The organism is Aestuariispira insulae (genome assembly GCF_003385955.1).
Classification (GTDB): domain Bacteria; phylum Pseudomonadota; class Alphaproteobacteria; order UBA8366; family Aestuariispiraceae; genus Aestuariispira; species Aestuariispira insulae.
In genome coordinates this window covers 115,343-230,685 of the sequence record NZ_QRDW01000004.1, presented here as the reverse complement: position 1 = coordinate 230,685, position 115,343 = coordinate 115,343, and the positions used below count along the sequence as shown (strand labels likewise).

Here is a 115,343-nt window from a genome sequence, read left to right as displayed (position 1 = left end):
AACTTTCTCCGCTCATCCGCCAAAGCCAAATCCTGATCGAACAGTTCCGCCCGGGGGTCATGGATCGGCTTGGCCTGGGATATGATGACGTGGCAAAGATCAACCCAGCAATCGTCTATTGTTCTCTTTCGGGGCACAGTCCAGACGGGCCGAACCGTTTAAAAGCGGGCCATGATCTCAATTATTTAGCTGATTCCGGCATTCTGTCGCTTACTGGTGATGCTGTGGGAAAACCTGTCATTCCACCGGGGTTGATTGCCGATATCGGCGGTGGCGCCTATCCGGCAGTTATGAATATTCTGCTGGCACTCCGTCAGTCTGATCGGATCGGTTCGGGTTGCTATTTGCCGATTTCCATGACGGAAAATTTATCACCCTGGATGTGGTGGGCCCTGGCGGAAATCGGTGCAGATCCTTCCGGACCGGACACAAATGGATCGCTGCTTTCGGGCGGCTCTGCCCGCTATCAGATCTATCAAACTGCAGATAACCGCTATCTGGCCGTTGCGGCTCTGGAAGACAAATTCTGGAATCGGTTTTGCGATCTGATCCAGTTGCCCGCCGATATGAGGCCAAAATCGGTTGATGGCCCCTATGTCATCGAAAGAACTGCGAATATTCTGTCTAATAAGAACCATGATCATTGGATGACACTATTTGATGGTGAAGATGTCTGTGTCTCTTTGATCCGCACGATGGCGGAAGCATCCCAATTCCATGATGATGGTATCAATTTGCCTGTCTGTGAAGCCGTAGCCGGGACCAGGGTATTACCCCCTGCCCCGGCACTTGGAGAAAATAATAGTCTTCTGGATTAGCGGCCTCGGATCTGCTGTAGGAAGCTTTGGATTTCCTGTTTCAGATGGCTGGCCTGCTCGGAAAGGGCCTGAGCAGATTCCAGGGCCATATCGGTTGCAGAACCTGAATCCTGGGCTGCCCGGTTCACATCCTGGATAATGTCAGAGACTTCCTGCGTATTACCGGAGACAACCTGGACATTGCGGGCAATTTCCTGGGTGGCTGCCCCCTGTTGTTCCACCGCAGCCGCGATGGTCGCCGCAATGGTATCCATGCGGCCAATGGCTTCCGATATTCCCTCAATAGAGCGTACCACCTGTGAGGTGGCGCCCTGTATCTCATTGATTTGAGATGTGATCTGCTCTGTAGCTTTGCCGGTTTGCGATGCCAGGGATTTGACTTCGTTGGCCACAACCGCAAATCCTTTACCTGCTTCTCCAGCGCGAGCGGCCTCAATGGTGGCATTCAAAGCCAGAAGGTTTGTTTGATCTGCAATCTCGGTAATCATCTGAACAACACTACCGACATTATTTGCCGTCTGTTCAAGGCTTTTCACCAGATCCTGGGTCGTGTGGGCATCCTTTACCGCATCGCCGGAAACAACACTGGATTGGGAGACCTGATCACTGATCTCACGAATTGATGCCGCAAGCTCTTCTGCCGCGGAAGCAACAGCCTGGGTATTTGTGGAAGCAGATTCGGCTGTTTTAGCTACGGACTGGCTTTGGTCCGACGTTCGGTTCGCCAATTGTGATAGCGAGGCAGAACTGTTTTTCATCTCTTCTGAACGGTGCGAGACCTGTTCAACAATTTGGCCGACCGACGTTTCAAAATCATCGGCCAATTTGGTCATCAGGCGTCTCTTTTCGGCCTCAGACTCTTCACGCTGACGTTCACGCTGCGTTTCCATTTCCTGCATCTGCAGGGCATTTTCCTTGAAGATTTGTACTGCCTGGGCCATGCGCCCCACTTCATCCCCGCGGTTCTTAGCCGGGATCTCCAGATCCAAGTCACCACGCGCCAGACCTGTCATCGCACGGGTCATAGCTGCGATCGGTGTCGCAATCCCGCGACTGAGGACATAGGCAAGACCAATGGCAAAAACCACGCTGATCACCGCGACAATCACAACATTGCGGGTGGCAAAACTAACGACCTCTTCCGCCTCTTGGCCAAGTCCATCCTGTTCAACCAAAACATCAGCCTTCAGGGCATGCACCACAGCGGCCAGTTCCCGGCTGCTTTGTGCCAGATCGTTTTCAATCAGACTATTTCTCGCGCCAATAATCTCTTTGGCCTCTTGCAACAGCGGCAGGTATTTCTCGGTATCCCGAACCGCTTTGTTCCAGGTCGCTTTATGTTTTTTCTGTAGCTCTGCCTCAAGCTCATTCAGCTTTTTGGTATAGCCCGCAAATTTCTTGGTCGCTTGTTCGTATGAGTCTTCATCATTCAGGAACAGGAATGACTGAACCAGAGCACGAGCCTCCATGAATTCCTTAAGAACCTCGCCGGCCAAAAAGGTGACAAAGGCATCTTCATCCAAGCTGATGGTATCCATCAGGGCAAACAGGTTTGTTCCGATATTCTTACCGATCGAGCTAAGGTCGACATTAATCAGTTGGTCGCGCTCTGCCTGTTTTGCTGTAACATTTTCAAAAACGGTGGAAAAAGCGGCCAATGAGGCCTCAGCCCGGTCGAGATGGGCATTCATTAACTCTGTTTTGGCATGTTCCCTGGTCGTGGCGATCGCCGTTGAAGTATCGCCAATTCTGGCCAGAACATTATTCTTGGTTTCGTCGTTGGGGCGTAGGACATAATCCCGCACTGACTTCTCGGCATTTTGTAATGCTTCCAGAACATCAGCAGCCTCATTGGCCTGGGTCGTTAGTTCGCGATAGGAACCGAAGGTCGTCAGGGACTGTCGCAGACTCAAGACGGAGGTTGTTCCCACAATCAGCAAAAGCGACAGCAACAGAATATTGGCAAGCGTAATTTTAGCTGAAATACGCAAGCCACCCAAGAATGACATGACCGGAACCCCTCTTTACCAGATTTTTTTTGATCGACCGTCCAATAAAAATAAATCATGGAAGAGTCTCATGCTAGTCATTTTTGCTAAAATGCGAGCAGACTCTGCATGATGCGCCTAACCAAGAATGATCAGTTTACGCACCGAGATTAGGCTGCGAAAGTTAACGGCTGATGAAAGCCATTGAAAAGGAAACAAAAACACCCCGGACATTGCCGGGGTGTTTCTTTTGCTCAATTCAATAGATCAGTCGAGCTCGATCATAAGGTCTTTGGCCTGGACCTGTGTTCCGACCGGCGTAACGATACGCTTCACCCGTCCGTCTACATTTGCACTGATGGATGTTTCCATCTTCATAGCCTCGATCGAGAGGAGAACGTCTCCAGCAGCAACTTTTTGCCCCTCCTGGACACTTAAGCTTGCGACCATGCCCGGCATCGGGGCCGCAACATGTTTGTCATTGCCCTCTTCCGCTTTGATATGAACGGCACTGCTGGCGGCCATGGACTTATCCCGGACCTTGACCGTGCGCGGCTGGCCGTTCAGTTCGAAAAAGACGGTCCGGTTGCCTTCCTCATCCGCCTCACCGGTAGAGAGATAGCGAATGACGAGCGCCTTCCCTTTATCGATCTCTACAGTGATCTCCTGGCCCGGCTCCATGCCGTAAAAAAAGACCGGTGTTGGCAAAACAGAAAGATCGCCAAAGGATTTCCGCGCATCCGAATAATCCATAAAGACCTTGGGATAAAGAACGTAAGATGAAACGTCACGTTCGTTGATTTTCCGGCCCAGTTTCTCACCAAGCTCCTTACGTTTTGCCTCAAGGTCAATTGGCTCCATATCCGCGCCGGGGCGTGTGGTATACACCCCTTCCCCCTTGGTAATCTTCTTCTGCAATTCCTGTGGCCAGCCGCCGACGGGCTGCCCCAGATCCCCTTTGAAGAGCGAAACAACAGAATCCGGGAAGGCAACCGGAGTATTCGGATCTTTGACATCGGCCGATGAAAGGTTGCTGGACACCATAGCCAGCGCCATGTCGCCGACAACCTTCGAGCTCGGCGTCACTTTCACAATATCGCCGAACATTTCATTGACTTCCGAATAAGCCTTAGCCACTTCCGGCCAGCGCGGTTCCAGACCGAGGGAGCGCGCCTGTTCGCGAAGATTGGTATATTGCCCGCCCGGCATGGCATGCAGATAAACCTCGGATGCGCCTGAACGGATATCGCTTTCAAAGGCAGAATAATTCTCACGAACCGCTTCCCAGTAACGGGAAATGATTCGGATATTTTCTGGGTCGAGGCCAGGATCCCGGTCGGTATCACGCAAAGCCTCTACGATTGACCCCAGATTGGGCTGGGAGGTCAGGCCAGAAAAACTGTCCATGGCGGAATCGACGGCATCGGCCCCGGCTTGCGCGGCGGCAATCACACTGGCAGCAGATATCCCGCTGGTATCATGAGTATGGAAATGAACCGGCAGACCGATCTCTTCCCGCAATGTCCGGACAAGTTTTGAAATGGCGGCAGGTTTTGCGACACCCGCCATATCCTTAATCCCGATGATATGGGCGCCAGCCTTTTCCAGTTCCTTGGCCATCTTCACGTAGTAGGCCAGGTCATACTTGTTTTCGCCGCCGCGTAGCATGTCCCCGGTATAACAAATGGTCGCTTCACACAGGCTGTCGGTATCCAGCACCGCATCCATAGCGACCCGCATATTCTCAACCCAGTTCAGGGAATCAAACACCCGGAAGATATCCATACCGGCTCCCGCGGCTTCACGCACAAAATGCTGAACCACATTGTCGGGATAATTGGTATATCCAACAGCATTGCTGGCCCGCAGCAGCATCTGGGTGAGCATGTTTGGCATGGACTCACGCAATTGCGCCAGACGTTGCCAAGGGTCTTCTTTCAAGAACCGCATGGCCACATCAAAGGTGGCCCCCCCCCAGCATTCCATGGAAAAAAGTTCCGGCAGCAGGCGGGAATAGGCCGGCGCGACAGCCAACATGTCAAACGTGCGCATGCGCGTGGCCAGCAAGGACTGATGCGCGTCACGCATGGTCGTGTCGGTCACCAGGACCGGCCCATGATTGCGCATCCACTTAGAGAAGGCTTTCGGCCCCAATTCGCTCAGCTTCTGTTTGTAACCGTCCGGCACAGGGCCGGTCGCCTTGACGGGTGCTTGCGGATAAAGCAAACGCTTGGGAATATCACGCCCCTCTACCTCCGGATTGCCGTTCACCGTCACTTCGCCAACAAAGCGCAGCAATCGGGTGGCCCGATCCCGCCGGCGCGGGAAATGGAACAGCTCCGGCGTCTGATCGATAAAGCGGGTGGTATAATCCGCATTGATGAATTTCGGATGGTTGATCAGGTTTTCTAGGAAAACCAGATTAGTGGCGACACCGCGGATCCGGAATTCACGCAATGCCCGGTCCATGCGGGTCAGCGCCTCTTCCGGGGTATTGCCCCAGGCTGTAACCTTTTCCAGCATGGAATCAAAATAGGGTGTGATGACCGCGCCGGAATAGGCGGTGCTGCCATCCAGACGAATGCCAAATCCATTCGCGCCGCGATAAACCTTGATCCGGCCATAATCAGGAATGAAGTTATTTTCCGGATCTTCCGTGGTAACGCGGCATTGCATCGCATAACCATGAAGGCGGATTTCCTCCTGTTCGGGCACGCCGCTTTGGTCATCACCGATCAAGGCGCCTTCGCTGATCCTGATCTGGGCCTTTACGATATCGATGCCGGTCACAACCTCCGTGACGGTATGTTCGACCTGAACCCGGGGATTAACCTCGATGAAATAGAATTTATCCGTTTCAGCATCCATCAGGAATTCAACGGTGCCGGCACATTTATAGTTGGTCGCCTTGGCTAGCCTCAGCGCGGACTCGCAAAGAGCCGTACGCGATTCATCGGTCATATAGAGGGCTGGTGCGCGCTCGACCACTTTCTGATTTCTGCGTTGCACGGTGCAATCGCGTTCAAAAAGATGGACACAATTTCCAGCCGAATCCCCCAGGATCTGCACTTCCACATGGCGGGCATTACGGACCAGTTTTTCCAGATACACCTCGTCATTGCCAAAAGCTGCCTGGGCCTCGCGACGAGCCGTATTCACCTGCTCTTCCAGTTCGGAGGCCTGCTCAATTACCCGCATGCCTCGGCCGCCACCGCCCCAACTGGCCTTAAGCATCAGCGGGTAGCCGACATTTTCAGCCAGTTTATGGACTTCCGCCATATCCCGCGGCAGCGGTCCGGTCGCCGGCATGACCGGCACATCGGCCTCTTCTGCCAAGTTACGGGCGGCGACTTTAGAACCCAGTTGACGCATGGAATCAGAATCGGGGCCGATGAATTCTATCCCATTGGCACGGCAGGCATCAGCAAATTCCGGGTTTTCAGAGAGGAAACCATAGCCGGGATGGATCGCGTCCACCTCAATCGATTTTGCAAGGTCGAGGATGCCTTCAATATCCAGATATGCTTGGACAGGTCCCTTGCCCTCACCAATCAGGTAGCTTTCATCGGACTTGAAACGATGCAGTGAAAACCGGTCTTCATGCGAATAAATCGATACCGTCCGGATACCCAATTCGTTGGCGGCCCGGAAAACACGGATTGCGATCTCGCCCCGGTTCGCCACCAAAATCTTTTTGAATCCCATACGCTTAATACTCCATACCCTGCGGGAGTTTTCCCTTATCTTTTCTGAACCCAACATGCTTATAGCACCCAAAAGGCGCTGCGCAAATTTTTTAAAACGTCAATTTCGCACACCATGGCGACATTATTTTTCCGACCCATGAAAAAATTAATGGATAGATCGCCATGACATTCATCATTTATTTTTCTGATCATGTTGAAAAATACTCTGCCGCCAACTCCGGTTCAAAACATCTAATTTGCAGCAATCGCTTCAACCATATTGATTTAGCGAAAGAATATGGCACATATACCCCAGAAAAAGCTTCATTGAGAGGCTTCCCCGCTCTCTTTGCTGGTTGGAAATAGGCAAAACTTCGGCGAAATTAGAAAAGTGGCGGATCTATACGCCATCCAAAATGGAAACCATCTCTATTTGTTTGTTTGAAAAAAGTCGTCTAAACCGTAAATTTGGACAAATTAATTAAACAAGCATTTAGCGATATGAACAGGGTTTGCGCTGGAGTGACCGATCGCCAATCCGGTACATAGAGTTCAGTGTTAATTGGCCCGGCCTGCTAGGTCGGAGTAACTTTGAGTGTCGAAGAAAAGGAAGCGATATGAGCCTCTCGATTGCCATCATTGGAACCGGCCCTTCCGCCCTTTATGCCGCGGACGGAATATTAAAGAAGGCCCCAGAAGCAAGAATTGATCTGATCGATCGCTTACCGACTCCCTATGGTCTTGTCCGCTTCGGTGTTGCACCAGACCATCTTGGCACTAAAAATGTTACCCGCCAGTTCGATAAAACATTTGAAAAAGAGAATGTTCGCCTGTTCGGCAATCTAACGGTTGGCCACGATATTACCATCGAAGAACTAAAATCCCGATATGATGCCGTTCTCCTGGCAACCGGCGCCCAGCAGGATAAAACCCTTGGGATCGAGGGCGAAGACCTGGAGGGCATATATGGTTCCGCCGCCTTTGTTGGCTGGTATAACGGCCATCCGGACCGATTTGCGAAAAATCCGATCGCTGAACATACTCGTCAAGCTGTGGTGATCGGCAATGGTAATGTTTCTATCGATATCTCGCGGCTTCTGATTAAGGAAGAATCTGAACTGGCGGAGTCGGATATTTGCGCCCATGCCCGCAAGGCTATTCTTGAAGCAGGCATTCAGAATGTCTATCTGGCGGGTCGGCGCGGCCCTCTGGAGGCGAGCTTCACACCACCGGAACTTCGCGAACTCGGTAAGCTGGAAAAGGCTGTGCCGGTCATTGAGAATGCCGATATTCCGGATGCATTACCGGATTCAATCGACACCTCTATCCCCAGCGGCCGCGTCACCGCGAAAAATATGGAAATCATGCGCAGTTTTGCCGACCTTGAAGCTGACAAAGCAGAGCGGAAAATCCACCTTCTGTTTCACGCCTCGCCCGTGGCTTTTCTTGGCGACCGCCATGTGACTGCGGTGCGATTTGAAAAAACTGCCATCGACGACGAAGGCCGAGCTGTAGGAACAGGCGAATTTTTTGAAATTCCGGCCGATCTTGTCGTGACGGCCATTGGCTATCGATCCAGACCTATCGAAGGGATTCCCTTTGATGAGAAACGTGGCAATTTCCCGAATAACGACGGCCATATTGAAGATAATCTCTATGTCGTTGGCTGGGGCAAGCGCGGGCCAAGTGGTACCATCCCGACCAACCGCGCCGATTCCTTCCAGGTTGCCAATAAGCTGCTGGATGATCTGGCTGGCCAGGACAGTGAAAAGGGTGGCCCCGACGCATTTGATTCCCTGATCCGAGACAAAGGGCTCTCGCCCACGAGTTTTTCCGACTGGAAAACCATTGAACGCGCGGAAGAACAAAATGCAACTGCCCCAGCACCACGTGAAAAATTCACCTCAATTCAGGATATGTTGGCGCTGTTGAATTGATCCGACTGAATACATCAAAAGCGGAACCAAGTCAGAGTCAGGCCTGCAGAATGGGACAAATACCAATCTGTAGGCCTTTCTTCTTTTTACGGCAAGCACTTGTTCAATATGATATATTCGGGACGATAAGCCTGACAGTTAGGCTAATATAGCGGAAAGAAAGATGGAATCCACGCGCGCCAGAAGCACCATTGCTGCAGAAACATTCCTGCTTTCGTCTGCTTGCTTCCTCACCGCATATGCTTCAGGTTTCTTCATCAGCACAATATCTGAATTTCCTATTATCTGGTTGGCTGATGCCGTATTCCTCGCCTATCTCCTGCGAACAGAGGGCCGCTACCTGCCAGGCAACAGCTTGGCGGTCTGGAGTGCAACCTGCCTCGCATTTTTAGCCGATGGCGCATCCCCCATCGATGCTGTTGCTTTCTCCGCCATTCACCTTTTTCAGACTCTGTTGGCTTACGCGCTTGTCTGCAATCTTCATGGCGCCATCGTGCTATTGGAACGTCTTGGACAGGCACTGGGCCTGTTTTTCTATGGCGCACTTCTGCCCTCGGCGGGCGGAGCGATAGCAGCTGCCGGATATTTAGTTGTCATGCATGGGCATGATTTTCAGCAATCCTGGCTGGATTGGTGGTTTACCGGAGCATTGGGCCTGCTGGTGGCGACCCCACCCCTGTTGACCTGGGACCCTGATCCAAGATCGAGAATACCGTTTTCCAGGCAATTGGCAGAAAGTTTCGCATGGCCTGCATTTTCCCTGGTGATAACAGCGCTTGTTTTTCTGCAAACCTCACCGGTCAACCTGTATCTGATGCTGCCGCCACTCTTGATTATGGCGATCAGGCTCCCCTCTTTCATTTATTCCCTGACAGCGCTGATAAACATTCTCCTGGCTTGTTACCTAACCATCACCGGAAACGGCCCCTTCTGGCAAGACGACAGCTCTCTGCCCCCCCATGACGTCGTGCAATCGCTTGAATTCTTTTTGGGGGTTGTTTTTCTAACCACCTATATCGTATCCGCCATCGTCAAAGAACTAAGGGATGCCCAAACAAAACTGCAGACCAGCGAAAAACGACTGGATGAAGCCCATGAGCTTTTGCAGCTGGGTAATTGGGAATGGAATTTCATAACCAATCAACAGCATTGGGATGAACGGCTCTGCCGTGTCTTTGGCCTAAAAGACGACTACCCGGCAACAGTCGAAGAATTGGAGAAAGTCCTGCATGAGGATGACCGGGAGCGGGTCTTTGATGACATCCGGAAGGCCCGGGTTGCCGGCACATCTTTCGAGCATCAGTTCCGGATCGTTCGGCCCGATGGCCGCATCCGATATCTCCACTGTGTTTACACCTTCGTCACTGAAAAGTCGGGCCGCGTCGTGGAGAGCCATGGCACATGCCGCGATATCACCCATGAAAAAAGAACTGAGGCACAGTTCCGGGAACAAGCCTACCGGGACACGTTGACCGGCTTGCCCAACAGGGCTTACCTGAATAACCGGCTCGCCCAGGCGGTTGCACGGGGCGAACGCCATGGCTTCCGATTTTCAGTCATGATGCTGGATCTGGATTATTTCAAACAAATCAACGACCTACACGGTCATGGCGTGGGCGATCAGGTCTTGGTAGAGGTTGCCCGCCGCCTCACCAAATCCCTGCGTATCAATGATACCGTCACACGTCTCGGTGGGGACGAATTCACCATCGTTGTGGAAGAAACCTGTCAGCCCGAAGATCTGAAGAGGATCGCTGAAAAGATCATCCAATCGGTCTCCCAGCCCATTCAGGTGGATAATGTGCGCTGTGCGGTCGGGGTGAGCATCGGCTGCGCCATTTTTCCCGATCACGGCCAGGAAGAGAATACCCTTCTGGAACGGGCGGACAAAGCTATGTATCAGGTTAAAAGACGCGGCAGAAACGGCTTTGAATTAGCCAGTTGACGCCGAACGGGTTCAAAAAAGAGAAAAACTGAAAACTGAACCTGCTATACTGTCGTAGAAACAAGACTGATCCATGCAACAACGGAAGGACTGAAAATGCTCTATTCCTTTGCAAATCTGAGCACAGACAAGCTCAGTGCCATACAGGGACTGGAACAAGAAATTGGCGGCACCATCGTTGCCATGACAGAGGTTAAGGAAGTCGCCCCCGCCCCGATCCCGGATGAAAAACTGGAAAAAATCCGCGCTCTCGAAAAAGAGCTTGGTGTGGTGTTGGTCGCAGTCCAATAATTCCGTTACCTAACAAAAAAAGGCGGCTGATGATGACCAGCCGCCTTTATCTTTTTCAGTTTAAAAACCGCTGATTAGCCTTCCAGCTTGGATTTCAGCAACTGATTAACCACACCCGGGTTGGCCTTGCCCTGGGTCTCTTTCATCACCTGGCCGACAAACCAGCCGATGAGTCCGGTTTTACCGCTGCGATATTGTTCCACCTGACCGGGGCTGTTGGCGATGATGCCGTCCACAATGGCTTCGATCGCGCCGGTATCGGTGATCTGTTTCAGGCCTTTTTCCTCAACAATATCCTTAGCATCCTTACCGGTCTCGAACATCTCGTTAAAGACTTCTTTGGCAATTTTGCCGGAGATGGTGTTGTCGGAAATAAGGCTAAGCAGGTTGCCGAGGTTTTCTGGGCTTACCGGGCTATCGGTAATATCTTTGCCAGCCTTGTTCAGGCGTCCAAACAGCTCGGAAATGACCCAGTTGGCAGCCAGCTTTGGATCCGCCTTCGCGGCAACGGCTTCATAATAAGAAGCGGTTTCCCTTTCGGAAACAAGCACACCCGCGTCATAAGCAGACAGGCCGAAATCACTGATAAAACGATCTTTTTTCGTATCCGGCAATTCCGGCAAAGTGCCTTTCATTTCCTCCACGAAAGCAGATTCGATCACCAAAGGCAGAAGGTCCGGATCCGGGAAGTAGCGGTAATCATGCGCATCTTCCTTGGAACGCATGGAACGCGTTTCACCTTTTATCGAATCAAACAGCCTGGTTTCCTGAACCACCTCGCCACCATCTTCAATCAGCATAATCTGGCGCTTGACCTCATAGTCAACCGCTTGCCGGATGAACCGGATGGAGTTGATGTTTTTAAGCTCCGCACGAGTCCCCAGAGGCTCCCCCGGGCGACGAACGGAAATGTTGACATCGGCCCGCATGGAACCTTCAGCCATATTGCCGTCGCAGGCACCTATATAGCGCAGAATCGAACGCAATTTGGTCACATAGGCCGCGGCCTCGTCTGCAGAACGCATATCCGGCTTGGAAACGATCTCCATCAGCGCGACGCCGGACCGGTTCAAGTCGATATAGGATTTGGTCGGATCCTGGTCATGGATGGATTTGCCAGCATCCTGTTCAAGATGCAGGCGCTCAATACCGACCTGTTTGCTTTCACCATCCTCCAGGTCAATCGTAATTTCCCCCTCACCCACAACAGGCAGTTCATACTGGGAAATCTGATAGCCCTGCGGCAGATCCGCATAAAAATAGTTTTTGCGGGCAAAAACGGATTTCAAATTAATCGCGCAGCCCATGGCCAGTCCGGTACGGACCGCCTGGCGTACACATTCCTTATTGATCACCGGCAGCATGCCTGGCATGGCGGCATCAACCAGGCTGACCTGTTCGTTGGGTCCTGCACCGAATGCGGTTGCCGCACCGGAAAACAGCTTTGCCTTACTGGATACCTGGGCATGAACTTCAAGACCGATCACAACTTCCCAGTCACCGGTGTTGCCTTTGATAAGATTTGCCATTGCTATATCTCACTCAATCTCGGTCATTTAAGCCAGGAACTGAGGCTTGGCGTTAAAGCCAGCCTGCTGTTCCAGAACATGGGCACCGCGCAGGACGGTTTCCTCGTCAAACGGACGGCCCAGAAGCTGCAGGCCAAGCGGAAGCCCCTTACTGTCCAGACCCGCGGGGACTGCGATTCCCGGCAATCCGGCAAGGCTTGCCGGGACAGTGAAGACATCGTTCAGATACATGGCCAAAGGATCATCCTGGTTTTCACCGGCACCAAAAGCTGCAGATGGCGTGGCCGGTGTCAGCAGAAGATCACAGCTGTTCCAGGCCTTTTTGAAATCATCGACGATGCGGCTACGCACCCGCTGGGCTTTAAGGTAATAGGCATCATAATAACCGGCGGAAAGAACATAGGTTCCGATCAGGACACGACGCTTCACCTCGGCACCGAAACCGGCGGCGCGAGTATTTTCGTACATCTCGATCAGATCCTTGCCTTCCTCACGCAGGCCATAGCGTACACCGTCATAGCGTGCCAGGTTGGAAGACGCCTCAGCCGGGGCGATGATGTAATAAGCCGGCAGCGCATATTTGGTATGCGGCAGTGAAACCTCCACGATCTCGGCACCGGCATCTTTCAGCCAGGCAATGCCCTGGTCCCAGATTTTTTCGATCTCGGCCGGCATGCCATCCATGCGATATTCTTTCGGGATACCAATGCGCAGGCCTTTAACGTCCCCCGTCAGGGCCGCTTCAAAATCCGGCACGGCAATATCCGCACTGGTAGAATCCTTCGGATCATGTCCGGCCATGGCGCCCAGCATGATGGCACTATCGCGCACATCGCGCGTCATCGGACCGGCCTGATCGAGGGAGCTGGCGAAAGCGACAACCCCCCAGCGGGAGCAACGGCCATAAGTCGGCTTGAAGCCGACAATACCGGTAAAGGCAGCCGGCTGACGGATGGAACCGCCGGTATCGGTACCGGTCGCAGCAATCACGGAATGAGCGGCAACCGCAGCGGATGAACCACCGGAAGAACCACCGGGAACCAGATCCGTGTCATCGCCTTCCCGTTTCCACGGATTGACCACATTGCCATAATAAGAGGTAATATTCGCCGACCCCATGGCAAATTCATCCAGGTTCATCTTGCCCAGCATCACCGCACCGGCATCCCAGAGATTCTTGGAAATCGTAGATTCATACTGCGGCTTGAAACCATCCAGAATGTGGCTGGCGGCAGTTGTCAGGGTACCTTCGGTGCAAAAAAGGTCTTTCATGCCAATAGGCATGCCTTCCATGGCACCGGCAGAGCCGTCGGCAATGCGCGCATCCGACTTTTTCGCCATATCCCGGGCAATTTCCGGGGTTTCGGTAATGAATGCATTCAGCGGGCGTGAGGATTCGACAGCAGCAATATAGGCGTCGGTCAGTTCAACGGCGCTAAACTCTTTTGCACGCAGGCCGTCGCGGGCCTGGGCGATCGTGAGATCAGTCAGTTTGGTCATGGTCAATGGCCTTATTCGACAACTTTGGGGACGGTGTAGAAACCCATGGCCGTTTCCGGACCATTGGCAAGAACGCGGTCGGGATAACCGCCGTCGGTCACTGCGTCCTCACGTTGTCGCATATTCATTTCCACGACCGAAGCCAGCGGATCGACCCCATCGGTATCGACCTCGTTCAGCTGTTCGATAAATCCAAGGATGTTATTCAATTCGCCGGCCAGCGGCTCAAGATCCTCTTCAGGCACTTTGATGCGTGCCAGATGCGCGATTCTCGCGACTGTTTTCTTATCGAGCGACATCCGCTCCGTCTCCTTAAGCTTTTGGAAATGGTGAGACCGCGCGGAAACTAACACCTGAACCCCGGCATCGCAAGCATTCGCACCGGTGAACAGTAACGGTATGCTGGACCCCTCGCCGCCAACGGGCTACACAGGGATTTGCAACCTTCGCAGAACGGAAGACCCCATGATTGTCGAAATATATGACCTCGCCTCCCATGTGACCAAGGGGAAGCGATTGCTGGCCCTGGATCTGGGCGAAAAAACCATCGGCATGGCCGTGTCTGATCCCGCCTTCCGCGTTGGCAGCCCATTAGACACCATCCGGCGCAAAAAATTCACCACCGATGTAGAGCAGTTGGAAGCTGTTATCGCGGAAAAAAACATCGGCGGCCTGGTTATTGGCCTGCCCCGCAACATGGATGGAACAGAGGGACCACGTTGCCAGTCTGTTCGGCAGTTTGCCCGCAATTTCGAAAAACGGGGCTGGGAGGAAATGCCGATCACTTTCTGGGACGAGCGCCTCTCGACCAGCGCGGTTGAGCGGTTCCTGGTGGATGAAGCAGATATGTCCCGGAAAAAACGTGGTGAAGTGGTCGACAAAATGGCGGCAGGATTCATCTTGCAGGGCGCGCTTGACGCCATGGTCGAGCAAGCCATGCGGAATTCGGACAGCTCTCTCGATTAACGGGATTTGATATGCTCCAGGTGGTTTTGGCCATACTACCCGTCTTTCTGATTCTCGTGATCGGACTCACTTTAAGGAAACGGGCTATCGTCGGGGAAGAGGTCTGGTCCGGCCTGGATAAGCTGGTCTATTGGGTCATGTTCCCAGCCATGCTGTTTCACAAGACATCTGTCGCCCCCATCGGCGGTGATATCGTTCTAGACTATGCCCTGGTCCTGCTGCCCGGCATCTTCCTGAGCGGCGCAGCCATTTGGCTCTTCGGGTGTTTTTCCGGCATGGAAAAGCCGTCAATAAGCTCTATTTATCAAGGAGCCATCCGGCATAACACCTATATTGGTTTTGCGGTGGTCGCGGTCCTTCTGGGGGAAGAAGGACTTTTGCTTGCCGCGCTGGCAACTGCCGTGATGGTCCCCTTCGTCAATTTGTTATGCGTTACCACCCTGATCACCTTGCACGGCCCCCGGGATGGGCGCTCGCTGGGTGTGAGGCTGCTGCGCGAACTTTCCAGAAACCCGCTTATTCTTTCCATCGCTGCCGGCATTGCCTGGAACCTGGTTGGGATTGGTGAAATCCCGGTGATTTCGCCGGTTCTGGGCATGCTAACGGTGGCCGCCCTGCCACTGGCCCTTCTTTGTGTCGGGGCAGGATTGCGCCTCCGGGCGATGAAAACCGCCGGCATGCCGATCTTTCTCTCTTCCTTTTGCAAATTTGCGCTGCTGCCGGGTGTGGTTATGGTTGGGTTGAACCTTACCAACCTCACCGGTGTACCCGCCATGGTCGCGATTACATTTGCCAGCCTGCCGACCGCGGCATCCGCCTACAGTCTGGCCCGGCAGTTGGGCGGTGATTCGCAGCTCATGGCCGGGCTGATCACAATGCAGACGCTTCTTTCCGTGGCAAGCCTTCCCCTTGCCCTCACCTATCTACCGATTTTGCTAAGCTGATCAGGCATCTCGGGACCATATTGTCTGGAAATCGCATTTCCCCACATGAAAGGGCTTGGCCGCTCTGCGACAACAGGATAGAAACGCCTTTTAATGACTGACACATCCGCTACAGATTACCGTTTCCCGCATCCCCATATTTTGGGGATCGAGGGCTTTTCCGCGCAGGACATCACCCATCTGCTGGATCTGGCCGACAAATATGTCGATCAGAACCGCCGGTTCGACAAGAAGACCGACGAGATGCACGGGATGACCGTGATCAACCTGTTTTTCGAAAACTCCACCCGGACCCGCACCTCTTTCGAGCTGGCGGCAAAGAGGCTTGGCGCCGACACGATCAATATGTCGGTCGAATCAAGTTCGATCAAAAAAGGGGAGACCCTGATCGATACAGCCATGACCCTGAATGCCATGCATCCCGATGTACTGGTGGTGCGTCATTCGGAATCGGGGGCAACAAAACTGCTCTCCGAAAAGGTCAATTGCGCAGTGATCAATGCCGGCGACGGCAGCCATGAACACCCCACCCAGGCCCTGCTGGACGCGCTGACCATCCGGCGGCGCAAGGGACGCCTGAATAATATGACCGTCGCCATCTGCGGGGATGTCGCCCACAGCCGGGTTGCCCGGTCGAATATCCACCTGCTGCATACCATGGGTGCCCGCGTGCGCCTGGTCGCGCCTCCAACCCTGTTGCCGGCCGCAGCAGACCGTTTAGGGGTTGAGGTGTTCACCGATATGCGTGAAGGCCTCAAGGATTGCGATATTGTTATGATGTTGCGCTTGCAGATGGAGCGCATGCAAGGGTCGTTTGTGCCCAGCACGCGCGAATATTTCCGCTTCTTTGGTCTGGATCGGGAAAAACTGGCCTTTGCCAAGGCGGATGCGCTGGTTATGCATCCGGGCCCAATGAACCGCGGCGTCGAGATTGATTCGGATCTGGCAGACGATATCGATCGTTCTGTGATCCGCGAACAGGTTGAAATGGGTGTGGCAGTGCGCATGGCCTGCGTCGATATATTGACCCGCGCGAAACGGGAGGAACAGGCATGAGTGAAGGACGCATTGCTTATCTGAATGCCAGATTGCTTGATCCTGCCAGTGGATTGGATGCCACCGGAGCCGTTCTGGTAGAAGATGGTAAAATCGCGGATTTCGGCCCCGGCCTTTTCAAAGGGGGAGCGCCTTCCGTCAGTCGCGTGATCGATTGCCAGGGCAACTGCCTCTCGCCCGGTTTTATTGATATGCGTGTCCTGGTTCCGGAACCAGGTGAAGAACACAAAGAAACCTTTGATTCCGCCAGTGAAGCCGCCCTTGCCGGTGGCATTACGGCCTATGTCTGCCTACCCAATACTGAACCCGCGATCGATAATGTGGCCGGTGTTCAATATGTGGCCAGGCGCGCGCGTGATCTCAAGCGGGCAAAAGCCTATTGTTATGGCGCGATCACCAAGGGACTTGAAGGCAAGGAACTCACCGAACTCGGCCTTCTACACGAAGCAGGCGCCCTCGCCTTCACCGATGGCGACAAGGCTGTTGCCAACGCCAAGGTCATGCACCGGGCCCTTTCCTATTCCAAGGCGTTCGATCTTCTCGTGGTCCAGCATCCGGCTGAGCCCGATTTGGTTGGCAGTGGCGTGATGAATAAGGGTGAGCTATCAAGCCGCCTGGGCCTTGGCGGCATCCCCCCCGAAGCCGAAGTGATGATGATCGAACGGGACCTGCGTTTGGTCGAGATGACCGGTGCACGCTATCACGTAGCCCATGTCTCCACCAAAATGGCGGTTGATGTCATCCGCGAAGCCAAACGCAAGGGCTTAAAAGTCACTTGTGACACCGCCCCGCATTATTTTGCGCTCAATGAGACCTCGGTTGGCGATTACCGAACCTTTGCCAAAGTTTCACCGCCGCTGCGCGATGAGTTTGACCGACGCGCCATTGTCGAAGGGCTGGCCGATGGCACCATTGACCTCATTGCCAGCGACCACATCCCCCATGACCAGGATTCCAAGCGCCTGCCTTTTGCGTTGGCGGAATTTGGTATCATCGGCATGGAGACCCTGCTGGCGCTGACGCTGGAGCTTTATCATAACGGACATCTCAGCCTGCTCGATGCCATCGCCAAGATCACTCAGAAACCGGCCCATGTGCTGCGCATGGGCGGCGGTCGGTTGAAACGGGGTGAAGCGGCCGACCTGACCATATTTGATCCGGACCGGCCCGGCACCATCCGTGAGGACGGGTTCCGGAGCAAATCCAACAACTCTCCTTATGACGGGCGTCCAATCCAGGGCCGTGTTATGGCTACGATTGTTGACGGCCGCATGCTCTTCAAAGATGAAGGGTTTTAATTCATGACCTGGGAACTCACACCGGAAACGACAACGCTCGCCATTGCCATCGGCTATTGTCTGGGATCCATCCCTTTCGGTCTGGTCCTGGCCAGGATTGGTGGCTATGGCGATATCAGAAAGATCGGCTCAGGCAATATCGGGGCTACCAACGTACTCCGCACCGGGAACAAGCCACTTGCGTTGGCCACCTTGCTGCTGGATTCCGGCAAGGGGGCCATCGCTGTTTTCCTTTGTGGGTACCTTCTTGCGCCAGAAGCGGCTATTCCGGCGGGCGTTGCTGCTGTTTTCGGGCATAACTTCCCAATATGGCTGAAATTCAAAGGTGGTAAGGGCGTTGCAACCACCCTTGGCACATTGCTGGCGATGGCCTGGCCGGTTGGCCTGGGAGCCTGTGCAACCTGGCTGGTGGTGGCCGCCCTCTTCAGGATTTCCAGCCTGGCCGCATTGGTAGGCCTCGCTCTGGCACCGGCCTTTGCCTGGTATCTTCACCAGGATCTGGTCATGTGGGCATCCGTGATTTTGGCCATCCTGGCCTGGATACGCCATCACACCAATATCAAGCGCCTGCTGAGCGGAAACGAACCGCGGATCGGAAAAAAGAAAGAAAATTGAGCGCGCAGCCGCCGGTTTATTTCCGATTGACCCGTTATGACTATTAGGTGCATCGTGACACCATGGGTAGCAAGCAGCAAACGGCTCGCCTGGGGGAAGAGGAAAAAATCAACCGACTTCGTTTGGTTCGTTCGGAATCCATTGGCCCAGCGCGATTTTTTAAGCTGATCGACAGGTTCGGTTCGGCCACGAAAGCTGTATCAGCCCATCCGAATTGGTCTATCGGCCAAACGGGAAGAACCGCCCTTCGTTTGATCGACCGCGATCTGGTCGAATGGGAAATCGAACAGGTTTCAAAACTGGGTGGCCGCTTCCTTCACATTTGCGATTCTGATTATCCACTGCAACTGGCATCCATCGATGCTCCCCCACCGGTTCTAACCACATTAGGCGATCAGGCCTTATTGGAAAGGCGCTGCCTTGCCATTGTTGGGGCCAGAAATGCGTCTGCCGGAAGTTGCCGTCTCGCACGGCGCTTTGCCCAGACCATGGGTGAAAAAGGATTTGCCATCGTTTCGGGGCTGGCCTCGGGCATCGATACGGCGTCTCATCAGGGAGGACTTGAAAGCGGCACGATCGCGGTCACCGCATGTGGGCTTGATGTGATTTACCCTGAATCCAATCAGGCACTTTATCGGGAAATTGCTGCCAAAGGATTGATCATCACCGAATTTCCACTGGGAACCCAGCCAAAAGCACGCCATTTTCCAACGCGCAATCGTATTGTGTCAGGCCTGTCACAAGGTGTCCTGGTCATTGAAGCCGCGTTGAGATCCGGCTCCCTAATCACCGCCGGACTGGCGGCCACGCAGGGTCGGGATGTTTTTGCCGTGCCAGGATCACCCATGGATCCTCGATGCCGAGGAACAAACGATCTGATCCGCAAGGGGGCCATCCTGACGGAAACCCCGGATGACATTCTGGATAATCTGGGACCCGCCCCCCACCCCGTATTCACCCCTCGTGAAAAAGAGCCCCCCTCTTTCGAAGTTAAAAACCCAGGACCGCCTGCCGACCCACTACCCACCTCCACCGGAAACATCAATTTCCGGATCGAAAATGCGCTTAGCCATACTCAGATTCATGTCGATGAACTGGCGCGAGAGCTTTCATTAAACATTCAGGAATTACATGCCGCATTGGTTGAAATGGAACTGCTTGGAAAAATCGCACGCCTCCCAGGCGGTTATGTTTGCAAGCCTTGAGCGAAACGCTTAAGCAAAGAGTCATAAAATCCATATGCTTAGTCAGAAGCCCTTAAAAAGCTTGGATTTTTTGATAAAATTTCAGATGAATCCCAACTTAAAATTCCTTTGCCTTGTATTTAAAACTATAGTTATCTGGCCTCTAATGTTAACGGAACTCTGCCCGAATGCGGGTGGGTTTAAGATCTCTGGAAAGCAGAATGCTAACTGGAAATTCGCATCTCCTGGTCTGACTATTCGAACGGGAGACGGCGTCGGATCGCAGTTCATAATGCCAGAAGGCGGTAAAGAATGAGTGATATGCGCCCAGTATCATACGAGAGGCTATTGAGGCTTGCCCATCAGCGGGCAATTGACGGCAAAGGGGGCCTGGCGGCTTCCATTGCGAAAATGTGCCTGGACTCCCGCGCGGAACTGACCGCACAGGAATTAGAGCTGACATATGCCATTCTCCGGCAATTGATCGACAAGGTTGAGATCGAGATCCGCCGCTATATCGCCGATTATCTGGCAGAACGCACGGATGTGCCGGATGACCTGATCGATTTTTTGTCCAACGATACCATCAACGTTGCCTACCCCATTCTTGTCCACTCCAGGCAACTGGATGATGTGCGTCTAGTCAAAATCATCCATAACCAGGCCAGAAGCCATCATATGGCCATCGCCGAAAGGGATGGTTTAAGCGAACTGGTTTCTGCTGCATTGGTCGATACCGACGATAATGAAGTCGCGGCCCAGTTGACCAAAAACTATTCCGCTAAAATCAGTCGGCAGTCGTTGGACCAACTTGTGGAACGTTCCATTGATGACGAAAATCTTCAAGCCGGGATTGCCAGGCGCCGTGACCTGCCCGACGATCTTGCTCGCCGAATGTATATTTGGGTTGGCGAATCCTTGCGCAATCATATAAGTCAGCAGTTTGATATTGACCCGGAACTGGTAAATGCAGCCGTTTCCCATGCTGTTAAAAAAGGGCATGAAGGCCCTGATTTTGAACAGTTGCGTGAGTCTTTGAATGACGATGAACCAGAACTTCAAGAAGGAACCGGCCGCAGCATCGGCGACAGTCTGGTCCAGGCATTGATCAACGAAGGCAAGGAAGGCTTTATGTATGCCTTTTCCGGAGCGACAGGCTTAAATATGACAGCCACGCGCAGCATTTTTGACATGACCAATCTGGAAACCATCGCCATCGCCTGTAAAGCGATCGGTTTTGGCCGTACGCATTTCGGTCGCCTGCTGCAGGAACTGCTGGGCGCCAAATTCCGGCAATATAATGCCAAAGGTTTGTTTGATAAGGCCCTCGCCTATTTTGACAAAGTCGATAAGGACAATGCCGGTGGCATTCTGCAAAGCTGGAAAACCCTCCCCCAAGAGAAATGGAAGAAATCATAGTCGGGGTTGAATTGCCCGTGAACAGACTGTTTTCCTTCCTGGAAACAGCTCAGAATCCTGCATTTCACCAAAATGCTCGGGCGGTGAATGGTTGACGGACGCGCTAGTAAATGCCAATTCTCTCCCGATCCACCTGTTAATAATATTCAATAATCGGAAAAGGCCGAATGTCAGCTCGGAACGTCGTCATCGTCGAATCCCCGGCGAAAGCCAAAACCATCAATAAATATCTGGGCCAGGATTATAAGGTGCTGGCATCATTCGGCCATGTGCGCGATTTGCCCCCCAAAGACGGCTCTGTCCAACCGGACAATGATTTTGCCATGAGCTGGCAGGTGGATGGCCGTGGCAAGAAACAGCTTGATGAAATTGCGTCAGCCTGCAAAGGCGCCGAAAAATTGCTTTTGGCGACTGACCCCGATCGTGAGGGGGAGGCCATTTCCTGGCATGTTCGTGAAGAACTTTCCAAGCGGAAAGTCATCAAGGATATGGATGTCTCAAGGGTGGTGTTTCACGAAATCACCAAAGGTGCCATCATTAAGGCGATGGATGAACCTCGCGAGCTTAATCAGGAACTGATTGACGCCTATATGGCGCGGCGCGCTCTGGATTATCTGGTCGGCTTCACCCTTTCCCCGGTTTTGTGGCGTAAACTGCCCGGTGCCAAATCCGCAGGGCGTGTACAAAGTGTGGCTCTGCGTCTAATTTGTGAGCGCGAGGCGGAAATCGAGGCCTTTATTCCTCAGGAATATTGGTCCGTGCAAGGCGACTTCACCGCACCAAGCGGCGATCGGTTTGCCGCCCGACTGACCCATGTTGATGGGGAAAAACTCAATAAATTCTCGCTTGCTGACCAGTTGAGTGCTGAAACAGCCCTTGAAAAGGTTCAGCGCGGCAATTTTTCGGTTTCTGCAATCGAAAATAAGACGGTTCGCCGGAATCCCTACCCGCCTTTCACCACATCCACCCTGCAACAGGAAGCCAGCCGCAAATTGGGCATGGGCGCTTCACGCACCATGCAGGTTGCCCAGAAACTGTATGAAGGGATTGATCTTGGCGGTGAAACGGTTGGTCTGATCAGCTATATGCGTACCGACAGCATCACACTGAGCAATGAAGCCGTTGAAGGCGCCAGGAAGGTCATCGGCACGCAATATGGTGACAATTACCTGCCGGCCCAGCCTCGAGTTTACAAAACCAAAGCCAAGAATGCCCAGGAAGCGCATGAAGCGATCCGTCCAACCGACCTTGCACGGCTTCCAAAAGATCTGGCCGATTATCTCGATCATGACCAGATGCGCCTTTATGAGCTGATCTGGAAACGGACCCTGGCCAGCCAGATGGAAAACGCCGTCCTGGACAAGGTTGCCGTCGATCTGGTCAACGGCGATAAATCCGCCACCATGCGCGCCAATGGCTCCATGGTGAAATTTGACGGTTTCCTTAAAGTTTACACCGAAGATAAAGATGATCCGTCGGATGATGACGACGATAATCGCCGCCTGCCAAACATGGTACAGGGGGATATGACGGATCTGCAGCAAGCCAAATCCGAACAGCATTTCACCCAGCCCCCGCCGCGCTTTACCGAAGCAAGCCTGGTTAAAAAGATGGAAGAGCTGGGGATCGGACGTCCATCCACCTATGCCTCCATCCTGAAAGTGCTCCAGGACCGGGAATATGTCACCCTGAGCAGTCGGCGCTTTGTGCCGGAAGACCGTGGCCGCCTGGTCACCACCTTTCTGTCCGCCTTCTTCGAGCGCTATTTTGAATATGATTTCACCGCTGGTATGGAAGAGCAGCTGGATGAAATCTCCAACGGTCGGATCGACTGGAAAGCGGTTCTGCGTGAATTCTGGGATTCCTTTAGTGGCCAGTCCGAAAAAGCCCTGTCCCTGACCGGGACCGAGGTTCGTGATACGCTTGATAAAGAACTAGGACGCCACTTCTTCAAAGCGGACGAACATGGCGACACGGAAGCCGCCCGGAAATGCCCCTCTTGTGACGGTGGCCGCTTGAGCCTGAATTTTGGGAAATGGGGCGCATTCATAGCCTGCTCCAATTATCCAGACTGCCGCTATACCCGTCAGCTGGACGAACCGGCCAGTGACGGCAGTGAGGGCAGCGCGGAAGAGACCTATCCGAAAATTCTCGGCAATGATCCGGATACCGGGATCGAGATCAGCCTGCGTAAGGGCCCCTATGGCATGTATGTGCAGTTGGGTGAGCCCGCCCCCAAAGAAAAGGGGAAAAAAGCGGAGAAGCCAAAGCGCGCCTCACTGCTGAAAGGCATGAAGCCCGAGGAAATCACACTGGAAATCGCCGTCAAACTGCTATCCATGCCACGTGATCTGGGCACGCATCCCGACAGCGGCGAATTGATCCAGGCCGGCATTGGCCGCTATGGCCCCTATCTCAAGCATGGCAGCGCCTTCATCTCCCTGCCGGCAGAAGACGATATCTTAAGTATTGGCATCAACCGCGCGGTTGAAGTTATTGCTCAGGCAGGAGAAAAAGGGAAAGCGACACCTAAGCGCGAGATCGGTGCCCATCCGGAAGATGGCCAGATGATCACTGCCCAGGGTGGTCGTTATGGTCCCTATGTCAAACATGGCCGCAACAATGCGTCCCTTCCCAAAGGCGTCACTATTGAAGAGGTGACCTTGGAACAGGCCGTGGAACTGTTGGCGGCGCGCGCTGCCAAAAAAGGCACCGCCAAGAAAGGGGCCGCTAAGAAGGCTGGCGCAAAGAAGGCCAGTGCGAAGAAAACAGCAGCCAAGAAGACAGCGGCGAAAAAGGCGAAATCGAAAAAAGCGTCTGCGAAGAAATCCGCCGCGAAAAAGGCCGATTGATTTGGCCCGCCCGCCCAAACATATTCCCGCCCTTCCCACTAAGGAACAGCTGCTTGAATTCATCAATGAAAGCCCAACCCCGGTGGGAAAGCGGGAGATAGCGCGGGCCTTTCAGATCAAAGGTGACATGCGCGCGCAATTGCGCGGACTGCTCAAGGAGTTGGCAGCAGATGGCCTGATTGACCAGGGGCACAAAAAACGGGTTGCCGCCCGGGGCAGCCTGCCCGAAGTCTCGATTATTGAGGTTTCCTACGCCGACCTTGATGGCGAACTTCACGCCAAGCCGGTCGGCGACCATGCAGAAGAAATCAGCATTTTAGTGGTGCCGTCCCGTCGGTCGGGTGCCGCGCCCAAGCCTGGTGACCGGGTGCTTGCCCGCCTAAGGCGTCTGTCTGAATTTGAATATGAGGCTCAGCCCATCCGCATTCTGAAACCCGGTGCTCAAAAGGTGCTGGGCCTGTTGGAAGAAGCAAAACATGGTTGTGTCCTGAAGCCAACCGACCGGAAGAACAGCCGGGAATATAAGATTAACCCCGGTGATATGAAGGACGCAAAACCCGGTCAACTGGTACTGGCCGAGCCTCTTCCGGGAAAAGCCCTCGGTCCCCGTCCCGCCCGTGTAGTCGAGATCGTCGGATCCTTCTCCGATCCGAAGGCCTACAGTCTGATCACCATTCATGCCCAGGGAATTCCTGTTGAATTCCATGAAACGGTCTTAGCTGAAACGGAAAAGCTGAAACCGGCGGCACTTGGTAAACGAACGGACCTGCGGGGATACCCGTTGGTGACGATCGATGGTGCCGACGCCCGTGATTTTGACGATGCTGTCTGGGCAGAACCGGACCCATCCGAAAAGAATAAAGGGGGCTGGCATCTACTTGTCGCCATCGCCGATGTTTCTTATTACGTAAAGGCTGGCGGTGCCTTGGATCGATCCGCCCGGGAACGCGGAAATTCATGCTATTTCCCCGACCGGGTTGTGCCTATGCTGCCCGAACGGCTTTCCAATGATCTCTGCTCGCTGCGCCCCAATGAAGACCGCGCCTGCATGGCTGTCCATATGTGGATCGACAAAAACGGCAAACTGATCAGTTATGAGTTCGTCCGTGGCCTGATGCGCTCTGCTGCCAGGTTGACCTATGAGCAGGTCCAGAAGGTCCTGGATGGCTTTGAGGATGAAACCGCCTCCCCGCTTAGGAAAGATGTCATAGAGCCGCTCTTCGGGGCTTACGAAGCACTTAATCGCAACCGTGAGAAACGCGGTACCCTGGAGCTGGATATTCCGGAAACCCGAGTCATCCTTGGCGATGACGGCCAGGTTTCCCATATCTCCAAGCGCGAACGCCTGGACAGCCACAAGTTGATCGAAGAATTCATGATCACGGCGAATGTGGCCGCAGCTCTTGCGCTGGAAAAGAAAAACCGGGCTGTCATGTATCGTGTTCATGACAGCCCCTCGATGGAAAAAATGGAAGCCTTGAGAGAAAGCCTGGACAGCCTTGGGTATAAATTGGCCAAAGGCACAGTGGTCAAACCGCTGCATTTCACGGGCATCCTTAAGCAAGCGGCCGGCACCGAAAAAACAGAACTGGTCTCCAGCCTGATCCTTCGCTCACAGGCGCAGGCAGTTTATTCTCCGGAAAATCTCGGTCATTTTGGCTTGGCGCTGCATTCTTATGCGCATTTCACCTCCCCGATCAGGCGTTATGCGGACTTGCTGGTGCATCGGTCTCTGATCTCCGCTTATGGGCTTGGCAAAGATGGCTTACCGGATGAACAGGCCGCTGAGTTTGAGGATATCGGAGAAGCTATTTCCCAGACGGAAAGGCGTGCCGCCGTGGCGGAACGCGAAGCTACAGAACGCTACATCACCGCCTTCATGGCAGACCGGATCGGTGCAAGCTTCAAGGGACGCATCAACGGCGTGACAAGATTTGGCCTGTTTGTGACATTGGATGAAACACAGGCCGATGGTCTTGTGCCGGTCAGTACATTGCCCGACGACAGGTATTTCCATGACGAAGTTCTTCATGCGTTGGTTGGCCAGCATACCGGCCTTACCTATACGCTTGGTGAAACCGTGACGGTTAAACTGGCTGAAGCCGATAAAGTCACCGGCGGCATGGTCTTCCACATGGAAGATGGTGGGAAAATCAACATGACCGCGCGCAAAAATGCCCGTCGGCAGGCGCCTCAACGCAAAAGCGGTGGCAAATTTCGCGGTAAGCCACGAAAAACAGGACGCAAGCCTCAGAGGAAACGTTAGGAAACCACTTCCAAGCCGTGTCCGCCTGCGGTAAAAATGGTGCCATGAGGGCACATTTGATTTTTCCCAGACAAACCAGTCCGACCTGCTGCGCCGATATAAGCCTCCGCAGCCACGGTTTTCGTTTGCTGCTGTCGATCTTCGTCCTGTTGTCATCTGGGTGTCAGACGAACAATCTTTGGCCGTTCAACCAAAATTTTGCGGATGAGGTTCAAAAGCCGATCGAGCAGGCGATCGCCCAGATTGCTCAATTTTATGTCGATGACGTCGATGCCGAAAAGATTGTGCTGAACGGTTTGGTATACCTTCAAAAAACGGATCCCGATCTCAGCATCCTCTATGAGGGGCAAACCGTTAAACTGACGATGAATGACGAGGTCGTGGCCGAACGGGCTGCACCTCATGCAAGATCCGCGACGCGATGGTCTCAAACCGCCAGTATCCTCCTGAGAAAAGCACAAGAAACCTCCAGCAAGGTCGCAAGCCTTAGCAACGAACAATTATTGAACGGCTTCTTAAATACCAGCCTAAGTGCCTTAGACCCGTTTTCACGTTATTACGGCCCAAATGATGCCGTGGATATCATTGCAGCACTGGAGGGAAAGGATGGCGTTGGCTTGAAGCTCAGCGCCATTGATGGCCTTTTAAAGGTAACCGCGATAGAGGCCGATTCCCCTGCCGAGCGGGCTGGCCTTATTCCTGGCAGTGAAGTGATTGCTATTGATGAAATACCTGCCCCGGAACTCTCGCTACATGAAGCCCGTGCCAAACTGATCGGCACTAAAGGATCTATCTTAAACATTCGTATCAGGCGACCAGGCGTAGAACGCGCAGAGGATTTTGAACTGGTGCGTGCCAGGGTTATTCCAGATTCTGTCACCTTCAATGATGACCCCTACTTTCCTGTGGTTCGCATTTCCATTTTCAACGCAAAAACGTCGAGCCAATTTAGGACAATGCTTCGGAAACGCATGGATATCCAAGCACGGAAGTGGCGGGGACTGATTTTGGATCTGCGTGGTAACGCCGGTGGTCTGCTCATACAAGCGATTGAGGTGGCCGATTTATTCATGGATCGGGGAGAAATCTTAAGTGAATCCGGACGCCATTTCCGGAGCCGTCGTCAATACAGGGCCCTTAGAGGCGACGTGCTTAATGGCCTACCCATCGTTGTCCTAATTGACGGCGCAACGGCCAGTTCGGCGGAAATACTGGCGGCAGCTTTGCAGGATAACAGGCGTGCAGTGGTGGTGGGTTCCATCAGTTATGGCAAAGGGGCTGTCCAGGTTTTCCAAGACCTGCCTAATGGAGGCAAGCTCGACCTGACCTGGGCTTATTATCGCACCGCAGGGAAATACATGATCAACGGTTATGGTGTATTACCGACCATCTGCACGGCAGGATTTGATAACGGTATTGCCGCCGTTCTTGTCACCCTACGCAAACAAGCCTCTCAAACTCAGAAGGCCTTTAACAAGCTGCGGCGCATGCAATATGATTCTTCAGCCAAAATCAGCAGTTTCAGGCGCTCCTGCTCATGGCAGGCAGATGATACGCGCGACTTGGACCTAGAGGCGGCAGTTACTCTGCTGAATGACAAAAAGCTGTTTGACGATGCGCTGGCCCTGCCTTTCTCTGCAGATGGAAGCTGACTGTCTTGCCTGATTATGCAACCCCATACCCAGCAGCCAGCCTGGTGCTACTTAGAGACAACAGGTCAACCGGCCATCCAGAATTCCTGATGGGGCGGCGGCTGCAAACTTTGCGGTTCATGCCAGGTTTCCTGGTTTTCCCCGGTGGGCGGGTTGAAGATAACGAAGACCCAAAACTTCCTATCCTAACAGCCCTGCGGGAATGCCATGAAGAAACGGGATGGCATTTGTCCAACTGTTCCGAAGAGCTTCCCCGCTACAAGGAAATTGCCCGGGCCATCACTCCCAAAGAAAGCCCGATTCGGTTCGACACACGGTTTTACATGATGGATCCGGCTACTTTCACCTCCAATGGCAACGTTGATGGGGAATTAGAAGCAATTGGTTGGTATGACCCTCATGCGGAGAACACACGTCAGTGGCTGGCCGACATAACCGCAGCGGTCATGCAGCAGGCCTTGCATCACCACCGTTTGTCGACAGCTTTAGTGGATACCGGTCCTGTCCCTCTCTTTACTTACGGCACGGAAGGTCTTGAAATCAGCTGGACCGACAGCCGCACGACCAGTTGATACTTGACTTGGCGGATTTCCCATGTATTTTGCCCGGCAGATTCAATGAACTTGGCGCTACGGCGCTCATCAATTCAGGACGATTACGATGGCTAAACCTGCTACAATGGCAATCAAGCTGGTGAGCACCGCTGATACCGGTCACTTCTATGTCACCAAGAAGAACCCGCGGAACATCACCGAAAAATTGGAACTCAAAAAATACGACCCGGTTGTGCGCAAGCATGTCGTATACCGCGAGTCCAAAATGAAATAATCATCAGGCTTTTTGTTTGATGAAAAAAAGGCTGCCCTTTGGCAGCCTTTTTTATTTCGAAGCGGATCAATGAGTTTAAGGCCGCGTTAATAGAAAAAGCCCTTACACCGGCTTACGCCCACCATGAGGCTGCGCGGGTTCGCCTGCGCCTTTCAGGACCATCTCCCCTTCGATCCAGGCAACAACACGGTTGCGCCCCTGGCGCTTGGCTTCATAAAGAGCATCATCCGCCTTCTTGAAGAGGCTGTCGGCATCGTCATCACTCTGCATGGTGGTCAGGCCAATGGAAATGGAGATGGTTATGCCTTCGGGTTGTTCCTGGAACACATAAGGATCCATGGAAACATAATCACGCAGCCGATCAGAGATCAAAGCAGCGATCTCCATATCCGTATCCGGCATAATCACCATGAATTCCTCGCCGCCCATACGGGCAACCATATCCACATTGCGGACATTCTTGACCACACGCTGGGACAGCTCGATCAGAACTTCATCACCAGCAGCATGACCATAGGAATCATTGACCGTCTTGAAAAAATCGATATCGAAAACCAGCAAAGACAAGGGCTTACCACTACGGGCATGCTGTTCGATCATGCCGCCCAGATGCGCGGTCACATAACGCCTGTTATACAAACCTGTCAGGCTGTCCGTAAGCGCCATGGCGAGGCTGCGCTCATAATTATCCCGCAAACGGTCCTGATAACGCTGGCGACGGATCTGTGTCCGGCTTCTGGCCAGCAATTCGTTCCGGTCGATCGGCTTGATCAAATAGTCATTGATTCCAAGATCAAGCCCCTTGGCCAGGCGATCCGTGTCATCTTCTTCCGCCACCATCAGAATGGGTGTTGCGCGCGTCACTTCTTTTGCGCGCATATGGCTGCAGAAACGAAGAGCGTCTTCCTGGCGAAGCCTGAGATTGATCACCACCAGCTCAAATCGCTTTTCAGCCAGTTGCGCTTCCGCATCCGTCAGGTTTGTGACGGCAATCACATCGTCATTATCCTGAGCCAGCGTATCAACAATCTTGGCACTATCGACACGACTATCCTCAACCACCAGAACCTGTGCATGGGAGGCATCAACCGTCGATAGCGGCTCTTCATTGCGAATAACGCCTAGCTGCCCGGAAGTTTGCTCCCGCAGCCGCCATTCATCCGTCATCATCTTGAGCCGTACCAAAGACCGGACACGAGCGAACATGGCCGTATCATTCACCGGTTTGGTCAGGAAATCATCAGCACCGGACTCAAGCCCCCTCACCCGATCCGTACTGTCAGACAAGGCCGTGACCATGATGACGGGAATATGCATGGTGGCCGGATTTTCCTTAATCCGGCGGCAGACTTCAAAACCATCCATGCCGGGCATCATCACATCCAAAAGGATGATATCGGGGGAATGTTCATCCACAGCGACTAGGGCGGACGGACCGTCACTGGCGGTAATAACATCAAAATACTCGGCAGTAAGCTTTGCTTCGAGAAGTTTGACGTTCGGTTTTAAGTCGTCAACAACGAGAACCCTGGCTGTCATATCACCACATTCTGCGTGTTAGCTTAAAAACTGTTCGACGGTCGCAAGAAAACTGCTGACCGAGATCGGTTTTGCGATATAGGCTTCGCAACCGCCCTCCCGGATTTTCTCCTCGTCACCTTTCATGGCAAATGCCGTGACGGCAATGACCGGGATCGACCGCAAGTCATCATCTTCCTTCAACCATTTGGTCACTTCCAACCCCGATACTTCGGGAAGCTGGATATCCATCAGGATCAGATCAGGTTTCTCGGTTCGCGCCATTTTCAGCGCTTCCATGCCGTCTCTTGTTTCCAGGATGTTATAGCCCCGTGCTTCCAGCAGATCATGGAACAACTTCATATTGAGTTCGTTGTCCTCGACAATCATAACTGTTTTGGACATGATACCTTCTCTACCCTGTTATCTGGCGACCATCTTTCCGGGATGCCGCATTTAAAAACATAACGGCTCCTCTCGAGCACGCTATCATGACAACACAAATAAACTATTAAAGCCACCTAAATCCGTAGCCCAGAAGCATTTTTTATCAATTGTTCCAAATCCCTGCATAGCACAATAAAATAGCTATAAACACATCGGTAGAACCGGCATGAAGAAGATCCGCATCGGGATCGATCTGGGAGGCACCAAGATCGAATCAATCGCCCTTGACGATACCGGCAAAGAACACCACCACGACCGAATTGACACCCCTGCATGGGAATATGAAACCGTCCTCGACCGGTTGAAAGAGCTTGTTTTCGACATTGAGCGGCAATGCGGCCAACCATGTTCGGTCGGGATCGGCATGCCCGGTGCAATATCCCCCAAAACTGGCCTGATCAAGAATGCCAATTCCACTTACCTTAATGGGCGGCCATTGAAGGAGGATCTCGAAGCCCGTCTGGAACGTCCTGTGAGAATGATGAATGATGCCAATTGCTTCACGCTCTCTGAGTCGATTGATGGTGCCGGTGCCGGTTTCAATTCCGTGTTTGGTGTTATACTCGGCACCGGTATCGGCGGCGGGATTTCCATCAACAGGCAGGTTATCGACGGATGCAACCGGATTGCCGGTGAATGGGGTCACAGTCCCCTGCCCTGGCCACAGGATGATCGTGAGCGGTCCACCCCTTGCTATTGCGGCAAACAAGGGTGCATCGAAAGCCTGATCAAAGGGCCCGCCCTTGAGAAGCAGTTCGTCGAAGCAGGCGGCCCCCCTCTGCGCGCGACGCAGATCGCGCTGCTGGCAGAAGAAGACCACCCCATTGCCGGCCCGGTCTTTTCTCTCTTTGAAAACAGGCTGGCCCGCGGATTGGCTGGCGTGGTCAACATGCTGGATCCTGATGCGATCATCCTTGGTGGTGGCCTTTCACGCATTGACCGCCTCTATCGGACCCTGCCGGATCTACTGCAGTCCTTCGCCTTTTCTGATAGCATTGAAACGAAAATCCTGCCGCCCCGCCACGGTGACGCCAGCGGCGTCCGGGGGGCCGCCTGGTTATGGGATATAGAAGAGCGTTGAACGACCATCCTGATTTGCATTCTCTTTGCCGTGATTGCCTGCATTTGTGGGCTGGTGCGCCGGGTGATGGCCGTTGCCCGCGCTGCGGCTCACCCCGTTTGGCCATTCATGATGAATTGCCGTCCCTTTCCCTTGCCCATATCGATTGTGATTCCTTCTACGCGACCGTTGAAAAACGGGATGATCCCAGCCTGCGGGACAAGCCTGTCATTATTGGCGGCGGTCATCGGGGTGTGGTCTCGGCAGCCTGTTATGTCGCAAGGGTTTATGGTGTGCGCTCTGCCATGCCGATGTATAAGGCACTGGATCTCTGCCCCGATGCCGTGGTGATCCGCCCGAATATGGAGAAATATGCTGCCGTAGGCCAAGAGATCAGGAAATTAATGCGTGCAGTTACTCCTCTGGTTGAACCACTTTCCATCGATGAGGCTTTCCTGGATCTGGCGGGCACCGAGCGTTTGCACGGCACCCCGCCAGCCCAAACTTTGGCGGGTCTCATCCGGCGCATCGAAAACCGGATCGGGGTCTCCGCCTCTGTGGGGCTCAGCTACAATAAATTCCTTGCCAAGGTGGCCTCAGACCTTGAGAAGCCAAGGGGCTTCGCGATCATCGGTCAGAAGGAAGCGCAAACGTTCCTTGCCGACAAACCAGTGAATATGATCTGGGGGGTGGGCAAGGCCCTTGAGAAAAAGCTCAACCAAAATGGTTTTCAGGTCATTGGCGATCTGCTGCGGGAAGATGAGCATAGCCTGATCAAGCGATATGGTGTGATGGGCCGCAGGTTGTACAGATTTGCAAGGGGTCAAGACAGCCGGAAGGTTGAACCCGAATCGGAAACCAAAAGCATTTCGGTGGAATACACCTTCGATACGGATATCGATAGTTTCGAAATCCTTGCCGCCGAGCTGTCCAAGATGTGTGATAAGCTCTCCGCCCGCATGCAGAAGAAAGGCTATGGAGCCCGAACGGTTACCCTGAAGCTCAAGGATCGGGATTTCCACTTGATCACCCGGAGCAAGACATTGCCGGATCCAACCCAGCGGGCTGAAATTTTTTTCAACATCGGCCTGGATCTTCTGAAACCGGAAATCAACGGAACCGCATATCGCCTGATGGGAATTGGTGGCTCAGAATTGGTCGAAGCATCTGAAGCAGATCCACCAAGCCTCGCAAATCCGGACTCTCTTAGAAAGGCACATTTGGATAAAACGATCACGGAGATCCGTGAAAAACTTGGGCCATCAGCTCTTGTCAAAGGCTTTCCGCCTCAATAGGCAAAAACTGCGAACCAAAATTGCCTAGTTCCGGGCAATTGATTCCGACCTTTCCCCATTGAGCCTGCTAACCGTTAACTACAACTGTATTTTTTCCATATCCACAATATGGCACAGGAATTGCGAATCGTATCTGCAAATGCGTCAAATGACCCGGCGGCGTTGCCGGAGAGAAGTCAAAGGCATCGGGAGAACCGATAATGGAAAAACAGCTAGAAACCATCCTGATTTCTCAGGAGACGGATGAGGAACGCAACCAGCTTCGTGCTGTAACCAACAGGCTCCTTTCATCCATCGATCCGGAGACAGAGCCTGATGTTGCCTATCGCAAGCTTTTGGAAAGTGCGATCCGGGATGCTGCCAGTGCCCAAGAAGCGCTGGAAAAGCTAGGCCGGGAGCTGACCCGTTTGCGTCGATTGTCCGTAACGGACGAAGTGACGGGCATTCTAAACCGTCGTGGGTTTAGAAAAGCCCTGGAGCGCAGCCTGGAACGTGCCCGCCGACAAGATGAGTCCGGTGTGCTTTTGATGATTGACCTGGACGGCTTCAAACAAATTAATGACACTTTCGGCCATACTGCAGGTGATTTGGTGCTTGCTTCGGTTGCAACTCTCTTGTCCCGCCAAACGCGACAGCTGGATGCTGTTTCCCGCCTTGGCGGCGACGAATTTGCGGTAATCCTCTCCGGCACCAGCAAGGATCTTGGTTCTAAAAAGGCGAAACAACTTTCTGATTCGCTCAATGCGCTCACCGTGCCCTGGCGCGGTCAAAGCATCAAGGTTGCCGCCAGTGTCGGCGTTGAATATTACGGCCCCGATACTGATGCGGACGTGATCATGCATCAGGCGGATGTGAATATGTACTCGTCCAAGCGGTCTGAAACAGCCCCCATGACGGTGCGCCTTGCACGCATGCGCTAACAATAATCCTTGTCTCAAACGTGAAGCTACGACATACCTCTCCCGGGGCCTGCTCCGGGGGATTTTTGTTTTTGCATCAGGGATTACAGCTCATGACCGAACGCAACAAGCTCAGCAAATCAGAATTGGAGGAAGGCAGTGTCTTTGCCCCCAAATTCGGTTCGGACGGTTTATTACCCGTGGTTGCCACCCATGCGAAAACCGGCGATGTCCTGATGATGGCCTATATGAATGAAGAATCGCTGGAACTGACCATCCAGACCGGAGAAGCCCATTATTGGAGCCGCTCCAGGGGAGAGCTGTGGCATAAGGGCGCTACCAGCGGCCAGGTTCAAAAAGTGACTGACATTCGGACGGATTGCGACCAGGATGCCATCTGGATCAAGATTCTCCCTGGCGGGGACGGCGGATGCTGCCATGTCGGATATGAAAGCTGTTTTTATCGCTCCATTCCGGTGGGCGGTGACAAACTGGAACCTGCCGGCATCCGCAAACTGCGTTAGGCGTCGCCATAACAGGATAATTCCAGCAGATTGCCGTCCGGATCTCGAAAATAATAGGATGTGATCGGCCCCTGCGCGCCCGTGCGCAGGACCGGGCCATCAATAATTTCCACATCAAACGCAGAGAGATGACGCCCGATCTCATCGGCGGATGCTTGCGTGATCAGGCAGATATCACCGGTCCCGGGGCCAGCTGCCCTTGCCTTGGGTTCCAGTTCTTTGCCAACCAGGTGTAAATTTATTTTCTGCGATCCAAAGACGAGACAGGTCCGGCCCTCGCCAAAATCTTCCCGGCGCATACCAAACACGGATTGATAAAAATCACAGGTCCGGTCAATATCCGCGACCGTTAGGACAAAATGGTCCAAATGTGTAACCTTGATCGCCATACCCCCTCACAAGCAATTGATCTGCAATAACAATGAAGGCCCCGCTGCAACACTGCAACGAGGCCTTAAGAATAACATCTTTGCCGATAGGTCATTTCCCAGGCTTAACAACTGGCGTGGTCAGGCATTGTAATCCAGGTTCCACAACTTGTAGCGCGAGGGATCATCAGACCAGTTTTCCCTGACTTTAACGTAGAGCATCAGATGAACGCGCCGTTCAAGCATCTCCTGCAATTCCTCGCGCGCGGCGGCACCAATGCGTTTCACACGCTGCCCGCCCTTCCCCAGAATGATCGCACGCTGGCTTTCCCGGCTGACGTATATTGTCTGCTCGATCTTAACACTGCCATCCTTGAAATTTTCCCAGGTCTCGGTTTCAACCGTCAGTTCATAAGGCAGTTCCTGATGAACATTCAAGAAAAGCTTCTCTCGGGTAATTTCCGCGGATAACAGCATCATAGGCATGTCTGTCAGCTGTTCTTCCGGGAACATCCAAGGGCCGGGCTTCATGGCATTGGAAAGATGTTCCAGAAGATCCTTGGTGCCGTCGCCCTTCAAGGCCGAAATCATGAAAGTATCGGTGAAAACACCGCTTTCATTGAGCTTGGCTGCCAATGCAAGAAGATCTTCACGCTTAACCGCGTCAATCTTATTGAGGGCGAGCACAGCCTTCTTATTTGACTTGGCAAGACCATCCACAATGTTTTGAACATCCGGACGCAAACCACCTTCGGCGTCAATCAAAAGGACCGTCAGATCAGAATCGTTCACCCCTTCCCAGGCAGCCGCGACCATAGCACGATCCAGCCGGCGCTTAGGCGTGAAAATCCCGGGCGTATCGACAAAAACAATTTGAGCATCACCAGCCAAGGCAACACCAAGCACACGTGTTCTAGTGGTTTGGACCTTATGTGTGACGATCGAGACCTTCGCGCCGACAAACCGGTTCAACAAGGTCGACTTTCCGGCATTTGGCGCGCCGATGAGGGCTACAAAACCCGACCGCATATTATCTGGCATGGTCATTTGATGTCCCCTAACAACCGGTTCAACAGGATTTCTGCGGCTTTTTGCTCCGCGGATCGTTTGGAATCACCTGTTGCCTGTGCGGGCTCCTTGCCTCGCACAGATACTTGTATCGTAAAGACCGGCGCATGATCCGGCCCCTCTTTTTCTATCGTTTCATATTCTGGCAGCGGAATCTTACGGGCCATCGCCCATTCCTGAAGGCTCGATTTTGCGTCCTTCGGAGGTCGGCTGGATTTCTCAAGACGCTTTTCCCAGTAGCGCTTGATGAACCGACGGGATGCGTCAAGACCACTGTCCCGGTAAAGTGCGGCAATAACAGCTTCACAGACATCAGCCAGGATCGCGGGATTATCCGAGGCACCAGATTCTTCTTCCGCCTTGCCCAGGCGCAGATAATCGTTCAAACCGATTTCCGCAGCAATTTCTGCAAGCGTTTCTTGCCGAACAAGCGCGTTCAACCGTCTGGATAACGCTCCTTCCGGCTCCTCTGGAAAAGCCTGCATCAGCATATCGGCTATGCACAGCCCCAAGATCCGGTCGCCCAGAAACTCCAGCCGTTCATAGCCGATATCCTGGCCATGGCTCGCACTGCGATGAGTGAGCGCCTGTTCAAGGCGCTCAACATTTTCAAATTCATGCCCTAGCCGGGCGAATAACGCATCATACACGGTCATTAATCTATGCTGTTGAGCAAACGTCCATAACGAATGGCACCCGGCCAGGTCCAAGGCAAATACCAGTGGGCATCATCATCAATGGAGAAGAAGAAGAAAGTCGCTTTGCCGATCAGGTTTTCATGCGGCACAAAACCGACAGTCGGATACCGGCTGTCCAGCGAATTATCCCGGTTATCACCCATGGCAAAATAGTGGCCTTCGGGAACCGTATAGACGCCGGTATTATCATTGCGCATGTCATCCCCGCCCGATTCCAGGATATAGTGCTCCCGACCGTTGGGAAGGGTTTCAACATACATCTGGAAATCCTTGTCCCCACCATTGGCATTGCTGCCCGGGAAATTCAGATCCAGCCGCTTGTCCATATCAAGGCTGTCAATATCCACCTTCCGGCGGCTGACCGGTGCGCCATTGATATGCAGCACCCCGGAACGGACCTCGATCTCGTCACCTGGCAAACCGATAATGCGTTTCACATAATCAATGCTTGTATCGCTTGGCTTGCGAAAAACCGCAACATCACCTCGTTCCGGGATATCCGAGAAAATTCGCCCCTCAAACGGGATGAATGCTTTTGGCAGGCTGTATTTGCTATACCCATAAGACATCTTGTTCACGAACATATAGTCGCCAACCAGAAGTGTCGGGATCATGGACCCCGATGGGATATTGAAGGGTTCGAAAAAGAAAGTGCGCACAACCAGCGCGATGCCAACGGCCCAACCCAGGGTCTTGACCGTTTCCAGCCAGCTTTCTTCCTTGCGCTCGACTTTATCCGTCGATTTCGAATTCTCGGTTTTCAATTTTTCAGCCAATTTTCTGCCTTCGAACTATCTGTAGCCAATGTGCCACGGCGTTTAGCGGTTATGGGCGGCGAGCCCCTCGCCTGTCAACCGCGTTCGATTTTCCATTCCTTCGGAACAGCTGAAATCACCACCATTGCGTGGGCCAAACCACTTTCATCGGTCAGCGAGACATCAAGATGCGGCACCATTCCCGCCGGCGTCAGCGCTTCGAGTCTCGCAAGAGCCCCGCCATGCAACTGCAATGTCGGCTTGCCGCTGGGCAAAGGCACAACCTCCATCGTTGTCAGCCAGACTCCATTGCGCAACCCCGTCCCCAAAGCTTTGGAGCAAGCCTCTTTCGCAGCAAACATCTGGGCCAACCGGTCGGCCTGCTTGGCGGGTCTTCGCGCCGCGCGTTGCTGTTCCTGATGCCGATACGTTTTATTCAAAAAACGATCGCCAAACCGTTGCAAGGTCTTTTCGATCCGCGAAATGTCACAAAGATCCGTGCCAATGCCAATGATCATGAATATCTCCGCTGTCAGCCGTGGGACCGCTCTACCGTATTCACTTCCGGCGTGGCACGCAGGGCTGCCAGGATATTGTTCAGCTGTCGCACATCCGTCACCTCCACATCCACGAGGATGTCAAAGAAATCCTGTCCGCGGTTGGTGAATTTGAGATTGATGATATTACCGCCATCGCGGCCGATCGCGGAGGTCAGCGATGCCAGTGCCCCCGGCTCATTCGACAATACCGCATGCACACGGCCAACAAAGCTTGCGGTTTCTTCGGTATCTTGCTCCCAGGAAACATCCAACCAGCGCTCTGGCATGTCTGCAAAGGCCTCCAGGGTGCGGCAATCGATTGTATGGATCGTCACCCCTTTTCCGGTGGTCACGATGCCAACGATCCGATCGCCAGGCAAAGGATGGCAGCATTTTGCGTAATGCACCGCCATGCCGGCGATAAGGCCGCGCACAGGGATTGCGTGGGACGGCAGGTCCTTTGCCCTTGTGGTCGGTGTTTTCTTTGCCGTCTCTGCATCCTTGGCCCCCGGATAAACCGCATAGAGGACGTCACGGCCGGTAATCTGCCCTTCGCCGACCCGGACATAAAGCTCGTCAATGTCGTCACATTGAAACCGCTCGGTGACAGATTTCAGTGATTTTTCGGACTTTTCATAATTGGCCTGGCGGAAGGTTTTTTCAACGATCTCGCGCCCCAGGCTGGCATATTGATCGCGCTGGCGGGAGCGGATAAATTTCCGGATGCAGGCACGTGCCTTACCGGTCACCACAAACCCTTCCCAGGCCGGGTTGGGTGTCTGCGCCTTGGAGGTAGAAACTTCCACCTGGTCACCATTGCGCAGCTTGGTCCGCAACGGCACAATTCTGCCGTTTACCTTGCTGGCAACACAGTGATCCCCGATATCGGTATGGACCGCGTAGGCGAAGTCAACAGGTGTCGCGCCACGTGGCAGCGCATGCAGGTCGCCTTTGGGCGTGAAGACAAAAACCTGATCCGAGAACATTTCCATCTTGGTATGTTCCAGGAATTCGTCCGGATTGGACGCATTGGCCAGGATATCCAGCATATCGCGCATCCAGCGATATTGGCTGCCTTCCTTGTTGGCCTGGCCACTGCCCGATTGTTTATATTGCCAATGGGCGGCAACCCCCAACTCCGCGATCTCGTTCATTTCACGGGTGCGGATCTGCACTTCAATACGCTGGTTTTCCGGACCGATCACCCCGGTATGCAGTGACCTGTATCCATTTGGCTTGGGCAGGGAGATATAATCCTTGAACCGGCCCGGCACCACGGAATAGGCACCGTGAATCGCACCCAGAGCCTGATAGCATTCGTCATTACTGCCAACAATCACCCGGAAAGCCATAATGTCGGACAGCTGTTCAAAGCCGACATTTTGCCGCTGCATTTTTTTCCAGATGGAATAGGGTGTTTTCTGGCGGCCCTTCACTTCCGCTGTCAGACCGTTTTCCGCCAGAAGACCTTTCACACCGGCAATGATACGGTCAATGAGCCCCTCGCCCTGGTCGCTCAGGAAATTGAGGCGATTGATGATGGAAGAGCGCGCATCCGGGTTCAGTTCCCGGAAAGCCAACTCTTCCAGCTCCTCTTTCCAGTCCCGAATACCGATCCGCTCGGCCAGCGGGACATAGATATCCATGGTCTCCCTGGAAATCCGGCGACGCTTTTCTTCTTTCTTGATGAAATGAAGAGTGCGCATATTGTGTAGCCGGTCCGCCAGCTTCACCATGAGGACGCGGATATCCTTGGACATGGCAAGCACAAGCTTGCGGAAGTTTTCCGCCTGCTTGTTTTCATCCGACTGATGTTCCAGCTGGGAAAGCTTGGTGACCCCATCAACCAATTGAGCGATCTCAGCACCGAACAGGCTTTCAATATCTTCAACCGTTGCATCCGTGTCTTCCACGGTGTCATGCAACAGCCCGGTGATGATTGAAGCCGCATCCAGCTTCTTGTCGCACAGAAGACCGGCGACTTCGACAGGGTGGGAAAAATAAGGATCGCCAGAGGCGCGGAGCTGATTGCCATGCGCCTTCATGGAATAAACATAGGCGCGGTTGAGAGCATCCTCATCCGCGCCCGGGTCATAGGTCTTAATCTGCTCCACAAGCTCGTATTGGCGCATCATGGCCATTCACTCCCTTGTGGGATACAGGTTAACACGGAACGCGACCATTGGATAGAACAGCCGCCCTTCCGCATCAGTCTTCCGTATTGGGAAGATCTACATCTTCAAACCGGATGCCTGTCGGTAATTCGGTGTCTTCAGCCGGAGCTGCAGATTCTTCAGCTTCAACAGCAGCAGGTGCCGCGGACAGCAGTTCATGCAGTTCTGCCTCGTCTTCCGGCTCTTCAATATCAACCTGCTTTTGCAGCCCCTTGATCAGGCCGTTTTCAAGATTGTCGAGCTCAACAGTCTCATCCGCGATTTCTCGCAGGGCGACAACCGGGTTCTTATCACGATCGCGGTCAATCGTCAGGGTCGCACCAGTCGCGATTTCACGGGCACGCTGGGCAGCGAGCATCACCAGATCAAACCGGTTCGGGACTTTTTCTACACAGTCTTCAACTGTTACGCGGGCCATGAGGGGACCTTTCCTTGAGCTTCTTACCTGTTAGGAAGGCCGAGAATATAGGGATAGTCACCCCCAAACGCAAGTCGCTTTCCCAGCCTTTTCAGCATCTTTTTCCAGTTTTAACCAAAAGGCTGAAAAATGTAAATTACGCTTGATGTTGGTCGGGCATTTGCTACCCTGAGCTATATTTGAAGGAAACCGTAATCCGAATAGTCATTTAATCGAATTTTTATTCTACATATCTCTGGTGCGTTCGTTACGCCTTCTATTCAAAAAAAGCATATAAAAAACTGATTTTATTAAGGGAATTCGCCATGCCGATTGGCATTTACAAGCAGGAACGTCTGGCTCTTTTTATTGATGGCGCAAATCTTTATTCCGCCGCCCGTGCACTTGGCTTTGATATCGACTACAAGAAGCTTCTGTCGGTATTTCGAGAAAAAGGCCAAATGATCCGCGCCTTTTATTATACCGCTCTCTTTGAGGATCAGGAATATTCCCCGATCCGCCCATTGGTCGATTGGCTTGACTATAACGGCTATACCATGGTCACCAAACCGGCCAAGGAATTTACGGATGCTCAGGGCCGTCGCAAGATCAAGGGCAATATGGATATGGAGCTGGCCATAGATGTACTGGAAATGGCCCAGCATCTCGATCATGTGGTACTATTTTCAGGTGACGGTGATTTCCGCCGGTTGGTCGAGGCGATCCAACGCAAAGGCGTTCGCGTTACCGTCGTCAGCACGATAAAGAGCAGCCCGCCGATGATTGCCGACGAATTGCGGCGCCAAGCCGATAATTTCATCGAGCTTTCTGCCATTGCCAAAGATATTGCCCGCAATTTTCATGGTGCCGGCGCAACACCCAAAAATGGCAAGCAGGTCGGCGATCCGGAATTTGACGACTTTCCCGACGACAGCTTCTATGAGGAAGAAGACGACGAAGCCCATGTGGAGCATCTTTGATCCAACCGACAAACCCGGATGCTGATCCCAGACAAGAACTGTTGCAAATGCCCCAGGCTTTTGGCATTTCGCCAAAACTGGCGGGAACGGGAGCCCGGCTGGCATAACGCGCCCGTTGAGGGTTATGGCAGCCTGAAAGCGAGATTGCTGGTCTTGGGCCTTGCCCCAGGTTTGAAAGGGGCAAATATGAGCGGCCTGCCCTTTTCCGGTGACGGATCCGGTGATTATTTGTATCGGTTCCTGATCAAATACGGGTTTGCCGAGGGGAATTACGAAAATCATGACGCTGCAACCGTTTTGATGACCGATAGTCGGGTCAGCAACGCGGTCAGATGTGTCCCGCCCGAAAACCGCCCCACAGGCGCGGAAGCAAATGCCTGCATGCCTTTTCTCGAAGCGGAAATCGCGGCGATGTCCAACCTGCAAGCCGTCTTGAACCTTGGAAAACTGGCTCATCAACGAGCCTTGAAAGTCTTCGGTGAAAAGCAGTCTTCCATGAAATTCGCCCATCGCGCAAGAAAGACGCTTGAAAACGGGGTCACCCTCTTCGACAGCTACCATTGCTCCCGCTACAATCTGAACACCGGGCGCCTGACCGTCAAAATGTTTGAAGCGGTCTTCTCCGATATCCGTGATTTTCTCGACTGATCAATCCGCCAGCCCCATGATCTGATCAATACTGGTCACCTTCACGTCCGTTATTTCATTGATCGTCAGATCCGGATCACCAAGGGTTTGCGGGGTTTGACGGCGCGAAAAACGCCTGTTGGCATCCTTGCCGACTGCCTCCCTAAGATAGCGGTCCATCTCGTAAACCTCTACCGTTCCACTCTTGTCACCAAATTGATCCGCCTTCCCAATCAAGCCTTCCAGCAGATGCCGGGTAAACAGGCCCAACCGGACAGAACTGTCCCAGGAGGCAATTTCGCTGCCATCAGCAGCTGTGAAGACCACGCCATTATCCAGACCACGCCTGGTTGCCTGGGAAGAGAGAAAAACGGGCGATGCCTGCCGAATAAGACTCCCCCCGGCCGAGACACCGGAAAAACAGCTGTCGACAGCAAGTGTCACGCGTACATCGGGCAATCTGTTCAGGTTTTGAATCAGGGTATCTAAACCATATCCTGTGAATTCCGGTTTAAGAGGATCTCCATCCCGCGGCATGAGGACGCCAGTGCCACCTTCCCTTGGAATGCCATGACCGGAAAAGAAAACGAAGACCTCACGAATGCCTTCCTCCCGTACCGTGTCATAGAGTTTGCCCTTGTGGTTGTTTTCACTACCAAACTGAGCCATCAGCGCTGACTGGGTCGGATTTTCCAGCATGACGATATTTTCCGCGGGAAAGCCGCGCGTCTTGATCAAATACTGGCGAACCGCATCCGCATCGTTCAACGCATAATCCACCGGCGGAATATCGCGATCATCATAATTCCGCACCCCGATCACAATAGCAAAGGCATTGGAATTGGTGCGGCCTTCCGGGAATTTGTAGTCTGCCACACGCCCAAAACCAACTTCTGTTATCTCTCCGGTAATGGGTCGCGCTTTATCGCCAGCTTCCTGAGAAACCCCGAATTTATCATCCGGCCTTCTGGTCGCTGCAACTTTTCTTTCCCGGGATTGCCGCAAAGACATATTCCGCTGGTCATACAGATCCTGTTGTACCATTGCTAATACCGGTAACCGTCCAGCCCTGGAGCGGCGCAATTTGTAATCCTCAACAATATCCGACATCTTCACGGTGACAGCCTTGTCACGCCATCGTTGAAGATAGTCCTCATCTACCGTTCCCTCTTGTAACTTCTCCGCATAGGGATCAGAGGGTTTAAGACCTTCCAGCCGGACAAAATCCTGTTCCAAAGTCCGGTTGAGCGAACCGCGTACATATTTCCCGCTTTTCCGATCCAGTACATAATAGTTGAACTGATAGGACTTGCTGCCAGAGAAGCTCACACGGCTCACATGGTATTCTTGGTATTGCTTATGCTCTATCTGAGGTGGAATGCGGTTCAGCTCCTCCTGAGCCCTCTCCAGCCGTTCTTCCGCGGCAGCAACCTCCGAAGATCCGGCGGCAGTTGTCAAAATCTCACCGATCACTGCGGCCCAGGCGTCCGCCGACCCCGTGCCAAATCCGCCATTTTGTCCCGACCGGCGACTGCGGTTCGCGTTCGCCTGCTGCAGAGCCCGTTGCGCTTCTTGGAATTCAGCCTGGGCAGCAGTGTATTTTGGATTCGTTAAATAGGTTGAATGGCTGTAATAGCGCGATGGAATTTTGGAGGTTCCGCCTTTCTTCAAAAGCGTAGCGGACGCAGCAAGATCCACCAGGATCAAATAGTCGGCTTGTGCACCAACCGGATCTTGCAATGCCTTTTCAAGGCTGGCCTGCCGGATCTCAAAAGCCATGTCGTCTTCCAACGTTACCGGAAATGCGATCCCCGGCTCCCCCAGACGCGGCCTGCTCGGAATCTCAACAACAACGAAACGTCCCATAGCCTCCTGTTTTGTCTCGATCCCTTTGGCTTGCGCTTGCTGCAACACAGACCAGGAATCCAGCAGATCCGGATTGCTGCCGCCGGTATATCGATGGGTCAGTGCCTCCACATACCGGCCCTGGGCATGTTCCGCTGCCAGGCCGGTCAATTCCTGGCCGACACGATAATTATTCAAAAACCGATCCAATTGGACGAGGTTCGCCCGCTCCACCTCATCACGCAGGACAGGATAATGCCGCGTCATGAAACGGGAGCGATCCAGGGCAACGGGATAGATCTCAAAAAAGGACTGGCTGCCAAAATGGTCGAAGGCTGAAAAATGCGCCGGTGCCGAAGTTGCAATCTTTGACTCAATTTCAAAAAGCGTCTCTTGCAATCGATCGACAGAGTAAGCGCGGTAACGCTCGATCTTCAATATTTCATGCTCATTATACTGCGCGAGCAATGCCCGGGCTTGGGCAAGACTATCCCCAACGGTCCCCCAGCGATCCCTGGTTTCAGGCCATTGTATTTTGGCGATTTTTTTCTTGGACTGTTCCAGCTTTGGAACAAATTCATGGTTCAGGCCACGGGCAACCAGATCCATTGTGCTTTCAAATTCTTCTTCCTCATCAGAAAAATAATCCTGATTGAGGTTATAGATCTCAGACGCCTGGTGCCAATTGCGGGCACTGAACGCCCGATAAAAATCCTGCCCTGCAGAATCCATCGGCTGAGAACTACAGGCGGAGACCAACAGCGATGACGCAAGCAGGGCGGCAGCCAACCTTTTTCTTCTGATCCCCATAACTTCTCCCGTTCCGTCACGATACCAATCGACGCGCAACCCTGCCCCCAAGACAAAAGTAGCGCATAAGCCAATAATGAAAAGTTCAGTCTTGAAATTTCCCCCAAGGAACAGCCTACAACAGGCCAATATTCCATGAAAGACAAGAAAAAGGGCGGTTAAAACCGCCCTTTCCCCATAAAAGCTGATTGTTCGCCAGCCGGCTTGTTATTCCGACTTGGTTTCCAGCGGCATCGCAACGCGCAAATGTACGTCTTTCAGCTGATGATCGTCCACCATGGCCGGTGCTCCCATCATCAAATCCTGCGCCATCTGGTTCATCGGGAAGGCCGTGATCTCACGGATATTCTCGGTTCCTGCCAACAGCATCACAATACGGTCAATACCCGGCGCACAGCCACCATGCGGCGGCGCGCCCAGTTTCAGCGCGCTGATCATGCCGCCAAAACGCTCTTCCACGACTTCAGGGCCGTAACCGGCGATATCAAAGGCCTTGTACATCACTTCCGGCAGATGGTTTCGGATCGCACCGGAAGAAAGTTCGATACCGTTACAGACAATATCATACTGATAAGCATTGATGGTCAGCGGATCCTGGTTTTCCAGTGCTTCCATACCACCCTGCGGCATGGAGAACGGGTTATGAGAAAACTCGATCTTGCCTTCTTTTTCGTCGAATTCGAACATCGGGAAATCAACGATCCAGCAGAATTCAAACTTATTTTCGTCGATCAGCTCAAGGTCATTGCCGATACGGGTCCGGGCCGCACCAGCAAATTCCTCGATTTTGCCAGGTTTCCCGCAGGCAAAGAAGACCGCATCACCGGTATCCACACCAGCCAGTTCCTTGATTTTGGCAATGCGTGCCTCATCCAGGTTTTTAGCGATCGGGCCAGCAGGACCGTCTTCCTTAAAGTTGATATAGCCGAGACCGGCCTGGCCTTCTCCCTGCGCCCAACTGTTCAGTTTATCGAACCAGCTGCGCGGCTGTGCGGCCGCGCCCGGTGCCGGGATCGCACGAACGATGAAGCCTTCGCCAATCAGTTTGGCGAAAATTTTGAAATCAGAGCCGTCAAATGCCTCGGTCACGTCGGAAATCAGGATCGGGTTACGCAGATCCGGCTTGTCGGAACCATATTTCAGCATGGATTCCGCAAACGGAATCTGACGGAACGGCATCGGCGACACTTCGCGGCCATTGGCAAATTCGGTGAACACCGAATGGAAAACCGGTTCGATCGCGTCAAAAACATCCTGCTGGGTGACAAAGCTCATCTCAAAATCGAGCTGATAGAATTCTCCCGGGCTACGGTCCGCGCGGGCATCTTCATCACGGAAACAAGGGGCGATCTGGAAATAGCGGTCAAAGCCCGCCACCATCAACAGCTGTTTGAATTGCTGCGGGGCCTGAGGCAATGCATAGAATTGTCCCGGATGCAAACGGCTGGGCACCAGGAAATCACGGGCACCTTCCGGGCTGGATGCCGTCAGGATCGGGGTCTGGAACTCGGTGAAACCCTGATCGATCATATGCTGACGGATTGAAGCTATCACCTTGGAACGCAGCATGATATTGGCATGCATTTCTTCCCGGCGCAGATCCAGATAGCGGTATTTCAACCGGATTTCTTCCGGATAGCCTGCATCCTGATTCACAGGCATGGGCAACTGATCGGCACGGGACAGGATTTCAACATCCTTAGCCTGCACCTCAATCTCGCCGGTATCCATGGCCGGGTTGACGGTCTCTTCCGTACGCTGAACCACGGTACCGTTCACACGGATCACCGATTCAAGCGAAGCTTTCTCAACCAGGTTGAAAAACTCGCTGGACGTATCCAGCACCACCTGGGTGATGCCATAATGATCGCGCAGATCCACAAACAGCAGATTGCCATGGTCGCGCTTGCGGTGAATCCAGCCGGAAATCCGGACTTCTTCACCCTTGTTGCTCAGGCGCAGTTGACCGCAGGTATGGGTGCGATACGGATGCATGAAACTCTCCAGGGAAACAATGTTCTTAAGCTATGGGGGAAAGGCCATGGTTTGCCCCTGTTTGTCAAGGTGCGAGCGGGAATCATTCTGATGGATCAGCCCATGTCTCCGCTTGTCCGATCCCGGACTCTGAGGTATGCGTTGTGCCCATGACGATCAAATGCATCACCGACACCGCCGAGTTGGCGGCTTTTTGTGCAAAAGTCGCGGATCTCGACTATATCACTGTCGACACGGAGTTTCTCCGTGAGAAGACCTATTATCCCAAACTCTGCCTCATCCAGGTCGCCGGCCAGGAAAATCAGGCCATCATCGATCCTCTCGCCGATGGCATCGATCTGAGCGCCTTTTATGAGCTGCTCAATAAGGAAGACCTGGTAAAGGTTTTCCATGCCTGCCGCCAGGATCTGGAAATCTTTTATCAAAAAACCGGTAAGGTCCCCTCACCTGTCTTTGACACCCAGGTCGCTGCCATGGTGACCGGTCACGGTGACCAGGTAGGCTATGAAACGCTGGTTAATCGCATCCTGAACAGAAGGCTGGATAAGAGCGCCCGCTTTACCGACTGGTCAATGCGTCCTTTGAGCCAGAAACAGCTGGCTTACGCGTTAAGCGATGTCACGCATCTCTGTGATATTTATGAGCTTTTTAAAGCTGAATTGGACCGTTCCGACCGCCATTCCTGGCTCGAGGAGGAAATGGTCAGTACCACCCAGCTGTCCAATTTCGAAATTGATCCAAAAGAAAGTTGGCGCAAGATTAAATCTCGCGGCACCGAACCCCGGTTCCTTGCCGTCTTGCGGGAAGTTGCCGCCTGGCGTGAATTGGAAGCTCAGCAGCGTGACGTTCCCAAAAACCGTATTGTGCGTGACGAGGCCCTTCTGGATATTGCGGGTTCCAAACCCAGAAACGCCAAGGAGCTTGCCAAAATTCGTGGGGTCTCTGATGGCTTTGCCGAAGGAAAGCTGGGCAATGGCCTTCTAACGGCCGTCAGCCAAGCCATGGCCCTGCCGGAAAGCGAGCTGCCGCGCGTGCCCAAGAAAGAACGCCTGCCAGATGGCATTGGCCCCCTTTCAGACCTACTAAAGGTTCTTCTCAAGAAACAGAGCGAAGAACATCAGGTCGCTTCGCGCCTGATCGCCAATGCCAGCGATCTGGAGCTGATTGCGGGACAAAAGAAACCTGATGTTCCAGCGATGCATGGATGGCGATATGAGCTGTTTGGCCGACAGGCCGAGGATCTGAAGGCCGGGCGTCTGGCGCTGGCCGCCAAAGGAAACAACATCAAGATCATTGAGCTTGGTGAAGAGTAAAAAAGGCGGCCTTTCGGCCGCCTTTTTTGAACCCCATACAGGATAAATCACTCAATCATGATTTTCGGCTCCAGATTGAGGGCACCGGCAAGGGTTTTTAGCCGGGTTGCCGCAATCTCGCCAACCAGATGTTCATGGCTTTTCTGCACGAACAAAGTCAGTTTCTTGCCCCCTCGCTTGATCCGGAAGGCATCCAGGTTCGAAGCGACCCCGCCCGACAAAGCATAGCCCAGCCGCATGGCATAACCGGTTGCCTTGGCCAGTGAGCGTTCACGGATATTCATCAACTGATTGACTGTGGCACGTGACCGGTTGGTGCTGATCGATTTGCCATAGCGCGATGCGACAGCAAGCGCGACGAACGCCCGCTCTTCATGGGTGATGCCAACGAAAGGAAAACGCATCACACGGGCCAATGTATGGTCAACACGATAGTCCGGATGCTCCAGACGGCCAATTTCAGAGAGCAGGCATGCCGCCACCTGAAGGCGCTCCCGCTGTGGCTTATTATCAGGAAAGATCTGATCCATCCATTTGGCGAGTCTGAAGCCATCCACGCCGCCGAAGGTCACCGACCAAGGCATACGGTCGCAAACATCGATCAGAGGATCGACTTTCTGATCCTTACTGCTCAATTGATCATAGAGACAGCCCTCGCGCACCCCATTTGCCGAAAAAATAATTTTGCGCGGCTGGGCAATTTTGATGATCCGGTTCATCAGAAGTGCGGCATAGGGCAAAACTGCACGACGGCGGTTTTTGATGCCATCTTCTTCCAGATCTGCTTCCGTCATGTGCGAGAGGTCATCTGTATAGTAGAGTGCCTCTTCCGGGGACATCTCATAGTGATGCAGCACGTGAAGCGGATAATTGCTGTGCGTGATATGCAATTTGGCAAGGCTTCGCCAGGCACCGCCCACGACATAAAAATCCTTGCCTTTCATTCTGGAAAGCCACTTTACGTTTGAAAGCTGCGCATCGACGAAACGGGCTTGCTCCTTGACATCACCATGCTGCCATTCTTCCAGGCGAAGCGGGCCGATCGGAAGGGAAACCTGTTTGTCCGTGCTGCCATCTTTCAAGCTAACCAACTCGACACTGCCGCCGCCAAGGTCGCCCATCAACCCTTCCGCCTCCGGCGTGCCGGACAAAACACCCAGGCCGGAAAAATGCGCCTCTTCCTCGCCGGTCAGGACCTTAACCTTGATTTCGCAGCGCTTCTCAATCTCCCGTACAAAATCGGGACCGTTCTCCGCGTCCCGCACTGCGGCCGTGGCCACAATGTCAATTCTGACAGCGCCCATGGAACGGGCGATCGAGACGTAACGCGGTATAGCTTCCAAAGCGCGGTTCACACCACTCTCGAAAAGCCTGCCAGTCTCATTCAGGTCTATTCCCAGACCGGCCAGGATTTTTTCGTTGAAGATCGATATCGGTGCCCGGACTGCGCCTTCATATACAACAAGGCGGACCGAGTTAGACCCGATATCGATGACGGCGACCGGTTCGGTGCTATCAATAGACTTCATATTTTCTCGCAACTTTCCGAGTATATTTGAACTGCCTGGGTTTTCAGCTTATCACGCCGAAATTTCCCTTCACTCTACTGTATTCTGTTTACTTTCGCCGTTTCCTTGTCACCCGGCCTTTTTTAATCGCTTTACCACGCCCGGAAAGGCTGGGATTGGTCATAAAGAATGTATGGGCGTTGAACCCTTTCCCAACCGGAGTGCAGCGCTTGAAATCACCATCCGGTTGCTGGATCCATGACTGGGCCTCATCCGTCAGGTTGGCGTGCATCACCTGTTCCAGGATCTGTCGTTTCACCGTCTCGTTCTTGATCGGCACCATGGTTTCCACCCGGCGATCCAGATTACGGGGCATCAAGTCTGCCGAAGCAATGTAAACTTTAGCACCAGCGGACGGCAGCCGGTTACCGGCACCAAAACAGAAAATCCGGCTATGCTCCAGGAAACGGCCAACCAGGCTCTTTACCCGGATATTCTCTGAGAGCTCTGGAATCCCGGAACGCAGGCAGCAGATGCCGCGCGCGATAACCTCGACCTGAACACCAGCCTGGCTTGCTCGGTACAAGCCGTCAATGATCGACGGATCCACCAGACTGTTCACTTTCATCCAAATATTGCCAGGCCGCCCTTCCTGCGCATGGGCAATTTCCTCTTCGATATTGTCCATGATGCATTTACGCAGGGAAAACGGCGCATAGGACAACTCCGACATGTCTTTCGGTTCAGCATAACCAGTCATGAAGTTGAACAGTTGCGCGGCATCCCTCGCCAAATCATTGTCGCAGGTGAAGAAACTGAGATCGGTATAGATCTTGGCGGTGATTGGATGATAGTTACCGGTTCCCAGATGGACATAGGATCTCAGGTCCTTGCCCTCCCGGCGAACCACCAGCGAAACCTTGGCATGGGTCTTGAGATCCATGAAACCGTATACGACCTGAACACCGGCTCGCTCCAGATCCCGGGCCCAGCGGATGTTGGCCGCCTCATCGAAACGGGCTTTCAATTCCACCAGCGCGGTCACGGATTTGCCCGCTTCCGCCGCATCGATCAGGGCGCGCACAATCGGTGAACGGTTCGATGTGCGGTACAGAGTCTGTTTGATCGCGACAACATCCGGATCGGTTGCCGCCTGCCTCAGGAACCGGACCACAACATCAAAACTTTCATAGGGGTGGTGGATCACAAAATCCTTGGCCCGGATCGCGGCAAAACAATCCCCGCCGTAGTCCAGAATGCGTTCCGGAAAACGCGGCTCATAGGGTTCAAACATCAGATCCCGGCGCGCCGGATCGCTGAGGCGGCGCATATCGGACAGGCCGAGATAATCGTCCATGACAAAGACATCATCCAGCTTCACGTCCATCTGTTCGATCACAAAGTCACGCAAACTGTCCGACATCTGTGAGTCCACCTTCAGGCGGATCACATTGCCGCGGCGGCGCTGGCGCAACAGGCTTTCGAATGTCCGAACCAGGTCTTCCGCTTCTTCGTCAATCTCCACATCGGAATCGCGAATGACCCGGAACATGCCTTTGGCCAGGATCTGGAAGCCGGGAAAAAGGTGATCCATGAAAAGGCTCACCACGCGCTCCAACGCAATGAAACGGGTCTTGCGCCCCGGCAGCTTCACGAAACGTTCAATATTGTGCGGAATCGGAATCAGGCCGAACATAAATTTGCCATCCACCGGACGCACCAATTCGAGCGCCATGACCAACCCCTTGTTGGGAATAAAGGGGAAAGGATGAGCGGGATCAACGGCCAGCGGGGTCAGCGCCGGGTAGATATGTTCCTGGAACCATTTTTCCAGCCAGGCTTTGTCTCGGGCAAGAAGCTCTTCCACTTCAAGGAGATATATCCCCTCCTTGCGCATTTCCTGCAGAATCTGCTTCAGCGACTTTTCCTGCTCTGTGATGAGTTGCAGGCTCTTTTGATGAATGGCGGCCAACTGTTCGGCAGGAGTTTTGCCATCCTGGCTTGGCTTGGTGATCCCGGCCTTTACCTGACCGGTCAGACCCGCCACACGCACCATGTAAAATTCATCCAGATTACTGGCAGAGATTGAGACAAAATTCAGCCGTTCCAGTAAGGGATGGTTTGGATTATTCGCTTCCTCAATCACCCGGGTATTAAAGGCGAGCCACGAGAGTTCTCGGTTAATGAAGCGGGACGGCGTGTTGATATCAATCACGTCTTGCCCTTCTGGCGCCTCGATCTGTTCAGTTTTTTCCAGCTCTGCGAGATTGTCGTTGATGCTCACGAATTTCACCTGAATAGTTAATATCGGCGCGGCCGATCAAAGGGTGCGCTTGTATAAGAAGGCAGGTCTTGAAACAGCCCTTGGATAGGCAGCACATTCTATCGCATGATGGACCTAGCATTCGCATATTATAGTTTGGTTACAGGTATATTGCATCTGTAACAATTTTTCTGCAACCAGCCCCAAAGGCAATCTGAATGCACCATCTTTTCCTTCTCCGGCACGCGAAATCCAGCTGGGCCAATCCGGAGCTTGAAGATTTCGACCGCCCCTTGAACGCCCGAGGACAAAAAGCCGCAGGGTTAATGGGAGCCTATCTGGCGCAGGAAAAACTGATCCCTGACATTATCTTATGCTCGGCGGCGGCGCGCACGCGGGAAACCCTCTCACGCCTGCTGCCCTTTTTCATCCATGACGTTGAAATACGAATCACCAATGCGATCTACCATGCCCGCCATCCGGACGACTATCGGGACATTCTTCTGGAACATTCGGAAGCAAGCCGGAAAATAATGCTGATCGGTCATAATCCGGTCATGGAGGATTTCGCCCGTCAATATGCCAAACAGGGGTCTGCCGACCTCATCCAACAAATGAACAACAAATTTCCCACCGGGAGCCTGGCAGAGATCGAATTTCCCGATCCAGACTGGATTTCAGAGCGGGCCAGCGGGATATTGCGTCGTTTCGTCCCCCCCCGGAGCCTTGGCTGAATCCACTGCCCTCAGCCTCATTCTTTTTCCCTGTGCAACGCTTCCAGAACATCCCCGGCCAGAGGAATGGTTATGCGTCTTTGGGCGGCAAGCGATTCCGCATCCAAACGGGCAACGAAATCCCGCACGGCAGTAAAATTCCGTTCCAATCGGGGCAAGATATAGGAAAACACCTCAGGACCTATGATCAGGCGCCGATCGGCCGCCTGCTTCAAAAGCAGGGCTGCCATCAAATCCTCTTCTGGCGTTTTCAACGCAGCCGATACTGCGGTTCGCAACCGGGAATCAAGATCCGCAAGATCGATATTCCACCTGGATGGCGGCTCCAGCGCGGTGAGCAACAAGGTTTTCCCCGTTTCCTTGCAAAGATTGTAGAGATGGAAAAGCGCTTCCCAATGGTTACCCTCTTGAGCATTTTCCACGGCAACAGCGCTCACATCTTTCAACAGGTCAGGCACCTTCTCCACCGTCAGATCGCAACCTTCGATCAGACTTGCGCGGGCTTGTTCCCTCCAGACATTCACCAGATGTGTTTTGCCGGCACCATGCGGCCCATGCAGCACCATCGCAACGGAGGGCCAGACGGGCCATTTATCCAGCCATGCCACAGCTTCCTCGTTGCAGGGCGCAACAAGAAAATCCTCCCGCCCAAGCGCGGAACGGAAAGATAGATCCAGGGGCAGTTGGCGTGCCGCATTCATGCCTCAGTCGCGTCCCTCACTCATGGCATCATCCTGCCCAGACACGGCAGGATTTGTGATCACCGGGTTGAACAGCGGGCTGGACATATATTTCTTCAGTGAGAAACGCGCAAGCACTCCAATCACCGCCGTGACCGGCACAGCCAGCAAAACGCCCAGAAAACCGAATAATGCGCCCCCCGCCATCAGGGAAAATATGATCCAGACCGGATGGAGCCCGACACGACCGCCAATCAAACGCGGTGTTAGGACATATCCCTCCAGGATCTGACCGATCCCGAAAACGCCCGCGACCAGGGCTATATATAGTACCTGATCGAACTGGGCGACTGCCACCCCCATGCCCAACGCAAATCCGACCAGCATACCGAAATAAGGGACGAACGAGATCAACCCGGTAAAAAAGCCTATGATCAGACCAAATTCCAATCCGACCATGGCAAGTCCCACACCATAAAAACTCCCCAGCAACAGGCAAACCATTATCTGACCACGGGCAAAGCCGCTTAAGGTCTGATCAATTTGCCGGGCGATGCCCCGAATGGTTTCCAGATGACAACGCGGCAGCCAGCCATCAATTTTGGCAACGATATGATCCCAATCCCGCAACAAATAAAACGTCACGATAGGCGTCAGAACGATTAATGAAATGGCATTCACAATCGCGCCAACACCGCTGATCAAACGTCCGGCAATCTGCCCAACCCCTTTGAATATGGTGCCGGAAATGCCTGCGGCTTTGTCAGTCAGCGAGTTAAAATCCTGGCCCGCAAGCTGTTCCTGGATCAGCAGGATGAGCGGTGCCAATTTTTCGCGAATATTCGCAGCATAGGTGGGCGCACGTTCCGTAAAGGCCCGGATTTCCGCAAAAGCCGCAGGTAAAATGATGGCCAGCACCAACATGAAGATCACAAAGAAAACAACCGTCACGATCGTGGTGGCAATGGTTCTCGAACAGCCATGCTTCTCCAGCCAGTCACAGACCGGATCCAGGAAATAGGCGATTGCCATTCCCGCTACAAAGGGCAACAGCACCTCACGAAGCAGATAGACCAGAACAAGAAAAACCAGAAATCCGCCGATCCAAAAATAGGTCTTTTTCTCTGTCGTCATGCCCTTCCCCCGCTTCACATCATCTTTAAAAATGCCAAAGGCGCCCTTTGGAACATATAGATCTATCGATTAACCGTTAACACCCAATACTGCTTGGCTAAATCATAATCCAGACGCAGGTCATTTTGTGCCAACGCGGTCCGCAATTGCTCCGTAGTACCAATATAATCCATTGAAACTACAGCCTCTTTAACCGATAAACTTTCAAGACTGTATCGGTCAATGGTGGATTGCTGTTCAAGTTTCTTGCGAATTGAAACCCACTCCTGCAAACCGCTTACATTCACTGTGACCACCAAATTCCGCCGACCGGCTGAATGATCCACCAGATTGCCCCGTTTCCAGCTCTCCACCAGTTCCGACAATGTGTTGCGGCTGGCAACGGCCAGAATTTGTTCCAGTGTCTGGCCTTCTTGGCTGCGATAATCTGATTTGAAATTCACCCCATCCCAGCCGGGGGCCATGACGCGTGTTTCAATCCGGATCCCCTGATCACTGCTCAATGGGGCTTTCTCTAGAGAAGCCACCGTCAAAACCACACCGTCGGCATTATACTTCCCGGCAATGGCCATCAGCTTTTCCTGATCCCCGGCCAAAGCCTCCCGCACATTAATCACGGACACGTCGCCCAGATCACCCCAGGGAAGAGCCACCGGAACAAGATCCCCTTTTAGCCTTTCGCGGGCCCAGGCCTGGAACCAGGCATTCCCCTCTTCCCACAGCAATGCTGTTCCAGCATGGCGCATGACAGGAAGAATGAGCAGCCGTTTGCTCTGCGTCTCCACAAATGGAATGGCGTTTTGCTGCAGCAGGGCGCGAATCAGGTCCGGCCGATATTTGATGGTAATGCTGGCAAGGTAACGCCCCTGCCCGCGGGACATTTTTTCATCCGCAACGGACAGGCCGTAAACCATCTGCTCTAGTTGCTGATCACTGATTTTTGGCAATTTTCCGCGGTCCTGGCGCAGGGTGAGAATCTCCAGCAGCCGCTGCAAGCCACGGCGCTTTGCGACTGCTAGACCTTTTTCCTTCGCCGCGACCTCTGTTTTGGCGGTTTCATCCACCGAGATACGCCGAACCTCGTATAGGGAATCATTTGCCTGCGCCGCATTGAACAGGGCAAACAGAGTGAAAACACAGAAAAAGTGCAGAAAAAAGCGGCGACAGGGGGTGCTTGGCATTGCAAAGCTCTCCGAAATTTGTATGTTCTGACGCCGTTTATAGCCTCTTTTCCGTGGAGGATACCATAGCTACTGACCAGAAAAAAAATGGCCTGACCTATCGCGACGCCGGTGTCGATATCGACGCGGGCAATGATTTGGTGAATGCCATCAAGCCGCTGGCCCGTGCAACCCGCCGCCCGGGTGCCGACAGCTCGCTCGGAGGTTTCGGGGGTCTTTTTGACCCGAAAGCCGCCGGTTATAAAGACCCCGTGATGGTTGCCGCAACCGACGGTGTCGGAACCAAACTGAAACTGGCCCTGGAAACAGGTATCCATAACACGGTCGGCATCGACCTTGTTGCCATGTGTGTGAACGACCTCGTGGTTCAGGGCGCAGAACCACTCATTTTCCTCGATTATTTTGCCTGCGGGAAACTGTCGGTAGAGGTTGCCCGTGATGTGGTCGCCGGCATCGCCGACGGCTGCGGCCAGGCCGGTTGCGCGCTGATCGGTGGGGAAACCGCCGAAATGCCGGGCATGTATGGTGACGGCGATTATGACCTCGCCGGCTTTTCCGTCGGCGCGGTTGAACGTGACAGTCTGTTGGATGGCAGCCAGGTCAAACCCGGTAATGTCCTGCTCGGCCTAGCCTCCAGCGGCGTTCATTCCAACGGTTTCAGCCTGGTCCGCAAGATCCTGGAAACCAATGACCTTGGCTTTGGCGATGCCGCCCCGTTTGCCGAGGGGAAAACTCTGGGAGAAGCCCTGCTGGAACCGACCCGGATTTATGTGAAACAATCCCTCGCCGCCCTGAAAACCGGTGGCGTGAACGGGTTCTGCCATATCACCGGCGGCGGCTTCTACGAGAACCTGCCGAGGGTTTATGGCGAGGATCTGGCCTGCAGTGTCGATGTCGACAGCTGGCCTTCGCTACCGGTGTTTGACTGGCTGGCACAGGCGGGCAACATCGCGGCGACCGAAATGCTCCGGACCTTTAACTGCGGCATCGGCATGGTGCTGTTTGTCGAAGCCGACAAAGCGGACGAAATCACCGCGGCCCTTGAAGACGCCGGTGAAAGCGTTTACCGCATCGGTGAAATGCATGAGCGTCAGGACGGTCCCGCCGTCCATATCCGGGGGCTTTGATGGCCAGCCCGCTTAAGGTTGGCGTGATTATATCCGGTGGCGGCTCCAATCTGCAGGCGCTGATTGATGCCGCTGCCGCTCCGGATCTGCCTGCCGAAATCGGTCTGGTCATTTCCAACAATGCTGGCGCTTATGGTCTTGAGCGGGCACGCAAGGCCGGCATCGCGACCAAAGTGATTGATCACCGGACCTATCCGGATCGCGAAAGTTTCGACCGGGATTTGACTGTCGCACTTGAAAAAGCCGGCGTAGAGCTTGTTTGCCTGGCGGGATTCCTGCGTGTGCTGACCGACGAGTTTGTGAATCACTGGCGGGACCGGATGATCAACATCCACCCGTCCCTGCTGCCGAAATACAAGGGTCTGCACACCCATAAGCGAGCCATTGAAGCTGGCGAAGAATATCACGGCTGCACGGTGCATTATGTGCGCCCTGATTTGGATACCGGGCCGCTGCTGCTGCAGGCGCGAGTGCCGGTCCTGGAGGGAGACACACCGGAAATCCTGGCTGGCCGCGTCTTGGAAAAGGAACATCTCATTTATCCGGAAGCACTCCGGAAAATTGCTTTGGGCGAAATTACCGTTGAGGGCGAGACCCCAATGGTGAACGGCCATCCCGGACCGGTTTTGATCGACTGAATTCACACAGATCAATTAGACAATAAAAAAGGCCCGGAAAATTTCCGGGCCTTTTTTAAATCGCAATCGATTTTCTTCGATTAACCGGTGATTTCAGAACCAGCAAAGAAGAAAGCGATTTCTTCCGCAGCGGTTTCCGGAGCATCGGAACCATGTACGGAGTTGGCTTCAACGGACTCGCCATAGGTGGCGCGAACGGTGCCTTCGTCAGCGTTTGCCGGGTTGGTGGCGCCCATGATTTCACGGTTGCGCAGGATGGCGTTTTCGCCCTCCAAAACCTGGACGACAACCGGACCGGAAGTCATGAATTCAACCAAGTCATTGAAGAAAGCGCGCTCTTTGTGCACACCGTAAAAGGTTTCCGCCTGTTCGCGGGTCATGCGGATACGCTTCTGTGCAACGATGCGCAGGCCACCGTCTTCAAACATAGCGTTGATTTTGCCAGTCAGGTTGCGGCGCGTGGCGTCCGGCTTGATGATCGAAAAGGTACGTTCGATGCCCATAATATAGCCTCTGAATCTAAATCTAGTCGCCATTGGAAATCCAAGGCGTTCGGGCGCGCCTTATACCCGTGTTCCTGCATCTGGGCAACCCCGCAAACAACCCCTTCTCCGCATTGCGATCAAGATTGTTGCTTTTTTGCCAGCAATTACCGTCATCAAGCCAATTGATAGCCCCCCTCACCCATGATAGACCGCTGATCATGTTAACAGTTACGAATCTTGAATATCGCATTGGTGGCCGCGTATTGATCGACAATGCCTCCGTTCAGATCTCCGATGGCCATAAGGTCGGCCTTATCGGACGCAATGGTGCGGGCAAAACAACCTTCTTCAATCTGCTGACCGGCAGGCTGCATGCGGATGGCGGTGAGATCACCATCGGCACACGCGAAAGCATGGGTACCGTCGCGCAGGAAGCGCCCGATGGCGACACCGCCTTGATCGACATCGTGCTGGCTGCCGACAAAGAACGCGCAAGCCTGCTGGCCGAATCAGAGACTGCGACAGATCCTGAGCGTATTGCTGAGATTCACACAAGACTTGCCGATATCGGTGCCCATTCCGCGACGGCGCGGGCGGCCACCATCCTGGCCGGCCTCGGCTTTGATGAAGCAGCCCAGATGCGTCCCATCAGCGATTTTTCCGGCGGGTGGAAAATGCGCGTGGCACTTGCCGCCATCCTGTTTGCCGAGCCCGACATTTTGCTGCTGGATGAGCCGACCAACCATTTGGACCTGGAAGCCGCCCTTTGGCTGGAAGGCTATCTTGCAAGCTATCCGAAAACCATCATCCTGATCAGTCACGACCGGGAATTGCTCAACAAAGTTCCCAACCGGATCCTGCATCTGGAAAATGGCAAGATCACCCAATATACCGGCAATTACGACCGGTTCGAACAGACCAAACGGGAGGCGGAAGCTCTCGCCGCCGCTCAGGCCGCGAAACAGGCCGCCCAGCGCGAACATATCCAGAAATTTGTCGACCGGTTCCGCTATAAGGCCAGTAAGGCCCGCCAGGCACAAAGCCGTTTGAAGATGCTGGAGCGCATGGAACCAATCATGGCGCTCTCTTCTGAGCGGGCGATCACTTTCCAGCTGCCCGATCCGGAAGAACTACCGCCCCCGATTCTAACCATGGACCAATGTTCTGTGGGCTATGGTGACAATCCGCCCATCCTGAAAGATCTAAACCTCCGGATTGACATGGATGACCGGATTGCCCTGCTCGGCGCCAACGGCAATGGTAAGACTACATTGCTGCGCATGCTGGCAGGTCGCTTGGCCAACCGCGATGGTGAAATGCGCAAATCCAACAAGTTGACCATTGGTTATTTCGCACAGAACCAGCTGGATGAATTGGAAGCCCATCATACCGCCATCACCCAGATCCTGGCACATCGCCCCAAATGGACCGACCGGGAAGCCAGAACCCACCTGGGCGCTTTCGGCTTCGTGCAGGATAAAGCGGAAACAAAGGTTTCCAGCCTGTCCGGCGGGGAAAAAGCCCGCCTGGCGTTGGCCTGTATCTGTTTGGATAAGCCGCATATCCTGCTTTTGGATGAGCCGACCAACCATCTGGATATGGATTCCAGACAGGCCCTTGTCCAGGCGTTGGGCGATTACCAGGGCGCGGTCATCCTGGTCAGCCATGATCCTTATCTGGTGAATGCTTGCGCAGATCGCCTGTGGCTGGTTTCCGATGGCTCCTGCCGGTCCTTTGACGGCGATCTTGAGGAATATAAATCCCTGTTGCTGCAACAGCGCCGGGAGGAACGGCGTGCGCAAAAGCAGCAAAAACAAGGCGAGAAAGATCCGGCCCAAAACAAAAAGCAGGACCGCAAAGCCCGCGCCGACGCCCGCGCCAATAGCGCGCATCTGAGAAAGGCTGCTAAACAGGCGGAAAAACAGGTTGAAAAGCTGCAATCCGAAATAGATCTGGTAAACGCCAAATTGGCGGATCCAGACTCCTATGGCAATGACACCGGAAAACTGATCGCGATGAACAAGAAACTGGCGGATTTGACGCGGGATTTGGAAGATGCGGAAACCGCATGGCTGGAAGCGGCCGAAGCGTTGGAAGAAGCCACAGCCTGATCCCGGTCAATGAAGAACGGTCAGTCAGCCGCCCTCGACGGGGCGGCGCTGCCTTCCCGGATCTTGCGCATATTCAACAGCAACATGAAGCCGGAAAAAACCGTCATAGCCCCCATGACCCAAAAGGTCTTCCCCTGCAGTGCACCATAAAGCTCTCCGGAGATCCACATGGCACCGCCAAAGATGATCCCCATGGCCATGACATCATAAAGCCCCTGGGCCGATGCCCCCAGATGATCGGGGATCCGCCGGGTGATGAAGGTCACAACCGCCAGATGGGTGGCGGCATAGGTACAGGCATGCAGGCTTTGAATGGCGATCAACCAGACGAGATCAGTCGTGAGCCCCATCACGAACCAGCGCAGCGTGCCGCCTAGGATCGCCAAAGATAACAAACCGATAATATCAAGCTTTATCAATAATCTGCGACCAAAAGCGAAGACCAGGACTTCGATCACGACCCCTTCGGCCCACAGCAACGCGATTTGCGATTCGCTCAAACCCGCCGCCTGCCAATGAAGTGAGGCAAAACCATAAAGCGCCGCATGGCTGGCCTGGATGGAGGCCGCGATCCAGACAAATGTCCGGAACTCAGGGATCCTGAAGGCTTCCCAAAAGGAAGCTTTTGAGCCTTTAGACCGGTTGGAACGAAGATCCGGCAGGAACAGGACCGCGAGAACTGCCAGGCCTGTACACCAGGTCAGCAATTCCAGGATCAAGCTATTTTCGCCTCCTTGAACATACCAGCCCGCCAACAACGACACGACAATGAAGGATAATGACCCCCACAGCCTCGCAGAACCGTAATCCAAGGCACGCTGGCGGACCGCCAGAACGCTGATACTGTCAGATATGGGAATTTGGGTGGTGAACATCGCCCCGCCCAGCGCCCATAGCAGAGCCACAGGCCAGAATCCGGTAACTTGATGCAGGCTGAGCACAACGAAGAAGTAACCGATGGCGAGTACGGCCAGCCAAAGCTTCCTCCGACCGGTGATATCCGCCAGTGATGAAAATAGCGGTCCAATAATTACCTTGAGCCAGAAGGCTGCGCCAAGAATAAGCCCCACCTCATTTTCGCTGAACCCTTCCCCTTTCAGCCAGACCGGAAAGAGTGCGAGCACGATCGCGGCACCGCTGAAAAGCGCTGCATAATTAAGGCCGAAGAGGAATTGGTCGCGAAGATGGGGTTTGCTAGCCATGATCCTGCGACTGTTACAGAAGTCCGGCCAGCAGGGCAACCGATTGATCACGGATCAAGTCTACAACTTGACCATTTGGTCAATTCTGTTATAGGGCTAATCTGATGGGCTAAAGCTTCTGTGAAAAAGGTAGTAAAGCAGCCCGACACGATTATAATCGGCCAAGAACAAATCCATCAGGGGAGTTTACCATGAAAGCCATTAAATATGCGGCCGGTGCCGCCGCGGTCATGTTCGCCGTGGCAAGCGCACAGGCAGGAGACTTCAAACCCGCCGTCGTCTTCGATATGGGCGGCAAATTCGACAAGTCCTTCAACGAAGGTGTCTATAACGGCGTTGAGCGGTTCAAGTCCGAAGCCGGCACCAAATACCGCGAGTTTGAGGTCACCAACGAGACCCAGCGTGAACAGGCCATCCGCAAAATGGCTCAGCGCGGCAGCAATCCCGTATTGGGCATTGGATTTGCCCAGGGTCCTGCCATCGAAAAAGTGGCTACGGAATTCCCGGACACCAACTTTGCCATCATCGACATGGTCGTAGACAAACCCAACGTCCAGTCCATCGTCTTCAAAGAGCATGAAGGCTCTTTCCTGGTCGGCGTTTTGGCGGCTATGGCGTCCAAATCCGGCAAGGTCGGCTTTGTCGGCGGCATGGATATTCCGCTGATCCGTAAATTTGCCTGTGGTTTTGCCCAGGGTGCCAAACATGCCAATGCCGATGTTGAGGTCATCCAGAACATGACCGGCTCCACGCCTTCTGCCTGGAACGACCCGGGCCGTGGCGCGGAACTGACCAAGGGTCAGTTTGACCGCGGTGTGGACGTTGTTTTCGCTGCTGCTGGCGGGACCGGTATCGGTGTTTATCAGGCGGCAGCTGATGCCGGCAAATATGCCATCGGCGTTGATTCCAACCAGAACCACCTGCATCCGGGCACCATGCTGACTTCCATGCTGAAACGCGTCGATGTCGCAGCTTACAACGTATTCAAATCCAGCTCTGAAGGTAAATTCGTGCCCGGCATGAATGTGTTGGGTCTGGCAGAAGGCGGTGTTGGCTGGGCGCTGGACGAGCATAACGAGAAACTGATCTCTGCTGAGATGAAAGCGGCCGTCGACCAGGCGGAAGCGGACATTATCGCAGGCAAAATCGTTGTTCAGGATTATATGTCCGACAACAAATGTGACTACTGATCTGCCGGATTATCCAGCAATGGCTAACACGGAAACGTTGGTAGAAATGGTCCAGCCGGAGAGCGAAAGCTCTCCGGCTGCCATCAATCTGCGTGGCATTAGCAAGGCATTTGGCCCTGTTCAGGCCAATGATGACGTCAATCTCTCTGTGCCGAAAGGCACCATTCACGGCATCGTGGGTGAGAATGGCGCCGGCAAATCCACGCTTATGAGCATTCTTTATGGATTTTACGAAGCCGATCGCGGCGACATTTATATTTCTGGCAAAAAAACCAAAATCAAAAACTCCACCGATGCTATCAAAGCCGGCATCGGCATGGTGCACCAGCATTTCATGCTGGTGGATAATTTTACAGTCCTTGAGAATATCATGCTGGGCGCCGAATCGGGCGCCATGCTGTCCGGCAGCATCGCGGCCGCCCGCACGGAGCTGGAGCGGCTTGAACGGGAATATGGCCTGTTCGTCAATCTCGACGCCATCACGGAAGAGCTTCCGGTTGGCGAGCAGCAGCGTGTGGAGATCCTCAAGGCGCTTTATCGCGGCGCGGAAATCCTGATTCTTGACGAACCGACCGGAGTTCTGACCCCGCAGGAGACCGACCAGCTTTTCAAAATCCTGGACTCGCTTCGCTCCCAGGGGGTCACGGTAATCCTGATCACGCATAAACTGCGCGAAATCATGGCAATCACCAATAACGTCTCCATCATGCGCCAGGGCAAGATTGTGGCCGACCGAAAAACATCCGAGACCAACCGCGAGGAACTGGCGGAATTGATGGTCGGGCGCAAGGTTCGCATTGAGATCGATAAGGACGATCCAAATCCCCAGGCCATGCTGTTGGACGTGGATAATCTGACCGTCACCGATTCCCAGGGGATCGACCGTCTGGATCATGTTTCCTTCGGCATCCGAGCCGGAGAGATTGTCGGCATTGCCGGTGTATCCGGCAACGGCCAGAGCGAGCTTTTGGAGGCTTTATCTGGCATTCAGCCCGTTTCCGAAGGCTCCTTTGTCTTGAACGGCGTCACGGTGAATGCGAACAATCCCAAGGATGCCGCAGAAATCCGGGACCTGGGATGTGCACATGTCCCGGAAGACCGCCTGCGTTTAGGGCTCGTCAAAACCTTCAATGCCGCTGAATCCTCCATCCTCGGCTATCATCTTGATCCCGCCTATAACGGCAGGATCCTGACCAAGCCGGATGCGATCCGGAACCATTGCGCCGATTTGATGGAGAGTTTTGACGTCCGCCCGCGCGATCCTTCTTTGAAGTCCGCCAATTTTTCCGGCGGGAACCAACAAAAGCTGATCCTGGCGCGTGAAATGAAGGACAAGCCGTCTGTGCTTCTGGTCGGGCAACCGACCCGCGGCGTCGATATCGGGGCGATTGAATTCATCCATAAACAGATTGTCGCCATGCGCGATGAGGGCAGCGCGATTCTGCTGGTATCCGTTGAACTGGACGAGGTCATGTCCCTCGCCGACCGGATCCTGGTCATGTTTGAGGGCCGCATTGTCGGCGAAGTCAGCGGCAAAGATGCGGATGAAAAGACATTGGGCCTGATGATGGCCAACGCTTTGCCGCGCAATAACAAGCAAAAACAAGAGGGTCAGGCATGAGCACCAAGGTAAAGAAGCCCCTGCCCGTCTGGGCGGATGTCGCGCTTATTCCCCTGATCAATATTCTGCTGGCCCTGTTCGTGGCCGGACTTATCGTGCTGGCGATCGGGGAAGATCCGTTTGAAGCGTTGGAAATCCTGATCCTGGGCGCTTTCGGATATGAAGAATCCCTCGGATATACTCTGTATTACACCACTAACTTCATCTTCACCGGTTTGGCCGTGGCTGTGGCGTTCCATGCAAGCCTGTTCAATATCGGTGGCGAGGGCCAGGCCTATATCGGCGGCCTGGGTGTCGGGCTGATCCTGCTGGCCCTGGATGGCATCCTGCCTTTCTGGATGCTGCTGCCACTGGCCATCATGGCTGCTGCCCTATTTGGCACGGCCTGGGTCGCGGTTCCGGCCTATCTTCAGGCCTATCGCGGCAGCCATATCGTGATCACTACGATTATGTTCAACTTCATCGCCTATTTCCTGATGAACTACCTGCTGGTGGATGTGATCAAGGCTCCGGCGCAAATGTCCCCGGAAAGCCGGGTTTTTGCAGATAATGCCCATATGCCTTTCATGCATGAGATTCTCGGCTGGTTTGGCATTGAAACCGCGGCTACGCCTCTCAATGGAAGCCTGTTCTGGGCGGTTGTTTGCTGCATCTTTGTCTGGATATTCATTTGGCGCACCCGTTGGGGTTATATGCTGCGAACCGTCGGGCAAAATGAATCCGCGGCACAATATGCCGGTATCGATTCTCGCAAAATCGTCATGGTCGCCCTGGGCATTTCCGGCGCGCTGGCAGGCTTTGTCGGCATGAATGAAGTCATGGGGGTCCATCATAAGGTTCTGTTGAACTTTGTTGCCGGTTACGGCTTCACTGGTATTGCTGTCTCCCTGATGGGACGGAACCACCCCGTGGGCATCGTATTGGCCAGTCTGCTTTTTGGCATCCTGTATCAGGGCGGTGCCGAACTTGCCTTTGAGATCCCAGCATTCAGCCGGGAATTTGTTGTCGCCATTCAGGGCCTGATCATTCTCTTCTGCGGTGCGCTCACCTATATGTGCAAACCCTGGATCGAGGGCCTGTTTTACATGCTGCAATCCGACCCCAAACCCGCTGAGAAGGAGGCATAATCATGGAAGACCTGATTAATATCGCCATCTCCACCCTCGCCGGGACGGTGCGTGTCTCCACGCCTTTGATTCTTTGTGCCATGGCGGGCCTTTTCTCGGAACGGTCGGGCATCATCGATATCAGTCTGGAAGGCAAAATGTTGGCTGCGGCCTTTGTGGCTGCCGGTGTTGCCTATGTCACCGGCTCCGCCTGGGTCGGGCTTGGCGGTGGCATCCTGATTGCCGTCGGTCTCAGCCTGCTCCATGGGTTTGCCTGTATCACCCACAATGGCAACCATGTGGTCAGCGGCGTTGCCATCAATATCCTGGTTTCCGGCCTGACTGTCGTTTTGGGCGTGGTTTGGTTCCATCAAGGCGGACAGACGCCGACCCTGCCCCAGGAAGCGCGCTTCCTGCCGATCCATTTTCCGCTCGCGGAAACGCTTTCAGAAATTCCGGTCATCGGTCCCTTCTATGCCAAAGTAATCAGCGGGCATAACCTTTTGGTCTATCTCGCTTTTGCCCTTGTAGCAGTCACCAGCTGGGTGGTGTACAAGACCCGCTTTGGCCTGCGCCTGCGGGCCGTCGGCGAAAATCCAAACGCAGTCGATACGGCCGGTATTTCCGTAACCTTCCTGCGCTACCGTGCGGTGATGATCTGCGGAATTTTGACCGGGATTGCTGGCACCTATCTGTCGGTGGCGCAGAATGCGTCTTTCGTCCGGGAAATGTCCGCGGGCCAAGGCTATATCGCGCTTGCCGCCATGATTTTCGGCAAATGGCGTCCCGTGCCGGCCATGCTGGCCTGCCTGATGTTCGGGTTCCTCGATGCGGTTTCAATCCGCCTTCAGGGCGTCGTGCTGCCGGGCATCGGAGAAGTGCCGGTCCAGTTTATCCAGGCCCTGCCCTATATCCTGACGGTGGTGCTGTTGGCTGGCTTTATCGGCAAAGCGATTGCGCCCAAGGCAATCGGCGTTCCCTATGTGAAGGAACGGTAATATGGATCAAAAACTGTTTGATTTGGCCAAGGCCGCCATGGAACAGGCTTATGCGCCCTATTCCAATTTCCATGTAGGCTCCGCATTGCAGGCGGAAAATGGTAAACTCTATAGCGGGTGCAATGTGGAAAACGCCGCCTATCCGGAAGGATGCTGCGCGGAGGCCTCTGCCATTTCCGCCATGGTGCGTGATGGCGCCCGCAGAATCGAGGAAATTGCCGTGATCGGCGGCGGGGACGGTTTGGTAACGCCTTGCGGCGGCTGTCGGCAAAAGATCCGCGAATTTTCCAGGCCGGACACCCCTATTCATGTCTGCGGTCCGGATGGTTTGAAAAAAACGTTTACTCTCAATGAATTGTTGCCCGATTCTTTCGGGCCGGAGAATCTCGAATGACAGATGCAGCTAAGGTCATCAAAAAAAAGACCAACGGCTTTGCTCCCAAAGTGGGGATTGTGTTGGGATCCGGCCTCGGCGGTTTTGCCGATGCGGTCGAAGATGCCCATGTGATTGGCTATGAAGAACTGGACGGTTTCCCGCCCAGCGGCGTGCATGGCCATGCCAGCCGCCTGGTGCTGGGCCGCGTTGGCCAGACCGATGTGGCCGTCTGCCAGGGCCGCGCCCATTATTACGAGCATGGCAACCCGGCAGCGATGAAAGAGGTTGTACGCACCCTGAAAGCGATTGGCTGCGAGACCCTGATCCTGACCAACGCTGCCGGCAGTTTGTTGGAAGAGGCCCAACCCGGCGCGGTCATCATGCTCAATGACCATATCAATCTGACCGGTGTCTCACCCCTGTTCAACGAGACCGGCAACAGCCGTTTTGTTGATATGGTGGATGCCTATGATCCGTCAATTCGCACCAAACTGGAGACAATCGCCAAGGATAATGGCATTACCCTGCACCAAGGCGTTTATGCCTGGTTCTGTGGGCCGCATTTTGAGACGGCGGCGGAAATCCGCATGGCTAAGACCCTCGGAGCTGATGCGGTCGGTATGTCCACCGTGCCGGAAGTGATCCTGGCCCGCGAAGCCAGCATGAAGGTTGCCGCCATGTCGATCGTGACCAATATGGCCGCGGGCATGAGTACAACCGCCCTCAGCCACGAACAGACCATGGACAATGCAGCCGAGGGCGCTGCCAAAGTGCAGACATTGATCACCGCCCTGCTGGAAGGATCGCTTTCATGACCTCGGACAAGGATATCGCAAAACGCGCGCTCTCCCTGCTGGACCTGACCAGCTTGAATGATACCGATAGCGAAGAGACAATCCGGGCCCTTTGCGCCAAGGCAGTCACACCGCATGGCCATGTGGCTGCGGTCTGTGTCTGGCCGCGCTTTGTTGCGCTGGCGGCCGAGTTATTGAAAGACAAGCCGGTGAAGATCGCTGCCGTTTCCAACTTTCCGGATGGTGGGTCCGATATTGACCAGGCCGTCCATACCAGCCAGCAGATCATTGAGGCCGGCGGTGATGAAGTGGATGTTGTCTTCCCCTATCGCGCCTTCCTGCGCGGGGATGTTGATACTGCGGCACAATTGGTTGCAGCCTGCAAAAAAGCCTGTGGCGAGTATGGCCGTTTGAAAGTCATTCTGGAAACCGGCTGTATGCCCGACGCGGACAGCATCCGGAAGGCCAGCGAGCTCTCTCTTGCCAATGGTGCGGATTTTATCAAGACCTCCACCGGCAAGGTGCCGGTTTCCGCGACACCGGAAGCGGCAAAAATAATGCTGGAAACCCTGCGCGACACAGGCTCTGAAGCGGGCTTCAAACCGTCCGGCGGCATCAAGGATGTGGCAACGGCGGGTAATTATCTAGCGCTTGCCGATAAAATCATGGGTGAAGGCTGGGTCAATCCCGACCGTTTCCGGTTTGGCGCAAGTGGCGTCCTGACCAGCCTTATTGCAGTTCTGGACGGCGATGATGCCCCGGCCCCTGCCTCCTCCGGTTATTGAGTGGAAATATGTTAGCACAAGAAATTATTCGCAAAAAACGCGACGGCAAGGCCCTTTCCAACGAAGAGATTGCTTTCTTTGTTAAAGGCATCACCGAAAATTCGGTCAGTGAAGGACAGATCGCTGCCCTGGCCATGGCGGTCTTTTTCAACGGCATGACCATGGATGAGCGGATCGCCCTTACCCGCGGCATGATGCATTCCGGCACCGTGCTGGAATGGGATAATGACGATCTGGGCGGCCCGGTCCTCGACAAGCATTCCACCGGCGGTGTCGGGGATAAGGTGAGCCTGATGCTGGGCCCCATTGTCGGCGCCTGCGGCGGTTTTGTGCCGATGATCTCGGGCCGCGGCCTGGGCCATACCGGCGGCACGTTGGACAAATTTGATTCCATCCCGGGCTATTCCGTTTCCCCCGATGACGCCACCTTCCGCAAGGTGGTCAAGGAAGTGGGCTGCGCCATCATCGGCCAGACCGGCAACCTAGCCCCGGCAGACAAGCGGTTTTACGGCATCCGCGATGTGACCGCGACGGTCGAATCCGTGCCGCTGATCACCGCCAGCATTCTGTCGAAGAAGCTGGCGGCGGGCCTTGACGGTCTGGCGATGGATGTAAAAACCGGCAATGGTGCCTTTGCAGACAGCCTGGAAATGGCGCAGGAACTGGCTGAAAGCATCGTGGCCGTGGCCAATCACGCAGGCGTAAAAACATCCGCCCTGATCACCGATATGAACCAGGTCTTGGGCTGGCATGTGGGCAACGCGGTTGAAATGCGCGAAACCGTTGATTACCTGACCAATCCGGCCAAGCGGGAACCGCGCCTGCACGAGATTGTCATCGCCCTTGCGGCCGACATGCTGCGTCTCGGCGGCCTGGTAGGCAGTTTCGAAGAAGGCCAGCAGAAAGCCCAGGCAGCCCTCGATAGCGGTGCGGCCACCGAGGTATTCGGCAAAATGGTTGCCGCCTTGGGCGGCCCCGTCGACTTTGTCGAGAGAAGCCGCAGCTATCTCGAAGAAGCTCCTGTTAGAAAAGAGCTTTTCGTGAATGAACCGGGCTTTGTCACTGCCATTGACACCCGCGCCGTCGGGGTTGCCGTGGTTGAGCTTGGCGGCGGCCGCCGTGTGGCCAGCGACAAAATCGACTATGCTGTTGGCCTGACCGATTTTGCGAGTCTTGGCGACAAACTGGACAACCAGACCCCGCTGGCCACCATTCATGCCCGCAGTGAAGCAGCAGCTGAAAAAGCGGCGGATGCCATCCTGCAGGCAATTGAAATTGGCGGCAACGCACGGGAAACCGGCAAGCCGGTCATTGAACGCCGGGGCGATTGAACCCATTTTGCCTAACAGGACCGAATCATCCGGATCCGGTCCAAACGGTAATTGATATTCAGGAATAAGACGATGGCACGGGCAATCATTCTGGTAATGGATTCATTTGGCCTTGGCGCGACTGAAGACGCACCAAGCTTTGGCGACCAGGGTGCCGACACATTGGGCCATATTGCCAGCCATTGTGCCGAAGGTAAGGCCGATAATGCATTACGCAACGGGCCCTTGACCCTGCCCAATCTGGTGAAACGGGGCCTCGGCCTTGCCGCAAAAGGCAGCAGTGGCCATGAACCCGCGGGACTGGAGCTGAATGGCCATACCCTAGCCGGTGCCTATGGACATGCCGCAGAGGTCAGCAAAGGCAAGGACACACCCAGCGGTCATTGGGAGATTGCTGGCCTGCCGGTTGAGTTTGACTGGGGCTTTTTTCCAAACACGGTTCCAAGCTTCCCCGACGAGCTGATCGAGGAATTTATCCGCGAAGCCAATATTCCAGGCATTCTGGGAAATTGCCATGCGTCCGGGACCGAGATCATTGCCAAGCTGGGGGAAGAACATATCCGCACCGGCAAGCCGATCTGCTATACGAGCGCGGATTCTGTTTTTCAGATTGCCGCCCATGAAGAGCATTTTGGCCTGGATCGGCTCTATGAGATTTGCGAGATCGCCAAACGGTTGACCAAAAAGCTAGAAGTCGGCCGGGTGATCGCCCGTCCCTTCATCGGGCAAAATGCCGATGATTTTGCGCGGACAGGCAACCGGCGGGACTATACCACCCTGCCCCATGCAGATACCCTGCTGGATCTGATCAGCGCCCAGGGCAACGAAGTGATTTCAATCGGAAAGATTGCCGATATCTTCGCCGGCAAAGGCATCACCCGCAAAGTAAAGGCCAACGGCAATATGGCTCTGTTTGACGCAACACTTGATGTCGTGCGTGATGCGCCGGACGGCTCCCTGGTTTTCACCAATTTTGTGGATTTCGACAGCTCATTCGGCCATCGGCGGGATGTGGCGGGTTATGCCAATGCATTGGAAGAGTTTGACCAGCGCCTGCCCGAACTGGATGCTATCCTGAAACCGGGTGACCTGGTTTTGATCACCGCAGATCACGGTTGTGACCCGACCTGGCCCGGAAGTGATCATACCCGGGAACATGTGCCAGTCATTTTTTATGGGCCGGGAATTGAAGCAAAAAACCTGGGCCGCAGGCGCACATTTGCCGATATGGGTCAGACAATTGCGACCCATCTGGATGTTGGTCCATTGGCCCATGGCACGGCCTGTTTCTAAGAAAAACAAAAATCTTTGGGGGAATTGTATATGCAGATGCCACCACGCTTTCACGCGACAGTTGATGGCCACCTGACGCCGGAAATGCTGTCCGCCTTTAACCGCGATGGCTTTTTGATTCTGGAGGATTTTGTCTCCTCCGATGCATGCGACCGTTTGAAGGATCAGGCAAATGCTTTAGTCGATGCCTTTGATCCCAGCGGGATCTCAACAGTTTTTTCCACCAAGACCCGATCCCATGCCAAGGATGCCTATTTCCAGGAATCCGGGGATAAGATTCATTTCTTCTTTGAAGAAGAAGCCTTTGATGAAAATGGCAATCTGAAACAGGAAAAAGCTCTTTCCATCAACAAAATGGGTCATGCCATGCATGATCTGGATCCGGAATTCCAGGCCTTTTCCCGCACCGGGAAACTGGCACGGCTCTCGCAGGATCTCGGCCTTTCCGATCCGCTGTTGTTGCAGTCGATGTATATCTTCAAACAGCCGCATATCGGCGGTGAAGTGAATTGTCATCAGGATTCCACTTTCCTTTATACCGAACCACTGAGTGTGATCGGTTTCTGGTTCGCGCTCGAAGATGCCACAGTGGAAAATGGCTGCCTCTGGGGAATACCTGGTGCCCATACCGGCACGTTGCGCCAGAGGTTCCTGCGCCGGGACGGGAAAATGGTGATGGAACAGTTGGATGACAGTCCCTGGCCGGAAAATGAAGATGTCCCCCTGGAGGTCCCGAAAGGTTCGCTGATCCTGCTGCACGGTAAGATGCCGCACAAGAGTGGCCCTAACCGGTCCGATTATTCCCGCCATGCCTATACCCTCCATGTCATTGATGGCGCTTGCGCCTATCCGGAAGACAATTGGCTGATCCGGGATCCGTCCCTGCCGCTTCGAGGATTTGCATGATGACAATCAAATCCCTGCCCAAAGCTGAGCTGCATGTCCATATCGAAGGCACGATCACGCCTGAGCTGGCCCGTAAACTGGCCGATCGCAACGGCATAACGCTGCCCCAGGCGTTAAACGGCCTATCGGATCGCTATCACTGGGACAATTTCAATCATTTCCTGGATGGTTTTGATCTGGTTGCCGGTTGCATTCGAACCGGCCTGGATTATGAAGATGTTGTCTATGACTATCTTCGACGCTGCGCCGCGGAAGGTGTGATCTATGTGGAGTTTTTCGGTTCCCAGGATCATGGGGAACAGGCCGGCTTGAATTATCCCGAGATGGTCGGCCATCTCGCCGCGGCAATCGACCGGGCAGAAGCGGATTTCGGCATCATCTGCCGCATTATCATGACCTGTATCCGCCATCTGGGACCCGAGCGGGCTGTTATTGTCGCCCAAACCACTGTCGACCATCCCCACCCCTATGTGGTGGGTTTCGGCATGGCGGGCGATGAAAAGCTGCATAGTTGCCTGGATTTCAAACCGGCCTTTGACATTGTGGCGGCGACCGGCCTGCCCTGTACCGCGCATGCCGGTGAGGTGGTTGGGCCGGAGAGTATTACCGATGCCCTGGACAACCTGCCGATCACTCGGATCGGTCATGGAGTACGCATCGTCGAGGACCCGGCCGTTTTGAAGCGAGCGATTGATGCCAAGATCGCATTTGAGGTCTGCCCGACCAGCAATATCGCCCTGAAGGTTTTCCCAACAATGGCGGAACATTCCCTGCCCAAACTCTTGGAGGCAGGCTGTATCGTTACTTTGAATTCCGATGACCCGCCGCATTTTGGCTGCACCATCGGCGGTGAATACGAGCTGGCGGCGGCCCAGTGGGGCCTCTCCCGCGCTCAGTTGATCGGATTCACCAAAAATGCCATCACGGCAAGCTTTGCAGATTCGCAAACTAAGGCTAAACTATTGGAAAGACTGTCAGGACAAGAATAACCAAGAAAGGTATCTGACGCCCATGCTTCGACTGATTGCTTTCGATGCGGACGACACACTCTGGCATACGGAAGACATGTTTCAGGATACCCAAAAACGATTGGGTGACATTCTAGAACAATATGCGCCACGCGAAAAAGTGGATGCGGCGCTGGGCAAAACCGAAAAGCAAAATATCAAACTGTTTGGTTATGGCATCAAGGGCTTCACCCTTTCCATGGTGGAAACCGCCATTGACCTTTCTGATGGCAGGATCGAGGCCCAGCAAATCCACGAAATTGTCATGATGGGTAAAAAAATGCTGGATGCACCGATGCGATTGTTCATCGGCGTGGAAGATGTCTTGCGCACCCTAAAACAGCGCTATCTTCTGGCGATAATCACCAAAGGTGATCTTCTGGACCAAACCAACAAAGTTTACAAATCCGGCCTCGCAGATCTTTTCGACTATGTCGAGGTTGTCAGTGAAAAGGATGTGGCAACCTATTCCGCCCTATTCCAGGAATGGTCCATTGATCCGGCCAGCGTGATGATGATCGGCAATTCCGTTCCGTCTGACATTGTGCCGGTTCTGGAACTGGGTGGTCATGCAGTGCATATCCCATATGAAATGACCGCTGTGCATGAAATCCACCATAAGGACCCCACACATCAGAATTTCACCCGTTTGACTGATATCTGTGAAATCCCGGACCTGATTGATCAGATGGAGCTCCGGGAATTGATCTGAGCGGCGTTATTAGCCGCCTGTCTGGCGTTCAGTTATAGGGACGGAATTGGATATATTCAGACCAGCAGCGTTCAACCTTGCGCAAGGTCGAGCAAATGCCTTCGATCTCAGCATCGTCAATGGGTTGGTCCATGACCGAAACCTGATTCAAATGATCAATCCCGCGCACCATCGGGATAAGCTCTTTTCCCTTTTCCGTCAGGGATACCCGAACGGCGCGTTTGTCATGCTCGTCCCGCTCCTGGTTCAAATAGCCATATTCAACCAGCTTGCGAATGCTATAATTCACATTCTGACCGAGGTAATATCCCCGTTCCACCAGGTCGCGAACAAGGATCTCAGAATCACCAATATTGGCAAGAACCAAAGCCTGAGGGGCATTGATATCACGAATACCGCGGTTATTCAGCTCAATCCTTACGATATCCAAAAAACGCCTGTGCAAGCGCTCGATAAGGATGATCATCTCAAAATATGCGTTATTCATGACCGATTTGCCCCTAAGATCCTGAACAATAAATCGAAAATAGCACGGAGTTAATGGATAACAAATAATGACTAGCAAAAGAAAGGTAAAGAAATTACTTGGATGCTATCTTTGAAGCTATGTTACACAAAATCAACGCCATAATACTATTTTTGATTACCATGATATGACTTTTCTTAAGAGCAGGATAACCAAGATGAAGAATATTTTCAGCGTTTTTTATGCAAAACGGTTATCTGCCCTCTGTTTGACGCTGGTCCTAGTGGCCTGCAATACGGCTCCGGAAAGAGAAATCGAATCAGATGCCGTTTCCGAAACAAAACTGATGGAATTGGCGCAAAAGGCCGAATCACGAAACGATATTGACGCCGCGATCGCTTTTTACCGCCAGGCCAATCTGGGCTTTCCAAATGCCATCGGCCCGGTCGAAGCCCTGTCACGCAATTACAGCCTTACCGGAGCCCATCGAAATGCCGCCATTTCCTATCGCAGACTGGCGGAACTGGTCAGCCCTGACCGCGTTTCCCAAACCCGCATTCAGGAAGGCCGTGCCTGGTTAAAGGCGCGCAACCCCACCAATGCCGCCCTGGCCTTCCAGGCGGCCATCGATTCCGATATCAATGCCGTGCCCGCTATGCTCGGTCTGGGGGTTGCCCAGGAACTGACTGGGAACAATGATCGGGCACGGATCAGTTATCAGCGCGCCTTGAAAATCGAACCCGATAATCCGGCTACTCAGAATAATCTTGCCCTGTCCTACATTATCGGCGGCCAGGCTAATGAAGCGGTCACACGGCTTGAAAAGCTGGTAGAAACGCACCCGGATAAAGCCAGCTATCGGCAAAATCTTGGCATGGCGCTGATCATGGACGGCAAAGAAGCACGCGCCAGAACGGAATTAAGCCAGATTTCCCAGGGCGAGTTACTCGAAAACAATTTGGTTGCTTTCAAAAGGCTGCCGGAAATGAGCCCGGCCCAGCGAGCGCAATTTATCTTCAACAGCCAATTGCTCGGCAGTAAATGACCTGAAAAGGCGAAGGGCCGCGATTCGCCACAAACCACGGCCCTTCATATGCCCGGAACGGACCCATAGGTTCCGGTGCAATCTCTATCTGTCCTGCTTTACATGCCCGAAACCGAATCCAAAGTCTGAAAAATTGCCGGTGCGAGCAAGACAATGAAAAGCGACGGCAAAATGAACAAGACCATCGGAACCGTCAGGGTCGCCGGAAGCTTGGCCGCCTTTTCTTCCGCTTTCAGCATCCTTTCATCGCGATATTCATCCGCAAGTATGCGCAGCGAGTCCGCCAATGGGGTTCCGTATTTTTCTGACTGAAGCAACGTGTTCACAACACTTCGGATCTGCTGCATATCTGTCCGGCGCGCAAGATTCTCAAGGGCTGTCCGACGTTCCGGCAGGAAACCTAACTCCGCTGCCGTGAGGGAAAATTCATCTGCAATTTCCGGCGAGGCTGCGGCCATTTCTGCGGAGACCCGCTTTAAGGAGGCCGCCAATCCCAATCCGGCTTCGGCACAGATCACCATGAGATCCAGGGCATCCGGTACGCCCAGCATCACGCCAAGCTGGCGCTTTTTGACCAGTTGCTTGACCACGATGTCGGGCAGTTTCGAGCCGATGAAGACCGCCAGCATGGCAACGAACACCTTACCCATCATGCCGAATTCGACAGGTTTTATGACAAAGAGAACAAAACCTGCAATCATGCCCAGCACAATCGGCATCACCAGTTTGCAGAAGAGATAGATCACAAGAGAGTCTTTTGACCGCAATCCCGCCAGTACAAGACGTTGCGCAATCGCATCGGCATGATGGCTTTTCATCAAATTCAGCTTTTCGATGATGACCCTGATGAAGCTGCGGGTATTGGTTTTCAGGCTTTGGCGGCGCTTTGATTTAACCAATTGCCCTTGCTGGTTCAGCACATAGGCCCTGAGCGCCTTATCGCGCTTCATGCCCTGATTGCGTTCTGCCAGGACGAACCAAAGAGCACCATATACAGCCAGGACAGAAAAACCCGCCAGGAAGGTCAGCCAGTCGACATCGTTGAATTCACCAAAATTCATATCCGGAACCTCACCATCTTGCCCATGACCACACCGGCAATGACAATCAATCCAATCCCGACTGCCGCTGCCTTTTGTCCGCGGCTATCCTCGATCAGGATCATGGCATAATCGGTTGAAACCAACATGATGATCCCAAACAGGACAAAGGGCAGCGATCCCAGGATATAGGCACTGGCGCGCGCTTCAGAAGACAGCGCCTTGATTTTCAGTTTCATGGTTTTTCGCCGACGCAGGATCTGGGCGAGATTTCCAAGAGTCTCCCCAAGGTTTCCGCCAGTATCCTGCTGGATCGACAGGGAAATCACAAAGAACTTCAATTCCTGGACCGGCATCCGGTTGCAGGCCGCCCATAAAGCGTCATTCAACGGCGTTCCTATTTTGACGGCTTCAGTGATTTTGACAAACTCTTCGGAAATCGGGCCGGTAAATTCGCGACTGACCGATGCGATCGATTCACCGATCGGCAGGCCTGCTTTCAATCCGCGGACCAGCAATTCGATAGCATCCGGAAAATCCTTCAAAAACAGCATGCACCGTTTTGAAATCATATATTTGATGGCAACCGAAACGATGAACGGGCCAGCCGAAAGTCCGATTAATGCGGTCAAAGGAAGAGGCAGTCGACCAATCACATAGGCAAGTGCGGCTACCATCACCCCGATGCCGAAGGAAAAAAGCAGAAACTGGGAAATGGTGATGTCCTTGCCCGTCTGTGACAGCAAATATTCAAGACGTTGGCGACGCGGCAAAATCTTGATCACATAGGTTAGCCAGCGTTTTTCGCTTTGCTTAGCCTTCTTAAGCGATGCGTTCCCGGTTTGATCCGATGCATGATGTTTGCCCTGATATTTCTGAAAATCATCCAGGCGGCGTTTCACAATTTTCTTATGTTTGCCGCCTCCGGCCAGCATCAGAACCATGCAAAAGGCGCATCCGCCCGCCAGGGCGATGAGTATCATGAACTCAAGCGTTAGCATGATCGCTCTCCGCCGCCATGGCCTGCATCAGGGCTTTTTCAAGTCCGTAATATTGAGCCCGGGTCATGAAAACCGGACGCAAACCGCTGCTGATAAACTCGCCGGTCAAGTTACCCTCGGCATCCTCGCCGGTAAATTGATAGGTGAAGAGGTCCTGGGTCGTCACAATCTCCCCTTCCATCCCGGCAATTTCCGTCACCTTGGAAACCCGACGTACCCCGTCGCGCATCCTGGATACCTGCACCACCAGATGCACGGCATTGGCAATTTGTGACCGCACTGCCTCATGGGGCAGTTTCACACCGGCCATTGCCACCATATTTTCAAGCCGGGTCAAAGCCTCGCGCGGGTTGTTGGCATGGATCGTACACATGGAACCGTCATGACCGGTATTCATGGCCTGCAGCATATCCAGGGCTTCAGAGCCCCTGATCTCACCCAAAATGATCCGGTCTGGCCGCATGCGAAGGGTGTTTTTCAGCAATTCACGCATGGTGATCTCGCCCTTCCCCTCCAGGTTCGGCGGCCGGGTCTCCAGACGAACCACATGAGGCTGCTGAAGCTGCAATTCCGCCGCATCCTCGATGGTGCAGATCCTCTCCCCCACATCAATCATGTGCGAAAGTGCATTCAACATAGTGGTCTTCCCTGAGCCCGTACCGCCGGAAATCAGGATATTCAACCGACAGCGCGAGGCGATTTTCAAAACCTTTGCCATGGCTGGCGAGACATTCCGTTGGCGCTCCATCACATCCAGGGTAATTTTCTTTTCAGAGAATTTACGGATGGAAATGCTGGGGCCATCAATGGCCAGCGGCGGAATAATGATATTCACACGGCTGCCATCTTCCAGACGCGCATCCACCAGGGGGGTGGTTTCATCAATGCGGCGTCCGATCCGGGACACAATCCGACTGGCGATATTCATCACATGGGCATCATCTCGGAATGTCACGTCAGTGAGTTCCAGCTTTCCCTTGCGCTCCACATAGATCTGTTTGGCTCCGTTCACCATGATATCGGTGACGGCCTCGTCCGCCAGCAACGGTTCAAGCGGCCCGAGACCCAGCATGTCATTCAACAGCAAAGTGACAAGATCGCGCTGTTCGACCGTATTAAGCTGGATATGCTCATCTTCGAGGATTTCCTCGACAACCTCATTCACCTGGCTGGCCAATTCACCGCGCGGTGTTTCCAGCACCTTGGCAATATCAATCCTGTCGAGAAGAATGTTCTGCACCGCCTCTTTGGCATGGTCGATGGTGGATTTTGTTTTCTGGGCCGCGCGCGCGTCGCTCTCGCCGTCTGGCGCCTGCTTGCGGGCTTCGAACAGGATTTCATTGAGGGCTGATGTCACCAGGTCCCTTTTATCATGCGGAGCCACCTCGACGCCTTCTTTCATCAGTACTTCTTCCAACGTGGATTGCACGCTGTTGGAGGCTTCCTGGCGCGGCATGATCAGGACGGTGACAGGTTTATTGCGTTTGAAAAATTCCGTGATTGTGGCGTTCACAAGATTCTCGTGATGATCCCCACCGTCCAACACCCCTTCTGCATCTTTGGGCGCGACTGCGCGCTCATCCGTTTTGGGGACAGCTGCACTGGTTTCCTTTTGTTCCTTGGCACGATAATCGTCAATTTCGACCACTGATGCCGGTTTTGGTGGGGGCGTTCTGCGTCCAAACATCATTTGCCTCCCTTGCCTTTGAGTAACCTGGCCAGAATACCGCCGGATTTTTCTTCTTTGACGCCAGACATTGCCTGTGCCGCCTTGCGTGTTTCGGCGATCGCCTTGCCACTTTTGCCTTGCGCCAGGATCGGCTTGCCATCTTCAACGCTTTTCATGAACAGATCGGCCTGTTGCGGGATCATCGCCGACAGTTCGGCACCGAGGTTTTTCTCAAATGTTGCCTGGGGCAGTTCACCGGCCTTGGACAGGCCTACATGATTGGCAACCACCAGAAAACGACAACCGATCCCCAATTCCTTGACCGCTGTTTTTATTCTTAAAACATCACGCAATCCCGCCAGGGTCATATCCGTCACCACCGTGAGCGACGAGGCAATTTCCAGAAGCGGCTTTGCGTAGGGGAGTTGGGCTTGCGGCAGGTCGACCACAATCCGGTCAAAGCCCTTGCGAGTTAGATCTATGATCCGACCTATGCTTTCCTCCGAGGCGTCAATCGGATTGGATAGATTCTCCTCACTGCCGAGCAGAAAGAATTTGTCATCAACACGAACCATGGCGCGTTCCAGAAACAAATCATCCACCCGATCGGGATTTTCCAGTGCCTCCCGAAAACCGCGCCCCGGCTCCAGATCCAACTGCAGCGCTGTGGTTCCGAAATAAGGATCCAGATCCAATACAATCGTGCGCCAGCCGCGATCATGCGCATAGGACCAGGCAGTATTCACCGCCAGAGTTGATGCACCTGCCCCGCCTTTGGCCGACAGGACAATATCAATCTCCGCCTCTTTTCCGCTGTTTTCCGCGGGACCTTTTTTAGGCTCTTTGGGCGCCAGCGCACTCAGCAGATCCTCTTCTGATAGGGGTTTGGTGAGATAGTCTCTTACGCCCATCTGAATCAGTCGCCGATAGAGTGCCACGTCATTTTCCAGCCCGATCACAATGACTTCCGTGCCGGGATCACAGACTTCCGCAAGCCGATCCAACACGGATTCCGGATTGCTGTTTGAACCGATATCCACCAGGATGAGATTCGGTGTTTCCATGTCGGAGAGCATAGAGACCGCTTTGTCGATGCCATCCGTATAGACACGGTTTTCCGGCAGACCCGCCTTTTTCACTGCCGCTGCAACAACGGCGGTGGTCTCCTCATCAGCCAGAAAAGCCATGAAGGTTTCACGAGACATGTCCGGCGCCTGTCTTTCGTCTTCCGCCAAGGCACTCATCAGTCATTCTCCCGTCTGGCTCGAGGAGCTGGATTCAGACACAAGACCAAAATCATCAATATTCAACGGCGTGGTCTCACGTGTGCGGTAGCGCTGGATCGAAGAAGCGGCCAAATCGCCATCAAAAACCCCGTCACTTCGCCCTTGGACAAGGTCCATGGGACGATCGATCATCAGGCCAAGATTGGTGACATTGGCACAGCCAAAATTCTGGTAAGTCAAATTGCTATACCCGTCCAAAACATCATCATTCCAGTTGGGACAGTCCGGCAATTTGATCACGGCTTTCGTCACCGCAACCACAATCGGTTCGGATCCCTTCCCCCCGGCATCAACTGCTTCGATCCGTTTTGCCCGAACCTGAAACCCCTGGTCCTCCAGAATTGCCTTCATGATGGCCGCCTGATCCCGCTGGGCAGGCGTATTCTCGTATCGCACTTCAATCGGGTCATCCCGCCGGGTCCGGATCCGCGTCATGAACTGGGAAAGCTGATCCATCTCCAGACTGTGCGGAAGGTTGTTGGCCGGGTCAAAATGGACGGCATGGGTATAATCCACGGAATGAACCTCTAATTCAGGAATACCGTTTACCTCTTCCCAGTTTTCAACATAGCGTTCACAGCCAGCAGCCATCATCGCCAGGGCCAGAAAACCAGTGCGGATCGCGTATTTTCGAATGATGTGACGGTTCATGTCCCGCACTCCTATTCAAATTCAAATCCAACGGGGCCGATGACCCGCTCGCCCATTTCATTCACAATCACCCCTTCACCCACCTCCCTATTACGGCGCTGCATCCCTTTCCCAAGCAGGCGTTCAACATCCGATGTCGGGGCAAAGCCATCGGTTGGCAGGGCAAGTCGACGGCTGGAAACCGGTTTGACAACATAGGGGGTGACCACAATCACCAGCTCGGATTCATCGCGCTGGAAATCATCGGACCGGAACAGCGCGCCGAGGATCGGGATATCGCCAAGCCCCGGAAATTTATTGACGTCATGGGTGACATCATTCCGGATCAGGCCGGCGATGGCGAAGCTTTCACCACTGCCCAGCTCAACGGTTGTTTCCGCACGCCTTGTGGTCAAACCCGGCACTTGGAATGTATCCAAGACCACGGCATTCGTATTATCCAACTGGCTCACCTCCGGTCGCACATGAAGATTGATGCGCCCGCCCGTGATCAGGGTCGGGGTGAATGCCAGGGAGACACCAAACTGCTTAAACTCGATGGTGACACTGCCATCGCTGTCTGGCACCAGGATTGGAAATTCACCGCCGGCGAGGAAACTCGCTGTTTCACCGGTCAGGGCGGTAAGATTGGGCTCCGCCAGAATCTTCAGCAGCCCTTCCTGTTCCAAAGCATCAATCACCGTATTGAGCGAAAAGGCACCCAAGTTTCCTGCCAGGGTCAGGGTATTTTGGGTGATGTTGGAATTGAAGGTATTGAAGGTCGAAAGTGCAAAAGACCCGCCCTTGCTGGCGGTCCAGTTGAAACCGATCTGTTTCTGCACATCGCGGGTGATCTCAGCCACACGGACGCGAAGATTGATTTGGCCGGCAGACGCGACATTCAATTGGTTCAACACCACTTCCGGCGCACCGGCGGTTCTTTCCGCCAACCTGCGGATATTTTCTGCATCAAGTGGGGAATCGACGGTTCCACGTACCAGGACATTGCTGCCAACGGCGCTGACCGCGATATCGTAATCGGGATAAAGGGTGCGGATCTCATGGCGAAGCTGCACCAGATCCGGTGTCACTTTGATCGTGACCTGCGCGAGCAGTTGTTCGTTGCGGTCAACGGCAAATAAGGTTGTTCCGCCAGGTTTTAACGCCGAAAGATAAACCAGACTTGGCGATTTCACCTGAATATCGGCAACAGTAGGATCCGCGATAAACACGGTTTCCGCCCGGCCCGGCAAGCGGATCAAACGACCCTGACTGGTCTCCACCTGCAAGGTCCTGTTTGCGCCGGAAAGCACTTCCAGTTCAGCCTGGCCAAGCGCGCCTGGTAAAAATACCGGCTGGCTCAGCAGCAGCGCTGCGGCGATTTTTATGACTGAAAACTTTTTCATGACGTTATCGCCTCTCTGGTCTTTTCCGTTACTGGTTTGTGGCGGCACCGCCGCCTCGCAAGACAGTAACATTCGGCTCAGGCGTCGCCTGTTTGGTCCGGGTGCGTTGCTGGCGCAAAGACGTATCCACGCCGTTGACCGTGAATACTTCCACATCAAGAGTAAAATTTCGGTTATCTTCCTCTTCGCGGGAACCGGTATTGAGGAAACTGGTCAACGCATCTTCGGTCACCTGATTCACCGAAGCCACCTGATCCTGAAGCCCCCGGAGACTAAGCGAGAGGTGCCCCATCGCGAGGCCGAGTGCGATTTTCTCCGCTTGTTTCTGGCTTACTTCAACGGTCGCCGTTTTCGCGACCACCGGCTCTTCATCCTCATTGATCATGGATTGGCCGATCGCCAGCACACGAATATCCTCCACGAGTGTCAGACTGGCATAGCGGGTTGCCGTGCTGCCCTCCATATCTTCGCCTTTAAGCTTGAGGCTAAGCATCAGGTCCACCCGGTCGCCCGGGAAAGCAAAGCCGGCAATACCGGTGGTTTCAGAGATCGGAACCGTGATTGCGCGGTTGCCGGGAGCCAGGACAGCCGCCAGGAAGCCGCTGTCGCCAGGATGCACAAAGTATTTTTCAGTGACCGGCTGGCCGGCCAACAATTTCTGGCGCGCAACCGCCCCGTTATGAGCAAGACGAAGCTCTTGATCAACCTCATCATTTTCAAGATCATCGCGATAGACGGTGATATAGCTGTCCATGACGTTTTCTTCTGGCCAGGACACCCATTCCAGACTGCCTTCCTGAACAAAACTGCCGGCCGGCAACGGTTCTTTCGCTACAAGCACCATAAGGGCATTGCCAAGAACGATCTCATCTTCGCTATTGGCCTGCACGATATTCGCCTGGCGTTCCTTCAATATCAAAGTCCTGGCGTAAAAGGCTGTACCGCCTGCCATAATCATGGCGATGAGCGCGAATATAAGAGTGCGAGCAGACATGATCATTCTCCTCAGGGAACTTGACTAACCAACTGCCATACAACAAAAAATGTTCCGAAGCAGATGGCGATGCCATAGGGGATCTTTGTATTCAACAAGATCGCCTGAAGACGGTTCAGGCCCAATCGGCCAACCGCCAAAGACAGGCCAAATCGCGTATGGCCATACATTAAAATTGCGAAAAACCCGCCAGCGAGCGATGTCACCAGCAAAAAAGGCAGGACCAGTTGCGGCCCCGCCCACAGGGCGACTACCGTCATCAGCTTTACATCGCCACCGGCCATCCAGCCTTTGACAAAAAACAGAAAACCGACAGCAAACACACCGGCTGCCACCAGAAGATTGAGATAAAGGTCCGCAGGATCAGGATGGGCAATCACATAGGGAATGAAAAGAAACAGAACCGCCAAAGATACCCGGTTCGGGATCCGATATTGGGTAAAGTCAGTATAGGCCGCATAACAGGCAAGCAGTGCCAGCAGCCCAAGTGATACAAGGGTAATGGCGGTCAACATGGGTCCGGGTCCTAACTCTGTCCCCTATTCCGCCGATTGTGGCGTGGCAGTACAGGGAACCATTACTATCAGGTTCTTGAAAAAAAAGCCGGGAACCACAGGGATCCCGGCCTAATACATCGCGAGCCATAGATTGGCAGTTGTGGCGTAGATAGGGAATTGGCCCGCGAAGAACCTACTATTAAGGGGTCGTACCGGTAGCGGATTTCAGCTCGGTGCTCACCTTGTTAAACATGGCCTCCAAGTCATCCCCCATGGCAGACAGGGCGGTAATGGCGGCGACGGAGACCAGACCGGCAATCAGGCCATATTCAATGGCGGTGGCACCGGACTCGTCTTTCATCAATTCAGTCAATTTCGTAAACATGGGTCTCTCCTTGGAAAACCTGTATTCAATTCGTGAGTTGATTATTGAAGTAATCCCGACTCCGGTCAAAATATAAATTAGCAATCTAGTTTAATTTATTTAGCCATCTATATAGACGTATTACTTTTTCATTTTGCTTGTGTTTTTATTTAAAATTTTATGTTAATTCGAACGCGTTTTTCATTCATTAGAGATCTTTATTTATTTATCGGCCACCATCCGCTCTGGGAGTAAAATCACCCCAGTATCCTTATAAGGTTGAGTGACTGACCCATGAAAATATCCCGTTTGATCCGGAAGTGCCTGTCCCCTTTTCCACGCTCCCTTCAAGAATTCAGGAAGGACCAATCCGGCGGTGTTATAGTGATGGTTGCCCTATCCATCATTCCACTGGTGACCATTGTGGGGATCAGTGTCGATGTGGCGCGCGGCTATATGGTTAAATCCCGATTGTCAGCCGCTCTTGATGCGGCCGCCCTGGCGGGAGGCCGTGCCTTTTATCTCGACACGCGCGATGATGACATCAATATGTTCTTTGATGCCAACTTCCCCGAAGGATATATGGGCGCAAAAGTGACCGGCCCCCAAATCGCGGTGGATACCGCCAACGAGAGCATTACCGTCACAGCCTCCGCGCAGCTTGCGACCTCTTTTATGAGTGTTGTTGGGCTCGACAATTTTGATGTCGCTTCCAGTGCTGAAATCACCCGCAGCCAAACGCCGGTTGACGTTGTCCTGGCCATCGATATGTCTGGATCCATGGGCAATTGGACAGATGGGCAAACGCGAATAGCCGCCGCAAGGACTGCGGCAAAAGAACTGGTCCAAATTCTTTTTGGCTCTGATACTACCAGCAACCTGCTCAAAATCGGGCTGGTTCCCTGGAACGGCAAAGTCAATATTACGACAGACGGCACAGTATTTAACGATGCATTGACCACCTCAACCGCTGTGTCCGCTTATACAAGCCCGGTGGACGGTTCCAACCAATCTGTTGTGTATGAGGTCAATAACTCAGTGGTGCCCTTGTTCAGCGCCCCGCCTACCGATTGGAAAGGTTGTGTTTTCAACCGGTATGTCGATGACATAGACGACACCAACGATGCCGATATCTTTTATGGTGCGGGCAGTTTTGGCGGCACGGATTGGGTTGCCTGGGAACCGATTGGCCCTGAAGGCGAACCAATTGGCGGATCCGATGATTGTGATATGGCTGTTGGCGGCAATGAATGCACCCGATGCCTAAGCCACGGTGTAACCCCCCTCCAAAACAGTAAAACAACCATCAACAGCGCCATTGATGACCTGCAGAACCCGACGGGCACCACCAATATTCCAGGTGGCCTAGGCTGGGCCTGGCGTGTTTTGATGCCCGGCGCCCCCTTCACCGAAGCTGCCGCTCTCGCCGACCCGGACAAGGAACCGCTGCGTGCGATTGTCCTGCTGACAGATGGTGAGAATTTCGGCGGATCGGGTGACGGCTATAAAACCGTGTTTGGTTATGGCGGTACCGGCAATGCCGACATGAATAGCCGCCTGGAGAGTATCGCCGCTAATATCAAAGCTGATGGCGTAATCATCTATACGGTGCAATTTGCGAATTCCGGCACCAGCCTTCAGACATTGATGAAAACAGTCGCGAGCGGTCCAAACGCACCCTACTACAATTACGCCCCGGACTCAGATACTCTGTCCACGATTTTCAAGGAAGTGGGCAGCCATATCTCCGAGCTGCGGTTGACGAAATAACGGGGTCTCCCCGTTGGGGCAGCGGGCAGCCGCCGCATGGATGATCCACGCGGCGGCTGTTTCCCAAAAATAGACGGCCGGCAGTTTCCTGCCGGCCGCTTCCTTTTTTATCCCTTGGGTCTATCTCAATGAATCTGCGGCCCGAAGGCCAGATCCGGCAAGAAGGTCGACAGGAACGGGATGTAAGTCACCAGTCCCAAGAACACCAGCAGGATGCAAAGCCAGGGCAATGCCGCCTTGACCACCTGCAGGATGTTCATGCCCGTTATGCCCGATGTGACGAACAGATTGAGCCCGACCGGCGGTGTGATCAGGCCGATCTCCATATTGACCACCATGATGATCCCCAGATGAATGGGATCAATGCCCAACTGCATGGCGATCGGAAACAGGATCGGTGCCATGATCAGCAAAATGGCAGACGGCTCCATGAAATTGCCCGCCAACAGCAGCAGAATATTCACAACAATCAGAAATACCCAGGGCGACAGACCCGCCCCGATAATGGTTTCCGTGATCACATGGGGAATGCGTTCCGTGGTCAGCACATGGGCAAACAGCATGGCATTGGCCACGATGAACAGCAGCATGATGGTGATCTTCGCAGCCTCTACCACCACATGGTTCACATCCTTGTGGAAAATCGACCGCGGCAACGCCATCAGCCACTCGCCAGCAGAAATCTTCTCCATGCCTTTGAGCGGCCCCATGTCACGATAAACGAAAACCGCGATGATGAATGCATAAACAGCCGCTACAGCCGCAGCCTCGGTCGGGGTGAAGATACCGCCGTATATGCCGCCCATGATGATCACAACCAACATCAGGCCCCAGACGGCTTCTCGGAAAGCCGCCCACATCTCTGAAAAGGAAGCACGCTCCATGCGGGGCATGTTTTTGATCCTGGCTGCCACATAGATGCCGATCATCAGCATCAATCCCGCAACAATACCCGGGATCACGCCTGCCATGAAAAGCCTGCCGACAGAAACATCCGTGGCCGCTGCATAAACCACCATGACGATGGACGGCGGGATCAGAATGCCCAAAGTACCGGAATTACAGATCACTCCGGCAGCAAATTCACGGCTATAGCCAGCCTTCACCATACCGGCAATCACAATGGAGCCGATAGCAACAACCGTGGCCGGTGAAGACCCGGAAACGGCGGCAAAGAACATACAGGCCAGCACACTGGCCATGGCCATACCGCCACGCAGATGACCGACACAGTCAATGGCGAACCGGATCAAACGGCGCGCCACCCCACCGGTCGACAGGAAAGCCGACGACAGGATGAAGAAGGGAATGGCCAATAGCGTATAATGTTCCATGGTTTCGAACAGCTTCAAAGCCACCGATGCCAGGGAATCGTTGGAGAAAAACAAAATGGTCAGCACGCTGGACAGGCCCAGTGAAATGGCAATGGGCGTTCCGATCAACAGCAGCGTGAACAACGCAATAAACAAAAATGCGATTTCCATCAGACACTCCCCGTCGGATCTTGTTTTTTACGGCGCTCTTCGGCGCCTTCCTCGGCGACGCGGTCCAGATATTCCTTCATGGCATCCGCTGCCTCGTTGCCCAACACCAATCCATCCTGAAGACCAGTTAAAATGCGCCAGGCGACTTGCGAAAACCGGAAAAACAGCAACGCCATGCCAACCGGGAGAATTACCATCGGCACCCATCGGGGGATCGGCAGATCTTCCGCTTCGATACCGATCTTGAACAGTTTGGCGACATATTCATATCCGCCATAGAACAGGATGGCAGCATAAACCATAGAGGCAATAACCGCGATCATCCCCAAGGTCCTTTGCCCCTTTTTACCGAACAAATTGACCACGGCATCAACGCCGAGATGGGCGTTTTTCTTGACGCCATAGGAAATGCCGAACAGAACCATCCAGGCAAACAGGTAGGTTGTGAGTTCCAGGGCCCATACCGCGCCGGAATTAAATCCGTAGCGGGCGACAACCTGGGTGAAGGTCACCAGGGTCATCGCGGCGAAAAGGAGGGCGATAACGCCCTCCTCCAGCCGATCGATCACGGAACCCAGGAAAGTTTCTTTCTGGGACATGCCCAATCTCCTTCCCGGACTAAGGTGGTGATCAGGAACCGCTCTCGTTGGAGAGCAATGCAGCGTTAATCAGATCAGAACCGATATCGCCTTCAAACTCGGCCCAGACCGGCTTCATCGCTTCAACCCATTTTGCACGCTGTTCATCCGTCAGCTTGCGCACTTCCGTACCGGCAGCGACAACTTTCTGTTTGTTCTCGAGATTAATCTGGGTGGAAAGCGTGTTCCGCTCGTTGGTCACTTCCGTCAAAATCTGCTCAAGTTCCGCCCGGATGTCAGTCGGCAGGCCGTTCCAAAAATCGGAACTGGTGATTACGATATAGTCGAGGATGCCATGGTCGGTTTCGGTGATACCGTCCTGAACCTCGAAGAATTTTTTGGTGTAGATATTGGACCAAGTATTTTCCTGACCATCAACCACGCCGGTCTGCAAGGCACCATACACTTCGCTGAACGCCATTTTCTGCGGATTAGCATCCAAGGCGCGGAATTGCGCTTCCAGGACGTCAGAGGTCTGGATCCGGAATTTCAAGCCAGAGGCATCCGCCGGAGAGATCAGCGGTTTGTTGGCGGACATCTGTTTCATGCCGTTATGCCAATAAGCCAGGCCTTTGACACCCTTGCCTTCAGCAGCATTCAACAGGGCCTTACCTTCCGCACTGGCCTGGAACCGATCCACGGCATTCACATCCTTGAACAGGAACGGCAGGTCAAAAATGCGGAATTTCTTGGTGTATTTTTCCATCTTGGACAGGCTGGGTGCAGCCATCTGGACATCACCCAGCAACAGGGCTTCCATCACCTTATTATCATTGAACAGCTGGGAGTTCGGATAAACCTCGACCCGGACCTTGCCCTTCATGCGCTCATTGACCCGCTCTGCAAACAGGGCAGCCGCCTCGCCTTTGGGATGGCCGCTGGCCGCCACCACATGCGAGAATTTAATCACGATTTCTTCAGCCTGAGCCGACAGGGATGCAGCGATCATAGCAGCCGCAGCCACTCCCAGTTTCAACATGCGCATTGCGCCTCTCCTCATTATTCAGGTTCACTTCCAAGCCCCCTGTCTGTTGCAGGGGTAATTTCGATATGCCTGATATGAGCAATCTGCATGCCAGACATGCAGCCAGCACAAAACAGACAATAAATAATTGAAAATAAACGATATTAATGAAGGAGCATTGAGTAAGATTCGTTATTTTGTCACCAATTCCGGACAATTTCAAAATCCACATTGTGCGGATTTTCACACAAATTTTATCGGCTATTCGCGAAGAAAGTCCTTTCGATCCAACCCATATTTCTTGAGCTTGTCGTAAAAGGTTTTGCGTGGCAATCCGAGGCTTTCGTAAGCCTGTTTGGCTGATCCTCTGGCTTCTGCCAGCGCCTGCTCGATCAAATGGCGTTCGAATGCTTCGACCTGATTGACAAGAGGGCTTCCCTGCACATCTTTTCGGACCTGGAGAATGTTCCCTGATAATGGCGGCAGCCCGAGAACAAATCGTTCTGCCGAGTTTTTCAACTCCCTGACATTTCCCGGCCAGTCATGGGACATCAGGCCCAGCAGCAGATTCTGGTCCGGCATGGGGTTATCCCTGCCATGACGTTTAGCAGCCTGACCGGCAAACAAAGTGAAAAGCAGGGGAATATCCTGCTTGCGATCCCGCAATGCAGGAATATTGATCGATACAACATTCAACCGATAATAGAGGTCTTCTCGGAAATCTCCCCGGCCACTGGCTTCAAGCAGATCCACTTTGGTCGCGGCAATGACCCGGACATCCAGGGGAATCATTTCATTCCCCCCCAGCCGCTCTAACGCCCGCTCTTCCAGGACGCGCAACATTTTGACCTGCAGATCCATCGGCATGCTCTCGATCTCGTCGAGAAAAATCGTGCCGCCGGTTGCATATTCAAACTTACCGATCCGTCGTTTCTGCGCGCCGGTGAAAGCCCCTGCTTCATGGCCAAACAATTCGCTTTCAATAATATTATCTGGAATCGCACCGCAATTGATGGCCACAAAACGCCCCTTGGCTCGGGGACTGTGGTTATGCAGGCAGCGTGAGACAATCTCCTTGCCGGCCCCGGTTTCCCCCAGAACCAAAATATCGGCCGCAGTATCGGCAACTGAACGGATATCCTGTCGCAGAGCGCGCATCGGATCTGAACGGCCGATCAAAACAGATGACAGGCCATCAGACTGTTCCAGTTGTTGGGTCAGGTTACGGTTCTGCAAGATCAAGCTTCGCTTTTCCAACCCTCGCCGGACCACATCGATCAGCCTATCCGTTTCAAACGGTTTTTCGATGAAATCATAAGCCCCTGCCCGCATGGCTTCCACAGCCAGCGCCACATCGCCATGTCCGGTCACAAGAATGACCGGAATATCGGGGTCTATTGCCTGAATTCTAGAGAGCAAAGCCATCCCGTCTTCGTTGGGCATGCGTACATCCGTAACAACAACCCCGGGAAAAGATCGGGAGATATGATCCATCACACCACTGGTGGATGGAAAGGCAAGGCAGGGCATATCCTCGATCTCGAAAGCCTGGCCGCAGGAGAGCCGGATCGGCTCTTCATCATCCACCAAAAGGATTGTCGGGTCACTCATGCCACCTGTTCCGTATGTTTATTGGCTTCTTGCAAAACCGGCAGGGCAATGCAGAATTCCGCGCCACCCGAATCTTTGTTCGACACACTAAGAAGACCATGGAAGTCTTTAATAATATTGTAAGAAATAGACAGCCCAAGACCAAGGCCCTCACCGATTTCCTTCGTTGTAAAAAAGGGATCAAAGATCCGTTCAGTCGGCTCCACGGCAATGCCAGGCCCGCTATCGGCCACGAAAATCCTGCATTGCGCCCCCTCGGACATAGTGCGGATGGTCAGATATTTTTGCCGATCCTCTCGCATCGCATCCATGGCATTGCCAATCAGGTTGACCAACACCTGCTGCAGTCGCTGAGCGTCCGCATTAATCATGATCGGCTGGCTTGAAGGGGAGTATTGCAGATCTATCCCGTCCCGTTCCAGACGGGCCCCCATGAAGAGAAGGCTGTCCTTGATCACGAGATTCAGATCAACAGGTTGTAACGTGCCAGAACTCTCCCGGGCGAATGTTTTAAGATGACGGATGATATCGGCCATCCGTGAAATGAGATCCGAGATCACTTCCAGATTACGCCCTGCCTGTTCAGGTTTATCCCGGTCAATCAGTTTCACCGCATTTTCCGCATAGGCCTTGATGGCGGTCAGCGGCTGGTTTAACTCATGACTCAGGCCTGCTGACATCTGTCCCAGAGCTGCCAGTTTAGCGGCCTGAACCAGTTCATTTTGTGTTTGACGCAGTTCTTTCGTACGGCTTTCAACCCGGCTCTCCAGTTCATGGGTGAATTTTTCCAACTGTTCACGCGCATGCTGTTGCGCGCTAAGTCTATCCCGCATTTCCCTGCGTTTGCCTGACATTGTATAAAGTGTCAGTGCAACAAGGGCCGAAACAATCCCTGCCAGAACGGTAATCATATCGGCTTGCGCCGACGCTTCCCGGATTGGGGTTAATAGGGAAAGATACCAATCCACGTCCAGCATCGGTTTGGTCAACCGCAAAAAGGTTTTATTGACGGGCGGCCCCTCACCCGATGCCGGCAATATCAAAAGCCGCAAACCGTCTTCGGTCACTGCGCTCTCCTGCACCGGAAGCGGCTTGATGGCAACATCCTGATAGCGTCGGCTTTCACCGATTTCGTCCAAAGTGGCGGCGGGAAGCTCAGTCAGCGACCGAAAAACCCAATCCCGGCGATTGGACATGAAAACGACACCATGCAGATCGGTGACCAGGGCGGTCAAATCCCTGTCGTTGAAAATCCCTTCCAAGGCGGCCACGTCCACCTTGACGACCAGGACCCCCATGATGCGGTCATTTACCCTGACCGGACTGGCAAAATAATGACCGCGCCGCCGTGATGTCGTGCCCAGGGCTGAATATTGACCAAGCTTTCCTTTGACGGCTTCCTGATAGTAGGGTCGGTATGCGAAGTTTTTTCCGACAAATGAATCGGCTTGTCTGTGATTACTGGCGGCCAGCGTAGTCGCATCTTGCTGCAGGAGATAAATCTCATCGGCCCCGGTCAGATCCCTTATCTCCAAATAAAGGGCATTGGCAGCCATGACCCGGTCTTTGGACGTCGGATCGGAAAGCAAATTCTGGGTGACCGGGTGCTTGGCCAGGACAGCAGGTAAGGTCCGGTATTTTTGCAACTCCCCACGAAGGGCTGAGACATAAAGCGTCAGTTTACGCTGCCCATCCGCTTCCAGCTCAAGAAGATAAAATCGTTTGGTGGCCCCGTGGAGTTGCCACAGCATCAGCGCGGTCACAACGAGGAATATCAACAGGCCGAAAAGAAACCGCGGCCGCCGGTAAAACGGGTGTCTTTTGTCCGGAATAAAAGGCTCCGGGTGGTATGTTCGTTCCTGGTCCAAAGAAAAATTCACTTCGATAGGTTAGGCCGCGCCTGTCCCTTTTGACCTAGCACATCCTATCAACTTTGAAAAAGGCTCGCTGCAATTGCCAAGCTAATCAAGACCCGTTAACGTTTCCACCAATGATAACGGTCGTCGAAGGCCAAGGGATGCAAATGTCCCCTCTATTGAACAGGTGGGAAGAACATATGGAAATTCAGGATTTAGCGCATTTTCAGGCTTTCTGTAATGCGCTTAGTTTGGTGCTTTTGACAGTGGCGTATTTCTTTATCCGCAGCGGTCGGCGGGAGGCGCATAAACGCACAATGATCGGCGCGATTACCGTATCTGCCATCTTCCTAGCATCCTACCTGACCTATCACTATCATATCGGTCAGACCCCGTTTTCAGGGGAAGGATTTATCCGTCCTGTCTATTTCACCATCCTGATCATTCATATCCTGGCGGCTGTCATCTGCCTGCCGATGATCATCACAACCATTTTGCGAGCCTGGAAAAAGCGGTTCGACCGGCATAAGGCCATTGCCCGATACACATTGCCGCTATGGCTGTTTGTTTGTGTCAGCGGCCTGGTAGTTTATGCCATGGCATTCCATATCTATCCGCCATCCGCTTGAGGCCATTATGACAGCTTATGGTGAATTGCGAGCCTGGACACTGATTTCGCTCATCGCGCTGGCCCTCTCGGGCGTTATCGTGATTGCCGTGCTGGCAGCCCGCGTGCCGGTGATTTATGATTTCGCGCTTTGGTCTGATCCGCCGACCTTTCGAAAAGGCCTGGTTGGCCATGTGATTTTTTCCTTTGTCGTCTGGTTCTTATCTGTAGCGGGCACACTGATGGCCTATGCCCGTCTCAAGGCGGATATCAAAGACGGAAGAAATCTTGTCGGTCTGCTGGCCATTGCACTGACATCGCTTGGATTTGCAGGATTGGTTCTCCCGACCTTCATGCCTTCCGCCCTGCCATCCTTGAACAATTATGTTCCGATCCTCAACGATCCACTTTATTATGGCGGCCTGATCTTGCTGTTTTCCAGTCTAGCCCTGATCAGCCTGCGCCACCTTTTTTCCCTCAAATCAGCCAGTATGCGCGCCTCAAGCCTGGGCTATGCCCTGGGCGCTTTGGCCTTGATTTATCTGGTCGCCCTTGGCTGTTTTTTAATAGCGCGTTTTCAGATCCCGGATGGACTGGATGATCTTGCCTTTAACGAACTGATTTTCTGGGGCGGCGGCCATGTATTGCAATTTTTTAACACCGCAATCCTGATCATCTGCTGGATCATTATCGCCCGCCGAATCTGGAACAGCGATTTATTGAATGCCCGTATTTTTGCGCTGTTAATGCTGGTGCTGGCGCTGTCGACCCTGCCGGGACCGGTGAGCTATTTCCTGATGGAATTGACCTCAACAGACCACAAAACCTTTTTCACGGAGATGCTGCGCTATGGCCTGGTTCTCCCGCCGACCGCCGTTGGCCTCGCTATTTTGCTGAAATTGTCCGAAAAGGGTGGATTACGCTTAGGAGATTATCTCTCGGTTGCGCTTCTGACTTCTCTTTTCATGTTTAATCTCAGTGGTGTATTCGGGCTTTTGCTGGATGGCAGCGACACCCGTGTTCCGGCCCATTACCATGCGGCCATCGGCAGCATCCAGATCGTGCTGATGGCGGTATATTTCCAGGTGATCCTGCCCGAACTGGGCACCCCTGAGATCACCGGAAAATGGGGAAAACGCATGCTTCTGGCGCAGTTTTATATGTATGGCATCGGTCAGACCATTCATGCCATCGGCCTGTTTTTGGCCGGCGGCCATGGGGTCCAGCGGAAAACATCTGGCGCCGACCAGGCCCTGGATAGTGTGGAAAAGAAGATCGCCGCCGGTGTTTTTGGCCTGGGTGGCGGACTTGCGATTCTTGCGGGCGCCATCTTTGTGATCATGGCACTTCGATTGCTGCTGAAGAAATCGCCCAATGCGCCGATTCCCGTAAAAAGTGTGACCTAATATCTTAAAACATGGAACAACGGCCCGGGCCGGTGCGAAATATTGTCGCACCGTCCCCTGGCTTATTTAGGGATCTCACACATTTTTGCGAATCCGCGGGTTCCTGCGGTATGCATAACTTTGCCAGAAGTTTTTGATCACAGTTTACTTGTTGATAGCAATATAATTTTCCGGATTTTCTATGTTGTATTCAGAATCTATCCGGGCCATAGTTCCAAGTAATAAAAAAACAAAAAGTACGTTCTCAACAAAAAAATTAGTAAGCGTACAGGGATGTTAAAATGGGCAACTATCTGCAGTTGGCGAAACTCCGTATTGGAGTGATGATCGCCATGACTGCCGTCGTCGGCTATCTGGCGACAGTGGAAAAAGGTAAAATAGAGTTCTCAGAATTGATGGTTCTGGTTCTGGCAATGATGCTGGGCTCAGCCTCTTCTTCTATCTTCAATCACTTTTATGACCGGGATATTGACCGGTTGATGCCACGCACGGCCAAACGGCCCTTTGCACAGCGTGCCATCCGCAATCATAACCTTGTGCTGTTGATCGCAGCCAGCTGTCTGGCTGCCGGATGCGGCATCGCGATCTGGATGTTTAACCCGGTTGTGGCAACCCACCTGTTCCTGGGGGCCTTCTTCTACGGTATCGTTTATACGGTCTGGCTGAAACGGCGCAATCTCTGGAATATCGTCATTGGCGGTATGGCCGGCTCCTTTGCCGTGCTCGCGGGCGCAGCGGCGGTTAATCCGGACCAATGGTTTTTGCCCATGCTGCTGGCGGTGGTGCTGTTTTTCTGGACCCCATCCCATTTCTGGGCGCTGGCGATTAAATTGAAGGATCAATATGCCAAGGCCGGCGTGCCAATGCTGCCGGTTGTGGTCGGCAATCGCCGAACCGCTTATTGGATTTTTGTAAATACCGTTCTGTTGGTTGGCTCCTCCCTACTGCCCTGGGCATTCGGGGAGTTGGGCCACATATATGGCATCGGTGCTGTCTTGTCCGGTATCTATTTGATTTACTGGAATATCCGACTTCTGAAGCGACCGGAAGAAGACGTCGCTATGAAGAATTTCTTCGCTTCCATGAAATATCTGATGGCGCTGTTCATCGCTGTCATCATGGATGTTCATCTGCCGTTTTGAGGTCCGGCCGGAGATCCGGCCTCTGACGGATAAGAGTACGCCCGGACCGGGACATAATCCGGGTATCTAAAATAAGGGGAGTTGATCGCCATGAGGTGGTTTGGTTTGTTTCGTGCAAGCGGAACTTTAAGTGCGTTACTCGCCATCCTCTTCCTATCGCCTGCGGCCTATGCCGATTCCGGTGAAATGGGAGATTGGGGTGTCTGGATGAGAGAGTCAGTCACACCCGTGATGGATAAAATTCACGAGCTGAATAATATTTTGCATATCATCAGTGTCGTAATTGTTCTGTTTATTCTGGTTCTGTTGGTTATTGTCTGCGTGCGTTTCCGCGCCAGCAAAAACCCGGTGCCCTCAAAAACATCCCATAACACCAAACTGGAGATCCTCTGGACGACCATCCCGATCCTCATCCTGGTGATGATTGCGGTGCCAAGCTTCCGCCTGCTCTATTTCATGAATGATTCGTCTGATGCGGAAATGACCCTGAAAATCACGGGCAACCAATGGTTCTGGACTTATACCTATCCGGATCATGACGACCTCACTTTTGATGCTTTCCTCGTCGCGGAAGAAGATCTGGAAGATGGACAGCCACGCCTTCTCACAACGGACAATCCGGTTGTGCTGCCAGCCAACACCAAAATCCGGCTGATCGGCACCTCCGTTGACGTGATCCATGCCTGGGCCATGCCGCAGTTTGGCGTGAAATTCGACACCGTGCCTGGGCGCCTGCAAGAAGCCCCCGTCTTTGTCACCAAGGAAGGGACTTATTACGGCCAATGTTCGGAGCTTTGCGGCGTTGACCATGGGTACATGCCCATTGAAGTCCGCGTTGTTCCCCGCGAGGAATTCGACACCTGGATCGAAGAAATGAAAGAAGAATATGCGGATAATTCCGGCACCACGCCTGTGAATTCCGCCCCGGCAGGTGTGTCCCTTGCCCTGGGCAGCCAGGCCGAAGTGACCGAGGAGAGCAAACAATGAGCGATCATCCAAGACCAACCGGTTGGAAACGCTGGGTCTATTCCACCAACCATAAAGATATCGGTACCATGTACCTTATCTTTTCAATTATCGCCGGTATCATCGGCGGCGCCATCTCAATCTATATCCGCGCCGAACTTGCCGATCCGGGAATCCAGCTGATCGGAGACGACAAGCAATTTTATAATGTCTTGGTCACGGCCCATGGATTGATCATGGTCTTCTTTGTGGTCATGCCTGCCCTGATCGGCGGATTTGGAAACTGGATTGTGCCATTGATGATCGGGGCGCCTGATATGGCCTTCCCGCGGATGAACAATATCAGCTTCTGGCTGTTGCCACCCGCTTTCATCCTGCTGCTTCTGGCGGGGTTCACCGATGGCGGTGCCGGTACCGGTTGGACGGTCTATCCGCCGCTCAGCACCACCGGCCATAGCGGTATGGCGGTCGATTTTGCTATTCTCGCCCTGCATATCGGGGGTGTTTCATCAGTTCTCGGTGCCGTGAACTTCATTGCGACCATATTCAACATGCGGGCAAAGGGTATGACCCTTCATAAAATGCCGCTGTTTGTCTGGTCCATGTTGGTAACCGCATTCCTGCTCCTGCTCTCCATCCCGGTATTGGCAGGCGCGTTGACCATGCTGTTGACCGACAGGAATTTCGGCACCGCCTTCTTTGACCCGGCCGGTGGCGGTGACCCGCTTCTGTTCCAGCATTTGTTCTGGTTCTTCGGCCATCCGGAAGTCTATATCATGATCCTGCCGGCCTTCGGCATCATCAGCCACATCATCTCCACCTTTTCCAAGAAACCGATTTTCGGTTATCTGGGTATGGTTTATGCGATGGTGGGCATCGGCGGTATCGGCTTCATCGTCTGGGCGCATCACATGTACACTGTTGGCATGGATGTGAATACCAGGGCCTATTTCCTGGCGGCCACCATGGCCATTGGGGTCCCGACAGGCATCAAGGTCTTTTCCTGGATCGCCACCATGTGGGGCGGCTCCATTGAATTCAAGGTTCCCATGCTTTGGGCTATCGGTTTCATCTTCCTGTTCACCGCAGGGGGCGTGACCGGCATCGTGCTTGCGAATACCGGCGTGGATGTTGCCTTCCACGATACCTATTACGTGGTTGGGCATTTCCATTATGTCCTTTCGCTGGGGGCTGTTTTTGCCATGTTCGGCGGGCTCTATTACTGGATCGGGAAAATGTCCGGACGTCGTTACCCCGAAGGACTTGCCAAGATTCAATTCTGGCTGACCTTCATTGGCGTGAACCTGACTTTCTTCCCGATGCATTTCCTGGGTCTGAACGGCATGCCACGCCGTATTCCGGACTATCCTGATATGTTCGCCGGCTGGAACCATGTGGCTTCTGTCGGTTCTTATATCACCGGCGTTGCTACACTTCTGTTCCTCTATGTCATGTGGGTTACCTTCCGCAATCCGGAAAAAGTGGCCGACAATCAGTGGGGAGAAGGTGCTACGACGCTGGAATGGACCCTGTCCTCGCCGCCGCCGGAGCATAATTTCGAGGAACCGCCGGTTCTGGCCAATCATCCGGCTGAATAAGGGAGCGACCAGATGACCGGTTTTGGGGCAAGGATTGCGGATTGTTTCATGGGCATGACCGATGACATTCGCCCTTTCCCCTGCCGGGACAGACAGGATTGAAACAGATGGATGTGAAACGCAAAAACCGAAATTTGGCATTGGTGTTGGCAGGCATTGCCTGCGGTATGGTCGGCATGGCCTATCTTTCCGTGCCGCTCTACCAGCTCTTTTGTCAGGTTACCGGTTTTGGCGGCACTCCCAATGTGGACCAACAGGCACAGGCCCCGGGCGGTGACGGCACCATGATGACCATTCGGTTCAATGCCGACATCACCAAAGGCTTGAAATGGGAATTCAAACCGGATCAAAAAGCGATCCAGATCCCCATCGGTGAAGAAGGCCTGACATTCTACAAGGCCCGCAATCTGGACGATTCAACGACCAGGGGCGTTGCAACCTTCAACGTCACACCGCTGAAAGCAGCCCCCTATTTCGTCAAAGTTGACTGTTTTTGTTTCAGTGACCAGAGCCTGGCGCTGGAAGAAAGCGCAGACCTGCCTGTCACATTTTATGTCGACCCCGCGATCCTGACTGACCCGACGACCCGGGAAGTCAGGACCATCACCCTTTCCTATACCTTCTTCCCGGCCAAAGAGGATAGCAACGGCAATGACCTTGCCGCAGCCCCTGAGGAAGAATCGGTGGAACAAGCAATTCGGGAGAATTGATATGTCAAAAGCGATGGATGAATTTCATCTTGTACGGCCCAGTCCCTGGCCTTTCGTCGGTTCCATTTCGGCTTTAGTGGCAGCAATCGGCCTCGTGTATTTCATGCATAATGAAACACCATGGCTTCTGCTGGCCGGTCTGGCAGGCGTCATTTTCACCATGTTTGTGTGGTGGCGTGACGTCATCATGGAAGCCTACAAGGAAAACGCCCATTCCACACGTGTCCGGGTGGGATTGCGGTTGGGTGTTGCTCTGTTCATTGTTTCGGAAGTGATGTTCTTCGTGGCCTTTTTTTGGGCCTTCTTCTGGCAGGGCGGGCTCAACCCGGTTACAGAGGTCTGGCCGCCGGAGAATATTGAGACTTTCAATCCTTGGGGCCTGCCGCTGATCAACACCGTCATCCTGATCACCTCCGGTGTCGTCCTGATGTGGGGTGCCAAAGGCATTAAAAACGGCAACAAAGGCCAGCTGATGACCGGGATCGGGCTTGCTGCCCTGCTCGGCTTCATCTTCATCGGCTTGCAGGCCTATGAATATAGCGAAGCGGCCTTTGCCCTGGGCGAGGATTTCTTCGATGAAGATACCATCTATCCTTCAACCTTCTTCCTCGCCACCGGATTTCATGGTTTCCATGTCTTTGTCGGTGCAGTTTTCCTGCTGGTCTGTTTCTTCCGGGCCAAGGATGGCCACTTCACCGAAGAAGGTCATGTTGGATTGGAAGCAGCGGAATGGTACTGGCATTTCGTCGACGTGGTTTGGGTCTTCCTGTTTATTTTCGTCTATGTGGTTTACCAGTAACCAACAGACATAATTGACTAATCTGAAAGGGGCGTCTAACGACGCCCCTTTTTGTTTCGTGAACGCCAAGGGGAAACAATATTATTCTAGTAAATTCATTTATTTAGTGAATAGTATCCTCTGAGATTGGCTCGATAGCGACATATCGGCCCTGAACGGTTCGGGAAACAGGCCCCAGGATGACCTCGCAAATAGACCAAACCGCACGTATCGGTTTTCTAATGACCCCTAAATGTTCGATGATGGCATTCGCCTCCGCCATTGAACCGCTGCGAGCTGCCAACCGCCTGTCCGGCAAAGAGCTTTATGACTGGGTCCTGATAACATCCGACGGCGCCCCCGTCAGTGCCAGTAACCGGATTGAAATCGTCCCCAATTGCAGTATCGATAACGCCCCGGATCTCAACATGGTCTTCATTGTCGCCGGGATCGATTATGAAACCTATGATGATCAGCATGTCTTTGCCTGGCTCCGGCGTCTGGATCGGCATGGCACCCCCATCGGAACGTTCAGTTCGGCGTCTTATATCGCCGCCAAAGCCGGGCTGTTGGAGGGATATCGCTGCACAATTCACTGGGAGGATGCCATCGGTTTCCGCGAAACCTATCCCCATATTGAGCTTACCGGCAGCATGTTCGAGATCGACCGCAACCGATACACCAGCGCCGGCGGCACTTCGGCCATGGATCTGATGCTACATATCATTGCCAGGGACCATGGATCCGAGCTGGCTTCCGATATATCCATGCAATTCCAGCATGACCGGATCCGGGATCAGGCCGACCAACAGCGCATGTCCCGAAAACTGTTGCTGGCCACCAAGTCCGAAAAACTCCTTACTGCCATCAATCTGATGGAAAGCAATCTGGAAACCCCGATCAGCCCTGCAGAGATTGCGGAAACGGTCGGCCTGTCCGTACGACAGATGGAGCGCTTATTCCAACAGCATATCGGCCAGCCCCCTGCCCGCTTTTACATGGAATTACGGTTGGAACATGCCAGACTGCTGCTGGTGCAGACGGGATTGCCCATTGTCGAAGTGGCCGTGGCCAGCGGGTTTGTCTCCCATTCCCATTTTGCCAAATGCTATCGCCAGCATTTCAACCGAAGCCCCATGGAAGAACGACGGCGCAAGCTCTAGTCCACAGGATTAAGCAAGTCATCCAGCAAGGGGATGATTAAATAGCCAGGCGTATCCAATGTCAGGATGCTCTCCATCAGCCTCTTTGTTCTAGCCTGCCCCAATACAGGTTTTGCCAACTCATCAAATTTCAGCGCCAGACGACCATCAGCGATTGGGGTATCCGGATCGCCCGCGGCTTTAGTATCCGGGCTTTCAAGCATCCGCCCATCCTTCAGGAGGATCTCCGCCCGGGCCCAACGTTCCGCCGGGAAACGATCATTGAATTTGCCATTCTCTTCAATCCGGATGCGTCCACAAAGCTGGATCACATCCGGATCGGTTAACCCCGCACCCGAGATATGTGCCGCGTTGATCGCACCATATTTCAGCGCGACCGCCAATGGAAAGCTAATGCCATATTGTGCCTGTTCCGTATCGGTTGGCAGCCCCTGGAACAAGCGGCATCCTTGATGAAAGGTATGGATGGTGACGGCTTCGATCTCATCACCGTCAACGTCATGACTAGCCTTCAGTGAGAGTGCCGCCGCTATGGCTGGCTGCGCCCAACGGCAAACCGGATAGAGTTTGAAATACTGTTCATGGATGCGCCAATTATCTCCAAGTTCTTGCCAAAGTGGTGCTGATTTCCGATCTTCGACCAAGAGAGCGGGCGCACCGCTAAAACCATCCTGGGCAAGATAGGCGGCACTTACCCCTGCCATCGCCCCCCAACCGGACCCGTCTTTCAACATGGTCGGGTGGTCTATTACCCGCATCATCTGGCTGCGTGGGCCATGATATTCCGCGATCCCCAAAGCGTGTCGGGCTGCATCCATGTCCAAGTTCATTATACGCGCGCCAAGTGCTGCACATGTGATGGCATTCCAGGCCCCGGAGGTATGATAATCGCATGCCGTATCATGCAGGGCGATGCCCATACGCGTCCCAATCTCATAACCAATCACCAGGTCGGTCAGAAGATCCTGTCCTGTTCGATCCCTTCCAAAGGCATCATAATAGGCGAGAATCGCCGGCAAAATTGCGCAGCCCACATGTCCTTTTGTCAAGGCATGACCATCATGGCAATCAAGCCCGTCAATCATTGATCCACCCGCCAGCGCCGCGCCCGGCGCGGAGACCGGCCTTCCATCAAAGAGCATTCTGGACGCTTGCTCACCAGCGCCGAAAAACCGTGCCGCATGGGATCGGATGATATGGGGCCCCGGCAGAGTGCTGCCACCGGCCGCTGTGCCGATAAGGTCTAGCAGGCATATTTTGGCCTGCTGGATCACGTCTCCGGACAGGTCTTCAAACCTGGTCTCACACAAGAATGTTAGAAAGCCTCTAATTTGTGACATTTGCGGTGGCCTTTCTTGCACTGTCATGATGACATTGAACCATTGGCAGAACCGCCGGTCCGAACCGGTTTTGCCATTCTCTGTTCCGCAAACGACACCGGAACAATTCGATGAAAACCATGGTGCCGCGTCTGTGCCTAACGATTAATCCTTGGTTTTTGACCAGAATCAGTGCAGAAATAATCTGACCGTTTGGTCAAGATAATAAGGTCAAATTTGAACGGGTGAGTTAGGTATGGCGACTGATACTGCCAACGGTAATGGCCGGCACAAGGCGGCAATCCGCCGGGAAAATGAAGCGATCATCCTCCAAGCGGCCGAGGAATTGTTCGCCGAGTTCGGCCTCAAGGGCGCGACCATGGACAGGATAGCCAAAAGAGCGGGCGTGCCCAAGGCAAATGTTCATTACTATTTTTCCACCAAGAATGATCTCTATCAGCGATTGATCGAAGACATCTGTGATCAATGGCTGCAGGCCGCCATGGTATTTGACCAGGAGACCGACCCGGCCACGGCATTGTCCGGCTATATCAGTGCCAAGATGGATCAGTCACGCGCCCGCCCACATGGTTCCAAGGTATGGGCCAATGAGATTATCAGCGGTGCGCAATTCACCCATGACTATATTGCCGGCCATGTGCGCGAATGGCTGGAAGGGCGCGAGCTTGTGATCCGACGCTGGATCGCAGAAGGCAAGATGGATCCGATTGAACCGCGACCACTGATGTTCATGATCTGGGCCATTACCCAGCATTTTGCCGATTTCGGCCGCCAGATCGAGATTTTGAATGATGATAAGCCACTTGATGACGAAGCTTTCGAGAGCGCCAAGGAAACAGTGACCCGGGTTATCCTGAAAGGCGTCGGGGTCGCCTGAGCGCCCCCTGTCCCCTATCAACCTAATACCGAGAAACTGCTATTCCGGTTCACCTCGCGCAGGCGCGAGCAGAATTTCATACTGACCGTCTCACCGATTTGTTCCAGATAGACTGAGACCGGATCGGCGTCATGATCATGACCCGCCTCGCATTTTTCAATCAGTTCCGCCATCATCACTGCGGCAACCGGAGCGTTTTTGAATTGATTGCCGCTGGTACCGATGGCCAGATAGAAACCGGGCAGATCTGATTTGTCATAAATCGGTATCCAGTCGTCGGTCACATCATATAGATCGACCACCCCCTTTACACTGTCCGCGATCGGCAGACCTGTCACCCGCTGCGCCGCACGCAGCGCCAGAGTGCGTGTCTGATCGGTCAAGGCGCGGTTAAAATCATCCGGATCAACCCATTCGCGTTCATCACAATCCGGATCTTCGCTGCCAACCAGGATATGGTTGCCCACTTCCGGGCGCAGATAGGCACAGGTGTCATTGTCGGAAAAAATTGTGCCGTCCTTCTCGAAATCGAAACCAACAGGCGACGGCACATGGGCCACTTCATGGCGAAGCGCCCGAGTCTTGATATTCATGCCTGCCTCGACACCCGCCATCCTGTTAATCACGGAAGAATGCGGTCCGGCAACATTCACCACCACCGGTGCATCCAGCCGGGTGCCATCGTCCAGGGTGATCCCGGCCACACGGCCGTCTTCCTGCCTGATCTCGGCAACCGAAGCATTAAAGCGGAATGCCGCGCCGTGTTTTTCGGCCGCCCGCTGCAGGTTATGGGTCGCCAGTTGCGGATCGCTGATGTAGCCTCCTTGCGGGAACCAGGCGGCCCCTTCGATCATCTCGCCATTGGATTTGCCGAATTCCGGATCATCTGGCCGTTTGGCCGGCGAAAAGGACTGCAGGTCGAGCACAGGCAAACGTTGTTTCAACCCCGCGTTATCCAACACTTCATACGGAATTTTCAATCGGTCGGCCGTTGCCAGGATTTCTTTTAGATGGTTATTCTCCGGGGTTCGCAAAAGAATGCAGCCGCATTCATGATAGATCGCGTTGCCCCGCTCATCCTCGATGCCCAGATAATCATTCCACTGCTCCCAATAGCGCGTGCCCTCAAAGGCCATGGCACAGCCTTCAAAAGTGGAATAATAGGTGCGGATAATGGCGCAGCTATTGGCGGTTGAGCCGTAGCCAGAAGCCGGGTTGCGGTCGACATTCAAAGTGCGTTTGCCCCGTTTGGCCATTTCAAAGGCGATATTGGCTCCAATGATCCCGGCCCCGATGATGATGGCATCATAGCTGTTCGACATGTCTCTCTAATCCTTCCTGTCTCTTATTGGCGCAGTTTCAGACCCTTGGGGTCAAACAGCGGTTCTTCGTGCAGGGTCACCTGCCGTTCTTCGTCAATAATCTTCATCCAATAATCACTGCCGGGCATGGCCTTGTCCGTCTTCACCATTGCCAGGGCCACCGTTTTACCAAGCGTGTAGCCATAGGCGGCAGATGAAATCACCCCGATGCATTCATCCCCTTTCATCAACGGTTCGCCGCCGATGGGATCAGCATTGTTCGGCCCGTCTTCCACCGTCAGAAAACAGAGTTTGTAGTCCGGCACATAGTCGGGGTCCCGGAATTTCAGGACAGCCTCCCGGCCAACGAAATCCCCTTTGTCGAATTTAACAAACCGACCCAATCCGCAATCAAACGGATTATATTCCAAAATGAATTCCCGGCCCCAGCCGCCATATCCCTTTTCCAGGCGCATGGAATTAAGCGCCCGGATACCGATCTCTCTCAGACCGTGCTTTTCTCCTGCTTTCAGGATGGTTTCATAGACAGCCACCTGCTGGCTGGCCGGCATATAGACCTCATATCCCGCTTCGCCGGTAAAAGAGACCCGCATGACAATGCATCGTGCCTGCCCGATATTCATCTCGCGCGATGTCAGGAAAGGGAATGCCTCATGGGAAACATCCTCTCCGGTTAAATCCCTCAACAAAGCCCTGGCATTCGGGCCGGAGATGGAAAAACCGGCATGACTGTCGGACCAGCTTTCATAACGGACGCCATCAGCCGGTAGGAAGCGGTCAAACCAGCGTTTGTGAAAATATTCCGCGACCCCGGCCCCGATCAGCAGGAACCGCTCCGCCGTCAACCGGGTCACGGTAAAGTCGCCGATCACGCCGCCTTTTTCGTTGAGCATGGGACAAAGCGCCACACGGCCGGTCTTGCTTGGCACTTTATTGGTGACCAACCGATCCAGCCATGCCTCTGCCTTGGGGCCTTCAATGATATAGCGGCCATAAATTGATGTATCCAGAAGCCCGACGGTTTCGCGGGTCGCCCGGCATTCATCGCCGACCACATCGAACCAGTTGGCCCGACGAAAACTATTCTGGTCTTTTGGCTCCATGCCTTTTGGTGCGAACCAGAGCGGGTATTCCCAGCCAAGTAACGCGCCGAAGACCGCACCACGCGCCTTCTGACGGTCATAAACCGGCCTTGTCCTGTTGGGGCGACCCGCGGGGCGTTCATCATTGGGAAAGATGATCCGGAATCTTGTCGAGTAGTTTTCCTCGGTGCGCGCCAACACATAATTCTGATTGGCAAAGCGACCAAACCTGGCCGGATCGAGGAAGAATATATCCAGACTGGGCGCGCCCTCGACGATCCATTCCGCCAGAAGCTTGCCCAAACCGCCCGACTGGCTGAAACCCGCCATCACCCCAGAGGCGATATAATAGTTTTCCACATCCGGCATCGGTCCGATCAGCGGCAACGCATCAGGCGACCAGATCATCGGGCCATTCACCACACGCCGTACACCGGCGTCCGCCATACAGGGAATACGTTCCATCCCCTGCATGATATTCTCTTCCATACGGTCAAGCGCGTCGGGGAACAGCTCATGACCGAAATCCAGAGGTGTTCCGTCCACCCAGACATGATGCCCTTCTTTTTCATAGGCCCCAAACAGCAATCCCTGCCCTTCCTGACGGGTATAAAACTCCATGTCGCTGTCATGAAGGATTGGCAATTCGAAATCCAATGCCTCAATGGCCGGAATGCTCTCGGTCACCATATATTGGTGTTCCATCGGCATCAGCGGGATATCCAATCCGGCCAGCTTGCCCACTTCCCTTGCCCACAGGCCCGCCGCATTGACCACAACATCGGCAATGACCGTACCCTCATCCGTTACAACCTCCCAGCGGCCATCGGGCAATTGATTGGTTTCGGTCACCGGACAGAAGCGATGCACCTTGCCGCCATTCATTTTGCCGCCCTTGGCATAGGCATGGGGTACCCCATTTGGATCCACGTGGCTTTCCTTGGGTTCGAACATGCCGCCGATAACCTTGTCGATGTTTAAGACCGGCATTTTCTCCTTGCATTGCTCGGGCGTTAGCAGCTCGGATTCGAGCCCCATCAAGCGGGCACGGCTATGCAGGATCTGGATCTGGTCCCAGCGTTCTGGGGTATTGGCGAGATAAAGTCCCCCACAGGGATGAATACCGCAGGATTGTCCGGTTTCCGCTTCCAAAGCTTCGTATTGCATGACGGTGTAATGCTGGATTTTAAGCATATTGGCCACATCATGCAGGATCAGGTTGGCCGCCGCCGCATGCCAGGTGGACCCGGAGGTCAATTCGGACCTCTCCAACAGCAGGACATCCTTCCAGCCCAGCTTTGTCAGGTGATAAAAAATGCTGCAGCCGACGATCCCGCCACCGATCACAACCGCCTGTGCCCTTTCTTGAATGGCCAATACCCTCACTCCCTTGAATTCATTATTACGTCAGCGGCGCGCCGCCTTCGGCGACTCGGCGGTCAACATAGGCATCCAACTCTTCTTCAATGGCCGGATCCATCAGCGGACGCTCATAATCCACCAATAGTTTCTTGTAGATCCGGTTTGCCCGTTCGGTTGCAGTCAGTCCGCCCAATTCTGACCAGTTTTCATAATTGTTCCAGTCAGATAGCATCGGTGCATAAAAAGCGGTTTCATAGCGCGCCAGTGTATGGGCCGTGCCAAAGAAATGCCCACCCGGCCCCACCTCGTTGATCGCATCAACGGCCAGGCTGTCCTCAGTCACTTCCAGCGGTTCCATGAAGGCGATCATATTTTGGATCATCTCGGCATCGATGATCACTTTCTCAAAAGAAGCGCTTAACCCCCCTTCCAGCCAACCCAGGCCATGATTGATATAGTTGCCATGGGCCAGCATGGTCGACCAAAGGGAATTCATGCTTTCATAAGCCGACTGGACATCGGGAGCATTGGAGGCATTCACGTTGGATGTCCGGTAAGGAACACCATATTTCCGTGCCAACTGACCGCCTACCAGCACCGCCTTGGCATATTCCGGCGTGCCAAAGGCCGGTGATCCGGTCTTCATATCCACATTCGAAGTGAACCCCCCATAAAGGACAGGCGCGCCTGGATTGACCACCTGAGTCATGGCAATGCCCGCCAGCGCTTCTGCATTCTGCTGGACCAAGGCTCCGGCAATCGTGACCGGCGCCATGGCACCCGACAGGGTAAAAGGCGTGACAATGACCGGCTGGTTCCTCTTGGCCATCTCGATAATGCCTTCCAGCATTGCCCGGTCATATTGCAGAGGAGAGTTGGCGTTAACCACGGTGAAGAGGCTTGGTTCCCGTGTCATCTGTTCTTCGGAAATCCCGCGCACAATCCGCGTCATTTCAATCACATCCAGGATGCGTTCCCGGCTATGGGAATAACCGAAACTGACCTTTTCACACAGTTTCACACCAGCCTGATAGGCCTTAAGATGACGGACCGGCACCGGAATATCAATTGGCTCAACCGGATAACCCGTAACATGATGTGCGACATTAATTAATTGCGCCAAGCGCATGAAATTACAAAAGTCCTCAAAGTTTCCCGTGCGCCGTCCACGGTCGATATCTGTCGCGTTGGGCGGGCTTGCCACCATTCCATAAGTGATGATGTTGCCGCCCATCTCGCAATTGAACGCGGGGTTCCTGGAATGCATGGTAAAACGCGATGGCGCGGTCTTGATCAACGCCTCAATCAAGGCAGGCTCAAACCGGACACGATCACTGCCAGGCTGGACATCGGCCCCGGCCGCCTTTAATAGCTCCCGCGCCTCAGGCAGCAAGAAGGTCATGCCCGTATCCCGCAACACCAGCAATGAAGCCTGATGGATCGCCTCCAACTGATCCGCGGAGAGAATTTCGAACGGGGAATAGGGCGAATATACCTGCCCGAAAGGAAGCTGGTTAAATCCCATTCCCGCTTCCCGCTCGGCACTGCGCCGCCCAGATTTGCGTCTTACCATCTGCCTGCTCCCTGACAGAACCAGCGGCCTATTTCCCAAGGCCTTGAACCTATTTTTTCTGGTTGGAGTTTAGTTCTGGCGCTTTATGAATGAAAATGCATAATTTTCCCAAAATTCATGAATATTTTTTATGGATATGCTCATGCCTCTTTCACTGGAATTGCGCCATTTTCGGTTGTTGGTTGCCCTGGAAAGCCATCAATCGCTGACCCGGGCGGCAGCAAGCCTGAGCCTGACCCAACCGGCCGCCAGCCATCAACTGCGCGAAATGGACCGCCGGATCGGCACCCCGGTGGTTCAGCGGGTGAAGGGCAAATACCGCTTCACTCCAATCGGCGAGCGGCTTCTGGGCACAGCAAAAGTGATAGAAAATGCCCTTTCCCAGGCGGAATCGGACGTTTTGAACTATCGCAAAGGTGTTAGCCATATTGTCCGGGTCGGTTCACACGCCTATGGCTGTTATCAATGGCTGCCCGCCTTCATGCGCCGGTTTCAGGACCAGGAAAATGATGTGGACACTGAGATTGTCGGTTCCCTTACCTCCCTGTCCCATCAGGCGGTGGCCTCCGGCGAAATAGATGTGGCGCTGACCGCCGGTCGCTTGAACCATAACAGGCTGACCGCCTTTCCGCTGTTTGAGGATGAATTGGTCGGCATCTTGCCGCCAGATCACCCCTTGGCCGGGAAAGAGTGGCTGGAAGCAGAGGATTTTTTACCACAACCCTTTATTTCCTATGGCATTCAGCCGGAACGCGGCTTTGAACATGACCTGTTGTTCTCACCCGCCAATGTCGCTTTGCACAAGATCATCAAAGCCGGTGTGACCGAGGCTGTTGTTGAATTGGTCCGATCCGGTTTTGGCCTTGGCATCCTGAGCCAATGGGCGGTTCGCGGCCATCTCAAAAATGACACCTTGGTCGCCAAACGTTTATCCAAGAACGGTATTTTCGTCACCTGGCAGGCCCTAATCCGCCAGGAGGAAAGTGAATCAAGCGTGGTTTATCATTTTGCCCAATCCCTGCAGGAATGGTGCCGGGACGGTAGCTTTGACGCGGTTATTGCCGGACATGCCCCGCCGCCCGGCCGGTAACCGAACCCATACTCAGCCCCCACTCACAAACTCGTAATTTGTGCTGATCTGGAACGCTTCATAGTCTGGTGCTGCCAATGAACGCCTTTTATGAGCTTTCTATGACAGATCATGCATCCCCCAAATCCTTGCCTCGTGCTGTTCAACGGCCGGTCTTCCTCACCGCCCTATCCGCAGCCCTAATCCTTTTCGGCCTGTCCGTCCAAGTTGGCGCAAAAACAGCATCCCTTTTCCTGCTCGGGATTGGCTTGGGTTTCAGCCTGTATCATGCGGCCTTCGGTTTCACGTCAGCCTATCGCCGGGCATTCCAGGAAAAGGATATCTCGGGCATTTCCGCGCAATTCATTATGCTGGCCCTGGCCATGCTGCTGTTTGCACCGGTACTGGCCAACGGCAGTTTTCTGGGAAACCCTGTCACTGGGGCCGTAGCGCCCATTGGTATATCCATGATTTTTGGCGCCATGATCTTTGGCATTGGCATGCAATTAGGTGGCGGGTGCGGATCCGGGACCCTTTTTACCGCCGGTGGCGGCAACATACGCATGATGATTGTCCTGTTGTTTTTCTGTATCGGTGGATTCCGGGGCAGCCTGGACCTGTCCTGGTGGCAGGAGATGCCGCGGCTTCGCACCATCTCCCTGGCCGAAGAACTCGGTTGGCCTCTTGCTGTGTCGATGCAGTTATCCTTTTTGGTGATCTGTTATCACCTCCTCAGGAAGCTGGGGAGCAGCAATAAGAGGCCGCTTTGGTGGGGCGGAAAGTTCCACTGGCAGATGCTTATCAAAGGGCCATGGCCGTTACTGCTCAGCGCCATCCTGCTGGCGCTTTTCAATTGGTTGACCCTGTTGATTGCCGGGCACCCCTGGTCGATCACCTGGGCTTTTGCGCTTTGGGCGGCAAAGATTGCTGAAATGGTCGGCTGGGATTCGGCGACCAGCGCCTTCTGGGCAAGCGGATTTCCGGCCCGCGCCCTAGCCAACTCCGTTTTTCAAGACACCACATCCATTATGAATTTTGGGATCATGGCCGGGGCCGGCCTTGCCGCCAGCCTTGCCGGTTCCTTTCGCCCCACCGTTCGGATCCATGTTCGATCACTGTTCGCCGCAGCGCTTGGCGGGCTGATGTTGGGCTATGGCGCGAGACTGGCCTATGGCTGTAATATCGGTGCTTTTTTCAGCGGGGTCGCATCGACCAGCCTGCATGGCTGGGCGTGGATTATCGCCGCTCTGGTGGGCAATTTTATCGGGCTCAGGCTGCGCCCACTCTTCCGCCAATCCTGAAATTAAAACAATAATCAGTTGACCAGAATCAACTTTTACGTGCTATGATTTTGCAAATACACTGTCACCAGTGAAAACAATAAAACGGGATCAGGCTGTTGCAAATCACACGACGGACCATGCTCAAGACCGCGGGCGGTGCGGTCGCCCTCAATCTTTTACCCTTCCCTTTCAAAGCCCTGGAAGCATCTATCACCCCGGCGCCGGCCCATTGGGCCAAAGGACCGGGTGAGGCCCGCTTTCGGATCGACGGTCTGGACAAAGTGCTGGGCCGGAAAGTTTATGCCAGGGATTATCATGCCACCGACATGCCAGGCTGGCCGCAAGCTGAACGGCCGGTGATGATCATCCGCGCGGTTCATGCGGACCGACCCTTCAATGGCCTGGACCTCTCCGGACTTCCGCCGGAATTGCAGCCGGAAACCATCGTGACCGGTCAACAGATACTTCAAGACGGTATCATCCTGCCCTATGGCATCAACTATGATTATGTGGTTGTGGCGGGCAATGTACCAGATTACCTGGGCCAGCCGGTCGCCTTCCTGATTTTTAAGGATCGTAAATCCTATCGCCGGGCAAAAAAGCGACTACAGTTTAACAACGCGATCCAACAATATGGCGCGCAGACCAGCCCCTCCCCACCGGTGGAATATACCCCGCTAACCGATTATGTGCGCAAAGCCTCTCCGACAGGCGGTAAAGACCTTTTTTCCTACACGTTAAACGGTGGCGACAAGGATTACACCAAAGAGGCGCGGACGGTTGAAAATGCCATCAATGCCGAGATCGCCAACAAAACCGCCAGCGGCGAATGGGTTCAGTTCCAGGCGGATTTCTCCATGCAGGCCATGGATCCCATGTTCATGGAACCGGAAGCCGGTATTGCCTGGTATGACAGGAATAAAGCCAGCCTCAGCCTGGTTCTGGGTACCCAATCGCCCGATGGTGACATTTCCAGCGCCTTGGATATTTTTTCCTCCGATAACAGCCACAATCCCATTAAAACGGTCAATCTAACCTCCTGTTATCCGGGCGGCGGATTTGGCGGCCGTGACAAATCCATATTCACCCTCTATCTGGCCATCGCCGCCGTTTACGCCAATGGACCTGTGCGCATTGCCCAGGACAGGTTCGAGCAGTTCCAGGCAGGCCTGAAACGTCATGCATGTGACATCAGCCAATCCCTTGTCTTCGACAAAAAGGGCCAGATGCAAGCCTTGAACGCACGCATGGATTTTGACGGTGGCGGTCGGAAGAATCTTAGCCCTTATGTAGCACAGTTGGCTGGCCTTTGCGTTGGCGGCGGTTATGAGATCCCACAATCAGTCATCAAGGCCGAAGCCCACCATTCGGTGAATGTAACCGGTGGCTCGCAAAGAGGTTTTGGCGGTCCGCAGGCGTTTTTCGCGACCGAGACATTGATGGATGAGGCGGCTGAGTCCCTGGCCATTGATGCAATCGAGCTTCGCCGGATGAATATGCTGAAACGCGGTATGAATACCGTTGTCGGCGGACCAATCCTGGAAGAGTTGCGTCTTGGTGAGATCCTGGACAAGGCCGCCCATCATCCCGTCTGGCGTGATCGGGATAAGGAACGACAGAAACATACCGGCGATGGCCAGCTCTATGGCGTTGGTTTTGCCCTATCAAACCAGGCCTATGGCACATCGGGCGACGGTATGCTCGGCTATGTTTCGCTTGGTCCTGATGGAAGCCTGCAAGTTACCAGCAACGCGGTCGATATGGGCAATGGCTCTGCCACCACGCTGGCCGTCGTGACCGCGACCTATCTCGGGCGCAATGCCGATGTGATCACCATGGGGGATGCGGCGTCCTTCAATCAGTTGCAACTTCAAAGCGGCTATGACGGCGCCAATCCTGGCTGGGACAATCCGCGCTGGGTGAAGAAGGTATCCGGCTCATCCAGCGCCTGCCTGACAGCCTTCCATCAGGTACACGCCATTGAGCAGGCGAGCCTTGTTCTGCTGGAAACCGCCATTCTGCCTGCGGCAAATGCTCTTTGGAAAAAAGACGTGGACCGCAGGTCCATTAGATGGCGTAACGGCGCACTGACTTCGCCCGGCAACCGGCCCTTGGACCTCAGTGAGATCGCCCGCTGGATCTATGACAATGACGGCTATGCCGGTGCCATGATCCATGCCTATTTCCAGGCGGAATGGGTTCAGGCGGAATATCAGATCGGCAACCGCCCCTATCGTTTTGCCATCGATGCACTGGGCCTGTTCAAGGCGGGCTCCTTCTCGCCTATTCTGGTGAACCGGCAAAATGGCGTTTATCCCAGTGATGAATCGGCGCGCTATTCCAGAACCACATTCGCCCCCTGTGGCAACCTGATCGCGCTGACAGTCGATCCCTCTAGCGGCCAGGTGCGGATCCTCAATTCCATCAGCATTCTCAATGCCGGCCGGATTATCACCAAGGATCTGGTGGAGGGACAAAGCGAGGGCGGTATCGCCATGGCCATCGGTTATACCCTACTGGAAGATATGCCTCCCGGCCTTTCCGGACCCGCCGCCGGAAACTGGAACCTGAACCGCTATCATGTGCCGCTTGCCAGTGATGTACCGATCCACGATCTCAATCTGGAAACGCTCCTGCCGCTGCCAGGGGATCGGACCGCCAAAGGAATCGCCGAAGCGGTGATGTGTTCGGTGGCACCGGCCATTGCAAACGCCCTGGCGGATGCCACAGGCAAGCGCTTCCGAGACTTGCCGATCACAAATGCAAAAATCCTGGAGGCACTGGCATGAGCAAGGACATCCGTTTTTCCGTGAATGGCAAACCGGTCACCGCCCCGGGCGATGAACCTGACCTGCCCCTGGTGGATTTCCTGCAGGAAGACCTTGGCCAGACCGGTACAAAATTCTGCTGTGGGATCGGTGTCTGCCGGGCTTGCACGGTCGCCGTGCGCCGCCATCCGCAGGCCCCCCTGGAACCGATGTTATCCTGTTCAACACCGGTTTCAGAGTTGGAGGGTGTTGATATCCTCACTGTCGAAGGCCAGTCCGTTGACGGGCACCCGAATGCCCTTCAGGAAGCCTTGCTGACCAATTTCGCGTTCCAATGCGGCTATTGCACACCGGGATTTGTCATGGCCGCCACAGTGATGATGGACCGATTGCGGCGCAGTCCGGTCAAGATGGAGGATCTTGACCCCTTTATCGATAACTGGCTTGGCGATCATATCTGTCGCTGCACCGGTTATGTCCGGTACTACCGGGCCATTAAACAGGTCATCCTTAACAGCCCGGGGTTGGTAGCATGATAAAGAAACTTGCGATTACCGCTTTTGCGGGCTTGTCCGCGCTCGGTTTCACCGCGATCTCTGCTGCGGAAGACATTATAGATTATGGCAATCAATGTGCGGCCGCCATCGCCCAGATCCCAGCTTTCAATTGTCTGGATGGGGAAATTATTCCCATCACGGTGGGTGGCAAAACGCCGGATAGTTATTTTCCCGGCATGGATTGCGATCGCCCTTCCCTGCTGCCCCTTGGCCCTGAGTCCGACGGGCAATGCGTTCCCTTCTCCAGGGCATTGCTGATTTCCGACGACAATGCCCAGATTACGGCGCTTTGCCGGCAAAAGAAGATCCGGACCGCCGACAGTCCTTATTTTGACGAGATTGATATCATTGCCCATGATGTGGTGACGGGCAGCACTTGCTGGTTCCAGGCCGAAGCCAAGGATGCGAACGGCTTTGATGCCACACGCGTACCGCCGCCCAATGAAGTCTCTCCGCCGCCGGGCCATGTGTCCGCCCGTGCCTTCTGGAACAGCCCGGAAAAGACCGCCTCTGCCGATTGCGGTGACTGCCATGATAGCGATCCTTTCATGTACAGCCCCTTCATCGGTCAGGTTTGGCATCAGGTACCGACCGACCCCTTTGGCTGGTATGCCAATGACATCGGGGAGGCTTTTCGAAAATGGGCAAAACCCAAGTCCATCACAACACGCGGCAATACATGTATCGGCTGCCATAGGATTGGGTCAGAATTCACTTGCCGGCAGGGCATTTTAGAATCGGCCGGCGTCATCCACCCGCAAAATGGCGATGATTGGGCGCTGGATTATCCGGGCAGCCACTGGATGCCCGCCGGAAACTTTCATTCAAAGGAAGCCTGGGACACGATCTATAAAAAATCTGTTTCTGACCTTGCATCCTGTTGCAGCAACCCAGATCAACCAAGCTGTCAGCTGATGCCGATCACCGGCAGGCCCTAGGCCTGCCAACGTCGCCACCAATCGAGAAACACCAGGGCCGGCCAGAGGTCTCCCTCGCGGCGACCACCGGCCTGGTGCCAAGCCCATACCCGACGGATACGCGCTACATCGACGATATCGTGGATGGTTGAATCACACTCGTTCAATAGCTCCTCACCCCAGCTTTTCAGCGCGCCGCGCAGCCATTCGCGCAACGGGACATCAAATCCCTGTTTCGGTCTATCGACCAATTCTCTTGGCACATGGCGATAGAGTATCTGTTTTAAGATACTCTTTGATCCATGGGTTGGATCCATATGATTGTCGGTCGATATGGACCAGGCCGCCCGGGCGAGTTGCTGGTTAAGAAAGGGAGTTCGAACCTCCAGGCTGCAGGCCATGGCCGCCCTGTCCACCTTCACCTGCAAATCATCGGGCAAATACACCATCGCATCTGAAATCATCTGGCGTTTAATGCCATCAAAATCAGCCAGGTCATCCGCCCCCGGCCAAGCCGATAAAAACAGGTGCCTCTCGCCCGCTGCAATATCCCGTACGGGAACACCAGAGCGCCAAAACCCAACTTCGTTCTGGGCGTATTCTTCCAGCGTTTCCGCCCGACCATTCATGAATGTGCGGAATATCTTTTCACCCGACTTACCCAATCCTGATACCGGCAGAGACGAAGCCCATGCATATCCCTTGCGCATCCATGCAGGAGGACGGCCTTCCCATCTATTCAAGATCCGCGCATAGCGGCTATAGCCGGCAAAAAACTCGTCTCCGCCATCCCCCGAAAGTGCCACTGTGACATGCTCTTTTGCCTTTCTGCAT

99 protein-coding genes (2 of these 99 running past the window's edge) are annotated in these 115,343 nt (G+C 53.8%); 56 read left to right on the top strand and 43 right to left on the bottom strand.

The features are described from left to right. Positions 1-818 carry the 3' portion of a CaiB/BaiF CoA transferase family protein gene (locus tag DFP90_RS11900; protein ID WP_115936708.1) on the top strand. It extends 244 nt beyond the left edge of the window, so 818 of the gene's 1,062 nt are visible here — the last part of the coding sequence; the start codon falls outside the window, past its left edge; its stop codon occupies positions 816-818. Here DFP90_RS11900 and DFP90_RS11895 read toward each other — a convergent pair. Together DFP90_RS11895 and pyc are read right to left on the bottom strand one after the other, a co-directional pair. After that, entirely contained in the window at positions 815-2,827 is a 2,013-nt protein-coding gene (locus DFP90_RS11895; RefSeq protein ID WP_115936707.1) for a methyl-accepting chemotaxis protein, read from the bottom strand. The two genes, DFP90_RS11900 and DFP90_RS11895, sit on opposite strands and share 4 nt — an antisense overlap. Before the next feature lie 246 nt (positions 2,828-3,073). Continuing rightward, entirely contained in the window at positions 3,074-6,511 is a 3,438-nt protein-coding gene (gene pyc / locus DFP90_RS11890; RefSeq protein WP_115936706.1) for a pyruvate carboxylase, read from the bottom strand. A gap of 164 nt (positions 6,512-6,675) precedes the next feature. Here pyc and DFP90_RS22680 point away from each other — a divergent pair, with 164 nt between their 5' ends. From DFP90_RS22680 to DFP90_RS11875, 4 genes are all read left to right on the top strand, one after another. Continuing rightward, positions 6,676-6,858, top strand: a complete 183-nt coding sequence (locus tag DFP90_RS22680; RefSeq protein WP_147300996.1) for a hypothetical protein — start codon at positions 6,676-6,678, stop codon at positions 6,856-6,858. Between the two features lie 251 nt (positions 6,859-7,109). Further along, a complete protein-coding gene (locus DFP90_RS11885) occupies positions 7,110-8,429 on the top strand; it encodes an FAD-dependent oxidoreductase (protein ID WP_115936705.1) in 1,320 nt (439 codons plus the stop codon). Between the two features lie 163 nt (positions 8,430-8,592). Then, positions 8,593-10,374 carry a sensor domain-containing diguanylate cyclase gene (locus DFP90_RS11880; RefSeq protein ID WP_115936704.1) on the top strand — a complete coding sequence of 594 codons (1,782 nt, stop codon included), beginning with the start codon at positions 8,593-8,595 and terminating at the stop codon, positions 10,372-10,374. A gap of 96 nt (positions 10,375-10,470) precedes the next feature. Then, positions 10,471-10,665, top strand: a complete 195-nt coding sequence (locus DFP90_RS11875; RefSeq protein WP_115936703.1) for a hypothetical protein — start codon at positions 10,471-10,473, stop codon at positions 10,663-10,665. A 74-nt stretch (positions 10,666-10,739) separates the two neighbouring features. On the opposite strand, the gene gatB is transcribed toward DFP90_RS11875, so the two are convergent. Genes gatB through gatC form a run of 3 tightly spaced genes read right to left on the bottom strand, consistent with a single transcriptional unit; the run spans position 10,740 to position 13,993 of the window. Then, on the bottom strand, positions 10,740-12,194 hold the full coding sequence (gene gatB / locus DFP90_RS11870; RefSeq protein WP_115936702.1) for an Asp-tRNA(Asn)/Glu-tRNA(Gln) amidotransferase subunit GatB: 1,455 nt from the start codon (positions 12,192-12,194) through the stop codon (positions 10,740-10,742). Positions 12,195-12,221: 27 nt separating this feature from the next. Further along, positions 12,222-13,694, bottom strand: coding sequence for an Asp-tRNA(Asn)/Glu-tRNA(Gln) amidotransferase subunit GatA (gene gatA, locus DFP90_RS11865; protein WP_115936701.1), 1,473 nt, complete (start codon positions 13,692-13,694; stop codon positions 12,222-12,224). Between the two features lie 11 nt (positions 13,695-13,705). Beyond that, the gene (gene gatC / locus DFP90_RS11860; protein WP_115936700.1) at positions 13,706-13,993 is read right to left on the bottom strand and encodes an Asp-tRNA(Asn)/Glu-tRNA(Gln) amidotransferase subunit GatC; all 288 of its coding nucleotides are present in this window, start codon (positions 13,991-13,993) and stop codon (positions 13,706-13,708) included. A gap of 166 nt (positions 13,994-14,159) precedes the next feature. Here gatC and ruvX point away from each other — a divergent pair, with 166 nt between their 5' ends. The 12 genes from ruvX to rpmG all read left to right on the top strand — a co-directional run bounded on the left by ruvX (position 14,160) and on the right by rpmG (position 28,774). Next, positions 14,160-14,660: a Holliday junction resolvase RuvX gene (ruvX, locus tag DFP90_RS11855; RefSeq protein WP_115936699.1), complete on the top strand. Its 501-nt coding sequence runs from the start codon at positions 14,160-14,162 to the stop codon at positions 14,658-14,660. Between the two features lie 11 nt (positions 14,661-14,671). After that, complete coding sequence (locus DFP90_RS11850; protein ID WP_115936698.1) at positions 14,672-15,604, top strand: AEC family transporter; 933 nt, start codon at positions 14,672-14,674, stop codon at positions 15,602-15,604. Between the two features lie 93 nt (positions 15,605-15,697). Further along, complete coding sequence (locus tag DFP90_RS11845; RefSeq protein ID WP_115936697.1) at positions 15,698-16,660, top strand: aspartate carbamoyltransferase catalytic subunit; 963 nt, start codon at positions 15,698-15,700, stop codon at positions 16,658-16,660. Next, positions 16,657-17,958, top strand: a complete 1,302-nt coding sequence (pyrC, locus tag DFP90_RS11840; RefSeq protein WP_115936696.1) for a dihydroorotase — start codon at positions 16,657-16,659, stop codon at positions 17,956-17,958. The genes DFP90_RS11845 and pyrC overlap by 4 nt, the downstream gene beginning before the upstream one ends. Before the next feature lie 3 nt (positions 17,959-17,961). Continuing rightward, on the top strand, positions 17,962-18,573 hold the full coding sequence (gene plsY / locus DFP90_RS11835) for a glycerol-3-phosphate 1-O-acyltransferase PlsY (protein WP_115936695.1): 612 nt from the start codon (positions 17,962-17,964) through the stop codon (positions 18,571-18,573). 62 nt (positions 18,574-18,635) lie between these two features. Then, positions 18,636-19,778 carry a DNA-processing protein DprA gene (gene dprA, locus DFP90_RS11830; protein ID WP_115936694.1) on the top strand — a complete coding sequence of 381 codons (1,143 nt, stop codon included), beginning with the start codon at positions 18,636-18,638 and terminating at the stop codon, positions 19,776-19,778. 291 nt (positions 19,779-20,069) lie between these two features. Beyond that, the gene (locus tag DFP90_RS11820) at positions 20,070-21,176 is read left to right on the top strand and encodes a DUF2336 domain-containing protein (protein WP_115936692.1); all 1,107 of its coding nucleotides are present in this window, start codon (positions 20,070-20,072) and stop codon (positions 21,174-21,176) included. A 167-nt stretch (positions 21,177-21,343) separates the two neighbouring features. Continuing rightward, on the top strand, positions 21,344-24,028 hold the full coding sequence (topA, locus tag DFP90_RS11815) for a type I DNA topoisomerase (protein WP_115936691.1): 2,685 nt from the start codon (positions 21,344-21,346) through the stop codon (positions 24,026-24,028). Position 24,029: 1 nt separating this feature from the next. After that, the gene (rnr, locus tag DFP90_RS11810) at positions 24,030-26,294 is read left to right on the top strand and encodes a ribonuclease R (RefSeq protein ID WP_245957049.1); all 2,265 of its coding nucleotides are present in this window, start codon (positions 24,030-24,032) and stop codon (positions 26,292-26,294) included. A gap of 17 nt (positions 26,295-26,311) precedes the next feature. After that, entirely contained in the window at positions 26,312-27,946 is a 1,635-nt protein-coding gene (locus DFP90_RS11805) for a S41 family peptidase (protein ID WP_115936690.1), read from the top strand. Between the two features lie 5 nt (positions 27,947-27,951). Further along, positions 27,952-28,518: an NUDIX domain-containing protein gene (locus DFP90_RS11800; RefSeq protein ID WP_342767800.1), complete on the top strand. Its 567-nt coding sequence runs from the start codon at positions 27,952-27,954 to the stop codon at positions 28,516-28,518. 88 nt (positions 28,519-28,606) lie between these two features. Continuing rightward, on the top strand, positions 28,607-28,774 hold the full coding sequence (gene rpmG / locus DFP90_RS11795; RefSeq protein WP_115936688.1) for a 50S ribosomal protein L33: 168 nt from the start codon (positions 28,607-28,609) through the stop codon (positions 28,772-28,774). A gap of 102 nt (positions 28,775-28,876) precedes the next feature. On the opposite strand, the gene DFP90_RS11790 is transcribed toward rpmG, so the two are convergent. Continuing rightward, positions 28,877-30,313 (bottom strand): PleD family two-component system response regulator, encoded by a 1,437-nt coding sequence (locus tag DFP90_RS11790; RefSeq protein WP_115936687.1) that lies wholly within the window; start codon positions 30,311-30,313, stop codon positions 28,877-28,879. Between the two features lie 18 nt (positions 30,314-30,331). Next, positions 30,332-30,697: a response regulator gene (locus DFP90_RS11785; protein ID WP_115936686.1), complete on the bottom strand. Its 366-nt coding sequence runs from the start codon at positions 30,695-30,697 to the stop codon at positions 30,332-30,334. 208 nt (positions 30,698-30,905) lie between these two features. On the opposite strand from DFP90_RS11785, the gene DFP90_RS11780 reads away from it, so the two are divergent. The 4 genes from DFP90_RS11780 to hisI all read left to right on the top strand — a co-directional run bounded on the left by DFP90_RS11780 (position 30,906) and on the right by hisI (position 34,517). Then, complete coding sequence (locus DFP90_RS11780) at positions 30,906-31,820, top strand: ROK family protein (protein ID WP_218044656.1); 915 nt, start codon at positions 30,906-30,908, stop codon at positions 31,818-31,820. Continuing rightward, positions 31,799-33,094 carry a DNA polymerase IV gene (locus DFP90_RS11775; RefSeq protein ID WP_115936685.1) on the top strand — a complete coding sequence of 432 codons (1,296 nt, stop codon included), beginning with the start codon at positions 31,799-31,801 and terminating at the stop codon, positions 33,092-33,094. The genes DFP90_RS11780 and DFP90_RS11775 overlap by 22 nt, the downstream gene beginning before the upstream one ends. Positions 33,095-33,294: 200 nt before the next feature. After that, positions 33,295-34,014: a GGDEF domain-containing protein gene (locus DFP90_RS11770; RefSeq protein ID WP_115936684.1), complete on the top strand. Its 720-nt coding sequence runs from the start codon at positions 33,295-33,297 to the stop codon at positions 34,012-34,014. A 92-nt stretch (positions 34,015-34,106) separates the two neighbouring features. After that, on the top strand, positions 34,107-34,517 hold the full coding sequence (gene hisI, locus DFP90_RS11765; protein WP_115936683.1) for a phosphoribosyl-AMP cyclohydrolase: 411 nt from the start codon (positions 34,107-34,109) through the stop codon (positions 34,515-34,517). On the opposite strand, the gene DFP90_RS11760 is transcribed toward hisI, so the two are convergent. From DFP90_RS11760 to rpoZ, 7 genes are all read right to left on the bottom strand, one after another. Continuing rightward, positions 34,514-34,906, bottom strand: coding sequence for a VOC family protein (locus DFP90_RS11760; RefSeq protein ID WP_115936682.1), 393 nt, complete (start codon positions 34,904-34,906; stop codon positions 34,514-34,516). The two genes, hisI and DFP90_RS11760, sit on opposite strands and share 4 nt — an antisense overlap. A gap of 120 nt (positions 34,907-35,026) precedes the next feature. Then, the gene (gene era, locus DFP90_RS11755; protein WP_115936881.1) at positions 35,027-35,926 is read right to left on the bottom strand and encodes a GTPase Era; all 900 of its coding nucleotides are present in this window, start codon (positions 35,924-35,926) and stop codon (positions 35,027-35,029) included. Between the two features lie 2 nt (positions 35,927-35,928). After that, positions 35,929-36,609 (bottom strand): ribonuclease III, encoded by a 681-nt coding sequence (gene rnc / locus DFP90_RS11750; RefSeq protein WP_115936681.1) that lies wholly within the window; start codon positions 36,607-36,609, stop codon positions 35,929-35,931. After that, positions 36,609-37,427, bottom strand: a complete 819-nt coding sequence (gene lepB / locus DFP90_RS11745; protein WP_245957047.1) for a signal peptidase I — start codon at positions 37,425-37,427, stop codon at positions 36,609-36,611. The genes rnc and lepB overlap by 1 nt, the downstream gene beginning before the upstream one ends. 74 nt (positions 37,428-37,501) lie before the next feature. Beyond that, on the bottom strand, positions 37,502-37,924 hold the full coding sequence (acpS, locus tag DFP90_RS11740) for a holo-ACP synthase (RefSeq protein WP_115936680.1): 423 nt from the start codon (positions 37,922-37,924) through the stop codon (positions 37,502-37,504). Positions 37,925-37,938: 14 nt separating this feature from the next. Beyond that, positions 37,939-40,080: a RelA/SpoT family protein gene (locus tag DFP90_RS11735; RefSeq protein WP_115936879.1), complete on the bottom strand. Its 2,142-nt coding sequence runs from the start codon at positions 40,078-40,080 to the stop codon at positions 37,939-37,941. Between the two features lie 73 nt (positions 40,081-40,153). Further along, on the bottom strand, positions 40,154-40,537 hold the full coding sequence (gene rpoZ, locus DFP90_RS11730) for a DNA-directed RNA polymerase subunit omega (protein ID WP_115936679.1): 384 nt from the start codon (positions 40,535-40,537) through the stop codon (positions 40,154-40,156). A 311-nt stretch (positions 40,538-40,848) separates the two neighbouring features. On the opposite strand from rpoZ, the gene DFP90_RS11725 reads away from it, so the two are divergent. Both DFP90_RS11725 and DFP90_RS11720 read left to right on the top strand, forming a co-directional pair. Next, positions 40,849-41,496 (top strand): LabA-like NYN domain-containing protein, encoded by a 648-nt coding sequence (locus DFP90_RS11725; protein WP_115936878.1) that lies wholly within the window; start codon positions 40,849-40,851, stop codon positions 41,494-41,496. 60 nt (positions 41,497-41,556) lie between these two features. Beyond that, the gene (locus DFP90_RS11720) at positions 41,557-42,144 is read left to right on the top strand and encodes a uracil-DNA glycosylase (protein WP_245957046.1); all 588 of its coding nucleotides are present in this window, start codon (positions 41,557-41,559) and stop codon (positions 42,142-42,144) included. Here DFP90_RS11720 and DFP90_RS11715 read toward each other — a convergent pair whose 3' ends face one another. Next, entirely contained in the window at positions 42,145-44,778 is a 2,634-nt protein-coding gene (locus tag DFP90_RS11715; protein WP_115936677.1) for a caspase family protein, read from the bottom strand. Between the two features lie 207 nt (positions 44,779-44,985). After that, entirely contained in the window at positions 44,986-46,773 is a 1,788-nt protein-coding gene (gene aspS / locus DFP90_RS11710) for an aspartate--tRNA ligase (RefSeq protein ID WP_115936676.1), read from the bottom strand. A 149-nt stretch (positions 46,774-46,922) separates the two neighbouring features. Between aspS and rnd the strand changes: the two genes are divergently transcribed. Further along, positions 46,923-48,086: a ribonuclease D gene (gene rnd / locus DFP90_RS11705; protein WP_115936675.1), complete on the top strand. Its 1,164-nt coding sequence runs from the start codon at positions 46,923-46,925 to the stop codon at positions 48,084-48,086. 47 nt (positions 48,087-48,133) lie between these two features. Here the strand turns inward: rnd and DFP90_RS11700 are convergent, their stop codons facing one another. Both DFP90_RS11700 and DFP90_RS11695 read right to left on the bottom strand, forming a co-directional pair. Then, positions 48,134-49,615 (bottom strand): Ppx/GppA family phosphatase, encoded by a 1,482-nt coding sequence (locus tag DFP90_RS11700; protein WP_115936674.1) that lies wholly within the window; start codon positions 49,613-49,615, stop codon positions 48,134-48,136. An 88-nt stretch (positions 49,616-49,703) separates the two neighbouring features. Further along, positions 49,704-51,851, bottom strand: a complete 2,148-nt coding sequence (locus DFP90_RS11695) for an RNA degradosome polyphosphate kinase (protein ID WP_115936877.1) — start codon at positions 51,849-51,851, stop codon at positions 49,704-49,706. A gap of 224 nt (positions 51,852-52,075) precedes the next feature. On the opposite strand from DFP90_RS11695, the gene DFP90_RS11690 reads away from it, so the two are divergent. Continuing rightward, positions 52,076-52,591, top strand: a complete 516-nt coding sequence (locus tag DFP90_RS11690; RefSeq protein WP_115936673.1) for a SixA phosphatase family protein — start codon at positions 52,076-52,078, stop codon at positions 52,589-52,591. Between the two features lie 17 nt (positions 52,592-52,608). On the opposite strand, the gene DFP90_RS11685 is transcribed toward DFP90_RS11690, so the two are convergent. From DFP90_RS11685 to DFP90_RS11675, 3 genes are all read right to left on the bottom strand, one after another. After that, a complete protein-coding gene (locus DFP90_RS11685) occupies positions 52,609-53,292 on the bottom strand; it encodes an HdaA/DnaA family protein (RefSeq protein ID WP_115936672.1) in 684 nt (227 codons plus the stop codon). A gap of 3 nt (positions 53,293-53,295) precedes the next feature. Then, positions 53,296-54,405 (bottom strand): AI-2E family transporter, encoded by a 1,110-nt coding sequence (locus tag DFP90_RS11680; RefSeq protein ID WP_115936671.1) that lies wholly within the window; start codon positions 54,403-54,405, stop codon positions 53,296-53,298. 62 nt (positions 54,406-54,467) lie between these two features. Next, positions 54,468-55,586 carry a DUF2066 domain-containing protein gene (locus DFP90_RS11675; protein WP_115936670.1) on the bottom strand — a complete coding sequence of 373 codons (1,119 nt, stop codon included), beginning with the start codon at positions 55,584-55,586 and terminating at the stop codon, positions 54,468-54,470. A gap of 53 nt (positions 55,587-55,639) precedes the next feature. On the opposite strand from DFP90_RS11675, the gene purM reads away from it, so the two are divergent. Both purM and purN read left to right on the top strand, forming a co-directional pair. After that, complete coding sequence (gene purM / locus DFP90_RS11670) at positions 55,640-56,713, top strand: phosphoribosylformylglycinamidine cyclo-ligase (RefSeq protein WP_245957045.1); 1,074 nt, start codon at positions 55,640-55,642, stop codon at positions 56,711-56,713. Continuing rightward, positions 56,713-57,351, top strand: coding sequence for a phosphoribosylglycinamide formyltransferase (gene purN, locus DFP90_RS11665; protein WP_115936669.1), 639 nt, complete (start codon positions 56,713-56,715; stop codon positions 57,349-57,351). The genes purM and purN overlap by 1 nt, the downstream gene beginning before the upstream one ends. 80 nt (positions 57,352-57,431) lie before the next feature. On the opposite strand, the gene ndk is transcribed toward purN, so the two are convergent. Continuing rightward, a complete protein-coding gene (ndk, locus tag DFP90_RS11660) occupies positions 57,432-57,854 on the bottom strand; it encodes a nucleoside-diphosphate kinase (RefSeq protein ID WP_115936668.1) in 423 nt (140 codons plus the stop codon). Between the two features lie 200 nt (positions 57,855-58,054). Between ndk and DFP90_RS11655 the strand changes: the two genes are divergently transcribed. Then, positions 58,055-59,947 carry an ABC-F family ATP-binding cassette domain-containing protein gene (locus DFP90_RS11655; protein WP_115936667.1) on the top strand — a complete coding sequence of 631 codons (1,893 nt, stop codon included), beginning with the start codon at positions 58,055-58,057 and terminating at the stop codon, positions 59,945-59,947. A 20-nt stretch (positions 59,948-59,967) separates the two neighbouring features. On the opposite strand, the gene DFP90_RS11650 is transcribed toward DFP90_RS11655, so the two are convergent. Beyond that, the gene (locus DFP90_RS11650) at positions 59,968-61,149 is read right to left on the bottom strand and encodes an MFS transporter (RefSeq protein WP_115936666.1); all 1,182 of its coding nucleotides are present in this window, start codon (positions 61,147-61,149) and stop codon (positions 59,968-59,970) included. A 191-nt stretch (positions 61,150-61,340) separates the two neighbouring features. On the opposite strand from DFP90_RS11650, the gene DFP90_RS11645 reads away from it, so the two are divergent. The 12 genes from DFP90_RS11645 to DFP90_RS11590 all read left to right on the top strand — a co-directional run bounded on the left by DFP90_RS11645 (position 61,341) and on the right by DFP90_RS11590 (position 73,268). Next, positions 61,341-62,339, top strand: a complete 999-nt coding sequence (locus tag DFP90_RS11645) for a BMP family lipoprotein (RefSeq protein ID WP_115936665.1) — start codon at positions 61,341-61,343, stop codon at positions 62,337-62,339. Positions 62,340-62,358: 19 nt separating this feature from the next. Further along, complete coding sequence (locus DFP90_RS11640) at positions 62,359-63,960, top strand: ABC transporter ATP-binding protein (protein ID WP_245957044.1); 1,602 nt, start codon at positions 62,359-62,361, stop codon at positions 63,958-63,960. Further along, the gene (locus DFP90_RS11635; RefSeq protein ID WP_115936663.1) at positions 63,957-65,087 is read left to right on the top strand and encodes an ABC transporter permease; all 1,131 of its coding nucleotides are present in this window, start codon (positions 63,957-63,959) and stop codon (positions 65,085-65,087) included. The genes DFP90_RS11640 and DFP90_RS11635 overlap by 4 nt, the downstream gene beginning before the upstream one ends. Positions 65,088-65,089: 2 nt before the next feature. Further along, complete coding sequence (locus DFP90_RS11630) at positions 65,090-66,064, top strand: ABC transporter permease (protein ID WP_115936662.1); 975 nt, start codon at positions 65,090-65,092, stop codon at positions 66,062-66,064. A 1-nt stretch (position 66,065) separates the two neighbouring features. Next, positions 66,066-66,458, top strand: coding sequence for a cytidine deaminase (cdd, locus tag DFP90_RS11625; protein ID WP_115936661.1), 393 nt, complete (start codon positions 66,066-66,068; stop codon positions 66,456-66,458). Further along, positions 66,455-67,255, top strand: coding sequence for a purine-nucleoside phosphorylase (locus DFP90_RS11620; RefSeq protein ID WP_115936660.1), 801 nt, complete (start codon positions 66,455-66,457; stop codon positions 67,253-67,255). Before cdd ends, DFP90_RS11620 begins: the two co-directional genes overlap by 4 nt. Beyond that, on the top strand, positions 67,252-68,019 hold the full coding sequence (gene deoC / locus DFP90_RS11615) for a deoxyribose-phosphate aldolase (protein ID WP_115936659.1): 768 nt from the start codon (positions 67,252-67,254) through the stop codon (positions 68,017-68,019). Before DFP90_RS11620 ends, deoC begins: the two co-directional genes overlap by 4 nt. 8 nt (positions 68,020-68,027) lie before the next feature. After that, a complete protein-coding gene (deoA, locus tag DFP90_RS11610) occupies positions 68,028-69,350 on the top strand; it encodes a thymidine phosphorylase (RefSeq protein WP_115936658.1) in 1,323 nt (440 codons plus the stop codon). Positions 69,351-69,422: 72 nt separating this feature from the next. Beyond that, complete coding sequence (locus tag DFP90_RS11605; RefSeq protein WP_115936657.1) at positions 69,423-70,643, top strand: phosphopentomutase; 1,221 nt, start codon at positions 69,423-69,425, stop codon at positions 70,641-70,643. 30 nt (positions 70,644-70,673) lie between these two features. Next, positions 70,674-71,549 (top strand): phytanoyl-CoA dioxygenase family protein, encoded by an 876-nt coding sequence (locus DFP90_RS11600; RefSeq protein ID WP_218044655.1) that lies wholly within the window; start codon positions 70,674-70,676, stop codon positions 71,547-71,549. Next, positions 71,546-72,538, top strand: coding sequence for an adenosine deaminase (add, locus tag DFP90_RS11595; RefSeq protein ID WP_115936656.1), 993 nt, complete (start codon positions 71,546-71,548; stop codon positions 72,536-72,538). The genes DFP90_RS11600 and add overlap by 4 nt, the downstream gene beginning before the upstream one ends. A 22-nt stretch (positions 72,539-72,560) precedes the next feature. Then, on the top strand, positions 72,561-73,268 hold the full coding sequence (locus DFP90_RS11590) for an HAD family hydrolase (protein ID WP_181905319.1): 708 nt from the start codon (positions 72,561-72,563) through the stop codon (positions 73,266-73,268). Positions 73,269-73,296: 28 nt separating this feature from the next. Here the strand turns inward: DFP90_RS11590 and DFP90_RS11585 are convergent, their stop codons facing one another. Beyond that, positions 73,297-73,755: a MarR family winged helix-turn-helix transcriptional regulator gene (locus tag DFP90_RS11585; protein WP_115936654.1), complete on the bottom strand. Its 459-nt coding sequence runs from the start codon at positions 73,753-73,755 to the stop codon at positions 73,297-73,299. Between the two features lie 196 nt (positions 73,756-73,951). Between DFP90_RS11585 and DFP90_RS11580 the strand changes: the two genes are divergently transcribed. Next, positions 73,952-74,779 (top strand): tetratricopeptide repeat protein, encoded by an 828-nt coding sequence (locus tag DFP90_RS11580; RefSeq protein WP_181905318.1) that lies wholly within the window; start codon positions 73,952-73,954, stop codon positions 74,777-74,779. Between the two features lie 98 nt (positions 74,780-74,877). Here DFP90_RS11580 and DFP90_RS11575 read toward each other — a convergent pair whose 3' ends face one another. The 9 genes from DFP90_RS11575 to DFP90_RS11535 all read right to left on the bottom strand — a co-directional run bounded on the left by DFP90_RS11575 (position 74,878) and on the right by DFP90_RS11535 (position 83,687). Beyond that, positions 74,878-75,840 (bottom strand): type II secretion system F family protein, encoded by a 963-nt coding sequence (locus DFP90_RS11575; protein ID WP_115936652.1) that lies wholly within the window; start codon positions 75,838-75,840, stop codon positions 74,878-74,880. Then, positions 75,837-76,820 (bottom strand): type II secretion system F family protein, encoded by a 984-nt coding sequence (locus DFP90_RS11570; protein ID WP_115936651.1) that lies wholly within the window; start codon positions 76,818-76,820, stop codon positions 75,837-75,839. The genes DFP90_RS11575 and DFP90_RS11570 overlap by 4 nt, the downstream gene beginning before the upstream one ends. Further along, complete coding sequence (locus DFP90_RS11565) at positions 76,807-78,510, bottom strand: TadA family conjugal transfer-associated ATPase (RefSeq protein WP_245957043.1); 1,704 nt, start codon at positions 78,508-78,510, stop codon at positions 76,807-76,809. The genes DFP90_RS11570 and DFP90_RS11565 overlap by 14 nt, the downstream gene beginning before the upstream one ends. Next, complete coding sequence (locus DFP90_RS11560) at positions 78,507-79,733, bottom strand: CpaE/TadZ family protein (RefSeq protein ID WP_115936650.1); 1,227 nt, start codon at positions 79,731-79,733, stop codon at positions 78,507-78,509. Before DFP90_RS11560 ends, DFP90_RS11565 begins: the two co-directional genes overlap by 4 nt. 3 nt (positions 79,734-79,736) lie before the next feature. Then, on the bottom strand, positions 79,737-80,426 hold the full coding sequence (locus DFP90_RS11555; RefSeq protein WP_115936649.1) for a CpaD family pilus assembly lipoprotein: 690 nt from the start codon (positions 80,424-80,426) through the stop codon (positions 79,737-79,739). Positions 80,427-80,437: 11 nt separating this feature from the next. Further along, the gene (locus tag DFP90_RS11550) at positions 80,438-81,811 is read right to left on the bottom strand and encodes a type II and III secretion system protein family protein (protein ID WP_181905317.1); all 1,374 of its coding nucleotides are present in this window, start codon (positions 81,809-81,811) and stop codon (positions 80,438-80,440) included. A gap of 28 nt (positions 81,812-81,839) precedes the next feature. Beyond that, a complete protein-coding gene (cpaB, locus tag DFP90_RS11545; RefSeq protein WP_181905316.1) occupies positions 81,840-82,805 on the bottom strand; it encodes a Flp pilus assembly protein CpaB in 966 nt (321 codons plus the stop codon). Between the two features lie 11 nt (positions 82,806-82,816). Beyond that, positions 82,817-83,320, bottom strand: coding sequence for an A24 family peptidase (locus DFP90_RS11540; RefSeq protein ID WP_115936646.1), 504 nt, complete (start codon positions 83,318-83,320; stop codon positions 82,817-82,819). 181 nt (positions 83,321-83,501) lie between these two features. Continuing rightward, the gene (locus DFP90_RS11535; RefSeq protein ID WP_115936645.1) at positions 83,502-83,687 is read right to left on the bottom strand and encodes a Flp family type IVb pilin; all 186 of its coding nucleotides are present in this window, start codon (positions 83,685-83,687) and stop codon (positions 83,502-83,504) included. Positions 83,688-84,053: 366 nt separating this feature from the next. On the opposite strand from DFP90_RS11535, the gene DFP90_RS11530 reads away from it, so the two are divergent. Next, the gene (locus tag DFP90_RS11530; protein ID WP_181905315.1) at positions 84,054-85,436 is read left to right on the top strand and encodes a vWA domain-containing protein; all 1,383 of its coding nucleotides are present in this window, start codon (positions 84,054-84,056) and stop codon (positions 85,434-85,436) included. 125 nt (positions 85,437-85,561) lie between these two features. On the opposite strand, the gene DFP90_RS11525 is transcribed toward DFP90_RS11530, so the two are convergent. From DFP90_RS11525 to DFP90_RS11505, 5 genes are all read right to left on the bottom strand, one after another. Beyond that, on the bottom strand, positions 85,562-86,920 hold the full coding sequence (locus DFP90_RS11525; protein ID WP_115936643.1) for a TRAP transporter large permease: 1,359 nt from the start codon (positions 86,918-86,920) through the stop codon (positions 85,562-85,564). After that, positions 86,920-87,519, bottom strand: a complete 600-nt coding sequence (locus DFP90_RS11520; RefSeq protein ID WP_115936642.1) for a TRAP transporter small permease — start codon at positions 87,517-87,519, stop codon at positions 86,920-86,922. Before DFP90_RS11520 ends, DFP90_RS11525 begins: the two co-directional genes overlap by 1 nt. 31 nt (positions 87,520-87,550) lie before the next feature. Further along, positions 87,551-88,543, bottom strand: a complete 993-nt coding sequence (locus DFP90_RS11515) for a TRAP transporter substrate-binding protein (protein ID WP_218044654.1) — start codon at positions 88,541-88,543, stop codon at positions 87,551-87,553. A 240-nt stretch (positions 88,544-88,783) separates the two neighbouring features. Then, on the bottom strand, positions 88,784-90,133 hold the full coding sequence (locus DFP90_RS11510; RefSeq protein ID WP_115936641.1) for a sigma-54-dependent transcriptional regulator: 1,350 nt from the start codon (positions 90,131-90,133) through the stop codon (positions 88,784-88,786). After that, entirely contained in the window at positions 90,130-91,884 is a 1,755-nt protein-coding gene (locus DFP90_RS11505; protein WP_147300995.1) for a sensor histidine kinase, read from the bottom strand. Before DFP90_RS11505 ends, DFP90_RS11510 begins: the two co-directional genes overlap by 4 nt. 305 nt (positions 91,885-92,189) lie before the next feature. Here DFP90_RS11505 and DFP90_RS11500 point away from each other — a divergent pair, with 305 nt between their 5' ends. The 8 genes from DFP90_RS11500 to DFP90_RS11465 all read left to right on the top strand — a co-directional run bounded on the left by DFP90_RS11500 (position 92,190) and on the right by DFP90_RS11465 (position 100,359). Continuing rightward, positions 92,190-92,618: a DUF420 domain-containing protein gene (locus DFP90_RS11500; protein ID WP_181905314.1), complete on the top strand. Its 429-nt coding sequence runs from the start codon at positions 92,190-92,192 to the stop codon at positions 92,616-92,618. A gap of 7 nt (positions 92,619-92,625) precedes the next feature. Beyond that, on the top strand, positions 92,626-94,002 hold the full coding sequence (locus DFP90_RS11495; protein WP_115936638.1) for a hypothetical protein: 1,377 nt from the start codon (positions 92,626-92,628) through the stop codon (positions 94,000-94,002). A 281-nt stretch (positions 94,003-94,283) separates the two neighbouring features. Continuing rightward, the gene (gene cyoE / locus DFP90_RS11490) at positions 94,284-95,144 is read left to right on the top strand and encodes a heme o synthase (RefSeq protein WP_115936637.1); all 861 of its coding nucleotides are present in this window, start codon (positions 94,284-94,286) and stop codon (positions 95,142-95,144) included. Positions 95,145-95,234: 90 nt separating this feature from the next. After that, positions 95,235-96,131, top strand: a complete 897-nt coding sequence (gene coxB / locus DFP90_RS11485) for a cytochrome c oxidase subunit II (protein ID WP_115936636.1) — start codon at positions 95,235-95,237, stop codon at positions 96,129-96,131. Next, positions 96,128-97,708 (top strand): cytochrome c oxidase subunit I, encoded by a 1,581-nt coding sequence (gene ctaD / locus DFP90_RS11480; RefSeq protein ID WP_115936635.1) that lies wholly within the window; start codon positions 96,128-96,130, stop codon positions 97,706-97,708. Before coxB ends, ctaD begins: the two co-directional genes overlap by 4 nt. A 107-nt stretch (positions 97,709-97,815) precedes the next feature. Further along, positions 97,816-98,418, top strand: a complete 603-nt coding sequence (locus DFP90_RS11475) for a cytochrome c oxidase assembly protein (RefSeq protein ID WP_115936872.1) — start codon at positions 97,816-97,818, stop codon at positions 98,416-98,418. A 1-nt stretch (position 98,419) separates the two neighbouring features. Continuing rightward, a complete protein-coding gene (locus DFP90_RS11470) occupies positions 98,420-99,217 on the top strand; it encodes a cytochrome c oxidase subunit 3 (protein WP_115936634.1) in 798 nt (265 codons plus the stop codon). 179 nt (positions 99,218-99,396) lie between these two features. Beyond that, positions 99,397-100,359: a GlxA family transcriptional regulator gene (locus DFP90_RS11465; protein WP_115936633.1), complete on the top strand. Its 963-nt coding sequence runs from the start codon at positions 99,397-99,399 to the stop codon at positions 100,357-100,359. Here the strand turns inward: DFP90_RS11465 and DFP90_RS11460 are convergent. Then, positions 100,356-101,669 carry an MmgE/PrpD family protein gene (locus DFP90_RS11460; RefSeq protein WP_218044653.1) on the bottom strand — a complete coding sequence of 438 codons (1,314 nt, stop codon included), beginning with the start codon at positions 101,667-101,669 and terminating at the stop codon, positions 100,356-100,358. The genes DFP90_RS11465 and DFP90_RS11460 overlap by 4 nt on opposite strands. Before the next feature lie 265 nt (positions 101,670-101,934). Between DFP90_RS11460 and DFP90_RS11455 the strand changes: the two genes are divergently transcribed. Then, on the top strand, positions 101,935-102,576 hold the full coding sequence (locus tag DFP90_RS11455; RefSeq protein WP_115936631.1) for a TetR/AcrR family transcriptional regulator: 642 nt from the start codon (positions 101,935-101,937) through the stop codon (positions 102,574-102,576). Positions 102,577-102,593: 17 nt separating this feature from the next. Here the strand turns inward: DFP90_RS11455 and DFP90_RS11450 are convergent, their stop codons facing one another. From DFP90_RS11450 to DFP90_RS11440, 3 genes are read right to left on the bottom strand one after another with little or no spacing between them, the layout of a single operon-like run. Continuing rightward, positions 102,594-103,898: an NAD(P)/FAD-dependent oxidoreductase gene (locus tag DFP90_RS11450; protein ID WP_115936630.1), complete on the bottom strand. Its 1,305-nt coding sequence runs from the start codon at positions 103,896-103,898 to the stop codon at positions 102,594-102,596. A gap of 23 nt (positions 103,899-103,921) precedes the next feature. After that, positions 103,922-106,357: a GcvT family protein gene (locus DFP90_RS11445; protein WP_181905313.1), complete on the bottom strand. Its 2,436-nt coding sequence runs from the start codon at positions 106,355-106,357 to the stop codon at positions 103,922-103,924. 25 nt (positions 106,358-106,382) lie between these two features. Beyond that, entirely contained in the window at positions 106,383-107,915 is a 1,533-nt protein-coding gene (locus DFP90_RS11440; RefSeq protein WP_115936628.1) for a trimethylamine methyltransferase family protein, read from the bottom strand. A gap of 142 nt (positions 107,916-108,057) precedes the next feature. On the opposite strand from DFP90_RS11440, the gene DFP90_RS11435 reads away from it, so the two are divergent. From DFP90_RS11435 to DFP90_RS11415, 5 genes are all read left to right on the top strand, one after another. Continuing rightward, positions 108,058-109,005, top strand: a complete 948-nt coding sequence (locus DFP90_RS11435) for a LysR family transcriptional regulator (RefSeq protein ID WP_181905312.1) — start codon at positions 108,058-108,060, stop codon at positions 109,003-109,005. 101 nt (positions 109,006-109,106) lie between these two features. Beyond that, complete coding sequence (locus DFP90_RS11430) at positions 109,107-110,285, top strand: YeeE/YedE family protein (protein WP_218044652.1); 1,179 nt, start codon at positions 109,107-109,109, stop codon at positions 110,283-110,285. 98 nt (positions 110,286-110,383) lie between these two features. After that, entirely contained in the window at positions 110,384-113,056 is a 2,673-nt protein-coding gene (locus tag DFP90_RS11425; protein ID WP_147300994.1) for a xanthine dehydrogenase family protein molybdopterin-binding subunit, read from the top strand. After that, positions 113,053-113,571, top strand: coding sequence for a (2Fe-2S)-binding protein (locus DFP90_RS11420; protein WP_115936624.1), 519 nt, complete (start codon positions 113,053-113,055; stop codon positions 113,569-113,571). Before DFP90_RS11425 ends, DFP90_RS11420 begins: the two co-directional genes overlap by 4 nt. Continuing rightward, entirely contained in the window at positions 113,568-114,530 is a 963-nt protein-coding gene (locus DFP90_RS11415; protein ID WP_115936623.1) for a hypothetical protein, read from the top strand. Before DFP90_RS11420 ends, DFP90_RS11415 begins: the two co-directional genes overlap by 4 nt. On the opposite strand, the gene asnB is transcribed toward DFP90_RS11415, so the two are convergent. Further along, on the bottom strand, positions 114,527-115,343 hold the final stretch of the coding sequence (asnB, locus tag DFP90_RS11410; RefSeq protein WP_115936622.1) for an asparagine synthase (glutamine-hydrolyzing). It continues 1,079 nt past the right edge of the window; 817 of the gene's 1,896 nt are visible here — the last part of the coding sequence; the start codon falls outside the window, past its right edge; its stop codon occupies positions 114,527-114,529. The genes DFP90_RS11415 and asnB overlap by 4 nt on opposite strands.

What these genes read in the sequence shown, in the direction of transcription:
- rnc (WP_115936681.1), bottom strand. Translation starts at nt 36,609, where the DNA reads ATGACCGTGTATGATGCGTTATTCGCCCGGCTAGGGCATGAATTTGAA.
- DFP90_RS11655 (WP_115936667.1), top strand. Translation starts at nt 58,055, where the DNA reads ATGTTAACAGTTACGAATCTTGAATATCGCATTGGTGGCCGCGTATTG.
- DFP90_RS11895 (WP_115936707.1), bottom strand. Translation starts at nt 2,827, where the DNA reads ATGTCATTCTTGGGTGGCTTGCGTATTTCAGCTAAAATTACGCTTGCC.
- rpmG (WP_115936688.1), top strand. Translation starts at nt 28,607, where the DNA reads ATGGCTAAACCTGCTACAATGGCAATCAAGCTGGTGAGCACCGCTGAT.
- gatA (WP_115936701.1), bottom strand. Translation starts at nt 13,694, where the DNA reads ATGACCAAACTGACTGATCTCACGATCGCCCAGGCCCGCGACGGCCTG.
- cyoE (WP_115936637.1), top strand. Translation starts at nt 94,284, where the DNA reads ATGGGCAACTATCTGCAGTTGGCGAAACTCCGTATTGGAGTGATGATC.
- DFP90_RS11675 (WP_115936670.1), bottom strand. Translation starts at nt 55,586, where the DNA reads ATGCCAAGCACCCCCTGTCGCCGCTTTTTTCTGCACTTTTTCTGTGTT.
- DFP90_RS11850 (WP_115936698.1), top strand. Translation starts at nt 14,672, where the DNA reads ATGCTCCAGGTGGTTTTGGCCATACTACCCGTCTTTCTGATTCTCGTG.
- DFP90_RS11540 (WP_115936646.1), bottom strand. Translation starts at nt 83,320, where the DNA reads ATGTTGACCGCCATTACCCTTGTATCACTTGGGCTGCTGGCACTGCTT.
- DFP90_RS11645 (WP_115936665.1), top strand. Translation starts at nt 61,341, where the DNA reads ATGAAAGCCATTAAATATGCGGCCGGTGCCGCCGCGGTCATGTTCGCC.
- acpS (WP_115936680.1), bottom strand. Translation starts at nt 37,924, where the DNA reads ATGATCATTGGCATTGGCACGGATCTTTGTGACATTTCGCGGATCGAA.
- DFP90_RS11420 (WP_115936624.1), top strand. Translation starts at nt 113,053, where the DNA reads ATGAGCAAGGACATCCGTTTTTCCGTGAATGGCAAACCGGTCACCGCC.
- DFP90_RS11775 (WP_115936685.1), top strand. Translation starts at nt 31,799, where the DNA reads ATGGGATATAGAAGAGCGTTGAACGACCATCCTGATTTGCATTCTCTT.
- hisI (WP_115936683.1), top strand. Translation starts at nt 34,107, where the DNA reads ATGACCGAACGCAACAAGCTCAGCAAATCAGAATTGGAGGAAGGCAGT.
- DFP90_RS11780 (WP_218044656.1), top strand. Translation starts at nt 30,906, where the DNA reads ATGAAGAAGATCCGCATCGGGATCGATCTGGGAGGCACCAAGATCGAA.
- era (WP_115936881.1), bottom strand. Translation starts at nt 35,926, where the DNA reads ATGCCAGATAATATGCGGTCGGGTTTTGTAGCCCTCATCGGCGCGCCA.
- DFP90_RS11580 (WP_181905318.1), top strand. Translation starts at nt 73,952, where the DNA reads ATGAAGAATATTTTCAGCGTTTTTTATGCAAAACGGTTATCTGCCCTC.
- DFP90_RS11600 (WP_218044655.1), top strand. Translation starts at nt 70,674, where the DNA reads ATGCAGATGCCACCACGCTTTCACGCGACAGTTGATGGCCACCTGACG.
- DFP90_RS11560 (WP_115936650.1), bottom strand. Translation starts at nt 79,733, where the DNA reads ATGAGTGCCTTGGCGGAAGACGAAAGACAGGCGCCGGACATGTCTCGT.
- dprA (WP_115936694.1), top strand. Translation starts at nt 18,636, where the DNA reads ATGGGTAGCAAGCAGCAAACGGCTCGCCTGGGGGAAGAGGAAAAAATC.
- DFP90_RS11845 (WP_115936697.1), top strand. Translation starts at nt 15,698, where the DNA reads ATGACTGACACATCCGCTACAGATTACCGTTTCCCGCATCCCCATATT.
- DFP90_RS11510 (WP_115936641.1), bottom strand. Translation starts at nt 90,133, where the DNA reads ATGAGTGACCCGACAATCCTTTTGGTGGATGATGAAGAGCCGATCCGG.
- rnd (WP_115936675.1), top strand. Translation starts at nt 46,923, where the DNA reads ATGACGATCAAATGCATCACCGACACCGCCGAGTTGGCGGCTTTTTGT.
- DFP90_RS11880 (WP_115936704.1), top strand. Translation starts at nt 8,593, where the DNA reads ATGGAATCCACGCGCGCCAGAAGCACCATTGCTGCAGAAACATTCCTG.
- DFP90_RS11530 (WP_181905315.1), top strand. Translation starts at nt 84,054, where the DNA reads ATGGTTGCCCTATCCATCATTCCACTGGTGACCATTGTGGGGATCAGT.
- DFP90_RS11875 (WP_115936703.1), top strand. Translation starts at nt 10,471, where the DNA reads ATGCTCTATTCCTTTGCAAATCTGAGCACAGACAAGCTCAGTGCCATA.
- deoA (WP_115936658.1), top strand. Translation starts at nt 68,028, where the DNA reads ATGTTAGCACAAGAAATTATTCGCAAAAAACGCGACGGCAAGGCCCTT.
- ctaD (WP_115936635.1), top strand. Translation starts at nt 96,128, where the DNA reads ATGAGCGATCATCCAAGACCAACCGGTTGGAAACGCTGGGTCTATTCC.
- DFP90_RS11690 (WP_115936673.1), top strand. Translation starts at nt 52,076, where the DNA reads ATGCACCATCTTTTCCTTCTCCGGCACGCGAAATCCAGCTGGGCCAAT.
- DFP90_RS11820 (WP_115936692.1), top strand. Translation starts at nt 20,070, where the DNA reads ATGAGTGATATGCGCCCAGTATCATACGAGAGGCTATTGAGGCTTGCC.
- DFP90_RS11555 (WP_115936649.1), bottom strand. Translation starts at nt 80,426, where the DNA reads ATGAACCGTCACATCATTCGAAAATACGCGATCCGCACTGGTTTTCTG.
- add (WP_115936656.1), top strand. Translation starts at nt 71,546, where the DNA reads ATGATGACAATCAAATCCCTGCCCAAAGCTGAGCTGCATGTCCATATC.
- purN (WP_115936669.1), top strand. Translation starts at nt 56,713, where the DNA reads ATGGCCAGCCCGCTTAAGGTTGGCGTGATTATATCCGGTGGCGGCTCC.
- DFP90_RS11505 (WP_147300995.1), bottom strand. Translation starts at nt 91,884, where the DNA reads ATGCTGTGGCAACTCCACGGGGCCACCAAACGATTTTATCTTCTTGAG.
- DFP90_RS11630 (WP_115936662.1), top strand. Translation starts at nt 65,090, where the DNA reads ATGGAAGACCTGATTAATATCGCCATCTCCACCCTCGCCGGGACGGTG.
- DFP90_RS11585 (WP_115936654.1), bottom strand. Translation starts at nt 73,755, where the DNA reads ATGAATAACGCATATTTTGAGATGATCATCCTTATCGAGCGCTTGCAC.
- DFP90_RS11550 (WP_181905317.1), bottom strand. Translation starts at nt 81,811, where the DNA reads ATGAAAAAGTTTTCAGTCATAAAAATCGCCGCAGCGCTGCTGCTGAGC.
- cpaB (WP_181905316.1), bottom strand. Translation starts at nt 82,805, where the DNA reads ATGTCTGCTCGCACTCTTATATTCGCGCTCATCGCCATGATTATGGCA.
- deoC (WP_115936659.1), top strand. Translation starts at nt 67,252, where the DNA reads ATGACCTCGGACAAGGATATCGCAAAACGCGCGCTCTCCCTGCTGGAC.
- DFP90_RS11785 (WP_115936686.1), bottom strand. Translation starts at nt 30,697, where the DNA reads ATGTCCAAAACAGTTATGATTGTCGAGGACAACGAACTCAATATGAAG.
- DFP90_RS11465 (WP_115936633.1), top strand. Translation starts at nt 99,397, where the DNA reads ATGACCTCGCAAATAGACCAAACCGCACGTATCGGTTTTCTAATGACC.
- DFP90_RS11590 (WP_181905319.1), top strand. Translation starts at nt 72,561, where the DNA reads ATGCTTCGACTGATTGCTTTCGATGCGGACGACACACTCTGGCATACG.
- DFP90_RS11650 (WP_115936666.1), bottom strand. Translation starts at nt 61,149, where the DNA reads ATGGCTAGCAAACCCCATCTTCGCGACCAATTCCTCTTCGGCCTTAAT.
- DFP90_RS11680 (WP_115936671.1), bottom strand. Translation starts at nt 54,405, where the DNA reads ATGACGACAGAGAAAAAGACCTATTTTTGGATCGGCGGATTTCTGGTT.
- DFP90_RS11715 (WP_115936677.1), bottom strand. Translation starts at nt 44,778, where the DNA reads ATGGGGATCAGAAGAAAAAGGTTGGCTGCCGCCCTGCTTGCGTCATCG.
- DFP90_RS11575 (WP_115936652.1), bottom strand. Translation starts at nt 75,840, where the DNA reads ATGAATTTTGGTGAATTCAACGATGTCGACTGGCTGACCTTCCTGGCG.
- topA (WP_115936691.1), top strand. Translation starts at nt 21,344, where the DNA reads ATGTCAGCTCGGAACGTCGTCATCGTCGAATCCCCGGCGAAAGCCAAA.
- ndk (WP_115936668.1), bottom strand. Translation starts at nt 57,854, where the DNA reads ATGGGCATCGAACGTACCTTTTCGATCATCAAGCCGGACGCCACGCGC.
- DFP90_RS11700 (WP_115936674.1), bottom strand. Translation starts at nt 49,615, where the DNA reads ATGAAGTCTATTGATAGCACCGAACCGGTCGCCGTCATCGATATCGGG.
- DFP90_RS11415 (WP_115936623.1), top strand. Translation starts at nt 113,568, where the DNA reads ATGATAAAGAAACTTGCGATTACCGCTTTTGCGGGCTTGTCCGCGCTC.
- DFP90_RS11440 (WP_115936628.1), bottom strand. Translation starts at nt 107,915, where the DNA reads ATGGTAAGACGCAAATCTGGGCGGCGCAGTGCCGAGCGGGAAGCGGGA.
- DFP90_RS11525 (WP_115936643.1), bottom strand. Translation starts at nt 86,920, where the DNA reads ATGGAAATCGCATTTTTGTTTATTGCGTTGTTCACGCTGCTGTTGATC.
- DFP90_RS11475 (WP_115936872.1), top strand. Translation starts at nt 97,816, where the DNA reads ATGGATGTGAAACGCAAAAACCGAAATTTGGCATTGGTGTTGGCAGGC.
- DFP90_RS11790 (WP_115936687.1), bottom strand. Translation starts at nt 30,313, where the DNA reads ATGACAGCCAGGGTTCTCGTTGTTGACGACTTAAAACCGAACGTCAAA.
- gatC (WP_115936700.1), bottom strand. Translation starts at nt 13,993, where the DNA reads ATGTCGCTCGATAAGAAAACAGTCGCGAGAATCGCGCATCTGGCACGC.
- aspS (WP_115936676.1), bottom strand. Translation starts at nt 46,773, where the DNA reads ATGCATCCGTATCGCACCCATACCTGCGGTCAACTGCGCCTGAGCAAC.
- DFP90_RS11605 (WP_115936657.1), top strand. Translation starts at nt 69,423, where the DNA reads ATGGCACGGGCAATCATTCTGGTAATGGATTCATTTGGCCTTGGCGCG.
- DFP90_RS11770 (WP_115936684.1), top strand. Translation starts at nt 33,295, where the DNA reads ATGGAAAAACAGCTAGAAACCATCCTGATTTCTCAGGAGACGGATGAG.
- DFP90_RS22680 (WP_147300996.1), top strand. Translation starts at nt 6,676, where the DNA reads ATGACATTCATCATTTATTTTTCTGATCATGTTGAAAAATACTCTGCC.
- coxB (WP_115936636.1), top strand. Translation starts at nt 95,235, where the DNA reads ATGAGGTGGTTTGGTTTGTTTCGTGCAAGCGGAACTTTAAGTGCGTTA.
- cdd (WP_115936661.1), top strand. Translation starts at nt 66,066, where the DNA reads ATGGATCAAAAACTGTTTGATTTGGCCAAGGCCGCCATGGAACAGGCT.
- DFP90_RS11760 (WP_115936682.1), bottom strand. Translation starts at nt 34,906, where the DNA reads ATGGCGATCAAGGTTACACATTTGGACCATTTTGTCCTAACGGTCGCG.
- plsY (WP_115936695.1), top strand. Translation starts at nt 17,962, where the DNA reads ATGACCTGGGAACTCACACCGGAAACGACAACGCTCGCCATTGCCATC.
- DFP90_RS11635 (WP_115936663.1), top strand. Translation starts at nt 63,957, where the DNA reads ATGAGCACCAAGGTAAAGAAGCCCCTGCCCGTCTGGGCGGATGTCGCG.
- ruvX (WP_115936699.1), top strand. Translation starts at nt 14,160, where the DNA reads ATGATTGTCGAAATATATGACCTCGCCTCCCATGTGACCAAGGGGAAG.
- DFP90_RS11450 (WP_115936630.1), bottom strand. Translation starts at nt 103,898, where the DNA reads ATGTCGAACAGCTATGATGCCATCATCATCGGGGCCGGGATCATTGGA.
- DFP90_RS11535 (WP_115936645.1), bottom strand. Translation starts at nt 83,687, where the DNA reads ATGTTTACGAAATTGACTGAATTGATGAAAGACGAGTCCGGTGCCACC.
- DFP90_RS11455 (WP_115936631.1), top strand. Translation starts at nt 101,935, where the DNA reads ATGGCGACTGATACTGCCAACGGTAATGGCCGGCACAAGGCGGCAATC.
- DFP90_RS11520 (WP_115936642.1), bottom strand. Translation starts at nt 87,519, where the DNA reads ATGTCCCAGAAAGAAACTTTCCTGGGTTCCGTGATCGATCGGCTGGAG.
- pyrC (WP_115936696.1), top strand. Translation starts at nt 16,657, where the DNA reads ATGAGTGAAGGACGCATTGCTTATCTGAATGCCAGATTGCTTGATCCT.
- gatB (WP_115936702.1), bottom strand. Translation starts at nt 12,194, where the DNA reads ATGGCAAATCTTATCAAAGGCAACACCGGTGACTGGGAAGTTGTGATC.
- DFP90_RS11620 (WP_115936660.1), top strand. Translation starts at nt 66,455, where the DNA reads ATGACAGATGCAGCTAAGGTCATCAAAAAAAAGACCAACGGCTTTGCT.
- DFP90_RS11640 (WP_245957044.1), top strand. Translation starts at nt 62,359, where the DNA reads ATGGCTAACACGGAAACGTTGGTAGAAATGGTCCAGCCGGAGAGCGAA.
- DFP90_RS11500 (WP_181905314.1), top strand. Translation starts at nt 92,190, where the DNA reads ATGGAAATTCAGGATTTAGCGCATTTTCAGGCTTTCTGTAATGCGCTT.
- DFP90_RS11885 (WP_115936705.1), top strand. Translation starts at nt 7,110, where the DNA reads ATGAGCCTCTCGATTGCCATCATTGGAACCGGCCCTTCCGCCCTTTAT.
- DFP90_RS11570 (WP_115936651.1), bottom strand. Translation starts at nt 76,820, where the DNA reads ATGCTAACGCTTGAGTTCATGATACTCATCGCCCTGGCGGGCGGATGC.
- DFP90_RS11470 (WP_115936634.1), top strand. Translation starts at nt 98,420, where the DNA reads ATGTCAAAAGCGATGGATGAATTTCATCTTGTACGGCCCAGTCCCTGG.
- DFP90_RS11565 (WP_245957043.1), bottom strand. Translation starts at nt 78,510, where the DNA reads ATGATGTTTGGACGCAGAACGCCCCCACCAAAACCGGCATCAGTGGTC.
- pyc (WP_115936706.1), bottom strand. Translation starts at nt 6,511, where the DNA reads ATGGGATTCAAAAAGATTTTGGTGGCGAACCGGGGCGAGATCGCAATC.
- DFP90_RS11735 (WP_115936879.1), bottom strand. Translation starts at nt 40,080, where the DNA reads ATGATGCGCCAATACGAGCTTGTGGAGCAGATTAAGACCTATGACCCG.
- DFP90_RS11430 (WP_218044652.1), top strand. Translation starts at nt 109,107, where the DNA reads ATGACAGATCATGCATCCCCCAAATCCTTGCCTCGTGCTGTTCAACGG.
- DFP90_RS11495 (WP_115936638.1), top strand. Translation starts at nt 92,626, where the DNA reads ATGACAGCTTATGGTGAATTGCGAGCCTGGACACTGATTTCGCTCATC.
- DFP90_RS11685 (WP_115936672.1), bottom strand. Translation starts at nt 53,292, where the DNA reads ATGAATGCGGCACGCCAACTGCCCCTGGATCTATCTTTCCGTTCCGCG.
- rpoZ (WP_115936679.1), bottom strand. Translation starts at nt 40,537, where the DNA reads ATGGCCCGCGTAACAGTTGAAGACTGTGTAGAAAAAGTCCCGAACCGG.
- DFP90_RS11515 (WP_218044654.1), bottom strand. Translation starts at nt 88,543, where the DNA reads ATGCGCATGTTGAAACTGGGAGTGGCTGCGGCTGCTATGATCGCTGCA.
- DFP90_RS11435 (WP_181905312.1), top strand. Translation starts at nt 108,058, where the DNA reads ATGCCTCTTTCACTGGAATTGCGCCATTTTCGGTTGTTGGTTGCCCTG.